Source organism: Vagococcus sp. WN89Y (assembly GCF_052220145.1).
Classification (GTDB): domain Bacteria; phylum Pseudomonadota; class Gammaproteobacteria; order Enterobacterales; family Enterobacteriaceae; genus Kosakonia.
Window position 1 is genome coordinate 115,344 of the sequence record NZ_JBQPOM010000029.1, and the last position, 115,343, is coordinate 230,686.

The 115,343-nt window shown below is 54.5% G+C and carries 101 protein-coding genes and 7 tRNA genes (1 of these 108 only partly in view); 61 read left to right on the forward strand and 47 right to left on the reverse strand.

Annotated features, from left to right (window positions below; genetic code table 11):
* Together dapE and ACTU3N_RS11570 are read right to left on the reverse strand one after the other, a co-directional pair.
* A protein-coding gene (dapE, locus tag ACTU3N_RS11565) for a succinyl-diaminopimelate desuccinylase (RefSeq protein ID WP_443086280.1) crosses the window boundary here: on the reverse strand, nt 1–165 show its 5' end (the start). It extends 963 nt beyond the left edge of the window; the window shows 165 of its 1,128 coding nt (coding positions 1–165); the start codon lies at nt 163–165; its stop codon lies beyond the left edge, outside the window.
* A gap of 3 nt (nt 166–168) precedes the next feature.
* The gene (locus ACTU3N_RS11570) at nt 169–552 is read right to left on the reverse strand and encodes an ArsC family reductase (RefSeq protein ID WP_443086281.1); all 384 of its coding nucleotides are present in this window, start codon (nt 550–552) and stop codon (nt 169–171) included.
* 1,253 nt (nt 553–1,805) lie between these two features.
* Here ACTU3N_RS11570 and ypfM point away from each other — a divergent pair.
* Entirely contained in the window at nt 1,806–1,865 is a 60-nt protein-coding gene (gene ypfM, locus ACTU3N_RS11575) for a protein YpfM (protein WP_015572204.1), read from the forward strand.
* A 64-nt stretch (nt 1,866–1,929) separates the two neighbouring features.
* Here ypfM and acrD read toward each other — a convergent pair whose 3' ends face one another.
* Together acrD and narQ are read right to left on the reverse strand one after the other, a co-directional pair.
* Complete coding sequence (gene acrD, locus ACTU3N_RS11580) at nt 1,930–5,043, reverse strand: multidrug efflux RND transporter permease AcrD (protein WP_443086282.1); 3,114 nt, start codon at nt 5,041–5,043, stop codon at nt 1,930–1,932.
* A gap of 191 nt (nt 5,044–5,234) precedes the next feature.
* Entirely contained in the window at nt 5,235–6,926 is a 1,692-nt protein-coding gene (gene narQ, locus ACTU3N_RS11585; protein WP_443086283.1) for a nitrate/nitrite two-component system sensor histidine kinase NarQ, read from the reverse strand.
* A gap of 224 nt (nt 6,927–7,150) precedes the next feature.
* Between narQ and aegA the strand changes: the two genes are divergently transcribed.
* The 3 genes from aegA (at nt 7,151) to ACTU3N_RS11600 (ending at nt 10,938) form a co-directional block, all read left to right on the forward strand.
* Nucleotides 7,151–9,130, forward strand: coding sequence for a formate-dependent uric acid utilization protein AegA (gene aegA / locus ACTU3N_RS11590; protein ID WP_443086284.1), 1,980 nt, complete (start codon nt 7,151–7,153; stop codon nt 9,128–9,130).
* Between the two features lie 67 nt (nt 9,131–9,197).
* On the forward strand, nt 9,198–9,773 hold the full coding sequence (nudK, locus tag ACTU3N_RS11595) for a GDP-mannose pyrophosphatase NudK (RefSeq protein WP_443086285.1): 576 nt from the start codon (nt 9,198–9,200) through the stop codon (nt 9,771–9,773).
* 121 nt (nt 9,774–9,894) lie between these two features.
* A complete protein-coding gene (locus ACTU3N_RS11600; protein ID WP_443086286.1) occupies nt 9,895–10,938 on the forward strand; it encodes a DUF1176 domain-containing protein in 1,044 nt (347 codons plus the stop codon).
* Between the two features lie 37 nt (nt 10,939–10,975).
* Here the strand turns inward: ACTU3N_RS11600 and tkt are convergent, their stop codons facing one another.
* Entirely contained in the window at nt 10,976–12,985 is a 2,010-nt protein-coding gene (gene tkt, locus ACTU3N_RS11605) for a transketolase (protein ID WP_443086287.1), read from the reverse strand.
* 21 nt (nt 12,986–13,006) lie between these two features.
* Nucleotides 13,007–13,957, reverse strand: coding sequence for a transaldolase (gene tal, locus ACTU3N_RS11610; RefSeq protein ID WP_443086288.1), 951 nt, complete (start codon nt 13,955–13,957; stop codon nt 13,007–13,009).
* 281 nt (nt 13,958–14,238) lie between these two features.
* On the opposite strand from tal, the gene maeB reads away from it, so the two are divergent.
* Nucleotides 14,239–16,518 (forward strand): NADP-dependent oxaloacetate-decarboxylating malate dehydrogenase, encoded by a 2,280-nt coding sequence (gene maeB, locus ACTU3N_RS11615; protein ID WP_443086289.1) that lies wholly within the window; start codon nt 14,239–14,241, stop codon nt 16,516–16,518.
* A 30-nt stretch (nt 16,519–16,548) separates the two neighbouring features.
* Here maeB and hemF read toward each other — a convergent pair whose 3' ends face one another.
* Together hemF and amiA are read right to left on the reverse strand one after the other, a co-directional pair.
* Entirely contained in the window at nt 16,549–17,451 is a 903-nt protein-coding gene (hemF, locus tag ACTU3N_RS11620) for an oxygen-dependent coproporphyrinogen oxidase (RefSeq protein WP_443086290.1), read from the reverse strand.
* Nucleotides 17,451–18,323, reverse strand: coding sequence for an N-acetylmuramoyl-L-alanine amidase AmiA (amiA, locus tag ACTU3N_RS11625; RefSeq protein WP_443086291.1), 873 nt, complete (start codon nt 18,321–18,323; stop codon nt 17,451–17,453). The genes hemF and amiA overlap by 1 nt, the downstream gene beginning before the upstream one ends.
* 212 nt (nt 18,324–18,535) lie before the next feature.
* On the opposite strand from amiA, the gene ACTU3N_RS11630 reads away from it, so the two are divergent.
* The 9 genes from ACTU3N_RS11630 (at nt 18,536) to pdxK (ending at nt 26,413) form a co-directional block, all read left to right on the forward strand.
* Nucleotides 18,536–18,961: a GNAT family acetyltransferase gene (locus ACTU3N_RS11630; RefSeq protein WP_443086292.1), complete on the forward strand. Its 426-nt coding sequence runs from the start codon at nt 18,536–18,538 to the stop codon at nt 18,959–18,961.
* 57 nt (nt 18,962–19,018) lie between these two features.
* Nucleotides 19,019–19,594 carry an RpoE-regulated lipoprotein gene (locus tag ACTU3N_RS11635; RefSeq protein ID WP_443086293.1) on the forward strand — a complete coding sequence of 192 codons (576 nt, stop codon included), beginning with the start codon at nt 19,019–19,021 and terminating at the stop codon, nt 19,592–19,594.
* A 93-nt stretch (nt 19,595–19,687) separates the two neighbouring features.
* A complete protein-coding gene (locus ACTU3N_RS11640) occupies nt 19,688–20,587 on the forward strand; it encodes a Dyp-type peroxidase (protein ID WP_443086294.1) in 900 nt (299 codons plus the stop codon).
* Between the two features lie 153 nt (nt 20,588–20,740).
* Nucleotides 20,741–21,757 (forward strand): sulfate ABC transporter substrate-binding protein, encoded by a 1,017-nt coding sequence (locus ACTU3N_RS11645; protein WP_443086295.1) that lies wholly within the window; start codon nt 20,741–20,743, stop codon nt 21,755–21,757.
* Nucleotides 21,757–22,587, forward strand: a complete 831-nt coding sequence (gene cysT, locus ACTU3N_RS11650; protein ID WP_443086296.1) for a sulfate/thiosulfate ABC transporter permease CysT — start codon at nt 21,757–21,759, stop codon at nt 22,585–22,587. The genes ACTU3N_RS11645 and cysT overlap by 1 nt, the downstream gene beginning before the upstream one ends.
* Nucleotides 22,587–23,462, forward strand: coding sequence for a sulfate/thiosulfate ABC transporter permease CysW (gene cysW, locus ACTU3N_RS11655; RefSeq protein ID WP_443086297.1), 876 nt, complete (start codon nt 22,587–22,589; stop codon nt 23,460–23,462). The genes cysT and cysW overlap by 1 nt, the downstream gene beginning before the upstream one ends.
* Nucleotides 23,452–24,546, forward strand: a complete 1,095-nt coding sequence (gene cysA, locus ACTU3N_RS11660; RefSeq protein ID WP_443086298.1) for a sulfate/thiosulfate ABC transporter ATP-binding protein CysA — start codon at nt 23,452–23,454, stop codon at nt 24,544–24,546. Before cysW ends, cysA begins: the two co-directional genes overlap by 11 nt.
* A 97-nt stretch (nt 24,547–24,643) precedes the next feature.
* Nucleotides 24,644–25,555, forward strand: coding sequence for a cysteine synthase CysM (cysM, locus tag ACTU3N_RS11665; protein ID WP_443086299.1), 912 nt, complete (start codon nt 24,644–24,646; stop codon nt 25,553–25,555).
* Nucleotides 25,556–25,573: 18 nt separating this feature from the next.
* Nucleotides 25,574–26,413, forward strand: coding sequence for a pyridoxine/pyridoxal/pyridoxamine kinase (gene pdxK / locus ACTU3N_RS11670; protein WP_443086300.1), 840 nt, complete (start codon nt 25,574–25,576; stop codon nt 26,411–26,413).
* Between the two features lie 45 nt (nt 26,414–26,458).
* Here the strand turns inward: pdxK and crr are convergent, their stop codons facing one another.
* The 5 genes from crr to cysZ form a co-directional block, all read right to left on the reverse strand.
* Nucleotides 26,459–26,968, reverse strand: a complete 510-nt coding sequence (crr, locus tag ACTU3N_RS11675) for a PTS glucose transporter subunit IIA (RefSeq protein WP_443086301.1) — start codon at nt 26,966–26,968, stop codon at nt 26,459–26,461.
* Between the two features lie 40 nt (nt 26,969–27,008).
* A complete protein-coding gene (gene ptsI, locus ACTU3N_RS11680; protein ID WP_443086302.1) occupies nt 27,009–28,736 on the reverse strand; it encodes a phosphoenolpyruvate-protein phosphotransferase PtsI in 1,728 nt (575 codons plus the stop codon).
* A gap of 46 nt (nt 28,737–28,782) precedes the next feature.
* Nucleotides 28,783–29,040, reverse strand: coding sequence for a phosphocarrier protein Hpr (gene ptsH / locus ACTU3N_RS11685; RefSeq protein WP_039079738.1), 258 nt, complete (start codon nt 29,038–29,040; stop codon nt 28,783–28,785).
* Between the two features lie 379 nt (nt 29,041–29,419).
* Nucleotides 29,420–30,391: a cysteine synthase A gene (gene cysK / locus ACTU3N_RS11690; protein WP_443086303.1), complete on the reverse strand. Its 972-nt coding sequence runs from the start codon at nt 30,389–30,391 to the stop codon at nt 29,420–29,422.
* 147 nt (nt 30,392–30,538) lie between these two features.
* Entirely contained in the window at nt 30,539–31,300 is a 762-nt protein-coding gene (gene cysZ / locus ACTU3N_RS11695) for a sulfate transporter CysZ (protein WP_443086304.1), read from the reverse strand.
* Nucleotides 31,301–31,526: 226 nt separating this feature from the next.
* On the opposite strand from cysZ, the gene zipA reads away from it, so the two are divergent.
* From zipA to ACTU3N_RS11710, 3 genes are all read left to right on the forward strand, one after another.
* Nucleotides 31,527–32,486 (forward strand): cell division protein ZipA, encoded by a 960-nt coding sequence (gene zipA, locus ACTU3N_RS11700; RefSeq protein WP_443086305.1) that lies wholly within the window; start codon nt 31,527–31,529, stop codon nt 32,484–32,486.
* Between the two features lie 69 nt (nt 32,487–32,555).
* Complete coding sequence (ligA, locus tag ACTU3N_RS11705; protein ID WP_443086306.1) at nt 32,556–34,574, forward strand: NAD-dependent DNA ligase LigA; 2,019 nt, start codon at nt 32,556–32,558, stop codon at nt 34,572–34,574.
* Nucleotides 34,575–34,787 (forward strand): DUF3820 family protein, encoded by a 213-nt coding sequence (locus ACTU3N_RS11710; RefSeq protein WP_443086307.1) that lies wholly within the window; start codon nt 34,575–34,577, stop codon nt 34,785–34,787. It begins immediately after the preceding gene.
* Here the strand turns inward: ACTU3N_RS11710 and ACTU3N_RS11715 are convergent.
* A complete protein-coding gene (locus tag ACTU3N_RS11715; protein ID WP_443086308.1) occupies nt 34,784–35,773 on the reverse strand; it encodes a bile acid:sodium symporter family protein in 990 nt (329 codons plus the stop codon). The genes ACTU3N_RS11710 and ACTU3N_RS11715 overlap by 4 nt on opposite strands.
* 89 nt (nt 35,774–35,862) lie before the next feature.
* Between ACTU3N_RS11715 and ACTU3N_RS11720 the strand changes: the two genes are divergently transcribed.
* Nucleotides 35,863–36,792, forward strand: a complete 930-nt coding sequence (locus ACTU3N_RS11720; protein WP_443086309.1) for a LysR family transcriptional regulator — start codon at nt 35,863–35,865, stop codon at nt 36,790–36,792.
* Here ACTU3N_RS11720 and ACTU3N_RS11725 read toward each other — a convergent pair.
* The 5 genes from ACTU3N_RS11725 to ACTU3N_RS11745 all read right to left on the reverse strand — a co-directional run bounded on the left by ACTU3N_RS11725 (nt 36,783) and on the right by ACTU3N_RS11745 (nt 38,037).
* Nucleotides 36,783–37,118, reverse strand: a complete 336-nt coding sequence (locus ACTU3N_RS11725) for a FlxA-like family protein (RefSeq protein WP_443086310.1) — start codon at nt 37,116–37,118, stop codon at nt 36,783–36,785. The two genes, ACTU3N_RS11720 and ACTU3N_RS11725, sit on opposite strands and share 10 nt — an antisense overlap.
* Before the next feature lie 528 nt (nt 37,119–37,646).
* Nucleotides 37,647–37,722 (reverse strand) — tRNA-Lys (locus tag ACTU3N_RS11730).
* Nucleotides 37,723–37,726: 4 nt separating this feature from the next.
* Nucleotides 37,727–37,802: transfer RNA gene (locus tag ACTU3N_RS11735), tRNA-Val, on the reverse strand.
* A 42-nt stretch (nt 37,803–37,844) separates the two neighbouring features.
* Nucleotides 37,845–37,920: transfer RNA gene (locus ACTU3N_RS11740), tRNA-Val, on the reverse strand.
* A 41-nt stretch (nt 37,921–37,961) separates the two neighbouring features.
* Nucleotides 37,962–38,037, reverse strand: a tRNA-Val gene (locus ACTU3N_RS11745).
* Nucleotides 38,038–38,292: 255 nt separating this feature from the next.
* Here ACTU3N_RS11745 and gltX point away from each other — a divergent pair.
* Nucleotides 38,293–39,708, forward strand: coding sequence for a glutamate--tRNA ligase (gltX, locus tag ACTU3N_RS11750; RefSeq protein ID WP_443086311.1), 1,416 nt, complete (start codon nt 38,293–38,295; stop codon nt 39,706–39,708).
* A gap of 189 nt (nt 39,709–39,897) precedes the next feature.
* Nucleotides 39,898–41,460 (forward strand): alpha/beta hydrolase-fold protein, encoded by a 1,563-nt coding sequence (locus tag ACTU3N_RS11755; RefSeq protein ID WP_443086312.1) that lies wholly within the window; start codon nt 39,898–39,900, stop codon nt 41,458–41,460.
* Between the two features lie 40 nt (nt 41,461–41,500).
* Here the strand turns inward: ACTU3N_RS11755 and ACTU3N_RS11760 are convergent, their stop codons facing one another.
* From ACTU3N_RS11760 to ACTU3N_RS11795, 8 genes are all read right to left on the reverse strand, one after another.
* Nucleotides 41,501–42,100, reverse strand: a complete 600-nt coding sequence (locus ACTU3N_RS11760) for a nitroreductase family protein (protein ID WP_443086313.1) — start codon at nt 42,098–42,100, stop codon at nt 41,501–41,503.
* A 115-nt stretch (nt 42,101–42,215) separates the two neighbouring features.
* Nucleotides 42,216–42,425 (reverse strand): DUF1471 domain-containing protein, encoded by a 210-nt coding sequence (locus ACTU3N_RS11765; protein WP_443086314.1) that lies wholly within the window; start codon nt 42,423–42,425, stop codon nt 42,216–42,218.
* Between the two features lie 188 nt (nt 42,426–42,613).
* Entirely contained in the window at nt 42,614–42,856 is a 243-nt protein-coding gene (locus ACTU3N_RS11770; protein ID WP_443086315.1) for a DUF1158 domain-containing protein, read from the reverse strand.
* 71 nt (nt 42,857–42,927) lie between these two features.
* Nucleotides 42,928–44,835, reverse strand: coding sequence for a methyl-accepting chemotaxis protein (locus ACTU3N_RS11775; protein WP_443086316.1), 1,908 nt, complete (start codon nt 44,833–44,835; stop codon nt 42,928–42,930).
* Nucleotides 44,836–44,987: 152 nt separating this feature from the next.
* Entirely contained in the window at nt 44,988–46,106 is a 1,119-nt protein-coding gene (locus ACTU3N_RS11780; RefSeq protein ID WP_443086317.1) for a YbdK family carboxylate-amine ligase, read from the reverse strand.
* 259 nt (nt 46,107–46,365) lie between these two features.
* On the reverse strand, nt 46,366–47,196 hold the full coding sequence (locus ACTU3N_RS11785) for an ABC transporter permease (protein WP_443086318.1): 831 nt from the start codon (nt 47,194–47,196) through the stop codon (nt 46,366–46,368).
* 7 nt (nt 47,197–47,203) lie between these two features.
* Nucleotides 47,204–48,040: an ATP-binding cassette domain-containing protein gene (locus ACTU3N_RS11790; protein ID WP_443086319.1), complete on the reverse strand. Its 837-nt coding sequence runs from the start codon at nt 48,038–48,040 to the stop codon at nt 47,204–47,206.
* Between the two features lie 103 nt (nt 48,041–48,143).
* Entirely contained in the window at nt 48,144–49,073 is a 930-nt protein-coding gene (locus ACTU3N_RS11795; RefSeq protein WP_443086320.1) for a LysR substrate-binding domain-containing protein, read from the reverse strand.
* A 105-nt stretch (nt 49,074–49,178) separates the two neighbouring features.
* On the opposite strand from ACTU3N_RS11795, the gene betC reads away from it, so the two are divergent.
* Both betC and choX read left to right on the forward strand, forming a co-directional pair.
* Nucleotides 49,179–50,720, forward strand: coding sequence for a choline-sulfatase (betC, locus tag ACTU3N_RS11800; protein WP_443086321.1), 1,542 nt, complete (start codon nt 49,179–49,181; stop codon nt 50,718–50,720).
* Between the two features lie 2 nt (nt 50,721–50,722).
* Nucleotides 50,723–51,667, forward strand: coding sequence for a choline ABC transporter substrate-binding protein (gene choX, locus ACTU3N_RS11805; protein WP_443086322.1), 945 nt, complete (start codon nt 50,723–50,725; stop codon nt 51,665–51,667).
* Between the two features lie 60 nt (nt 51,668–51,727).
* On the opposite strand, the gene ACTU3N_RS11810 is transcribed toward choX, so the two are convergent.
* Nucleotides 51,728–52,228: a hypothetical protein gene (locus tag ACTU3N_RS11810; RefSeq protein ID WP_443086323.1), complete on the reverse strand. Its 501-nt coding sequence runs from the start codon at nt 52,226–52,228 to the stop codon at nt 51,728–51,730.
* A gap of 358 nt (nt 52,229–52,586) precedes the next feature.
* Here ACTU3N_RS11810 and ACTU3N_RS11815 point away from each other — a divergent pair, with 358 nt between their 5' ends.
* Both ACTU3N_RS11815 and ACTU3N_RS11820 read left to right on the forward strand, forming a co-directional pair.
* On the forward strand, nt 52,587–53,663 hold the full coding sequence (locus ACTU3N_RS11815) for a hypothetical protein (protein ID WP_443086324.1): 1,077 nt from the start codon (nt 52,587–52,589) through the stop codon (nt 53,661–53,663).
* A 51-nt stretch (nt 53,664–53,714) separates the two neighbouring features.
* On the forward strand, nt 53,715–55,916 hold the full coding sequence (locus ACTU3N_RS11820) for a TonB-dependent receptor (protein WP_443086325.1): 2,202 nt from the start codon (nt 53,715–53,717) through the stop codon (nt 55,914–55,916).
* 41 nt (nt 55,917–55,957) lie between these two features.
* Here ACTU3N_RS11820 and ACTU3N_RS11825 read toward each other — a convergent pair whose 3' ends face one another.
* Nucleotides 55,958–56,428, reverse strand: a complete 471-nt coding sequence (locus ACTU3N_RS11825) for an NUDIX hydrolase (RefSeq protein ID WP_443086326.1) — start codon at nt 56,426–56,428, stop codon at nt 55,958–55,960.
* A 158-nt stretch (nt 56,429–56,586) separates the two neighbouring features.
* Here ACTU3N_RS11825 and ACTU3N_RS11830 point away from each other — a divergent pair, with 158 nt between their 5' ends.
* The 4 genes from ACTU3N_RS11830 to ACTU3N_RS11845 all read left to right on the forward strand — a co-directional run bounded on the left by ACTU3N_RS11830 (nt 56,587) and on the right by ACTU3N_RS11845 (nt 61,591).
* Nucleotides 56,587–56,847 (forward strand): DUF2534 family protein, encoded by a 261-nt coding sequence (locus tag ACTU3N_RS11830; protein ID WP_443086327.1) that lies wholly within the window; start codon nt 56,587–56,589, stop codon nt 56,845–56,847.
* A 283-nt stretch (nt 56,848–57,130) separates the two neighbouring features.
* Complete coding sequence (locus tag ACTU3N_RS11835) at nt 57,131–59,080, forward strand: methyl-accepting chemotaxis protein (protein WP_443086328.1); 1,950 nt, start codon at nt 57,131–57,133, stop codon at nt 59,078–59,080.
* 135 nt (nt 59,081–59,215) lie between these two features.
* Entirely contained in the window at nt 59,216–60,613 is a 1,398-nt protein-coding gene (gene pheP / locus ACTU3N_RS11840) for a phenylalanine transporter (protein ID WP_443086329.1), read from the forward strand.
* Nucleotides 60,614–60,721: 108 nt separating this feature from the next.
* Nucleotides 60,722–61,591: a DMT family transporter gene (locus ACTU3N_RS11845; RefSeq protein ID WP_443086330.1), complete on the forward strand. Its 870-nt coding sequence runs from the start codon at nt 60,722–60,724 to the stop codon at nt 61,589–61,591.
* On the opposite strand, the gene ACTU3N_RS11850 is transcribed toward ACTU3N_RS11845, so the two are convergent.
* The 3 genes from ACTU3N_RS11850 to ACTU3N_RS11860 form a co-directional block, all read right to left on the reverse strand.
* A complete protein-coding gene (locus ACTU3N_RS11850) occupies nt 61,580–62,374 on the reverse strand; it encodes a PhzF family phenazine biosynthesis protein (RefSeq protein ID WP_443086331.1) in 795 nt (264 codons plus the stop codon). The two genes, ACTU3N_RS11845 and ACTU3N_RS11850, sit on opposite strands and share 12 nt — an antisense overlap.
* 85 nt (nt 62,375–62,459) lie before the next feature.
* On the reverse strand, nt 62,460–62,825 hold the full coding sequence (locus ACTU3N_RS11855; RefSeq protein WP_443086332.1) for an MmcQ/YjbR family DNA-binding protein: 366 nt from the start codon (nt 62,823–62,825) through the stop codon (nt 62,460–62,462).
* Nucleotides 62,815–63,405, reverse strand: coding sequence for a TetR/AcrR family transcriptional regulator (locus tag ACTU3N_RS11860; RefSeq protein WP_443086333.1), 591 nt, complete (start codon nt 63,403–63,405; stop codon nt 62,815–62,817). The genes ACTU3N_RS11855 and ACTU3N_RS11860 overlap by 11 nt, the downstream gene beginning before the upstream one ends.
* Before the next feature lie 192 nt (nt 63,406–63,597).
* Between ACTU3N_RS11860 and ACTU3N_RS11865 the strand changes: the two genes are divergently transcribed.
* Together ACTU3N_RS11865 and ACTU3N_RS11870 are read left to right on the forward strand one after the other, a co-directional pair.
* The gene (locus ACTU3N_RS11865; RefSeq protein WP_443086334.1) at nt 63,598–64,698 is read left to right on the forward strand and encodes an MBL fold metallo-hydrolase; all 1,101 of its coding nucleotides are present in this window, start codon (nt 63,598–63,600) and stop codon (nt 64,696–64,698) included.
* A gap of 35 nt (nt 64,699–64,733) precedes the next feature.
* A complete protein-coding gene (locus ACTU3N_RS11870; RefSeq protein WP_443086335.1) occupies nt 64,734–65,075 on the forward strand; it encodes a RamA family antibiotic efflux transcriptional regulator in 342 nt (113 codons plus the stop codon).
* A 39-nt stretch (nt 65,076–65,114) separates the two neighbouring features.
* Here the strand turns inward: ACTU3N_RS11870 and ACTU3N_RS11875 are convergent, their stop codons facing one another.
* On the reverse strand, nt 65,115–65,513 hold the full coding sequence (locus ACTU3N_RS11875) for a YfeC-like transcriptional regulator (RefSeq protein ID WP_443086336.1): 399 nt from the start codon (nt 65,511–65,513) through the stop codon (nt 65,115–65,117).
* Nucleotide 65,514: 1 nt separating this feature from the next.
* A complete protein-coding gene (locus tag ACTU3N_RS11880) occupies nt 65,515–65,871 on the reverse strand; it encodes a YfeC-like transcriptional regulator (protein WP_443086337.1) in 357 nt (118 codons plus the stop codon).
* 219 nt (nt 65,872–66,090) lie between these two features.
* On the opposite strand from ACTU3N_RS11880, the gene ACTU3N_RS11885 reads away from it, so the two are divergent.
* From ACTU3N_RS11885 to ACTU3N_RS11895, 3 genes are all read left to right on the forward strand, one after another.
* Nucleotides 66,091–66,166, forward strand: a tRNA-Ala gene (locus ACTU3N_RS11885).
* Nucleotides 66,167–66,213: 47 nt separating this feature from the next.
* A tRNA-Ala gene (locus ACTU3N_RS11890) sits at nt 66,214–66,289 on the forward strand.
* Between the two features lie 226 nt (nt 66,290–66,515).
* Complete coding sequence (locus ACTU3N_RS11895) at nt 66,516–68,675, forward strand: EAL domain-containing protein (RefSeq protein WP_443086338.1); 2,160 nt, start codon at nt 66,516–66,518, stop codon at nt 68,673–68,675.
* Nucleotides 68,676–68,716: 41 nt separating this feature from the next.
* On the opposite strand, the gene ACTU3N_RS11900 is transcribed toward ACTU3N_RS11895, so the two are convergent.
* Nucleotides 68,717–69,904: a NupC/NupG family nucleoside CNT transporter gene (locus tag ACTU3N_RS11900; RefSeq protein WP_443086339.1), complete on the reverse strand. Its 1,188-nt coding sequence runs from the start codon at nt 69,902–69,904 to the stop codon at nt 68,717–68,719.
* A gap of 355 nt (nt 69,905–70,259) precedes the next feature.
* Here ACTU3N_RS11900 and ACTU3N_RS11905 point away from each other — a divergent pair, with 355 nt between their 5' ends.
* The gene (locus ACTU3N_RS11905) at nt 70,260–71,498 is read left to right on the forward strand and encodes an Nramp family divalent metal transporter (protein WP_443086340.1); all 1,239 of its coding nucleotides are present in this window, start codon (nt 70,260–70,262) and stop codon (nt 71,496–71,498) included.
* Between the two features lie 41 nt (nt 71,499–71,539).
* Here the strand turns inward: ACTU3N_RS11905 and ACTU3N_RS11910 are convergent, their stop codons facing one another.
* A complete protein-coding gene (locus ACTU3N_RS11910) occupies nt 71,540–71,860 on the reverse strand; it encodes a DUF2502 domain-containing protein (protein WP_443086341.1) in 321 nt (106 codons plus the stop codon).
* 120 nt (nt 71,861–71,980) lie between these two features.
* Nucleotides 71,981–72,979, reverse strand: a complete 999-nt coding sequence (gene mgrA / locus ACTU3N_RS11915) for an L-glyceraldehyde 3-phosphate reductase (RefSeq protein ID WP_443086342.1) — start codon at nt 72,977–72,979, stop codon at nt 71,981–71,983.
* Between the two features lie 167 nt (nt 72,980–73,146).
* On the opposite strand from mgrA, the gene ACTU3N_RS11920 reads away from it, so the two are divergent.
* Together ACTU3N_RS11920 and glk are read left to right on the forward strand one after the other, a co-directional pair.
* A complete protein-coding gene (locus ACTU3N_RS11920) occupies nt 73,147–74,808 on the forward strand; it encodes an alpha-keto acid decarboxylase family protein (protein WP_443086343.1) in 1,662 nt (553 codons plus the stop codon).
* 140 nt (nt 74,809–74,948) lie between these two features.
* A complete protein-coding gene (gene glk, locus ACTU3N_RS11925) occupies nt 74,949–75,914 on the forward strand; it encodes a glucokinase (RefSeq protein WP_443086344.1) in 966 nt (321 codons plus the stop codon).
* On the opposite strand, the gene ACTU3N_RS11930 is transcribed toward glk, so the two are convergent.
* Together ACTU3N_RS11930 and ACTU3N_RS11935 are read right to left on the reverse strand one after the other, a co-directional pair.
* Nucleotides 75,911–76,639, reverse strand: coding sequence for a LytR/AlgR family response regulator transcription factor (locus ACTU3N_RS11930; RefSeq protein ID WP_443086345.1), 729 nt, complete (start codon nt 76,637–76,639; stop codon nt 75,911–75,913). The genes glk and ACTU3N_RS11930 overlap by 4 nt on opposite strands.
* Before the next feature lie 13 nt (nt 76,640–76,652).
* A complete protein-coding gene (locus ACTU3N_RS11935) occupies nt 76,653–78,344 on the reverse strand; it encodes a LytS/YhcK type 5TM receptor domain-containing protein (RefSeq protein WP_443086346.1) in 1,692 nt (563 codons plus the stop codon).
* Nucleotides 78,345–78,732: 388 nt separating this feature from the next.
* Here ACTU3N_RS11935 and alaC point away from each other — a divergent pair, with 388 nt between their 5' ends.
* Nucleotides 78,733–79,974, forward strand: coding sequence for an alanine transaminase (gene alaC, locus ACTU3N_RS11940; protein ID WP_443086347.1), 1,242 nt, complete (start codon nt 78,733–78,735; stop codon nt 79,972–79,974).
* A gap of 66 nt (nt 79,975–80,040) precedes the next feature.
* Here the strand turns inward: alaC and ypdK are convergent, their stop codons facing one another.
* Nucleotides 80,041–80,112, reverse strand: coding sequence for a membrane protein YpdK (ypdK, locus tag ACTU3N_RS11945; RefSeq protein WP_099458783.1), 72 nt, complete (start codon nt 80,110–80,112; stop codon nt 80,041–80,043).
* 466 nt (nt 80,113–80,578) lie between these two features.
* On the opposite strand from ypdK, the gene hutI reads away from it, so the two are divergent.
* The 6 genes from hutI to ACTU3N_RS11975 all read left to right on the forward strand — a co-directional run bounded on the left by hutI (nt 80,579) and on the right by ACTU3N_RS11975 (nt 88,387).
* A complete protein-coding gene (gene hutI / locus ACTU3N_RS11950) occupies nt 80,579–81,805 on the forward strand; it encodes an imidazolonepropionase (RefSeq protein ID WP_443086348.1) in 1,227 nt (408 codons plus the stop codon).
* On the forward strand, nt 81,802–82,761 hold the full coding sequence (gene hutG, locus ACTU3N_RS11955) for a formimidoylglutamase (protein WP_443086349.1): 960 nt from the start codon (nt 81,802–81,804) through the stop codon (nt 82,759–82,761). The genes hutI and hutG overlap by 4 nt, the downstream gene beginning before the upstream one ends.
* Before the next feature lie 53 nt (nt 82,762–82,814).
* Nucleotides 82,815–83,552, forward strand: coding sequence for a histidine utilization repressor (locus ACTU3N_RS11960; protein ID WP_443086350.1), 738 nt, complete (start codon nt 82,815–82,817; stop codon nt 83,550–83,552).
* Between the two features lie 142 nt (nt 83,553–83,694).
* The gene (hutU, locus tag ACTU3N_RS11965; protein ID WP_443086351.1) at nt 83,695–85,377 is read left to right on the forward strand and encodes a urocanate hydratase; all 1,683 of its coding nucleotides are present in this window, start codon (nt 83,695–83,697) and stop codon (nt 85,375–85,377) included.
* A gap of 1 nt (nt 85,378) precedes the next feature.
* Complete coding sequence (gene hutH / locus ACTU3N_RS11970) at nt 85,379–86,902, forward strand: histidine ammonia-lyase (protein ID WP_443086352.1); 1,524 nt, start codon at nt 85,379–85,381, stop codon at nt 86,900–86,902.
* Between the two features lie 102 nt (nt 86,903–87,004).
* Nucleotides 87,005–88,387, forward strand: coding sequence for an amino acid permease (locus ACTU3N_RS11975; RefSeq protein WP_443086353.1), 1,383 nt, complete (start codon nt 87,005–87,007; stop codon nt 88,385–88,387).
* Between the two features lie 42 nt (nt 88,388–88,429).
* On the opposite strand, the gene ACTU3N_RS11980 is transcribed toward ACTU3N_RS11975, so the two are convergent.
* The 3 genes from ACTU3N_RS11980 to ACTU3N_RS11990 form a co-directional block, all read right to left on the reverse strand.
* On the reverse strand, nt 88,430–89,794 hold the full coding sequence (locus ACTU3N_RS11980; protein ID WP_443086354.1) for a hypothetical protein: 1,365 nt from the start codon (nt 89,792–89,794) through the stop codon (nt 88,430–88,432).
* A gap of 352 nt (nt 89,795–90,146) precedes the next feature.
* Nucleotides 90,147–90,221: transfer RNA gene (locus ACTU3N_RS11985), tRNA-Arg, on the reverse strand.
* Between the two features lie 75 nt (nt 90,222–90,296).
* The gene (locus ACTU3N_RS11990) at nt 90,297–91,232 is read right to left on the reverse strand and encodes a formate/nitrite transporter family protein (RefSeq protein ID WP_443086355.1); all 936 of its coding nucleotides are present in this window, start codon (nt 91,230–91,232) and stop codon (nt 90,297–90,299) included.
* A gap of 305 nt (nt 91,233–91,537) precedes the next feature.
* Here ACTU3N_RS11990 and mlaA point away from each other — a divergent pair, with 305 nt between their 5' ends.
* Nucleotides 91,538–92,296, forward strand: coding sequence for a phospholipid-binding lipoprotein MlaA (gene mlaA, locus ACTU3N_RS11995; protein WP_443086356.1), 759 nt, complete (start codon nt 91,538–91,540; stop codon nt 92,294–92,296).
* A 55-nt stretch (nt 92,297–92,351) separates the two neighbouring features.
* Here mlaA and fadL read toward each other — a convergent pair whose 3' ends face one another.
* A complete protein-coding gene (fadL, locus tag ACTU3N_RS12000) occupies nt 92,352–93,713 on the reverse strand; it encodes a long-chain fatty acid transporter FadL (protein WP_443086357.1) in 1,362 nt (453 codons plus the stop codon).
* Nucleotides 93,714–94,089: 376 nt separating this feature from the next.
* Between fadL and ACTU3N_RS12005 the strand changes: the two genes are divergently transcribed.
* The 4 genes from ACTU3N_RS12005 (at nt 94,090) to sixA (ending at nt 98,795) form a co-directional block, all read left to right on the forward strand.
* Nucleotides 94,090–94,374 carry a YfcZ/YiiS family protein gene (locus ACTU3N_RS12005; RefSeq protein WP_443086358.1) on the forward strand — a complete coding sequence of 95 codons (285 nt, stop codon included), beginning with the start codon at nt 94,090–94,092 and terminating at the stop codon, nt 94,372–94,374.
* 161 nt (nt 94,375–94,535) lie between these two features.
* Nucleotides 94,536–95,846 carry an acetyl-CoA C-acyltransferase FadI gene (gene fadI / locus ACTU3N_RS12010; RefSeq protein ID WP_443086359.1) on the forward strand — a complete coding sequence of 437 codons (1,311 nt, stop codon included), beginning with the start codon at nt 94,536–94,538 and terminating at the stop codon, nt 95,844–95,846.
* The gene (gene fadJ / locus ACTU3N_RS12015) at nt 95,846–97,999 is read left to right on the forward strand and encodes a fatty acid oxidation complex subunit alpha FadJ (RefSeq protein ID WP_443086360.1); all 2,154 of its coding nucleotides are present in this window, start codon (nt 95,846–95,848) and stop codon (nt 97,997–97,999) included. The genes fadI and fadJ overlap by 1 nt, the downstream gene beginning before the upstream one ends.
* A gap of 310 nt (nt 98,000–98,309) precedes the next feature.
* On the forward strand, nt 98,310–98,795 hold the full coding sequence (gene sixA / locus ACTU3N_RS12020; protein ID WP_443086361.1) for a phosphohistidine phosphatase SixA: 486 nt from the start codon (nt 98,310–98,312) through the stop codon (nt 98,793–98,795).
* Between the two features lie 75 nt (nt 98,796–98,870).
* Here the strand turns inward: sixA and smrB are convergent, their stop codons facing one another.
* Nucleotides 98,871–99,422, reverse strand: coding sequence for an endonuclease SmrB (smrB, locus tag ACTU3N_RS12025; RefSeq protein ID WP_443086362.1), 552 nt, complete (start codon nt 99,420–99,422; stop codon nt 98,871–98,873).
* Nucleotides 99,423–99,586: 164 nt separating this feature from the next.
* Here smrB and prmB point away from each other — a divergent pair, with 164 nt between their 5' ends.
* Genes prmB through ACTU3N_RS12055 form a run of 6 tightly spaced genes read left to right on the forward strand, consistent with a single transcriptional unit; the run spans nt 99,587 to nt 104,123 of the window.
* On the forward strand, nt 99,587–100,519 hold the full coding sequence (gene prmB / locus ACTU3N_RS12030) for a 50S ribosomal protein L3 N(5)-glutamine methyltransferase (RefSeq protein WP_443086363.1): 933 nt from the start codon (nt 99,587–99,589) through the stop codon (nt 100,517–100,519).
* Between the two features lie 36 nt (nt 100,520–100,555).
* Nucleotides 100,556–101,641, forward strand: coding sequence for a chorismate synthase (gene aroC / locus ACTU3N_RS12035; RefSeq protein WP_443086364.1), 1,086 nt, complete (start codon nt 100,556–100,558; stop codon nt 101,639–101,641).
* On the forward strand, nt 101,642–102,469 hold the full coding sequence (mepA, locus tag ACTU3N_RS12040) for a penicillin-insensitive murein endopeptidase (RefSeq protein ID WP_443086365.1): 828 nt from the start codon (nt 101,642–101,644) through the stop codon (nt 102,467–102,469).
* Complete coding sequence (locus ACTU3N_RS12045) at nt 102,469–103,281, forward strand: sulfite exporter TauE/SafE family protein (RefSeq protein ID WP_443086366.1); 813 nt, start codon at nt 102,469–102,471, stop codon at nt 103,279–103,281. Before mepA ends, ACTU3N_RS12045 begins: the two co-directional genes overlap by 1 nt.
* Entirely contained in the window at nt 103,278–103,817 is a 540-nt protein-coding gene (locus ACTU3N_RS12050) for an elongation factor P hydroxylase (protein WP_443086367.1), read from the forward strand. Before ACTU3N_RS12045 ends, ACTU3N_RS12050 begins: the two co-directional genes overlap by 4 nt.
* Before the next feature lie 27 nt (nt 103,818–103,844).
* Nucleotides 103,845–104,123, forward strand: coding sequence for a YfcL family protein (locus ACTU3N_RS12055; protein WP_443086368.1), 279 nt, complete (start codon nt 103,845–103,847; stop codon nt 104,121–104,123).
* A gap of 32 nt (nt 104,124–104,155) precedes the next feature.
* On the opposite strand, the gene mnmC is transcribed toward ACTU3N_RS12055, so the two are convergent.
* Nucleotides 104,156–106,156 (reverse strand): bifunctional tRNA (5-methylaminomethyl-2-thiouridine)(34)-methyltransferase MnmD/FAD-dependent 5-carboxymethylaminomethyl-2-thiouridine(34) oxidoreductase MnmC, encoded by a 2,001-nt coding sequence (gene mnmC, locus ACTU3N_RS12060; protein ID WP_443086369.1) that lies wholly within the window; start codon nt 106,154–106,156, stop codon nt 104,156–104,158.
* A 160-nt stretch (nt 106,157–106,316) separates the two neighbouring features.
* On the opposite strand from mnmC, the gene fabB reads away from it, so the two are divergent.
* The 3 genes from fabB (at nt 106,317) to ACTU3N_RS12075 (ending at nt 110,441) form a co-directional block, all read left to right on the forward strand.
* Nucleotides 106,317–107,534 (forward strand): beta-ketoacyl-ACP synthase I, encoded by a 1,218-nt coding sequence (gene fabB, locus ACTU3N_RS12065; RefSeq protein WP_443086370.1) that lies wholly within the window; start codon nt 106,317–106,319, stop codon nt 107,532–107,534.
* 195 nt (nt 107,535–107,729) lie between these two features.
* Complete coding sequence (locus ACTU3N_RS12070; RefSeq protein WP_443086371.1) at nt 107,730–108,914, forward strand: MFS transporter; 1,185 nt, start codon at nt 107,730–107,732, stop codon at nt 108,912–108,914.
* Nucleotides 108,915–109,010: 96 nt separating this feature from the next.
* A complete protein-coding gene (locus tag ACTU3N_RS12075; protein ID WP_443086372.1) occupies nt 109,011–110,441 on the forward strand; it encodes a 6-phospho-beta-glucosidase in 1,431 nt (476 codons plus the stop codon).
* A gap of 34 nt (nt 110,442–110,475) precedes the next feature.
* Here ACTU3N_RS12075 and flk read toward each other — a convergent pair whose 3' ends face one another.
* Nucleotides 110,476–111,486, reverse strand: a complete 1,011-nt coding sequence (gene flk / locus ACTU3N_RS12080; RefSeq protein WP_443086373.1) for a flagella biosynthesis regulator Flk — start codon at nt 111,484–111,486, stop codon at nt 110,476–110,478.
* Nucleotides 111,487–111,596: 110 nt separating this feature from the next.
* Between flk and pdxB the strand changes: the two genes are divergently transcribed.
* The 4 genes from pdxB to ACTU3N_RS12100 all read left to right on the forward strand — a co-directional run bounded on the left by pdxB (nt 111,597) and on the right by ACTU3N_RS12100 (nt 115,307).
* Complete coding sequence (gene pdxB, locus ACTU3N_RS12085) at nt 111,597–112,733, forward strand: 4-phosphoerythronate dehydrogenase PdxB (protein WP_443086374.1); 1,137 nt, start codon at nt 111,597–111,599, stop codon at nt 112,731–112,733.
* Between the two features lie 64 nt (nt 112,734–112,797).
* Nucleotides 112,798–113,811 carry an aspartate-semialdehyde dehydrogenase gene (locus tag ACTU3N_RS12090; RefSeq protein WP_443086375.1) on the forward strand — a complete coding sequence of 338 codons (1,014 nt, stop codon included), beginning with the start codon at nt 112,798–112,800 and terminating at the stop codon, nt 113,809–113,811.
* The gene (gene truA, locus ACTU3N_RS12095; RefSeq protein ID WP_443086376.1) at nt 113,811–114,620 is read left to right on the forward strand and encodes a tRNA pseudouridine(38-40) synthase TruA; all 810 of its coding nucleotides are present in this window, start codon (nt 113,811–113,813) and stop codon (nt 114,618–114,620) included. The genes ACTU3N_RS12090 and truA overlap by 1 nt, the downstream gene beginning before the upstream one ends.
* A 27-nt stretch (nt 114,621–114,647) precedes the next feature.
* Complete coding sequence (locus tag ACTU3N_RS12100) at nt 114,648–115,307, forward strand: DedA family protein (protein WP_443086377.1); 660 nt, start codon at nt 114,648–114,650, stop codon at nt 115,305–115,307.
* Nucleotides 115,308–115,343 lie beyond the last annotated feature (36 nt).

The following is a 115,343-nucleotide window of genomic DNA, read 5'->3' on the forward strand; positions in this document are numbered from 1 at the left end:
GCGCCATGCCCAGAAGTTTTGCGTGTCGCCAAAATCCATCGGCTCAATGGTAAAACCGATAGCACGCAGGCGCTCAATCAATAGCGCCTGACATCCTGCATCATCGGGGCTGAGAGAAGGGCGACGAATAAGCTGTTGCGTCAGCTCAATAACCGGGCACGACATACACTACACCTCGTTGAAAAACTTCTCATAACTGGATTCATTGAAACCCAGCAGCATAGGCTTACCGGGCGCGCAGAGCAATGGGCGTTTAATCATTGCTGGCATTTCAAGCATCAGTGCGGCGGCGGCCTCTGCGTTTGTGATGCTGGCGCGCAGGGTTTCATCCAGTTTACGCCAGGTGGTGCCACGGGTATTGAGCAGCGATTCCCAGCCAAGCTCATTAATAAATGTATCTAATAATTGAGCATCGAGGCCATCGGCACGGTAATCATGGAAACGATAATCGATATGGTTATTTTCCAGCCAGCGACGCGCTTTTTTAATCGTGTCGCAATTTTTGATGCCATAAAGCGTACATGCGCTTTTTTGAGATGAGTCAGTAGTCATGAATAACTGTTACCTGTATTTACGTGTCAGTTCAGAACCATAAGTTCAGAGATCGGCAAGAATCAATGCCGATCAAGGACTTCAATGATAATGCCGTAGCGCAGGATTTCGATCCAGAGTATGAATGGCTTATCGTTAAAAGTTCTTTGCTCAGCGGATTGAAAAATTGATTGAAAGGAGGTCAATAAGCTTTGTCGAATCCTTAAGCAGATTTTCTTGCACACGTATGTTTAAGTGCGGACAGTGAACTGTACATAACCCTTGTTGCATTATGTTATTCCGTGGGGTTATTCATCAGGGTTCAATATTTCATTATTTTTTCTGAAAATTAAACATTGATGTTCTCCGATACGGTTCCATTAAAAGAGTACTATCAAGCATAGATTCGCTCAGGCAAGCAACCGATCAGTTTTATAAAACCGCTGTTTATAGCGTTATAATTTGTATTTCTTTGATCCAGCTAATCTTCAAGAAGCACCGTCTGTTTTTTTGTGCACGATTTAAAATTCCATATGCCTGATAAGGAAACCCCGCCGACAGGAGGCCTGTGCATTCAGTGCTCACAATTGACTAAAAAGAACGCGCGAAAATTTCTTTTAGCGTACCTGAACAGATTGATAACCTGGTTGCTTACAGGATAACCGCTCAGTTTCTTACCCGATAAGCGTCGACATTTCTGTGCAATCTCGCCTGATTCTATGTGTGCTGGGTAAGTAGCTGGATTTGCGCATCACGCTGTAATGAAGGGATTATCCTTTTAACGTTGTTCGGAAGTATACAGGCCAACAGAATAACGATGCATTTCACTTAAGGTGAAAGAATGTTGCTCACCTTCAGCGCTTGCTGAGCTGCATAAAAAGATTTCATATAACCAATTGATTTTTAGTAATTATTTTAAATCAGTAAACTTTTTTTAAATCTTTTTTAATACCGTGCATCATTATCATGGTGAATGCTTTTGTCTTTGTTTAATACATTCATGCAAATTATTAGAATATAACAAACATCATTAAAATCATTCGCACGGTAATAATACTTGGGTAACATAAAAAGCGATCTTTTTGTTTAATTTCACCTAAACTTAAACTAATTAGAAGAGTGCAGTACCTCACATTAAATCGACCCAAATCGGTTCATAGTGATCTGGCGCTATTGAAAAAGCCCAGCCAACAGCAATTGAAGCGATTGATTAAATTATCTTCACAGCCAAAGGAGGGTTGAGTAAAATGGACGCAATTATAAGAGAGGTCGGTATGATTGAACGTGAATTGGGAAACTGGAAAGACTTTATCGAAGGCATGCTTCGAAAATAATTACCAGGCGAACTAATAGATTAAAAAAGGCGAACAATAATGGTTCGCCTTTTTATTGCCCGTGTTATTTCACCCGTTCTTTCAGGGGAAAGCGCCTTCTCACCAGCACAAAGAACAGCGGTACGAAGAAGATAGCCAGCACGGTGGCGGAAATCATCCCGCCCATCACGCCTGTACCAACCGCGTGCTGGCTACCGGAACCAGCGCCGCTGCTGGTGGCCATCGGCAGTACGCCAAAGACAAACGCCAGCGAGGTCATCAGAATAGGCCGCAGGCGCTGGCGGCAGGCATGCAGCGTTGAGACCAGCAGATCTTCGCCTTTAGCATTCATATCGTTAGCGAACTCGACAATCAATATCGCGTTTTTGGCCGACAGGCCAATCACCGTCAGCAGTCCGACCTGAAAGTAGACATCGTTCTCCAGCCCGCGCAGCCAGGTTGCCAGCAGCGCGCCGATAACGCCAAGCGGCACCACCAGCATCACCGAGAACGGCACCGACCAGCTCTCATAGAGCGCGGCAAGACACAGGAACACCACCAGCAGCGAGATGGCATACAGCGCGGGAGCCTGCGCGCCGGAGAGACGTTCCTGATAGGACATCGCTGTCCACTCCAGCCCAAAGCCGACCGGCAACTCCTGCACCAGCCTTTCCATGACGTCCATCGCAGTACCGGTGCTGACGCCCGGCGCGGCTTCGCCGACAATTTCCGCCGCCGCATAACCGTTGTAACGCTCAAGCCGTGGCGAGCCGGTTTCCCAGCGCGAGGTAGCAAACGCGGAGAAAGGCACCATCTTGCCGCTGTTGCTACGCACATACCACAGGTTGATATCGTCCGGCAGCATGCGGTATTTCGCTGCCGCCTGCACATAGACCTTTTTCACCCGACCGCGATCCATAAAGTCATTCACATAGCTCGATCCCCAGGCGGTTTGCAGGGTGTCATTGATATCATCAATCGATACACCCAGCGCCTGGGCTTTACGCTGATCGACATCAATTTGCAGCTGGGCGCTGTCGTCAAGACCGTTATGGCGAACGCGGGTCAGCGCCGGGTCTTTCGAGGCCAGCTCGATTAACTTATCGCGCGCGGCCATAAGCGCATCGTGACCGGCCCCGGCGTGATCCTGTAGCTCCATATCAAACCCGGCAGAACTGCCCATGCCGCTGATGGCCGGTGGGCTGCTGGCAAACACCCGCGCTTCATTGATATGCCTGAACGCTTTTGTGGCACGCTCGATAATCGCGAAAGAGGTGCCGCTATCCGGGTCGCGCGCGTCCCAGTCTTTCAGGCGGATAAACATACGCGCCACGTTTTGCCCGTTGCCGCCAGGGCCAGAGCCAACGGTGGCAAACACCGATGCCACATTCTCTTTTTCATGGGTGAAAAAGTAGTCTTCCACTTTTTGCACCACTTTCAGCGTCTGCTGCTGTGTAGCGCCGCTTGGCAACTGGATAGACGTGGTAAACATACCGCGGTCTTCGAGCGGCAGAAACGAGGTCGGCAGGCGAAGAAACAGCACCACCATGCCGCCTATCAGCAGCACATAAATAATTATCCAGCGCAGGCTGCGGTGTAATATTTTGCCGACTGCGGTTTCATAACGCGCCGCGTTACGGTTGAACATACGGTTAAACGCGCCGAAGAAGCCTTTTTGCCCGTGCTGCTCACCTTTATGCAGCGGTTTTAGCAACGTGGCGCACAGCGCCGGGGTGAGGATCATCGCCACCAGCACCGAGAGCACCATCGCTGAGACGATGGTAATCGAGAACTGGCGATAGATAGCGCCCGTTGTGCCGCCGAAGAAGGCCATCGGTACAAACACCGCCGACAGCACCATCGCTATCCCGACCAGCGCGCCCTGGATTTGCCCCATCGATTTACGCGTCGCATCGCGTGGCGAGAGACCCTCCTCGCTCATAATACGCTCGACGTTTTCCACCACCACGATAGCGTCATCCACCAGCAGACCGATAGCCAGCACCATCGCGAACATGGTCAGGGTATTGATACTGTAATTAAACGCATACAGCACCGCGAAGGTACCAAGCAGCACCACCGGCACCGCAATGGTAGGAATCAGCGTGGCGCGAAAGTTCTGCAAAAACAGATACATCACAAAGAAAACCAGCAAAATTGCTTCGAGCAGCGTTTTGACCACGTCGATAATCGATGCTTTAACAAACGAAGTGGTTTCGTAGGCGACTTTATATTCCAGCCCGTGCGGGAAGAATTGCGCCAGTTCGTCAAGCCGCTTGATGACCTCTTCGGCAGTGGCCATCTCGTTGGCCCCTGACGCAAGTTTCACGCCAAGCCCGGACGCAGCGTGGCCGTTAAAGCGGCTGAGATAGTCATACTTTTCAGCGCCCAGCTCGACGGTGGCCACATCGCCCAGACGCACTTCTGAACCATCCGGATTGACGCGCAGCGTGATGTCGCGGAACTGATCCGGCGTCTGAAGCAGCGACTGGGCATTAATCGTGGCATTGAGCGCTTGTCTGTCTACTGACGGCGTACCGCCAAGCTGGCCGACGGCGATTTGCGCGTTCTGCGAGGCGATAGCATCGGTCACATCTTTGGTGGTGAGCTGGTAACTGTTGAGTTTGTTCGGGTCAAGCCAGATGCGCATTGAGTACTGCGAGCCGTAGGCGTCAATATCCCCGACACCGTTAACACGGCTAAGCGGGTCCTGAAGGTGACTGGCCACATAGTCGGCAATATCCTGCTTATCCATCGAACCGTCTGTCGAGACAAAGGCGATGGTGAGAATGTTGGTATCACCGGTTTTACGCACCGTTACTCCCTGGTTTTGCACCTTTTGCGGCAGTTTGCGCATTGCTGACTGGAGTTGGTTTTGTACCTGCTGCACGGCTTCGTCAGGGTCCGTTCCGGCTTTAAAGTTAAGCGTTATCGAAGCCTGGCCGGTGCCGCTGCTTTGCGAGGACATATACATCAGGTTATCAAGCCCGGTCATGTTTTGTTCAATGACCTGGGTGACGGTATTTTCCAGCGTTTGTGCAGATGCGCCTGGGTAGTTTGCGGTGATGCGAACGTTGGGCGGGGCTAAGTCGGGATATTGCTCAACCGGCAAGGAGATAATGGCAAGCGTCCCCGTAAGACAGATGAGGATCGCCAGCACCCAGGCAAAAATGGGGCGATCGATAAAAAAATTCGCCATTAGAAACCAGACCTCTATTGCTGCGTATCGTTATAGTGAGAAGTTGCGCCAAATGTAGCGGTAATAGCTGAAACAATCGTGGAGAAATTAAGGATAAAGTGTAAATTTTTCCCCTCGATTACAGCATAAACTGTCTAACGCGTTATTACGTCAGTTTTAAACATTTTGTGCTGAGTTTACTTTGCTTTTCTTTACATTAATCGATGCCCCGCGCCCGGAAAGCGCAGGGTAATTTGCGTTCCACCGCTCGCCGGTGCAGTAATTTCAAGCGTTCCTTCCAGCCGCCCGGCGCGTTCGCGCATGATTTCCAGCCCATAATGACCTTGCGGTTCCGCAGTGCTGCGAATGCCGGTGCCGTTATCGTGAATATAAACAGAATGTAACCCGTTTGCGTCTGTCACACAGCGCACCGTGATTTCACTGGCTTTCGCGTGTTTGATGGCGTTGATGACCGCTTCACGCACGATTTGCAGCACGTTCATCTGTTGCTGCGCGTCCAGCGCCAGCGGAGGCAGGCGACAGTCGAGGGTGATTTTCGCGCGGCTCTGGGTTTGCAGCACCTGTACCGCTTCATGAAGCGCAGAAGGAAGATCGCGCTGTTGCAGCGACAGGCGAAAGGTGGTGAGCAGTTCACGCAACTGTTGATAAGCGGTGTTCAGCCCGCGCGAAAAATCAGCGATGATGCTCTGCGCAGAGTCGTTATCCTCCGGCACCGCACGCTTTAGCAGCGCCAGCTGAATGCGCAAATACGAGAGCATCTGGGCCAGCGAATCATGCAGCTCGCGCGCAATCGTGGCGCGCTCCTCCATCAGCATCAGTTGCTGGTAATCTTTCTGCGTTTGATTAATGTACAAACCACGGCCAAGAATGGTGGCGATATTTCGCATCAGCGGCAGCGCCGTTTCCATTTGCCGACTCTGCCAGTGCAGTTCGCCCATCAGCCGGTCCTGCATATGCACAGGCTGCACGTTTACTGCCAGCGCCGGGTCCGCTTCTCCTTGCTGAATAACCCCTTCGTTATCCACCACCAGCTTAAGAAAGTTGGCCGCTTCGCAGGCATAAACAATTTGCAGCACGTGACGCAGGCACATCGCGTCTATCTGGCTGGTATTAAGCGCCTGCGAACACTGGTACATCACCTCCAGGCGACGGTGCGCTTCATGCAAATCCTGGGTTCGTGCTTCCACCGTGCTTTCAAGCTCCCGGTAGAGCTTAAACAGCACGTTCGTCATTCTGTCAAAGGTCGTCGCCAGCAGACCGAGTTCGTTATCCAGATGGTTATTGAGCGGCACATGGCTAAATTGCCCTTGCTGAAGCTGCTGGCTGGCAATAACCAATTGATTTAGCGGGATGACCACCTGCTGGCGAATACAGCGCAGCGTAAGAAACACCAGCGCGAGAATGCCGAGCGCGCCCAGTAACGAGATGGCCACCACCAGCCACATTTTACGCTCAGCGTAGTGCTGGAGGGTGAGCACAAACAGATCGATTTGCCCGACGTAGCGCTGAATATTGTTTTGATACCACCGCACATCACCTGCCTGTAACCGGCTGTCCATCTCCTGCCAGCTTTTGTGCAGTTGCCCATAGCGCTGCTGCACTTCACGCGGCACGTACCAGCGCTGCAGGTTTTGCAGCACCGGGGCATTGAGGGCCTGCAGATACTGTTGGCGGTGCAGGGTTAAGTCCGGCGGGCTCTGGTTGAGATCGTATCCAAGCCGATAGCTTTGCATACGTAGCGACCCGGCCATGTTGATGGCTTCTGCATCTCGCAGGCTACTGGCAAGGGTCATAAGCGCGACACCGGTTGATAAGAGCGACAGCAGTACGATGTAAAAAAACGCGCTGGCGAGGCTGGATGAAACAGGGCGTTTGACTCTCACAAAAGCGGTTCCCAATCCCTGATGTCACGTGCGGCAGAGGGCAACCCGGACGCTCATCGAATGAAATAACTTTTCAAAAATGGTGAAATAAATTGATCTGCTACATGTTCGTGACAAATAAATAACCTTTCTGTGCAAATGGACATTGCCAGTGATTTATTAGCCCGGTAAATACACTACACATAGAAAGCATAAGGTTTATTTAAGCAGAAAAGAAGGGTGCCATGAATCGTTTTATTATGGCCAACAGCCAGCAATGTATCGGGTGTCGTGCCTGTGAAGTCGCTTGCGTGATGGCACACAACCTTGAGCAACATGTGCTGAGCGCCGCTGCGTTTCACCCTCGCATCACAGTCATTAAACAGCAGCAGCAGCGCAGCGCGGTCACCTGCCATCATTGTGAAGATGCGCCGTGCGCCCGCAGTTGCCCGAACGATGCGATAAGCCGGGTTGATGATTCTGTGCAGGTAAACCAGCAAAAGTGTATTGGCTGTAAGTCCTGCGTCGTGGCCTGCCCGTTTGGCACCATGCAGGTATTGGTGACGCCTGCCGGGCAAGGGCGCGTCAACGCGAGCGCGCATAAGTGCGATCTTTGTGCTGGTCGTGAAGAAGGCCCGGCCTGCGTGCAAAATTGCCCGGCGGATGCGCTGGCGCTGGTCAACAGCGATGCGCTGGCCAATCTTTCCAAAGCCCGCCGTTTACGCACCGCCAGCTATGAAGCCCAGCCGTGGCAAAGCGTGGCGGCGCTTACGCAAGGGGTTAATGACAGCAAAGTGCGCCAGATGCGTAGCACACCCGCCCGTGGCGAGCCGGATAAACTTCCGCTGGCGGCACGCAAGGCCGGTTTCGAGGAAATCTACCTGCCTTTTCAGGCAGACACCGCCGGGCGTGAAGCTCAGCGCTGCCTCACATGCGGCGAGCATAGCGTGTGCGAATGGACCTGCCCGCTGCATAACCATATTCCCCAGTGGATCGAGCGGGTTAAAGCGGGCGATATCGCAGGCGCGGTCGAGCTTTCGCATCAGACCAATTGCCTGCCGGAAGTGACCGGTCGCGTTTGCCCGCAGGACAGGCTCTGCGAAGGCGCGTGCACCCTGCGCGATGAGTATGGCGCGGTGACTATCGGTAATATCGAGCGATACATTTCCGACCAGGCGCTGGCGCAGGGCTGGCGACCGGATCTTGGGCATATTCAGCCGCTGGATAAACGCGTTGCTATCATTGGCGCGGGACCGGCGGGCCTGGCCTGCGCAGACGTGCTTGCCCGCCACGGCGTCAGCACCACCGTTTTTGACCGCCACCCGGAAATCGGCGGCCTGCTGACCTTTGGTATCCCGGCCTTTAAGCTGGACAAGTCGCTTCTGGCGCGCCGTCGGGAAATCTTCAGCGCCATGGGCATTCGTTTTGAGCTGAACAGCGAGATTGGTAAAGATATTGCCCTCAAACAGCTGCTGGCAGAGTACGACGCGGTGTTTGTCGGCGTCGGGACGTATCGCTCGATGAAGGCCAACCTGCCCAATGAAGACGCCGCCGGGGTGTATGACGCCTTGCCGTTTCTTATCGCGAATACCCGCCAGCTGATGGGCTTGCCGGAAGATGACGCGCAACCCTTTATCAATACGGCCGGGCGCAATGTCGTGGTGCTTGGCGGCGGGGATACGGCGATGGACTGCGTACGCACCGCGCTGCGTCATGGCGCGGGCAAAGTCACCTGCGCGTACCGCCGCGATGAGGCCAATATGCCCGGCTCGAAAAAAGAGGTGAAAAACGCCCGTGATGAAGGGGCGGAATTTGAATTCAATGTGCAGCCGGTCAATATTGAACTGAACGAGAAAGGCGAGGTATGCGGTGTACGGTTTTTGCGAACCCAACTGGGTGAGCCGGATGCGAAAGGGCGTCGCCGCCCGCAGCCTATTACAGGCAGTGAGTTTGTGATGCCAGCTGATGCGGTGATCATGGCTTTTGGTTTTAACCCGCACACCATGCCGTGGCTGGAGAGTGAAGGCGTGCGCGTGGATGACTGGGGGCGGATTGCGGCAAGCGTGGACAGCCCTTACCGTTATCAGACCAGTAACCCGAAAATTTTCGCCGGTGGCGATGCGGTACGCGGCGCCGATCTGGTGGTCACCGCGATGGCAGAAGGGCGCCATGCAGCACAGGGCATCATGGACTGGCTGGGCGTCTCCCTGCCCGATAAACACTAAAGTCCTGGCGACAAAACAGGCTTGCGGGCGTAATATAATGCACAGTTGTAAGCGTTACGGAGCCTGTATGTCGCTGAAAATAAACGTTATAAAAGATAAAATCCTTTCTGAAAATTACTTTATCCTGCGCAATATCACCTACGATCTGACCCGTCAGAATGGGGAAGTTGTGCGCCATAAGCGCGAAGTGTATGACCGGGGAAATGGCGCGACCATTTTGCTCTATAACCGTGAAAAACGCAGCGTGCTGCTGATCCGCCAGTTTCGCATCGCCACCTGGGTGAACGGTAACGAGGAGGGTCTGCTGATAGAGACCTGCGCCGGGCTGCTGGATAACGATGAGCCGGAAGTCTGTATCCGTAAAGAAGCTATCGAAGAGACCGGTTTTCAGGTTGGTGAAGTGCGTAAAGTGTTCGAGCTTTATATGTCACCAGGCGGGGTTACGGAAATTGTGCATTTCTTCGTGGCTGAATACAGCGAAGCGCAGCGGGCAAATAACGGCGGCGGCGTGGAGGATGAAGATATCGAAGTGCTGGAGCTGCCCTTTGAACAGGCGATAGCGATGATGAAACGCGGGGAGATACGCGACGGCAAGGCCGTGATTTTGCTGCAATACCTGCAAACGTCTGGTCTAATGGACTGAATTTTAAAGATTATTAACCTGCATTTTACATGTATCTATCCGATAAATCTTATTGAGTCAGCAACGCCGGAGATAGAACATACGCGATCTCAGCGTCTCTACTTCCGGGGTTGTGACTGCCATGCGTTATCGCCGCGTCTTTGCTTTGTTTGTCGGTCTTGTTACCGCACCGTTGCTGTGGGCGGCACCTGCACAAAAAACGTTCTCTGACTGGCAAGTCACCTGTAATAACCAAAATTTCTGCGTGACGCGCAATATTGGCGAACACCAGGGTCTGGTGATGACGCTGACCCGTAGCGCAGGCGCGCGAACCGCCGCGTCACTGCGTATCGATTTAGGCAGCAAATCGCGCCCGCCGGTAAAAGACCCGCCCATCGCCACGCGTTTGTTACTCGACGGCCAGCCTCTGCTGCCGGAAGGTGAGCACTGGCAAATCACCGCATGGCACATGATGACCGATGACCCTGAGGTTATCACCGCGTTTTTAAAAACCATCGAGCACGGGCAGGCCATTACCTTACAGGACGGTCAGCAAAGCATTTCGCTTAGCGGGCTGCAAGGGGCGCTGCTGTTTATTGATGCTCAACAAAAGCGGCTGGGCAGCGAAACAGCATGGGTCAAAAAAGGTGACGAGCCGCCGCTGAGCGTGCCGCCAGCGCCTGCACTAAAAGAGGTGGCGCTGGTGAATCCGACACCGACGCCGCTGACCACGGAGGAGCTAAACGCTCTGCTGGATTACGCGAACTGGCGGTTGAATAACAGCCAGTGTTCACTCGATCCGATGCGCCGTGAGGTGCGCGTAACGGCGCTGACCGATGATAAAGCGTTACTGATAATTGATTGTGAGCAGGGCGCGTATAACACCGTGGATCTGGCCTGGCTGGTATCGCGGGAAAAACCACTCTCCTCGCGGCCTGTGCGGCTACGCTTGCCGTTTACGCCGGACAATGGCAACGATGAGATGGAGCTGATGAACCCGGTGTTTGATGAGAAAACGCGTGAGCTGACAACGCTCAGCAAAGGGCGTGCTCTGGCCGATTGCGGGATTTCCACCCGCTGGCGTTTTGACGGCCAGCGCTTTCGCCTGGTGCGCTATGCCCAGGAGCCAACCTGCGATAACTGGCACGGCCCGGAAGCCTGGCCGACGCTTTGGGTCACGCGCTAAGCAAAAAAATCCCCGACCTTCGCCGGGGACTAAACCTTTATTTCGCTGATTGCGTACGACGGAGTACCGCTTTGGCTTTTTCCACCACGTTCTCAACGGTAAAGCCGAAGTACGGGAACAGTTTTTCCGCCGGGGCGGACTCACCATAACCGGTCATACCGACAATGGCCCCTTTCAGGCCGACATATTTATACCAGTAATCGGCGATCCCGGCCTCCACCGCTACGCGCGCGTTCACGTCAGACGGCAGCACCGACTCACGCCACGCCTCGTCCTGCGCATCAAAAATATCGGTAGACGGCAGCGACACCACGCGCACTTTATGCCCTTCGCCACGCAACTGATCCGCTGCTTTTACGGTGATCTCCATTTCTGAACCGGTGGCTATCAGGATGATATCCGGCGTGCCGTCGCAATCTTTCAGGATGTAGCCACCGCGCGCGATAGCTTTAACCTGCTCCGGGGTGCGATCCATCTGCGCCAGGTTCTGGCGTGAGAGGATCAGCGCCGTCGGGCCATTGTGCCGCTCAACGGCCAGCTTCCAGCCCACCGCCGCTTCGACCTGATCGCACGGGCGCCAGGTGCTGAAGTTTGGCGTCAGGCGCAGGCTGGCAAGCTGCTCGACCGCCTGGTGGGTCGGGCCATCCTCGCCCAGACCGATTGAATCATGGGTGTAGACCATAATTTGCCGCGCTTTCATCAGCGCTGCCATCCGCGCCGCGTTGCGGGCGTACTCAACAAACATCAGGAAGGTGGCGGTATACGGCACAAAGCCGCCGTGATGGGCGATACCATTCGCAATGGCGGTCATACCAAACTCGCGCACGCCGTAATGGATGTAGTTCCCCGCCGGATCTTCTTTGAGCGATTTGGAGCCAGACCAGATGGTCAGGTTGCTGGGGGCCAGATCCGCAGAGCCGCCGAGCAGTTCCGGCAATACCGGGCCGTAGGTGTTCAGCGTGTTCTGCGAGGCTTTGCGCGTGGCAATTTTTGCCGGATTCGCCTGCAAATTGTTGATCCACTCGCTGGTGATGCTCTCCCAGGACTCCGGCAGGCCGCCGCTCATGCGCCGCGTAAACTCTGCCGCCAGCTCCGGGTAAGCTTTGCTCCAGGCGTTGAATTTTTCATTCCACGCGTGCTGGGCTTTTGCGCCGCGCTCGCGGGCATCCCATGCCTGGTAAATCTCTTTGGGGATCTCAAAGGCTGCATGTTTCCAGCCCAGTTTCTGCCGGGTAAGCGCCACTTCTTCTTCGCCGAGCGCCGCGCCGTGCGACTCCTCTTTCCCGGCTTTGTTCGGTGAGCCAAAACCAATCACCGTGCGGCAGATAATCAGCGACGGTTTATCTTTCACGCTTTGCGCTTCGAGAATGGCTTTTTTCACTGCTTCCGGCGAATGGCCGTCAACTTCGCTAATCACATGCCAGTGGTACGCTTCAAAACGTTTGGCGGTATCGTCCGTAAACCAGCCTTCGGTTTCTCCGTCGATAGAGATGCCGTTATGGTCATAAAAACCGATCAGTTTGCCCAGGCCCAGCGTGCCCGCCAGCGAGCAGACCTCGTGGGAGATGCCTTCCATCAGACAGCCGTCGCCCATAAAGACATAGGTATAGTGGTCGACGATATCGTGACCCGGGCGGTTAAACTGCGCTGCCAGCGTACGCTCGGCAATCGCCAGCCCGACCGCGTTAGCCAGCCCCTGACCGAGCGGCCCGGTGGTGGTTTCCACGCCCGGCGTGTAGCCGATTTCCGGGTGCCCCGGCGTTTTGGAATGAAGCTGGCGGAAATTTTTCAGCTCTTCGAGCGGTAAATCGTAACCGCTCAGATGCAGCAGGCTATAGAGCAGCATCGAGGCGTGACCGTTAGACAGGATAAAACGGTCGCGGTCATACCAGGTCGGGTCGGCCGGGTTGTGCTGTAAAAAATCGTTCCACAGCACTTCAGCGATATCTGCCATCCCCATCGGGGCGCCAGGGTGGCCTGAATTGGCTTTTTGCACCGCGTCCATACTCAGGGCGCGAATAGCGTTGGCAAGCTCGGTACGAGACATAGTTCACTCCGTGGCAAAGGGTTAAAATTTGGCGGCAATCAGATCTTCGAGTTTGCGTTGGTCAACGGCGAACTGGCGAATGCCATCTGCCAGTTTCTCGACGGCCATTGGGTCCTGGTTGTGCTCCCAGCGAAACTCCGCTTCGGTCATCGGCGCCGGGCGGTGGAAAGACTGGCCCGGCGGCACCAGTTTGCGCTCAACGGTGCCTTCTTGCTCCTGCAACTCTTTTAGCAGCGCCGGGGAGATAGTCAGACGATCGCAGCCTGCCAGTGCGAGGATCTGCTCGGTGCGACGGAAGCTCGCGCCCATCACAATGGTTTCATAGCGGTGTTGCTTGAAGTAGTCGTAGATATTGCGCACGGATTTCACGCCGGGATCTTCATCAACCACATACGGGTCCAGGGGTTTACGGTCGTTATACCAGTCGTAAATACGCCCGACGAATGGTGAAATCAGAAACACGCCCGCTTCTGCACAGGCACGGGCCTGGGCAAACGAGAAGAGCAGCGTCAGGTTACAGTGAATACCCTCTTTTTCCAGCTCCTCTGCCGCGCGGATACCTTCCCAGGTTGAGGCAAGCTTTATCAGGATGCGTGACTTATCGATACCTTGTTCTTCATACAACTGAACAAGTCGGCGCGCTTTATTAATGCTTTTCTTTTTATCGTAAGAGAGGCGGGCGTCCACTTCGGTTGAAACGCGCCCGGGGATGCTTTTCAGAATTTCCGCACCAAAATTCACCGCTAATTTATCGCAGGCTTGCGCAACTTGTTGCTCCTGGGTTTCACCGCGCGCTTTGCCATAGGCGATGGCGTCTTTAATCAGATGTGCGAAGTGATCGAGCGCGGCGGCTTTCAGCAGCAGGGAGGGGTTAGTGGTGGCATCTTCAGGTTGATAGTGACGAATGGATTCAATATCACCGCTGTCGGCAACGACTGTGGTGAACTGTTTCAGACCGTCTAAGTGATTCATGAAAATAACTCCTTAAAAAGCAGTGTGTTGTCGGAGTGCTTTCGTTCGCACTTTTGTGAGAATGAGAGGCGCATAACAAAAAAGCATAGCAGATAGGTGTTTACCCTGCCGTGAGCAGCTGGTAACGAAGATGTGAGAAAGGCACTACAAATTTGTATATGGAATAACAAGATTTTGGCTATGTTCAAAGTTTGATGAGCAAACAGAGACCATACTGGACGACGCTTTGGGCGCGTTATCACGCTTTATTACTCTGAAAACAACGTGAAAGGAACCATCAAATGGACGACAACTTAAAACAAAGTGCCCTCGATTTTCACGAGTTCCCCCGGCCGGGGAAGATTCAGGTTTCTCCGACTAAACCGCTGGCGACCCAGCGAGACTTGGCACTGGCTTACTCTCCGGGCGTGGCTGCACCTTGCCTTGAGATAGAAAAAGACCCGCTTGCAGCATACAAATACACCGCGCGCGGCAACCTGGTGGCGGTGATTTCAAACGGCACCGCCGTACTTGGCCTTGGCAACATCGGCGCGCTGGCCGGTAAACCGGTAATGGAAGGCAAAGGCGTTTTATTTAAGAAATTTGCCGGTATTGATGTGTTCGATATCGAAGTGGACGAGCAGGACCCGGATAAACTCATTGACGTGGTGGCGGCGCTGGAACCCACGTTTGGCGGTATCAACCTGGAAGATATCAAAGCGCCGGAGTGCTTTTATATCGAAGCGAAGCTGCGCGAGCGCATGAACATTCCGGTGTTCCACGACGATCAGCACGGTACGGCAATCATCAGTACCGCCGCCATCTTAAACGGCCTGCGCGTGGTGGAGAAAAACCTGTCCGATGTGCGCATGGTGGTGTCCGGCGCAGGTGCGGCGGCCATTGCCTGTATGAACCTGCTGGTGGCGCTCGGTATGCAGAAGCACAATATTGTGGTGTGCGACTCGAAAGGCGTTATTTATAAAGGTCGCGAGCCAAATATGGCGCAAACCAAAGCGGAATACGCGGTTGACGATGACGGCAAACGCACGCTGGCAGACGTGGTGGCCGGGGCGGATATCTTCCTCGGCTGCTCTGGGCCAAAAGTGCTGACGCCGGAGATGGTCAAAGAGATGGCGCGCCAGCCGCTGATCCTGGCGCTGGCTAACCCGGAGCCGGAGATCCTGCCCGATCTCGCCAAAGCGGTGCGCCCGGACGCGATTATCTGCACGGGGCGCTCTGACTACCCAAATCAGGTTAATAACGTGCTCTGCTTCCCGTTTATCTTCCGTGGCGCGCTGGATGTGGGTGCCACGGCAATCAATGAAGAGATGAAACTGGCGGCGGTTCACGCCATTGCCGGGCTGGCGCACGCCGAGCAGAGTGAAGTGGTGGCCTCGGCCTATGGCGATCAGGATCTGAGCTTTGGCCCGGATTACCTGATCCCGAAACCGTTCGATCCGCGCCTGATTGTGAAAATCGCGCCAGCGGTGGCGAAGGCTGCGATGGAGTCAGGCGTGGCGACGCGACCCATTGCGGATTTCGATGCCTACATTGATAAGCTCACCGAGTTTGTTTATAAAACCAACCTGTTTATGAAGCCTATCTTCTCGCAGGCGCGCAGTGCGCCGAAGCGCGTCGTACTGGCAGAAGGAGAGGAGCCGCGCGTCCTGCATGCGACCCAGGAACTGGTCACGCTGGGGCTGGCGAAGCCTGTCCTGATTGGCCGTCCGGGTGTTATTGAGATGCGCATCCAGAAACTGGGGCTGCAAATCCGTGCCGGTGTGGATTTTGAGATAGTGAATAACGAGTCCGACCCGCGCTTTAAAGAGTACTGGACGGCGTATTTTTCTATTATGAAGCGCCGGGGGATCACCCAGGAGCAGGCGCAGCGCGCGGTTATCAGCAGCACCACGGCGATTGGCGCTATCATGGTGCACCGTGGTGAAGCGGATGCGATGATTTGCGGCACCATTGGTGATTATCAGGAGCATTTTGGCGTACTGCGGGAGATTTTCGGCTATCGCGACAATGTGCACACCGCCGGGGCGATGAACGCGCTGCTGCTGCCAAGCGGCAACACGTTTATCGCTGACACCTACGTTAATGAAGACCCCAGCGCCGAGCAGCTCGCGCAGATAACTATTATGGCGGCGGAAACGGTGCGCCGTTTTGGTATCGAACCACGCGTGGCGCTGCTTTCCCACTCGCAGTTTGGCTCCTCGAACACGCCTGCGGCGGTGAAAATGCGCGATACGCTGGCGCTGGTGCGCCAACAGGCGCCGGATCTGATGATTGATGGGGAAATGCACGGCGATGCGGCGCTTGATGAGAGCATTCGCATGGAGCGTATGCCGGACAGCACGCTGAAAGGCGCGGCGAATATTTTAATTATGCCTAACGTCGAAGCGGCGCGTATCAGCTACAATCTGCTGCGCGTTTCCAGCTCCGAAGGCGTTACCGTCGGGCCGGTGCTGATGGGTGTTGCCAAACCGGTGCATGTGCTCACCCCTATCGCCTCCGTTCGCCGTATCGTCAATATGGTAGCGCTGGCGGTAGTGGAAGCGCAAACCCAGCCGTTATAAACCGTCTGGCCGGGGAAACCCGGCCAGCATCTACACCCAGTCACGCACCTTGATAAACTCGCTCAGCGCCGCTTCCGGGCTGCCCCCGGCGGGCTGGTAGTTGTATTCCCAGCGCACCAGCGGCGGCATCGACATCAAAATCGACTCGGTGCGCCCGCCGGTTTGCAAACCAAACAGCGTGCCGCGATCCCAGACTAAGTTAAACTCCACGTAGCGCCCGCGGCGATAGAGCTGGAATTCGCGCTCGCGCTCGCCCCACGGGGTGGCTTTGCGCCGCTCGACAATTGGCAGATACGCGTCGATAAAACCGTTGCCCACCGCCTGCATAAATGCAAAGCAGCTATCAAAGTCCGGCGTATTCAGATCGTCAAAAAACAGCCCGCCGATGCCGCGCTGCTCATCACGGTGCTTAAGGTAAAAATAGTCATCGCACCACTTTTTATAGCGCGGGTAGACCTCTTCACCAAACGGCTGACACAGCGCGCGCGCGGTGCGATGCCAGTGGATGGCATCCTCTTCAAAGCCGTAAAAGGGCGTTAAATCAAAACCGCCGCCGAACCACCACACTGGCTCGGCACCGGGTTTCTCGGCAATAAAAAACCGCACGTTGGCATGGCTTGTCGGCACATAGGGGTTGCGCGGGTGTACCACCAGCGAGACGCCCATCGCTTCAAAGCTGCGGCCTGCCAGCTCCGGGCGGTGCGCCGTGGCCGAGGCAGGCATGGCGTCGCCATGCACGTGGGAAAAATTCACGCCAGCCTGTTCGAACACGCCGCCGTCGCGCAATACGCGGCTGCGCCCGCCGCCGCCTGCCGGGCGTTGCCACTCATCTTCGGTGAAGGCCGCGCCGTCAATCGCCGAAAGCTGGCGGCAGATCTCATCTTGCAGGCTAAGCAGCGCGTTTTTTACCGGCGTTACATCGGGTGTTGTCATTAGCGTTTCTTCGTATGGGCTTTGTGATTATCGAACCAGTTAAAATAGCTCAGCACGCCGTCGGCGATAGCACCGGCAATCTTTTGCCGAAACGCAGCGGTGCCAAGCAATTTTTCTTCCGCCGGATTGGTGATAAACGAGGTCTCCACCAGCACCGAGGGGATGGAGGGAGATTTTAGCACCGCAAACGCGGCCTGCTCCGTATGGCGGCTATGCAAACGGTGCACCGGTTTAATCTGCTTAATAATGTGCGAACCCAGCGTCAGGCTATTTTTAATGGTATCGGTTTGTACTAAATCAAACAGCACTTGTTGCAGCAGATGGTCTTTGTCGCGTACTTTTTTGCCCGCAACGTCATCGGCGGCGTTTTCCCGCTCCGAGAGATATTTTGCCATCGCGCTACTTGCGCCACGGTTGGAGAGAGCAAACACCGACGCGCCTGCCGCATTTGGGTTGGTAAAACCATCAGCATGGATAGACATAAACAGATCCGCGCCGTGCTGATGGGCGATTTCTATGCGGTCATACAGCGGAATAAAGGTGTCGTCGCTGCGCGTCAGGCGGGCGTCAATACCTTTTGCCCGCAGCTTTGCGCGAACAATTTTGGCCACCGCCAGCACCACATGCTTCTCTTTTGATCCGCGCTGGCCAATGGCGCCGCTGTCGATGCCGCCGTGGCCAGGATCAAGCATTACGATGCGCCTGGCGCCGGCTTTTTTGGCTTTGGGTTTACTGTGCCCGGTGGTGGTTTTTAATGCTGGCTCGTCTTTCGCGATTGCACGAGACATGCCGGATAATGTCAGGGCGGCAAGGCCCGCTTTCAAAACCTGACGGCGCGATGTGAGTATTTTTAATGGTTTAAAGGTGCTCATACAGCCTGAATCGTGTTATCGATGGAACCTGATGTTATATCGTACAGTGTTCGCCGTTGCGACTGTACGCTTGAATTATTGTTTTACTTTTCATTTCAATGCGTGACAGAGTGATAGTATGCCATTTTTCAGCACAAATGACGCTGCTTATTGGCTAAGGCGGCGCTACACGCCATAATCCCTGTTTTGATGACCAAAAGGTGGGAAATACCATGGAGATACGCGTTTTTCGCCAGGAAGATTTCGAAGAAGTGATCACCCTGTGGGAGCGCTGTGATCTGCTGCGTCCATGGAATGATCCTGAAATGGATATCGAACGCAAAGTGAACCACGATGTGAGCCTGTTTTTGGTGGCTGAAGTGGCCGGTGAGGTCGTGGGGACGGTGATGGGCGGCTATGATGGACACCGCGGCTCCGCTTACTATCTGGGCGTGCACCCGGATTTTCGCGGGCGCGGCATCGCCAATGCGCTGCTCAGTCGGCTGGAGAAAAAGCTGATTGCCAGAGGCTGCCCGAAGCTGCAAATCATGGTGCGCGAAGATAACGATATGGTCATCGGTATGTATGAGCGCCTGGGGTATGAGCAGTCTGACGTGCTGGTGCTGGGTAAACGGCTTATCGAAGATGAAGAGTACTGAACTGTTTGCGTTTGCCGCACTCCAACAGGCGTTAAATGAACAAGAAAGGAACTGTGCATGAAATCCCTGCGTCTCTTTGTCTGTGCGCTGCCGCTGGCGTTAAGCGGCTGTTCAACGCTCTCAGCGGTCAACTGGTCGTCGGCCAATCCGTGGAACTGGTTTGGTTCGTCGGCTGAAGTGAGCGAGCGCGGTGTGGGTGATATCACCGCCAGTACGCCGCTTAATGAGCAGGCGATCAACGATGCGCTGGACGGCGACTATCGCCTGCGTAGCGGCATGAAAACTGAAAAAGGCGCTATCGTGCGCTATTTCGAAGCGTTAAATGACGACAAGCTGGCGCTGGTAATTACTGGTGAAAATGGAACCGTCAGCCGTATTGATGTGCTGGATGATGCTATCGCCACCGACGGCGGCGTGAAAATCGGTACGCCGTTTAGCGAACTTTACGACAAAGCCTTTGGCAACTGCGTGAAAGGTACGGGCGACGACAGCGAAGGCGTGGAGTGCAAAGCGCCGGGCAGTCAGCACATTAGCTATGTGTTTAGCGGCGAGTGGAGCGGGCCTGAAGGGCTAATGCCTGCCGACGACGCGCTGAAAAACTGGACAGTGCGCAAGCTTATCTGGCGTCGTTAAGTTGATCAGAACAATCTGAATCTGGGCAAAAAACAGGTACAATGCTTCCCTTTACAGCCACGGTGATGTGGCGTGTTTTCTTAAGGAGGAGCAATGTCCCAGGTTCAGAGTGGCATTTTGCCAGAGCATTGCCGTGCGGCGATTTGGATCGAAGCCAGCGTCAAAGGGGACAGCGATGCCCTGCGCGCGGGCAGCCGGGCGTTTGCCGATAAACTGGCAGGCTTTCAGGCGGCGTTTCCTGATGCGCACCTCGGCGCGGTGGTGGCGTTTGGTCACACCGTCTGGCGTACGCTAAGCGGCGGTGAAGGCGCCGACGAGCTAAAAGAGTATCCTGCCTACGGTAAAGGCCTGGCCCCGGCCACGCAGCATGATGTGCTTATCCATATTCTTTCCCTGCGCCATGACGTGAACTTCTCTGTGGCGCAGGCCGCGCTGGCAGCCTTTGGCGATGCGCTGGAGGTCAACGAGGAGACCCACGGTTTTCGTTGGGTGGAAGAGCGCGATCTCAGCGGCTTTATTGACGGTACGGAAAACCCGGCGGGTGAAGAGGAGCGGCGCAAGGTCGCTGTTATTCAGGACGGTATCGATGCGGGCGGCAGCTACGTGATGGTCCAGCGCTGGGAACATAACCTGCGCCAGCTCAACCGTATGAGCGTGAGCGAGCAGGAGATGATGATTGGCCGCACTAAAGAGGCCAACGAAGAGATTGATGGCGACCTGCGCCCGCAAACCTCTCATCTGACCCGTGTTGATTTGAAAGAGGACGGCAAGGGGCTGAAAATTGTCCGCCAGAGTCTGCCTTACGGCACTGCCAGCGGCACCCACGGTCTCTACTTCTGCGCCTATTGCGCGCGCCTGTACAATATTGAGCAGCAACTGCTGAGTATGTTTGGCGATACCGACGGCAAACGCGACGCGATGTTACGTTTCACCCGCCCGGTGACCGGCGGATATTACTTTGCGCCGTCGCTGGACAGGTTACTGAATCTCTAAGCGGTTTCCGCTGCCGGGCGTGTTTTCCGCGCCCGGCGTCTTAGACTCCTTTCTTATTCCAAATCACCAAATGGTATATAAAACCGTTACTGCTTTCCCACCCGTTATAAATAAACTGAAGGCTAAAGAGTCATCAGCTTATAAGGGTGCGCAATGGCCAAAAATATACTGAAAAAAGGATCTCTGGCGCTGGCGGTGTTAACGCTGTGGGCGGCGCAGGCACAGGCAACGGAACTGCTCAACAGTTCCTATGATGTGTCGCGCGAGCTGTTCGCCGCCCTTAACACGCCGTTTGAGCAGAAGTGGGCAAAAGATAACGGCGGCGACACGCTGACTATCAAACAGTCCCATGCGGGTTCCTCCAAACAGGCGCTGGCGATTTTGCAGGGCCTGAAAGCCGACGTGGTGACTTACAATCAGGTCACCGACGTGCAGATCCTGCACGACAAAGGCAAACTTATCCCGGCGGACTGGCAAAGCCGTCTGCCCAACAACAGCTCACCGTTCTACTCAACGATGGCGTTTCTGGTGCGTAAAGGTAACCCGAAGGGAATTCACGACTGGAACGATCTGGCGCGTTCTGACGTAAAGCTTATCTTCCCGAATCCAAAAACATCCGGTAATGCGCGCTACACCTTCCTTGCGGCCTGGGGCGCGGCGGATCAGACGAATCAAGGCGATAAAGCCAAAACCGAACAGTTTATGACGCGGTTTTTGAAAAACGTCGAAGTGTTCGATACCGGCGGGCGCGGTGCGACGACCACCTTTGTTGAGCGCGGGCTGGGCGATGTGCTTATCTCTTTTGAATCTGAGGTGAACACCATCCGCAAACAGTACGAAGCGCAGGGCTTTGAAGTCGTCGTGCCGAAGGTCAATATCCTGGCGGAATTCCCGGTAGCGTGGGTGGATAAAAACGTGAAAGCCAACGGCACAGAGAAGGCGGCGAAAGCCTACCTGAACTGGCTCTACAGCCCGCAGGCGCAGAGCATTATCACAGATTACTACTACCGTGTGAATGACCCGCAAGTGATGGCAAAACTGAGCGATAAATTCCCGCAAACTACGCTGTTTCGCGTGGAAGATAAATTCGGCAGCTGGCCTGAGGTGATGAAAACCTATTTTACCAGCGGCGGCGAGCTGGATAAGTTACTGGCGGCGGGGCGTAAGTAATGTTCGCAGGATCGAAACGCGTCCTGCCCGGCTTTGGCTTAAGCCTCGGCAGCAGCTTGTTTTTTGTCTGCCTGATATTGCTGCTGCCGCTGAGCGCGCTGGTGATGCAACTGGCGCAAATGAGCTGGGCGCAGTACTGGGAGGTGGTCACTAACCCGCAGGTGGTGGCGGCGTATAAAGTGACCCTGCTCTCGGCGTTTGTCGCCTCGGTGTTTAACGGGGTGTTTGGCCTGCTGATGGCCTGGATCCTGACCCGTTACCGTTTTCCTGGCCGCACGCTACTGGATGCATTAATGGATTTGCCCTTCGCGCTGCCCACGGCGGTGGCGGGGCTGACGCTGGCCTCTCTTTTCTCCGTCAACGGTTTTTACGGCGAGTGGCTGGCGAAGCTGGATATCAAAGTCACCTATACCTGGTTGGGTATCGCGGTGGCGATGGCGTTTACCAGCATCCCGTTTGTGGTGCGCACCGTGCAACCGGTGCTTGAGGAGCTGGGGCCGGAGTACGAAGAAGCGGCAGAAACGCTGGGCGCGACCCGCTGGCAGAGCTTTCGCAAAGTGGTGCTGCCGGAGCTGTCACCGGCGCTGATGGCGGGCGTGGCGCTCTCTTTTACCCGCAGCCTTGGTGAGTTCGGCGCGGTTATCTTTATCGCCGGGAATATTGCGTGGAAGACAGAAGTCACCTCGCTGATGATTTTTGTGCGTTTGCAGGAGTTTGACTATCCCGCCGCCAGCGCTATTGCTTCGGTTATCCTTGCGGCGTCGCTGCTGCTGCTCTTTTCCATCAACACCTTGCAAAGTCGCTTTGGCCAGCGTGTGGTAGGTCACTAATGGCGGAAATTACGGATTTGAAACGCTACGACAGGCCTCAGGTGAACTGGGGGAAATGGTTTTTGATAGGCACGGGCATCATTTTGTCCGCGTTTATCCTCATCGTGCCGATGGTGTATATCTTCGTGCAGGCGTTCAGTAAAGGACTGCTGCCGGTGCTGCAAAACCTGGCAGATGCCGACATGCTGCATGCCATCTGGCTGACGGTACTGATTGCGCTGATAAGCGTGCCGGTAAACCTGTTGTTCGGTACGCTGCTCGCCTGGCTGGTGACGCGCTTTAACTTCCCTGGCCGCCAGCTACTGCTGACGCTGCTGGATATTCCTTTTGCCGTGTCGCCAGTGGTCGCGGGCCTTGTTTACCTGCTCTTTTATGGCTCCAATGGCCCGCTCGGCGGCTGGCTGGATGCGCATAATCTGCAAATTATGTTTGCCTGGCCGGGAATGGTGCTGGTGACGATTTTCGTGACGTGCCCGTTCGTGGTGCGCGAGCTGGTACCGGTGATGCTCAGCCAGGGAAGCCAGGAAGATGAAGCTGCCATTTTGCTTGGCGCGTCCGGCTGGCAAATGTTCAAACGCGTGACCCTGCCAAATATTCGCTGGGCGTTGCTTTATGGCGTGGTGCTAACTAACGCCCGCGCGATTGGCGAGTTTGGCGCAGTCTCAGTGGTCTCCGGCTCGATTCGCGGCGAAACGCTGTCGCTGCCGCTGCAAATTGAATTACTGGAACAGGATTACAACACGGTCGGTTCCTTTACCGCTGCGGCCCTGCTCACGCTGATGGCTATTTTGACCCTGTTTTTAAAGAGTGCGTTGCAGTGGCGTCTGAACAATCAGGAAAAACGCCTGCAACAGGAGGGAAATCATGAGCATTGAAATTGCGAACATTAAGAAGTCTTTTGGCCGTACCCAGGTGCTGAATGATATCTCGCTGGACATTCCTTCCGGGCAAATGGTGGCGCTGCTGGGGCCGTCCGGCTCCGGGAAAACCACGCTGCTGCGTATTATCGCCGGTCTTGAGCACCAGACCAGCGGGCGCATTCGTTTTCACGGCACGGATGTCAGCCGCCTGCATGCGCGCGAGCGCCGCGTCGGTTTTGTCTTCCAGCACTATGCGCTGTTTCGCCATATGTCGGTGTTCGATAACATCGCCTTTGGTCTGACGGTCCTGCCTAAGCGCGAGCGGCCAAACGCTGTGGCGATCAAAGCCAAAGTCACCCAGCTGCTTGAGATGGTGCAATTGTCCCATCTGGCCGCGCGTTTTCCTGCGCAGCTTTCCGGCGGGCAGAAACAGCGTGTTGCGCTGGCGCGCGCGCTGGCGGTTGAGCCGCAAATTCTTCTGCTGGATGAACCCTTTGGCGCGCTGGACGCGCAGGTGCGTAAAGAGCTACGCCGCTGGCTGCGCCAGTTGCATGAAGAGTTAAAATTCACCAGCGTGTTCGTCACCCACGATCAGGAAGAGGCCACCGAGGTTGCCGACCGGGTGGTGGTGATGAGCCAGGGGAATATTGAGCAGGCGGATGCGCCGGACCGGGTGTGGCGTGAACCGGCGACGCGATTCGTGCTGGAGTTTATGGGCGAGGTCAACCGCTTGCAGGCGACTATCAGCGGCGGGCAGTTCCACGTTGGCGCGCACCGCTGGCCGCTGGGCTACACGCCCGCTTTCCAGGGAGACGTGGATCTCTTTTTGCGCCCGTGGGAGATAGATGTCAGCCGCCGCACCAGCCTGGACTCGCCGCTGCCGGTGCAGGTGCTGGAAGCCAGCCCGAAAGGGCACTATACCCAGCTGGTGGTGCAGCCGCTGGGCTGGAGCCAACAGCCTTTAACCGTGGTGATGCGCGACGAGCTGCCGCCAACGCGCGGCGAGCGGTTATTTGTCGGTTTACAAAACGCCCGGCTGTATAATGGCAACGAGCGCATTGTCCCCCGTGAGGCGCTTGCCCTGGCGCAAACTGCCTGATAGGTTAATCGCACGTGGTTTAGCCGGGGGCGCTATGCTTGCCCGGCCTGTATGCCCGGAAGCATCACGCGACCGGGTTTTTTATTGGACACTGCTCGTGAATACACTTGAACACACCATCGGCAATACGCCGCTGGTCAAACTACAGCGCCTGACGCCGGGCCTGGGTAGCGAAATTTGGGTCAAACTGGAAGGCAATAATCCGGCAGGATCGGTGAAAGACCGTGCTGCGCTGTCAATGATTGCACAGGCGGAAAAGCGCGGAGAGATCAAACCGGGCGATGTGCTGATTGAGGCCACCAGCGGCAATACCGGTATCGCGCTGGCGATGATTGCCGCGCTGAAAGGCTACCGCATGAAATTGCTGATGCCGGACAATATGAGCCAGGAGCGTCGGGCGGCCATGCGGGCCTATGGCGCTGAGCTTATCCTCGTCACAAAAGAGCAGGGGATGGAAGGCGCGCGCGATCTGGCCGCATCAATGGCGGCGCGCGGCGAAGGGAAGCTGCTCGACCAGTTCAACAATCCTGATAACCCTTACGCACACTACACCACCACCGGGCCGGAAATCTGGCAACAGACCGAAGGGCGCATGACGCATTTTGTCTCCAGCATGGGCACCACCGGCACCATCACCGGCGTGTCGCGCTTTCTGCGTGAGCAGGATAAGCACGTCACTATCGTCGGGCTGCAACCGGAAGAGGGCAGCAGCATTCCGGGTATTCGCCGCTGGCCTGCGGCGTATATGCCGGGTATTTATAACGCTGATTTGGTGGATGAAGTGCTGGATATTCACCAGCGTGATGCGGAAAATACCATGCGTGCGCTGGCGGTGCAGGAAGGTATTTTTTGCGGTGTCAGTTCGGGGGGCGCGGTCGCCGGAGCGTTACGCGTGGCGAAAGCGAATCCCGGCGCGGTCGTTGTCGCGATTATCTGCGATCGGGGCGATCGCTATCTGTCCACCGGCGTGTTTGGTGAAGAGAGTTATTCGCAGGGCGCGGGCATTTAACCCGTACAAGGAGAGACAATGGAGATGATCCTGTTCAGGGATAAAACCCGGGCGCAGCAGGCGGATATCGTCGCTGTGCAGTCGCAAGTCGTCTATGGCAGCGTAGGTAACAGTATCGCGGTGCCAAACATTCGCCAGCATCACCTGAATGTGCTGGCCGTACCGACGGTGTTGTTCAGCAATACGCCGCATTACGACACCTTTTATGGCGGCGTGATCCCGGATGAGTGGTTTAGCGGCTACCTGAGGGCGCTGGAAGAGCGTGACGTGCTGCGTAGTGTTAAGGCGGTGACGACAGGTTATATGGGCAGCGCCAGCCAGATAGAACTGCTGGCGCAGTGGCTGGGGCGGCTTCGCGAGCAGCATCCGCAGCTGGTGATATTAGTTGACCCGGTGATTGGCGACACGGATAGCGGTATCTATGTCAAACCGGAAATTCCTGCAGCTTATCGCGAGCATCTGTTGCCGCTGGCGCAGGGGATCACACCGAATGTATTCGAACTGGAAATTTTAAGCGGTAAACCGTGCCGCGACCTGCAAAGCGCAATTAGCGCGGCGCAGGGGTTGCTGTCTGAGACGCTGCACTGGGTAGCTATCACCAGTGCGCCGGTGGAGCCAAAAGACGAGGAAATCCATGTGGTGCTGGTAACGGCAGACGCCGTAACCGTTAGCGGTTATCCGCGCGTGGCAACGGAGCTGAAAGGCACCGGCGACTTGTTTTGTTCGGAGCTGGCAAGCGGCATTGTTCAGGATAAAGGGCTGGATGAGGCGATACGCGCAGCCGGAGAGCGGGTGGTTAAGGTGATGGGGTACACGCAGGAACTGGGCTATGACGAGCTAATTTTACCGCCTGCCTGATATAAAAATGGCGCCGGAGGGCGCCATTTTTGTAGAGCAAATGTCTTACTTCTTGATACGGATAACCGGGGTTTCACCAACGGTTACGCTACCAGACAGTTTGATCAGCTCTTTGATCTCGTCCATGTTGGAGATAACAACCGGCGTCAGCGTGGACTTGGCTTTCTCTTCCAGCAGCGGCAGATCGAATTCGATTACCGGATCGCCAACTTTTACACGCTGGCCTTCTTCTGCGATGCGCTTGAAACCTTCGCCTTTCAGTTCAACGGTGTCGATACCGAAGTGAACGAACAGCTCAATGCCGCTATCTGATTCGATAGAGAAGGCATGGTTAGTTTCAAAGATTTTGCCGATCGTGCCGTCAACTGGCGCTACCATTTTGTTGCCAGTTGGTTTGATGGCGATGCCATCACCAACAATTTTCTCAGCGAACACAACATCAGGTACATCTTCAATGTCGACGATTTCGCCAGAAAGTGGGGCAATGATCTCAACGGTTCCAGTGTCTTTTTTATCATCAGAAACCAGAGATTTCAGTTTATCGAACAAACCCATGATCTTCTCCTAAGCAGTAATTTGGGCCGCATCTCGTGGATTAGCAGATTGTTTTTTCTTCAATGAACTTGTTAACCAGCGTCATTAACTCGTCCGTTGTCGGTTGAGCAAGAGCCTGCTCTGCTAACACCTTCGCATCTTCGAAGTTCGTATTACGGATAATCTTCTTAATGCGCGGGATAGAAATGGCACTCATACTGAATTCATCCAGACCCATCCCCAGCAACAGAAGTGTAGCACGTTCGTCGCCAGCAAGCTCACCACACATGCCAGTCCATTTGCCTTCCGCATGAGAAGCATCAATTACTTGCTTAATCAGGTTGAGTACCGATGGCGACATTGGCTGGTAAAGATGTGAAATCATATCATTACCACGGTCAACTGCCAGGGTGTACTGCGTTAAATCATTGGTGCCGATACTGAAGAAATCAACTTCTTTGGCCAGATGACGAGCAATCGTCGCGGCGGCCGGGGTTTCGACCATCACGCCAATTTCAATTGACTCATCAAACGCTTTGCCTTCATTGCGCAGTTCCTGCTTATAGCCTTCGATCTCTTTTTTCAGCGCACGCACTTCTTCAACAGAGATGATCATCGGGAACATAATACGCAGTTTGCCGAAAGCGGAAGCGCGCAGGATGGCGCGAACCTGATCGCGCAGGATCTCTTTGCGATCCATGGCGATACGAATCGCGCGCCAGCCGAGGAACGGGTTCTCTTCTTTCGGGAAATTCATGTACGGCAGCTCTTTGTCGCCGCCAATGTCCATGGTTCGTACGATCACGGCCTGAGCGCCGCAGGCTTCAGCGACGGCTTTATAAGCCTCAAACTGCTCTTCTTCGGTCGGCAGCGCGTCGCGATCCATAAACAAAAATTCGGTACGGTAAAGACCAACACCTTCAGCGCCATTGCGCTCTGCGCCCGCAACATCGCGCACGGTACCGATGTTGGCGCACACTTCTACCTGGTGGCCATCAAGCGTGATTGCCGGCAAATCTTTCAGTTTCGCCAGTTCCGCTTTCTCTTCGGCAACCTGGGTTTGTACTTTACGCAGCGATTCGATAACGTCGTCGCTCGGGTTAACGTACACTTTGTTGTTAACCGCATCGAGGATCAGATAGTCGCCGTTTTTCACCTGCTGCGTCACGCTGCCGGTGCCAACGATGGCAGGCAGCTCAAGGGAGCGCGCCATGATGGATGTGTGGGAGGTACGACCACCGATATCGGTGATAAAGCCCAGCACTTTTTTCAGATTTAGCTGTGCAGTTTCTGAAGGCGTCAAATCCGCTGCCACCAGAATCACTTCTTCCTGAATCGCGCTCAGGTCGATGATGGGCATACCCAGAATGTTGCGCAGCAGGCGTTTACCGATGTCACGCACGTCGGCCGCGCGCTCTTTCAGGTATTCATCGTCCAGCTCTTCCAGGGCGGATGCCTGACCTTCGATAACTTCATGCGCTGCCGCGTCGGCAGTCATGTTCTTATCTTTAATCAGGGCTATGATTTCCTGCTCCAGCTCCTCATCTTCGAGCAGCATGATGTGCCCTTCAAAGATGGCTTCTTTTTCTTCGCCGAAAGTTTCACCCGCTTTTGTTTTGATCGCTTCAAGCTGTGCCGATGCCATGGCACGACCGCTCAGGAAACGCTCAACTTCCTGGTCAACCTTATCGGCAGAAATTTTTTTCCGGTCGATGACGATCTCGTCTTCTTTCAGCAGCAGTGCTTTGCCGAAAGCGATACCCGGGGATGCTAAAATGCCTGAAATCATAACCCTACCTTTACATGTGACTGATTTGGAAAAGAACTCGCAAAACTTACTCGAGTTCAGCCATCAGTTTTACCAAATGCTCAACTGCTTTTTGTTCATCTTCGCCTTCGGCGGTCAGAGTCACAACGGTACCCTGAGTCAGGCCCAGAGTTTGCAGTTTGAACAGGCTTTTTGCACTAGCGCTTTTGCCGTTGGAAGTCACAGTGATCTCAGACGTGAAGCCTTTTGCTTCTTTAACAAACTGAGCAGCAGGGCGGGTGTGCAGACCGTTCGGAGCGGTAATGGTAACTTCTTGCTGGAACATTGTATTTCCCCAACTTATAGGTTTAGTGTTGTGGAACTAAAGTCTAGCCTGGAGGCATGACTTTAGCCTGTATCGTTAGCGCCGGCGCAACGGAATACGGGCAGAAGGTGGCTGATGCAATCCGCTGCAGGCGCTTCTGGCCGCTGACGTTTCACTCGTCATTAAACATTATGCCGCGAAAGACAGAATTGAACCAAATCATAAAATCGATTCAGCACGATGAAAACTGACTTCGATTAATTTCGCGCTTCAAAATAAAGTGATGGTTAAATACCAGACCCGAAGGTTCCAGGCAATGCCAGGTGGGGTGAAAATTTGATATATGCCACAAAAAAGCACCCCAACGGGTGCTTTTTTGCGCTGTTTTAACAATCTGGCATCACTGTTGCAATTCTTTTTCAGTGAACAGATCCGCAAATAGCGCGGTGCTCAAATAACGCTCGCCGGAAGAGGGTAGGATAACCACAATATTTTTATTGGTAAAGGCCTCATCTTCCTGCAGCTTCAACGCAGCGGCAACCGCCGCCCCGGATGAGATACCTGCAAGAATGCCCTCTTCTTCCATCAGGCGACGCGCGTTGCTGATGGCTTCCTCATTGGTGATGGTCACCACTTTATCAATCAGCTTCAAGTCCAGGTTACCCGGAATGAAGCCAGCGCCGATGCCCTGGATTTTGTGCGGCCCGGGTTTCAGCTCTTCGCCAGCCAGCGCCTGGGTGATAACCGGAGAATCGGTTGGCTCGACCGCCACCGTAATCAAATCGGATTTGCCTTTGGTGTTTTTAATAAAACGCGTCACGCCGGTCAGCGTACCGCCGGTTCCCACGCCAGAGATAAACACATCCACCTGACCGTCGGTATCTTCCCAAATTTCCGGGCCGGTGGTCTTCTCGTGGATTTCCGGGTTAGCCGGGTTACTGAACTGCTGAAGGAGAAGATATTTTGCCGGATCGCTGGCAACAATTTCTTCCGCTTTCTGGATAGCGCCTTTCATGCCTTTCGCGCCTTCGGTCAGCACCAGGTTTGCGCCCAGCGCTTTGAGCAGCTTACGACGCTCAATACTCATGGTTTCCGGCATGGTCAGCGTCAGTTTATAGCCGCGTGCAGCAGCGACATACGCCAGCGCGATACCGGTGTTGCCGCTGGTCGGTTCAACCAGTTCAACACCCGGTTTAAGTACGCCGCGTTTTTCGGCATCCCAAATCATATTGGCACCGATACGGCATTTTACGCTGAAGCTTGGGTTGCGGGACTCGACCTTCGCCAGGATGCGTCCGTTACCGATGCGGTTCAGTCGAACCAGCGGCGTATGACCAATAGTCAACGAGTTGTCTTCAAAAATCTTACTCATAGCCCGTCCTTAACTGTATGAAATTTGGGAACCACCTCAGCATACGCACTTACTGATGATGCGGAAGTAAGGAATTCGCATATCTATATACTGAGGTGAAATAATGCTAACCAGTATGGAATAAGAGAAGGAATAATTCCTTCCCGATTAGCGCCATGCCGCGTGACGATCGCGATAACAATCCACCCACATTGCCGTCGCGCCACATACCGCCACAGGCATCACCACTAAATTCAGAACCGGGATCAGGGTAAACAGACTGGTCAACGCCCCGAACTGCATATTGATAACCTTGCGCTCACGCAATGCGACACGCATGGCTTTAAAGGGCACTTTATGGTTATCGAACGGATAGTCGCAGTACTGGATTGCTAACATCCATGCGCTGAATAGAAACCACACCACCGGAGCGATGGTTTGCCCGACGCCAGGAATAAAATAGAGAAGCAACAGAATAATGGCGCGCGGAAGATACCAGGCCAGTTTTTGCCATTCGCGCTTCATAATGCGCGGCACATCTCTCATCACGCCAAAAATCCCGACGTCCGGCGGCGTTGCGCCAGTGAGCCGCGCTTCTAGCTGCTCTGCCAGCAGGCCGTTAAAAGGCGCCGCTATCCAGTTAGCGATTGTCGAGAAGAAATAACCAAACACCAGAAGAATAGAAATGACGGCAACAGGCCATAGCAGATAGCTCAGCCACTGTAACCAGTCGGGTACGTGGCTCATTAATGAAGGGATCCAGCTACCCAGACGGGTAAAAAGCCACCAAAACGCGCCGCCCATCAATATAATATTGACCAGCAAAGGCATGATCACAAAGCGGCGGATACCGGGCAGGGCAATCAGTTTCCAGCCCTGGGAAAAGTAAAATACGCCGCTGCGTGCTGTTGCCGGGGAAGATGACACCATAATCTGGCTATACTCCTTTCATTAGTGCCGAAAACGGCAGCTTATAATATTCACCGGGAATCTGAAACCCGTTCGGAAATGTTCGAAAAAACAGCAAAAAGCACTATTTAGTCCATCTTTATGCTGTGAAAGTGCCGTGTGTACTTGCACTTGACGTAATGGGCAAATACTCTTAGTAAGTAAAGGTTTGCCGTGGTGGCAAGATGTTAGAACAACAGAGAATATAATGATGCAGGATTTGCGTCTGATATTAATCATTGTTGGCGCGATCGCCATAATTGCATTACTGGTTCACGGTTTCTGGACCAGCCGCAAAGAACGTTCTTCAATGTTCCGCGATCGCCCATTAAAACGCATGAAGTCGAGACGTGACGACGAGTTGTATGACGAGGATGTCGAAGAAGACGAAGGCGTGGGTGAAGTTCGTGTTCATAAAGTGAACACCGCACCGAAAGCGGGGAGCGAACAGGACGCGCCGCGTCAGCAGCCTCAGCATCAATATCAGCCGCCTTATGCGTCGGCACAGCCGCGCCCGTCTGCACCGGCACCGCAAGAAGAACCCGCGCGCCCGCCGCAACCCCAGGCTGAACCGCCGCAACCGGTTCAGCAGCCGACGCCTGCGCCGCAACCTGTGCAGCAGCAACCGGCGCCGCAGCCTGCTGCCGCCCAGCCTGAACTGCCGCCTGAACCTAAAGTGCGTCAGGAACCTGCTCCTGCGCCGGAACCTGAACCCGTCGCGCAAGCGCCAGCTGAAAAACCGCAGCTTAAAGAGACGGTCATTATTATGAACGTGGCCGCGCATCACGGCAGCACGCTCAATGGTGATGTGCTGCTGAACAGTATTCAGCAGGCGGGCTTTAAGTTTGGCGATATGAACATCTTCCATCGTCATCTCAGCCCGGATGGCAGCGGCCCGGCACTTTTTAGCCTGGCGAATATGGTCAATCCCGGTACGTTTGATGTCGAAACGATGAGCGAGCTGGCGACGCCTGGCGTGACTATCTTTATGCAGGTGCCTTCCTATGGCGACGAGTTGCAAAACTTCAAACTGATGCTGCAATCTGCGCAATATATTGCCGACGAAGTGGGCGGTGTGGTGCTGGATGACCAGCGCCGGATGATGACGCCGCAGAAATTGCGTGAATACCAGGATCGTATTCGTGAGGTCAAAGACGCTAACGCATAATGGATGCGATACGTTATTTCTCTCCAGAACCCCCGCCAGTCGGGGGTTTTTTATCATTGATGGTGCGATATGGACTCTATTGAACAACAACTGACAGAACTGCGAACTACCCTTCGCCATCATGAATATCTTTATCATGTTATGGATGCGCCGGAAGTGCCGGATGCGGAGTACGATCGGCTGATGCGCGAGCTGCGCGAGCTGGAAGCACAGCATCCTGATTTGATTACACCGGACTCGCCAACCCAGCGCGTGGGCGCAGCACCGCTGACGTCGTTCAGCCAGGTGCGCCACGAAGTGCCGATGCTGTCGCTGGATAACGTTTTCGATGAAGCGAGTTTCCTCGCCTTTAACAAGCGTGTGCAGGATCGCCTGAAAAGCGCCGACGCGCTGGTCTACTGCTGCGAGCTGAAGCTGGACGGTCTGGCGGTAAGTATTCTGTATGAAAACGGTGTGCTGGTGCGTGCCGCCACCCGTGGCGACGGCACCACCGGGGAAGATATCACGGCAAACGTGCGCACTATCCGCGCCATCCCGCTCAAGCTGCATGGCGACAACATCCCGGCCCGGCTGGAAGTGCGCGGCGAAGTCTTTCTGCCGCAGTCCGGCTTTGAAAAGATCAACGAAGAGGCTCGCCGCACCGGTTCGAAAGTCTTTGCCAACCCGCGTAACGCCGCAGCCGGTTCCCTGCGCCAGCTTGACCCACGCATTACGGCAAAACGCCCGCTCACCTTTTTCTGCTATGGCATCGGTATCCTGGAAGGGGGAGAGCTGCCGCGCAGCCACCTGGCGCGTTTACAACAGTTCAAAGCCTGGGGCCTGCCGGTAAGCGATCGCATTCGCTTATGCAGCACGCCGGAAGAGGTGCTGGCGTTTTATCACAACGTCGAGGAAGACCGCGCGACGCTCGGTTTTGACATTGATGGCGTGGTAATCAAGGTGGACTCGCTGGATTTGCAGGAACAGCTGGGCTTTGTTGCCCGCGCGCCGCGCTGGGCTGTGGCGTTTAAATTCCCCGCCCAGGAGCAGATGACCTTTGTACGCGACGTGGAGTTTCAGGTCGGGCGTACCGGAGCGATTACCCCGGTTGCCAGGCTTGAACCGGTGCACGTTGCCGGTGTGCTGGTCAGCAACGCGACGCTGCATAATGCAGACGAAATCGAACGCCTTGGCCTGCGCATTGGCGACAAAGTGGTGATTCGCCGTGCCGGGGATGTTATTCCGCAGGTGGTGAACGTGGTGCTCACCGAGCGCCCTGAGCAGACCTGCGAGGTGGTCTTCCCGCAGCACTGCCCGGTGTGTGGTTCAGACGTGGAGCGTGTTGAGGGCGAAGCCGTTGCCCGCTGTACCGGAGGCTTAATTTGCGGCGCGCAGCGTAAAGAGTCGCTAAAACATTTTGTTTCCCGCCGGGCGATGGATGTGGACGGTATGGGCGATAAAATCATCGACCAGCTGGTTGAGAAAGAGTACGTGCATACGCCTGCCGATCTGTTCCGTCTCACTGCCGGGAAACTGACAGGGCTGGATCGTATGGGGCCAAAATCTGCGCAAAATATTGTCGCCGCGCTGGAAAAGTCAAAAGAGACGACCTTTGCCCGCTTCCTTTATGCACTCGGTATTCGCGAAGTGGGCGAAGCAACCGCCGCCGGGCTGGCGGCGTATTTCGGCACGCTGGACGCCCTGATGGCCGCATCGGTTGATGAGCTGCAGAAAGTGCCGGATGTCGGCGTTGTGGTTGCAACACACGTGGATAACTTCTTTAAAGAAGAGAGCAACCGCGAGGTGATTCGCCAGCTTGTGGAGGAGGTCGGTATTCACTGGCCTGCGCCACAGGTGGTCAGGGCAGAGGAGATAGATAGCCCCTTTGCCGGGAAAACGGTGGTCCTGACCGGCAGTCTCAGCCAGCTTTCACGTGATGAAGCCAAAGCGCGTCTCACAGCCCTGGGGGCGAAAGTGGCGGGCAGCGTATCGAAGAAGACCGATTTGGTGATCGCTGGCGAAGCGGCAGGCTCCAAACTGGCGAAGGCGCAGGAGCTGGGGATCGACGTCATTGATGAAGCAGAAATGATACGCTTGCTGGGAGAGTAAATGGAAAAAGAACAGCTGATCGACATCGCTAACACCGTGATGCCTTTCGGGAAATATCAGGGGCGGCGGTTAATCGATCTGCCGGAAGAGTACCTGCTGTGGTTCGCCCGCAAGGATGAATTTCCTGCCGGGCGGCTGGGCGAGTTGATGCAGATTACGTTGCTGATAAAAACCGAGGGGCTGAGCCATCTGGTGCAGCCCCTGCGGCGTTAGGCTTTCGCCGCTTCCTGCGCCTGCTGCTGCTCCGTCTGACGTTTATAACGGCGCGCCAGCACGGCGCAGACCATCAGCTGGATCTGGTGGAAAATCATCAGTGGCAGCACCATCATACCGATAACCGAGGTCGGAAAGAGGATGTTTGCCATCGGGATACCATTGGCAAGACTCTTTTTCGACCCACAGAAGACAATCGTTATTTCGTCGGCTTTATTAAAGCCGCATTTGCGTGCGACCACCACGTTAACCACTATCACAATTGCCAGCAGCACGATGCTGACCACAACGATAAACAGCAGCGAACCGATACCTACCTTGTGCCAGATACCGTTGACTACCGCTTCGCTAAAGGCGGTATAAACGACCAGCAGAATGGAGGTCTGATCGGTTTTCGAAATCCACTTTTTGTTGCGCGCCACCCAGTTACCAATCCACGGGCGTGATAAATGACCAAGAACAAACGGCAGCAGCAGTTGCAGCATAATTTTCCCGACCTGCTCCAGGCTGCCTTGCGCGCCGTGCAGATCCATCAGCAGACCAACCAGTAGCGGTGAAAGGAAAATCCCCAGCAGGCTGGAGGCTGAGGCAGAGCATACTGCGGCAGCAACGTTCCCACCGGCGAGCGAGGTAAAGGCAATCGCCGACTGAACGGTGGCAGGCAGAATGCACAGATAAAGAAACCCGGTATACAGCTCCTTGCTGACATTAACCGGCGCCCACCAGGCGAAGAGCACGCCCAGCGCGGGGAAGAGCACGAAGGTGCTGCACATCACCCATAAATGAAGGCGCCAGTGGCTCCCACCGGCGATAATTGCCTCGCGGGAAAGTTTTGCGCCATGCATAAAAAACAGCAGCGCAATGGCGGCGGTGGTCAGCCCTTCAACGAAGGGGACGAAGCTCCCGCGCGCCGGGAAAAAAGAGGCCAGCAGAACAACAGCGACCAGGGTCAGCGTAAAGGGATCGAGAATACGAAAAAGTTTCATATGTACTCCTGCAAGTCGGAATCGCTATTGTGCTTTTTCTGCTTTGAGAAATAAAATTGATTTATTGCATCCATTTATGAATTAAGCAGATGAATTACTCTTTACGTCAACTTCGCGTGTTTGTCACGGTAGCACAGGCCAAAAGTTTCAGCCGGGCGGGGGATATGATAGGCCTCAGCCAGTCAGCGGTGAGCCACAGTGTTAAAGAGCTGGAGCAGCAAATTGGCGTGCGTCTGCTCGATCGCACCACCCGCGAGGTGGTGCTGACGGAGGCCGGTCAGCAGCTGGCGGCACGGCTTGAACGCTTATTAGATGAGCTTGGCAGCACGCTGCGCGAAGCCGGTCGCGTCGGGCAGCAATTAATCGGCACCGTGCGCGTGGCGGCGAGCCAAACCATCTCCGCGCATCTTATTCCGCAGTGTATTGCCAGCAGCAATCGTCGTTACCCTGAAATTGATTTTGTGTTGCATGACAGGCCGCAGCAATGGGTGCTGGAGAGTATCCGCCACGGGGAAGTGGATTTTGGCATCGTGATTGATCCCGGCCCGGCGAGCGATTTACAAAGCGAAGAGATCCTTGAAGAGCCGTTTTTCTTATTATGTCGCAACGATCATCCATGGGCGCAGCTGCCTGCGGTGGCGTGGTCAGCATTAGACGGCGCGCCGCTGGTGGTGCAGGATTACGCTTCGGGCAGCCGCCCGTTGATCGATTCTGCGTTGTTACACTTTGCGGTGCGGGCAACCATTGTTCAGGAGATTGGTCATCCGACGACGCTGTTTCCCATGGTGGAGGCAGGAATAGGTATTAGCGTGCTGCCAGCGCTGGCGCTGCCATTGCCCCAGGGCAGCTCGCTGGTGGTGAAACGGCTGGAGCCGACGGTGCTGCGCAAGATTATGCTGGTGCGGCGGAAAAATCGATCACTCTCGGGTGCGGCGCAGGCGTTATGGGAAGTCGTACGAGAACAGGCCCGGTGTTTAAACCAGGCCCGTGAGCACGATCCACTGTTTAATCAGACGTAAACATCGATTTGGTGCTCGTCAGAAGGTTTATTGACCCCTTCCTGTTTTACTTCTTGCTGAGCTTGTTTCTGCTCGGCTTGCTGGGTTTGTTGGCGCTGTAACTGCGCGAGCTGCGCTTCCAGCATCTGGATTTGCGACTGGATCTGCTGCTGCTGTTTCTGTTTTTCTTCCGCTGAGGTGCCTTCAGCATTGGCACTCTCTTTCAACTGCTGTGTCAGTTTGGTGATTTGCTGCGTGATGCGGCTAATCTGCGAAGAGACATCATTGCCGGAAGATGTACTCCCGCTGGTGCTGACTTGCGAAGCGGATGCTGAGATTGTTGTCATAAGATTCCCTTTCTTGCCAAAAATGTAATCATTAATGAGTTAAATAGCGTGTGCCGGTTTGCACACATTGTGCATCATAGCCACACATTAAGGATAAATTATGGATAAATCTCATTAGGCTTATTTATTGAAAAATAAAAAGTTTTAATGATTTTCTATCTGTGCAAAGTCAGTTTTTATCGTTGATATAATAGCGATGAGCAGATGAATATCGTCACTAAAATAAAATCGCAGAAAGGGAGTTTGCGGCGCGGAAAGACAGAAAGCAAAAAAGCGCCGCCAGCGCCATTTTTACATTGGTGGGTCGTGCAGGATGACTCGGCTTCGCCTCGCCCTTCGGGCCGTCGCCGCGAGCGGCTCCGTTGTCTCACTGCTTCGAGGTGAACCTGCTGCAGGTTTACTCGTCTCGTCCTGAGACTCGCCCTGCGGGCCAACGCTGCGCGTTGTGCAAAATTGTTCCGGACAATTTTGTGAATCTTTCTGAAACTCTGGAAAGCAAAAAAGCGCCTTTAGGGCGCTTTTTTACATTGGTGGGTCGTGCAGGATTCGAACCTGCGACCAATTGATTAAAAGTCAACTGCTCTACCAACTGAGCTAACGACCCGAAGTGGTGGGTGATGACGGGATCGAACCGCCGACCCCCTCCTTGTAAGGGAGGTGCTCTCCCAGCTGAGCTAATCACCCACTTCGGTACTTCTGCTTGATAAAAATTCGCTGGCGAGAAAGTGGTGGGTGATGACGGGATCGAACCGCCGACCCCCTCCTTGTAAGGGAGGTGCTCTCCCAGCTGAGCTAATCACCCACTTCTCATTCTTATCTACACTGCGGGAACCACGGAAATCGTGGTGGGTGATGACGGGATCGAACCGCCGACCCCCTCCTTGTAAGGGAGGTGCTCTCCCAGCTGAGCTAATCACCCCCGCTGTGTGGAGTCGCATTATAGGGAGAGTTGAAAATGAGTCAACGCCTTTTCAAAAGAAATTGTTCGTTCGTCGTAAAATTAAACAAAGCGCTGCACAAACGATCGCGACAGCATGATTTCTAAACAAAATAGGTCTAAAAGCCTCTCAATGCGGCAACAACATTGAGGAATCAGCCCACAGTGATAGAATATTGCCCACTTGAATTTCAGCTAGTGCCGACTGTCGGCAACTTTCTAACGTAAGGCCATTTCATGAAAATCAAAACTCGCTTCGCGCCAAGCCCGACCGGCTATCTGCACGTAGGCGGTGCGCGTACTGCTCTCTATTCCTGGCTGTTTGCTCGTCATAACGACGGTGAGTTTGTGCTGCGTATTGAAGACACCGATCTTGAACGCTCCACGCCGGAAGCAATTGAAGCCATTATGGATGGCATGAATTGGCTGAGCCTGGAGTGGGACGAAGGTCCGTACTACCAGACTAAACGTTTCGATCGCTACAATGCCGTGATCGACGAGATGCTGGAAGCCGGCACCGCGTATCGTTGCTACTGCTCCAAAGAGCGTCTGGAAACGTTGCGTGAAACCCAGATGGCGAACGGTGAAAAACCGCGCTATGACGGGCGTTGCCGCCACGACCATTCGCATCATGCCGCTGACGAGCCGCACGTTGTGCGTTTTGCGAACCCGCAAGAGGGGTCGGTTATTTTTGACGATCAGATTCGCGGGCCGATCGAGTTCAGTAATCAGGAGCTTGACGATCTGATCATTCGCCGTACCGATGGATCTCCAACCTATAACTTCTGCGTGGTTGTTGATGACTGGGATATGCAAATAACGCATGTTATTCGTGGCGAAGATCATATCAACAACACACCGCGCCAGATAAACATCCTTAAAGCGTTGAATGCGCCGGTTCCGGTCTATGCGCACGTGTCGATGATTAATGGCGACGACGGTAAAAAACTCTCGAAACGCCACGGCGCGGTCAGCGTGATGCAGTACCGTGATGATGGCTATTTACCGGAAGCACTGCTGAACTACCTGGTGCGTCTGGGCTGGTCCAGCGGCGATCAGGAAATCTTCACGCGTGAAGAGATGATCAAACTCTTTTCACTCGGCGCGGTGAGCAAATCCGCGAGCGCGTTTAACACAGACAAGCTGCTGTGGTTGAACCATCATTACATCAACACGCTGCCGCCGGAGTATGTCGCTACCCATTTGCAGTGGCATATTGAGCAGGAAAATATCGATACCCGTAACGGCCCACAGCTGGCCGAACTGGTAAAACTGCTCGGCGAGCGCTGCAAAACCCTCAAGGAGATGGCCGCAAGCTGCCGCTATTTCTATGAAGATTTTGATAGTTTCGACGCAGATGCAGCCAAAAAACATCTGCGCCCGGTTGCGCGCCAGCCGCTGGAAGTGGTGCGCGATAAACTCGCCGCCATCACCGAGTGGAACTCTGAAAATGTGCATCACGCCATCCAGGCCACCGCCGATGAGCTGGAAGTCGGTATGGGTAAAGTCGGGATGCCGCTGCGCGTGGCGGTGACAGGCGCAGGCCAGTCTCCGGCGCTTGACGTGACGGTTCATGCGATTGGCAAAACCCGCAGCATTGAGCGTATCAATAAAGCGCTGGCCTATATTACCGAGCGCGAAAGCCAGCAGTAATTTTTCGTCCCACTCATTGCTTCATACTCGCCGCCTTCGCATCACCGCAAGGCGGCTTTTTTATGCCGTGAATAATTAATGTGTACCAGTTATGTATTTGCATGGATTTATTATTGATATCAATATGATTGCAAATGATAACTATTTACATTAGCGTCTTGTGACCATTTGCGAAAGGATGCACGGCTGATGAAAATAGCGATGAGTGGTTTACTGGTTGGATTAAGCGCCATGCCGTTAATGGCGGCGATGTGCGAAATGCCTGCGCAGCCAGGAAAGTTACAGGGGACATTTGATGCCAGCGGCGAAGTCTGTTTCCAGCTTCCTGCTTCGGGGGAAAATTATGTTTCAGCGACGCTCATTGGGGCAACGGATGCCCGTTTGCTGAATGCGAACAACTCTCTTCTGCGCACGTTACTCAAGGGCGGGCCAGCCGATGGTCAGCACAGTCTGCTGTTTTCGCTGCCGGAGCGGGAATCCTCTGCGCTGGTACTGAACGGGCACGAAGGCAATAACTGGAGCTTAACCTGGCGAATTGAGGCTGCGACACCGTTGCAAAATACCGTGGATGTCGCGCCGGATAGCCCGCGTTTACAGGCGCTGGCGAAGACGCTGGCGAGCGGTGGTTCTACAGAGGCATTCTGGCAGGAGCGCGCCCGTGTTGGTGCGCCGCTGGTCGAGCCGTTCGATACTGAACATAAACGCGTCACCTTTTTATGGCGCGGCGCGCGCAGTAATGTATTTTTGGTCGGCTCGCCAGAAGGTGATAACGAACCGCTGTACCATCTGGCAAACTCTGACATCTGGTATCGCAGCTATATTGTTCCGTCCAATACACGCCTGCAATATATGCTGGCACCGGATGTTCCTCACATGGATGGCAGCGCGTGGGACAAGCGGCGGGCTATTTTAATCAGCGCGCAGGCCGATCCGCTCAATCCCCATCGTCTGGGCATCAGCGAGACCGATAGCTGGAACCGTTTTTCCCTGCTGGATTTTAACCCGACACGCTATTTCTCAGCCGAGGCTATGGCCCGCCCGGTGCGCCACGGTACGCTGACGCACTATCAATTTTACAGCGAGCGGCTCGGTAACAGCCGGGAAATCATGATCTACCGCCCGCGAAGCGCGCAAGCTGCACGGTGGACGCTGGTGCTGTTTGATGGGCAACAGTGGCAAAAAGATTACCATACCGCGAACGTGCTGGACGGACTGATGGCCCGTCATGCGCTGCCGCCAGTGAACATTGTATTTATCGATAGCCTCGACCCGCTAAGGCGTAATAAAGAGCTGCCGCCCAACCCTGACTTTGCGGATTTTGTCGCGCTTGAACTGTCGCCGTGGTTGCGCCGCCAGGGCATACCGCTGGCGCGTAATAAGACGGTACTTGGCGGAGCCAGCTTTGGCGGGCTGGCAGCTTCCTGGGTGGCGCTGCGCTTCCCGCGCCAGTTTGGCAACGTGCTGAGCCTGTCCGGTTCATACTGGTGGGCACCGGCTGGCGAAGCGGCTGGCTGGTTAACCCGCCAGTTTCAGCAAACGCCGCGCTACCCGCTGCGTTTTTGGATCGGTGCTGGAACGCTTGAACAAGTAGGGCCGCGCGGTGGGATCTATCCTTATGCGCTGGATTTTGAGCAGGCGCTGCGTGAAAAAGGGTATAACCCCGGCTTTCATACCTATGCCAGCGGTCATGGTTACGCGGCCTGGCTGGAGGCGCTGGTCGATGGCTTGCAGGATCTTACCGGTAAGCGCTGATAAAAAAACAACCGCCTGCATGGCGGTTGTTGCTGGCGAATCAGCGGGCAACGATAAAGCGTTTATCATCATCCATATAGGTTTTGTCACCAGCGGGTGCGAGGATGGAGCCAAAGTTCATATGTCCGCGCAGTTTCCAGTTGGCCGGAATGTTCCAGGTGCGCTGCACATCGGCATCAACCAGCGGGTTATAGTGCTGTAAATTTGCCCCAATCCCTTTCTCGGCGAGCGCCAGCCAGACGGCGTATTGGGCAATACCACTGCTGTGTTCAGACCAGACCGGGAAGTTATCGGCGTAGGCGGCAAACTGTTCCTGCAAACTTTTTACCACGTCCTGATCTTCAAAAAACAGTACGGAGCCAGCGGCGGCGGCGAAACCGTCAATTTTCTGCGATGTGGCGGCAAAGTTCTCTTCCGGCACAATTTTTCTTAGCTGTTCGCGAGTTAGTTCCCAGAACTGTTCATGTTCTTTACCCAACAGAATCAGCGCTCTGGAGCTTTGAGAGTTAAATGCCGACGGTGCCTGGCGAATAGCTTCTTTAATCGTTTCGACCACTACATCTTGCGCGACGGGCAGCTCTTTACCAAGGGTATAAATTGTTCTGCGTTGTTTTGCTAACGCAATAAAATTGTCTGACATAACTCCTCCTGATGTTGGCTGCACAGTCGCAGGTTCGGCGGGCTGCACAAACAAAGCGCTAAAAAATTTCTGCAAAAGGCTCATGGCTCACGTCCTGGTTTCGCTGTGAAGCGAATTATTTAATCAGTTCCGCCGTCATATAGACGCCGTTATCGGCACGTGCGCTGGTAATTTTGTAAGAGGCATTGGCTTTTTCAGCCTGGGCGGCGATTTTTGCTTCTGCATCGCTCAGGGTGGAAGCGCTGGCACTCACGCTCTGGGCAAAAGAACCAAATGAGAGTGTAGAAAGTGCGGCAACTGCAACGAAAGTTTTGATGAATTTCATGGTCGGATTCCTGTGTTGTTCTGTTAGGGAAGGGCTGTGTTGCCCTGATGTGATAAATCATAGGCCTGACCAGCGCAGAGTGAAAGCTGAACAATTTGCTGAGTATGTTCAAAATTTTAGAATAACATTGGCAGCAATCCGACAAGGTATACCGTGATATTTCCCTGCTACAAAGAGCAGGGGAGAGGTCAGACAGCGAGCCAGCGCCGCCAGATAAAACGCAGGATAAAGAACTCAATGGTGCCCAGCACTAAAAACCACAGGCAGTAGAGAAGGGTATAAAGCTGGTTTAAATCCAGCAGATGAAAGCGCTGCATCAAACTTTGTGCCAGCTGTATACCCAGCGAGGGCGCAGGCAGCAAGAGGACAGAGATAAAAGCCATAAGCAGAATGCCTGCCAGCGTGACCAGCGTTTCGAGGGGATGTTTCATAAGCGTTAATCGATGGTGAAAAGCGCATTGTCGGGGAAAGCGCGCCGAAGCGCAACGTTCCCCGACCGGTATCACGCGACGATAAAACGATCCACGAGGATGGCCATCGTTTCTGATTGCTTGTCCAGCATCTGGCTGGCGCTGGCGGCGCTCGCCACCAGCCCGGCGTTTTGCTGGGTAACCTGTTCGAGCTGATTGAGCGCCTCATGAATTTGCGCGACGCCTGCGGACTGCTCGCTGGCCGCCCGCGCGATATCGCTGACAAAGGTCATCATCTGCCCGGTATGGTTTTTAGCCGCCTGCAACACGCGATCTGAAGCCTGCACCCGCGTGACGCCTTCTTCAATCTGCTGCATATTTTTACCGATAAGCGCGCGAATCTGGCTGGCTTCGCTGGCGCAACGCTGGGAAAGATTACGCACTTCAATCGCCACCACCGCAAACCCTTTCCCCAGTTCACCGGCGCGGGCGGCCTCAACGGCGGCATTCAGCGCCAGCAAATTGGTCTGAAAAGAGATCTCATCAATGGAGCTGACAATGCTGGCGATTTGCTCGCTGGAGCTACGGATTGCCTGCATGCTCTGACTGGCCTCACCCGCCACGCGGCTGGCTTCCTGCACCTGCTGCTCAACGGCTTCGGTCAGCTTTTTCGCCTCGTTAGCGTTGTCCGCCGTTTGATTGACGGCGGTCGCTATCTGTTCCATGCTGGCTGCGGTTTCAACCAGCGAAGCCGCTTGCTCATCCGTACGGGAGGCCAAATCCTGGTTGCCGTCGGCAATCTCCGAGCTGGCAGAACGCAACACGCTCGCGCCTTGTTTGATTTCCCGCACGATATGCTGAATGTTTTCGATGGACTGATTATAGGCACGGTTAAGCAGCGACAGCTCATCACTGCCCGGCACGTCCAGGCGCTGGGTTAAATCACCCTCCATGCCTTCGATAGTGGTCAGCGAGCGATGCAGCTGGCGATGGATGCTGCTGGCCACCAGCAGGGCAAAAAGCAGCGCAATAATCAGCGCGGCGGCGCTGATAACAGCAAAAAGGATAACCTCATGCCAGGCCTCATCTTCCAGCTGCTGAGCGGTGTGCAGTAAGGTGCTGGCAGCCGTATCTTCCACGGTTTTCAGCGTATTAATGCGCGCTGTTTGAGCAGTGAACCAGTCGGCAGGTTTGATACCAAAACCGCCTGTTGCCGCGCGCTCAATGGCGAGTTTACGCAGGTCTAGCGCATTGGTAGCCTCAGGCGTTTGTAATTGCGCGGTCAGTTTATTGAGCACGCCCGGAGTGCTGAAAGCCCGGGTTGCCGCCAGCCATGCCTGCTGTTTTCCGGCGACGTCGTTAAGCTGGCGAAACTGCTCGGTGGTAAAGCTATCGGCAGAGAAAACGTTGGACATGAGCGCGCGCTCGATGCCGGTCTCCTCTTTCGCACTGAGCACGCTATAATAGGCGGCCAGCTGGTTAACAATGTCACCATTATCAGTAAGCTGACTGATACCGCCGACGACATTGAGCAGATCATTAATAATTGCGCTGTACCATGCCAGCGAGGCTGTGCCGTTCACGCTCTGACTTTGAATTTGCTGGCGGAATGCTTCCAGCCCTTGTTGCTTTCTTTGATACGCTTCTAACGCATGGCGAATATCATTATTCGCGTTCTGAATGGGGAATTGATTAAGCGCCTGCGTTAATTGTTCAATGGCTTGTGCAGAAACCGGATATTGCGCGGCTAATTCATTTTTAAATTGCTGACCTTTACTGCCTAAATAACCCGCGCTTAAACCACGTTCTTTTTGTAATTCATGAATAATATTACCGGCGTTTTGCGCCAGCTGCGTCACCGTCATGATGGTGCGCATCTGCTGGCCGGTCTCCACCCGCGCGACGATGCCGCTTGCCGCTAACCATATGAGCGCAAACAATAAAGGCAGAAGTGCCAGTGCTAATTTCATCTTCATGGAAAAACGATAAATCCAACTCATAATAAATGCCTCTAATCCGCGTTTGCTTATTTTTGTTATCGGATTAGAGGCCTGAGCCTTTATTTATAACGCAAGGCTTGTTGATATTTATCAATCCCCTTTGATTTGCTCTACTCCCTTTGGGTTATTATTTTAAAATATATTCCGGATAATTAACCGGCGGCCCAAATTTCCGCATGTTTTTGCACCAGACCGATTAACGAACCGCCATCGGCGACAAATTCGCGCATCAGTTGTGCTTCGCTTTTGCCCTGTTTCACCACGCCTGCCAGTTCGTCGAGCGCGCTGGTGGCATTGAGCTTATCCGCTGAGGGCGCGAGTTTTTCCAGCATGCGCGTGAGATCGTCAGCGATAGGCACCTGTTCACCGCTATGTACGTCGGTCACCAGCCCTTTTAGCCCGTAACGGCAAGCCTGGAAGCGGTTAAATTTGTATAACAGATAATCCCGCTCCTGGTGTTTAAACGGGCGCTCGGTCAGTATCCAGTGCGACAGCGACTGGATAAAACCAGCAATATTGATGGCATGGCTCAGGGTGAGCGGCGTGTCCATAACCCGGACTTCAACAGTGCCAAAATGCGGGCTGGGGCGGATGTCCCAGTGCAAATCTTTGATGCTGTCAATCATGCTGGTCAAACTTAAACGGCGGAACAGACCTTCAAACTCCTGCCAGTTGTTGACCCACGGCGCGTGGCCGTTGTCCGGGAAGGCTGAGAAAATATTCAGCCGCGATGAGGCAAAGCGCGTGTCGGTCCCCTGCATATAGGGCGATGTGGCGCTAAGCGCGATAAGATGCGGCACAAAACGCGAGAGGCCATGCATCAGGTAAATCGCATCATCTCCGTTCGGGCAACCGATATGCACGTGCTGACCAAAGACCGTTGCCTGCTGAATCAGATAACCAAACATTTCCAGCGTGCGCTGGTAGCGCTCGTCCTCGCACACCAGCTGGCGCTGCCATTTCTGAAAGGGATGCGTGCCGCCGCCGCAAATCTGCACATGGTTATCTGCCGCGGCCTGCAGGATTATATGCTGCATGGCGGAGAACTGATGCTTCGCCTGGCTGATATCCCGGCATACCCCGGTCGCTATCTCCAGCATGCTTTCCGTAATATCGTGCTTCACTTCCCCGGCTTTGACACCGCTTTTTACCGCCTCTATCAGCCGTGAAGAGTCCTGGCTTAAATCATAACCGGGCGGATTAACCACCTGTAATTCCAGCTCGATACCCAGCGTAAACGGTTCTGAAACATGAAAATCGGGTAGTGGCATAGTCGGCTCTTTATCTGTTCATTTCCTCCAGTATGGAAGCGAAAACACGTTTTTTCCTGCCGCACAGTATCAACCGCTCAAATACGCATCACTGACGCAAAAAAAAGCCCGCACTGAATGGCGGGCTAAAAATACTGGAAGCAATGTGAGCAATGTCGTACCGAATACCTGAGTGTTTCGCTCAACTATTCGGTAATGAGAAAGATAATCTTTATCATCTTAACAATCAACCCTGAATTTAGTGCGGTTTACCGCGGTGTTATGAAGCAGGGCGGCGGGCAAAACTTGCCGATAATCTGTCCAGCAAAATAGCCATTAGTACCACCACCAGCCCGCTTTGTAACCCGAGGCCAATTTCCAGCTGCTGGATACTGCCAAGAATATCGTTGCCCAGCCCGCCTGCGCCGACCATCGAGGCAATAATGACCATCGACATGGCCATCATGATGGTCTGGTTGACCCCCGCCATAATGGATGGCTGCGCGGCGGGAAGCTGCACCTTCCATAAAAGTTGCCACGGGGTGCAGCCAAAAGCGATACCGGCTTCCAGCCGCGCCGTGCTCACCTGGCGGATGCCGAGATCGGTCAGGCGCACCACCGGTGGCATCGAAAAAAGAATCGTTGCGAAGATGCCAGGCGGCCTGCCGAGGCCAAACAAAATCGTCGCCGGGATCAGGTAAACAAAGGCGGGCATGGTCTGCATAAAATCCAGCGCTGTTCGCACCACGCTGCCGACAGCTGCCCGGCGAGCGCTCCATATCCCCAGCGGAATACCCAGCAACAGGCTAAAAAAAGTGGAGGTGAGCGTTAACGCAAGCGTTATCGCCGCATGCTCGCTATAACCACTGTAAATAATGTAGAGCGTGGCGAGCAGGGCAAAAAGGGCAAAGCCTTTGCCGACGCGCCAGGCGCCGATCCCGACGGCCAGTGCCACCAGCCCCCACGGGGAGAGCGCCAGCGTGACGTGCTCAAGACCACCGGCAACCAGGTCAATGCTCTGAGCGATGGCGTCAAAAAAGCCACCGGCCCTGGCAAGCAGAGTATGCACGGCCTCATCAACCTGGCGACTGAAATCGAGTGGATAAGTCATAGCGTCCTCACCGCGTTGCCCAAATATCGGCGTAGTTTTCCGCCATTTGCCAGCGGGAAACATCAACGCCGGAAAAAAAGTGACGCACGTAGGGCGTTGCGGGGGCGTTAATTAACGCTTCTGCTTTGCCAACCTGCACCAGTTTGCCTTTTTCCATAATGGCGATGCGTGAACCCAGGCGCAGCGCTTCTTCCATATCATGCGTAACAAAAACAATCGTGCGGCGAGATTCAGCCTGGAGGCTGAGCAGCAGCGATTGCATTTCCCGGCGAATGATTGGGTCCAGCGCAGAGAAGGCTTCATCCATCAACAGCACTGATGGATTGACCACCAGCGCACGCGCCAGGCCGACGCGCTGCTGCATGCCGCCGGAGAGCTGGTGAGGATAGTGCCTGGCCACGTGATGGAGGCCCACTTTGTTGAGCATCTGCAAAGCACGTTGTTCACGCGCCTCGCGCGCGATACCGGCCACCTCCAGCCCAAAGGCCACGTTTTCCAGCACCGTGCGTTCATCAAACAGCGCAAAAGATTGAAAAACCATGCCCATATGTTCCCGGCGCAGGGCGATTAATTCCTGTGCTGATAGCGCTGCGAGCGCCCGGCCCTGGAAGATGACTTCGCCAGAGCTGGCAGGAATAAGGTGGTTCAGCGTGCGTAGCAGCGTTGATTTCCCGGAGCCGGATAAACCGACAATAACAAAAATCTCACCGGCAAAGATTTGCAAATTAATATTTTGCAACGCGGGCACCGCCTCGACTTTTTTACGGCGAGAAAAAAAAGAGCGTTTCCCCACAGCGTAATAGTCTTTATTAACCGAACGTAACTCAAATAATGGCTGTGACATAATCGTGGCTTTTTTTAAAGGATGCCATTTCACACTAACGGAAAAGTATCTGGCAGGAAATTCTTTTTAACTTTTTGAATATGCTTTTTGCGCATTTGCTTATTTAATTTTCAGTAATTGATAGCGTTTCTTTATTAAATCCCCAGGCTTCATCTAATAGCCATGATTTAATTTTTTCCAGCTGAGCGGAGAGCGGTTTATGGCTGGCAGAAATAAGATAATAACCCCGCTCGGTACGTACTTGCGGGCCACATTGCACTAACTGTTGGCTTTTGATAAAAGGCGCTATCAGCGGTTGCCAGCCCAGCGCAATACCCTGGCCTTCAAGTGTGGCCTGAATAACCAGCGAGTACGCATTAAAGGTGCGCGCGGCAGATAAACCCGGCGTGTAAATCTGGTGATGGCGAAACCAGTCTTCCCATGTTATCCAGCGTTGCGGGCGAGTTTCCGGCAGCTTCAATAACGGCTGGCTGAGCAGGGCTTCCGGGCTGGGTTTGCCGCGCATCTCCTGCTTAATGCGTTGATTACAAACAGGGAAAACGATTTCAGGAAACAGGCGCTGCGCCTGGGTTCCGGGCCAGTTCCCCTGGCCGAAATAGATAGCCAGTTCAGCCTGGCTGTCGCGAAAATTGTAGTCATTGGGTGAGGTCGTGACCTGCACTTCGACACCTGGGATCAGCGCCTGTAACCGCTCCATTCGCGGCAATAACCAATAGCTGGCAAAGCCCATGTCGGTATCAATGCGCAGCACGTTTCGCTGGCGGCGAGTGCGTGCTAACTGCTCGCTGATGTCGTTCAGACTGCTGCGTACAATCAGATATAAGCTATGACCCGATTCGGTTAATTGTACGCCGCGATGTTTGCGTTCAAATAACGGCGTAAGAAGACTATTTTCCAGCATCTGAATACGTTGACTCACCGCCGGTTGCGAAAGCCCTAATTCATTCCCGGCGGCGGTAAAATTCCCCAGTCGCGCTGCTGCCTCAAATACCACTAATGCCTGTAACGGTGGAAGCTGTAATTTTTCTGCCATAATTTCACCTTATTTCATGATAAATAAATACCCCCTTCACAGGAGGAAATTCACGTGAGATAAAATTATCACGTTTTAAACGCATTTCTTATTTTTGGACGGCGTATGCTTATAAATAAACCGAATATCGTTATTCTGATGGCCGATCAATTAACTGCCAGCGCATTAAAAACCTATGGTAATAGCGTTAGCCTGACGCCAAATATTGATAAATTAGCCAATGAAGGGGTGGTATTTGAATCGGCCTATTGCAATAGCCCATTGTGCGCGCCGTCACGCGCGTCATTGATGACCGGGCAGTTTATCTCGCAAAACGCTGTCTACGATAACGCGGCGGAATTTCACGCCGACTCGCCGACCTTTTGCCACTATTTGCGCGAGCAGGGGTATCGTACCTGGCTATCCGGCAAGATGCATTTTTGCGGCCCGGATCAACTGCACGGTTTTGACGAGCGCTTAACCACCGATATTTACCCGGCGGATTTCGGCTGGACACCGGACTGGCAGCGGCCAGAGCGGCGTCTCGACTGGTATCACAATATGAGTTCAGTGCTGGAGGCAGGTGAGTGCGTACGCACTAACCAGCTTGATTTCGACGACGAAGCGCTGTTCCTTGCGCGCCAACGCCTGTATGACACCGCGCGCCGCCCTTCAGAGCACCCATTTTTACTGCTGCTCTCCCTGACGCATCCGCACGATCCTTTTGCTATTCCGCGCCGTTACCTGGAACGTTTTCGCGAAGAGGATATCGATCTGCCGAAAACTCGCAGGCAGGATGTGGACGATGATCCCCACTCGGCCCGGCTGCGGGCGATGTATCAACTCGAAGAGGGCTTATTGAGCGACGATGATATTCGCCGCGCCCGCCACGCTTATTATGGCGCGCTGAGTTATGTCGATGATTGCTTTGGCGAAATGGTAAAAACGCTGGAGGAAACCGGTCTGGCGGAGAACACTATCGTACTGGTTGTGGCCGATCATGGCGAGATGCTGGGCGAGCGCGACCTTTGGTACAAAATGACCTTCTATGAGAACGCGGTGCGCATTCCGTTTATCGTTCATAACCCGACGCGCTTTGCCCCACGGCGTATCGCACAAAGCGTTTCACTGGTGGACTTGCTGCCAACGCTTCTGGAGCTGGCCTGCGCAGAGGATAAAAAGGCGCAGGCGATTGCTCCGCTGGATGGCAACAGCCTGGTGCCGCATCTGCGCGGCGAAGCGGGGCCGGATGGCGCATACAGTGAGTACCTGGCCGAAGGCGCGCTGGGGCCAATGCTGATGATTCGTCGTGGCCCGTGGAAATACATTTATGCGTTCAGCGAAGCGCCGCAGTTATTTAACCTGCAAAACGATCCGCTGGAGCGCGTCAATCTGGCCACGAACAGTGACTACCAGCAGGTTGCCGCAGCATTTGCCGCAGAGGTGGCCGAACACTGGGACGTGGAGACGCTGCGGGAGCACGTTCTGGCAAGCCAGCAGCGGCGTCTTTTTTTGACGCGAATTGCGGGCAGCGACGCAATCCCGAAATGGGACTATCAGCCCCGTCAGGATGCGTCACAACGCTACATTCGTAATCACCAAACGCTGGATGAACAGGAAGCTTTTGCCCGTTATCCGCGCCCTTTAAAACAACCGGCAGGAAAATAAAAATGCGTATTCAATCAGGCATGCTGTTGCTGGCGATGGTGGCTGGCGGGTTTTCAATAAGCAGTGTCGCAGCGGAGCAGCAGCGCTGTGCCACCATTATTCAGTCCGATCCGGGCTGGACAGATATCGCCGCGACGAATGCGCTCTCCGGCGTGGTGCTCAACGCGCTGGGATACCAGCAAAAAGTGCAGAACCTCTCCGTGGCGCTGGCTTTTCAGGGCCTGAAAACCGGGCAGGTAGACGTTTTTTTAGGTAACTGGATGCCAGCTCAGGCGCCGGTTATGCAAAAGTTTACCGCAGACGGTGCCATCAATGTGGTTGGTGCGAATCTGCCTGCCGCGCGATTTACGCTGGCGGTGCCTGATTATGTGGCGGCGGCTGGAGTGAAAGATTTTGCCGATCTGCAAAAATATGCCGACAAATTTGAGCACAAGATTTATGGCATCGCCCCCGGCGCGCCTGCGAATCAGAATCTGAAAAAGATGCTCGATAAGCAGGATTTTGCGTTAAAAAACTGGCAACTGGTGGAATCCAGCGAGAGCGGTATGCTGGCGCAAGTGACCCGCGCGGTAGAGCGTAAAGCGTGGATTGTGTTTTTAGGCTGGGAGCCGCACGCGATGAACACCCGTTTTAAACTCGCTTATTTAAGCGGCGGCGATGCGTACTTCGGCGCAAATTATGGCAGCGCCACCGTCAACACCGTGACGCGCAAGGATTTTGCCACTGATTGCCCGAATGTTAATCGCTTTTTCAGCCAGCTAAAATTTGATGTTGGCACTGAAAATGCGGTCATCTCCCGCGTACTGGATAATAAAGAAGCGGTTCAGGAGGCGGCGAAAGCGGAACTGATAAAACGCCCTGATTTACTCAAAACCTGGCTTGCTGGCGTAACCACGCGCGACGGCAAGCCAGGGCTGGCGGCAGTTGAGCAAGCGCTCGGCCTGTAGATCATTTTTCGCGCGCCGGAGAACAGGCGTCCTCCGGCGCAGCTTATTCATACGTAGCGATCAGGGGAGTAACGCGGTTGTGTTTTGCAAAAATTGCTCGCTATAGAGGTTATTGACTATTTTCCAGCGCAGATCGTTATCCATACTTTTCGGCAAACTATGCTCCAGCTCCGTTTGCAGCAGCTGTTGGGTGCTGTTGGCCATCAGCGAGAGTAGCTCGCACTCAAACTGGTCTGGCTGCATGTCGTGCGGCGCATTCAGACAGGCTTGCTCCAGGGCCTCAGCGGCCAGGCGAATTTCACGCCCGCTGGCGATGTAGTCCGGTATTTTCTCTTCCACAGGTCCGCTTGTTTTTAATCGCTCAAGAATCGTGTTCATGCCCCGGCGCATCATGCCGGACAGCCCCTTTAACTCCTCCTGCGTTGTCATCGTCTGTGTTGAGGCTTCAATTTTACTGACCTTACTCAGTACCGGGCTTTCGAGCGGTGCTTTGACTTGCAACGCCGGTTCCCCGGCAAGAGTGGTGTGGCTGGCGCTGCGGTTACCAGAAGTGATTTGCATATGTCGTCCTTGTCATCAGTGATTAAAAAAACACCGCTGATAGTTGCCTGGTAACGGGCTTCTTCATACAAAAAAACGTTTTCAGCGCTGTAAATTCAATCTTTTACCCGCGCGACCGCGTAATAGAACGATAGTTCTTGATCGTCGATAAAGAATGCGTATAGTTCTCATTCTCTTTAGTGTTTGCGGCGCAGCAAGGATTTTCCCGCAAAATGAGTGAGCCATCAGGCCTACAGGGACACTGAATTGCAGTGGCGAGCTGCGCCGGGCAAAAACCTGCCTTGATAATAAGAACGCGTCTTTGGCGCGGGATGCCATGCCTCGCCTGCCTTTATGACATAAATGGTAAGGATTTCCGATGAAGATAAAAACCACTGCGCTGGCATTACTCACTGCAATGGCGCTGGCAGGGTGTAGCGCACAAAACGTTGCCGCCCCACAGCCTGCGGCTGAAGTTCAAAAACCGGTGCCTGACGGCGTGCAAAAGCGTGAGCTGGCAAGCGGATTGTACGAAATGGCGCTCAGCCCGCAGGGCGACGCGCTGTATGTCGCAAGCGCAGAAGGCTTCAAAGATGTACAGGGCGGGATGGTTTACAAACTGGACCCGGCAACGCTGAAAACCCTCGGCGCGACCCACACAGATTTGAAAAACTTTGGTATGGCTCTGTCAGACGATGGCAAAACCCTGTTCGTTACGAATTCGCTGGACGGTGGCGTGAGCGCTATCGATACCGGTACCGGCAAGGTGCGCACGCGTTTGCTCTTCCCGGAGCGTAACGAGAAAGGTTTCCCTTACGGCGCGCGTGAGATCCTGCTGCACAACGGTTTGCTTTATATCGGCGGCGTTGCCGATCCGGCGCTGGTCTGGGTGGTTGACGCCAACACCATGAAGCTGAAAACGCGTATTAAAAACGCTGGCAAATGGGTAACCGGCCTGCACTGGTCTGCGCAAACTCAACGCCTGTACGTGGCGAATGGCGGCGGTGAAATCCTCGTTATCAATCCGCGCAATAATCGCATCGAGCAACGCTGGAAACCGCTGGGCGAAAAAGAGGCGCTGTTGCTGAATATCGCCGAAGATAGCGACACAGGGCGTCTGTTCGTCACCGATAACTCAAAAGCGAAAACCACACTGGTGCTGGATATTCACAGCGGCAAAGTACTGAAACAGCTTGAGGTGGGGGATTCGCTGGCGGTGAAATTTAACCCGAAACGCCATGAAATCTATATTACCCAACGCGAGTCCGGCAAAGTGCTTAGCCTGGATGCGACCAGCTATGCGGTGAAAAAGAGCTGGCCGTTGCCGCCGAACCCGAACAGCCTGCTGCTTTCTGCCGATGGTCAGGTCTTATATGTGACGGTCAAACAGGCCTTTAACAAAGATCACTCGACAGATGGCCCTGACAGCATCGTTCGCATCGATCTGAATAAATAATCCGCAGGCCCGGCGACGGGCCTTTTCTTCTCTTAACTTATTAAAATCAATATGAATAACACCCATAACCCTTTGCGCAAGACATTACTTGCGCTGGCAATTGGCGCGGTTGCCCACTCCTCTCAGGCTGCTACTGCGGATGCCGACACCAGTAATACTAAAGAAGAGACGATTGTTGTTCAGTCGACGGCGGGCGGCGAGTTTAAGCCCGGCGGCGATACGCTGGTTCCCGCTTATCTCGACGGCCAGGTTGCCCACGGCGGGCGTCTGGGAATTCTGGGCGAGCAAAACGCGATGGACGTCCCGTTTAACGTTATCGGTTTTACCTCGAAGCTGGTGCAGGATCAGCAGGCAAAAACGATTGCTGATGTGGTCAGCAATGACGCGGGCGTTCAGGCGGTGCAGGGGTACGGTAACTTTGCTGAAACCTACCGTATTCGCGGCTTTAAGCTCGACGGCGACGATATGCTGATGAGTGGCCTTGCGGGCGTGGTGCCGCGCCAGGTTGTCGATACGCAGATGCTGGAACGTGTAGAAGTGTTCAAAGGGGCGAATGCGCTGCTCAATGGTTCCGCGTCCTCCGGGGTTGGCGGCATGATAAACCTGGAGCCGAAACACGCAGAGGATACGCCAACTACGCGCGTCGGCGTGGATTACACCACCCGTTCGCAGGTGGGAGGCGCGCTGGATGTTGGTCGCCGCTACGGGGACAATAACCAGTTTGGCGTGCGTTTCAATGTGCTGCACCGTGAAGGTGATAGCGTGGTGAAATACGACCATCGCCGTACCACGGCGGCGTCTATTGGTCTTGACTACCGGGGCGAGCGCCTGCGCAGCTCTTTTGATTTCGGCTACCAGAAAAAGAGCTTCCACGGCGGCGAGATGGGGCTGAATATCAGCGAAGTGGATTTTATCCCTGCTTTACCCGATCCCAGAAAGAACTACAGCCAGAAGTGGGCGTTTAGCGATATCGAAAACGAGTATGGCATGGCGCGCGCAGAGTTTGATCTGAGCGATACGTGGACCGCCTACGCGGCGTTTGGCGGCCAGCACGCGCATGAAAAGGGCACTTACGGCGCGCCGAAACTGTTCGATGACGCGGGCAACGCCACCATCAGCCGTATGGATACTAACCGTATCCTCGACTCGTGGAGCGGTATGGGTGGCCTGCGCGGTAACTTTGATACCGGCTTTGTCTCGCATAAAGTTAATGTCGGCTACTCGGCCAACATCAAACAGGACAAAGTGGCCTGGACCATGTCGGACAAGGCAAAAAACCCGGTCGTTAATATTTATGATAATCACCCGGTGACCATCCCGGATAACGCCTCAGGCAGTAATAACTACAGCGATCCGCGCACCACCGCACGCTACCGCTCGCAGGGCTACACCCTGAGCGATACGCTCGGCGTGATGGACGATACGCTGCTGTTTACCGTTGGCGCGCGCTACCAGAAATTGTGGGTGCGTAACTACGACGGTAATAGCGGCGCGGAAACCACCACCGCACGCTATACCCAGGATCGCTGGATGCCAACCTACGGCGTGGTGTACAAGCCGTGGGAATTCGTCTCCTTATATGCTAACCATACCGAAGCCTTGCAGCCCGGCGGCGTCGCGCCGAAAGCGGCGGCTAACCGCTACCAGAGCGTGGGGATTGCGCACTCCAAACAGAACGAAGTCGGGGTGAAGACGGACTTTGGCCGTCTCGGTGGTACGCTGGCGTTATTTGAAATCAAAAAACCGGTCGGTATCCAGGACAGCGTAACGAATATCTATGCGCTGGATGGCGAGCAGCGCAACCGGGGGGTTGAGCTGAACCTGTTTGGCGAGCCGATGCTCGGCCTGCGTCTGAACGGCAGCGCGACATGGCTGGATGCGGAATTGAGCAAAACCAAAGATGGCATCAATCAGGGCCATCGTCCAATCGGGGTCGCGAAGTTCTACGGCGTGCTGGGCGCGGAGTATGATATCAAGCCGGTCGATGGTTTGACCGCGACAGCGAAAGTGAACTATAACGGTTCGCAGTATGTGGATAACGCCAATACCCGCAAGCTCGACAGTTACACCACGCTTGATTTGGGCGTGCGCTACCGCTTGCGTCTGAATCAGGCGCAAAACGAAATGGTCTGGCGCGTGGGCGTGGATAACGTGACCAATGAGAAATATTGGTCCAGCGTTGAAGACAACGGCGTGTACATTTACCAGGGCGAACCGCGCACGGTAAAAGTCTCAATGAGTTACGATTTCTGATAACACAGCCCGCCCCGGCGGGCTTTTTTATGCATTGCAGGCTACAACAGCGGGAGGCGAAGCTGGGCAGACGGTTCGTTTTCGACAAAATACTTGCGCACCCAGTCAATGCGCTCGCGCTGGCCGGGGAAGGGCAGCAGCGTTTTCGCTTCCTCAAACGTCACCCAGGCGTATTCACTGTGTTCGTGATTCAGCCGCACCTCACTTTTCTCATCCACCCAACCGACAAACAGCGGCACTAGCGTGATCGCGTTGCGGTGCGCTTCATAAAACTGTTCGCAGCAGTCGGCAGAATAGAGGCGGGTAAGCGTAAGCCCTGTCTCCTCACGGGCTTCACGCAGCGCGGTTTGCCAGGCGCTTTCTCCGGCCTCAATTCCGCCCGCAATCTGGCACCACTGGCCTTCTTGTGTGCTGCCGGTGCGCTTTAACAGCAGGACGCGGCAGCCATCAGCAAAATTGCACAGCACAAACAGCGCTATCGAAAAACAACGTACCGGGATCGTTTGTCGCACTCTGTTCTCCCTATAAACGTCTGAAAACAGCAGTATATCCTGCGCAAACGGCGCTGTCTGTTCGCCGGATGTTTATCTTTTCTTTTTATGCAACACAACATTTTCACAGCAGATCGGTTACAATCCCGCCACGGTCAGGCCCGTTTAAGGAGTGTTATATGCTGCAAAAACTGCGTACCCCGGAGGGGAAGAAATTCGTTATCGCAGTGGTGATTGTTTTTCTGATTGCCGTTAGCGTTATTTCGAAGGTGACGTTTGAAGGGGTGGAAGATCAGTACAACCTGCCGATGTCCCAATGGACGGTGTCGATGTATATCATGCAGGGCGCATGGGTCGCCATCTACAGCGTGATGTTTACCATTATCGGCTCGCTGCCTTTCGGTTTTTATTTTCTCGGCCCGAAAGACGATCGCGGTTAACGCCCTCGCCAGCTCTGGCAGTTCTTGCCGGAGCTCACATCAGATAAAAAATATTTTATTTAGCGCAAATCGCTATTGTAAGCCTCGCTTGTAGCTAAGTTAACTGCTACTACATTGAAGCGCGCGTTAGCGTGCTGACGTGCGCTGATGATGCCCGCCGTTACTCCTTTCTCACTTTTTTCCGCTGGTTAAAGATCAAAACGTAAACGCCGATAGAGCAGCATAAGGGAGTTCGTACTGAAAGGAACAATGATGACGTAAGGCTGACTCCAGGAGCGCCGTAATGGCCAGACAATCGGTAAATAAAAGAATGAGTACCCGCGCGCAAATGCTGCTGACGGGCGCCATCACTATCACACTGGGATTTGTGGTAACCATTGGTGTACTGAGCTGGCAATCCAGCACGGAACAGAAATCCCTCGCTGAACAATATTTACAACAGATTGCGCACAGCGAAGCGCTGAAAATCCAGCAGCAGCTCAGCTATGCCCGCGACGTCGCGCACAACCTTGGTCACAGCCTGATAGCCTTGCCTGAGGCGGGGGTCACCGATCGTAACGTGGCGGATAAAATGCTGGAATCCGCGCTGCGCGACAACCCGGATTACCTTTCCATTTCTGTTACGTTTGAAGAAAACGCGTTCGACGGGCGCGACGCCGAGTTTGCCGACAAGCCTGACCAGGCACCAAAGGGCCGCTACGCCATGTTTGTTGATCATGACGCCAGCGGCAACTACGCCATGCACCCGCTGCTGTCCATCTTTACCCCAGGCCAGGGCGATTACTATTTGCTGCCGCAGAAGAGCCGTAAAGATACGCTGATTGAGCCCTATACCTACGCCTATAATGGTGTGCCAACGCTGTTAACGTCCGTGGCGGCACCGATTGTGCGCGACGGTAAATTATACGCGGTGGCAACATCCGATATCTCGCTGGCTTCGTTGCAGGAGAAAGTGAACCAGATAAAACCCTGGGAAGGTGACGGCTACGCCATCCTGCTTTCCAGTGCGGGAAAAGTGATTTCTTACCCGGATAAGAGCCTGACCAGTAAGGATTACCCTGGCAAAACGCGCCAGTTCAGCAGCACTGTCGTCGAGCAAAGCGATCCGGTGCTTGGCGAAGACGCGCTGGTAACCTGGCAGTCCATCACCATCGGTAACAGCAGCGAGAGCTGGTATCTCGGCGTAGTGGCACCGGTCAGTAAGGTGATGGCGGCGGCCAACCGGCAGCTTATCAATGCGCTTATCCTGATGGTGATAAGTATTCTTCTGGTAAGCGCGCTGCTTGGTCTGGTCTTTAGCCGTAAAGTGCTCAAACCGATTGGCGGCGAACCGCTCGAAGGCGCGACCATCGCGCTGGCGGTGGCCGACGGCAAGCTCGATAACACCATTGCGGTAAAAGCACGCGATCGCAGCAGCCTGTTTTACGCGTTACACACCATGCAGGGACAGCTACGCCAGATTGTCGGGCAGATTAAAGAGGCCAGCGATGCTGTGCGCCAGGGGGCCGGGGAAATAGTCAGTGCGAACATTAACCTCTCGTCGCGTACCGAACAACAAGCGGCGGCGCTGGAGCAAACGGCGGCGAGCATGGAGCAATTTAGCGCAACCGTGAAGCACAATGCCGACAACGCTCACCATGCCACAGTGCTGACGGCCAACGCCACGCAGATTGCCAGCCGGGGTGAAGCGCTGGTCAGCCAGGTGGTACAAACCATGGCGCAAATTGACGACAGCGCGAAAAAGATTGGTGATATTACCGCGATTATTAACAGCATCGCTTTCCAGACAAATATTCTCGCGCTGAATGCGGCAGTCGAAGCGGCGCGCGCAGGTGAACAGGGGCGCGGCTTTGCCGTGGTCGCCTCGGAAGTGCGCAACCTGGCCCAGCGCAGCGCCGATGCGGTCAAGGAAATTGGCGCGCTGATTGAGGAGTCCGGCCAGCGTGTAGAGAATGGTGTACAGCTGGTCAACGATGCGGGCAAAACCATGCAAGAGATGACGGAAGCGGTGACCTCCGTGCAAACGATCATCAGCGAAATCGTCAGCGCTTCGGATGAGCAGGCCAAAGGCATCGGCCAGGTGACGATTGCGGTCAACGAGATGGATGGCGTCACGCAGCAGAACGCCGCGCTGGTTCAGCAAATGGCCGCCGCCGCCACATCGCTGGAAGAGCAGGCGCAGCAGCTTGCTCACAGCGTGCACCAATTCCGTCTGGCGGAGCACAACGCATAATGCGTAGCGCAGGGAAGGAAATTGTCAAGCTTCTCTGCGCATTTTTTTAACGACCAGGGCGTTTCAAATTCTTGCCAGTCATCACCTGAGATGTTAAAAGGTGCCCCTTCCATAAAATGCGTAAGGGGTAAGGACGTGAACAACGCGTCACAGGCAGCGGGTAAGTCGACCGGTGCCGAGTCGGGAGCATCACCGACATTGCAACGAGGTTTGAAAAACCGACATATTCAGCTGATTGCGCTGGGCGGCGCGATTGGCACCGGGTTGTTTCTGGGCATCGGTCCGGCTATTCAGATGGCCGGGCCTGCCGTGCTGCTGGGCTATGGCATCGCCGGTATTATCGCTTTTTTGATCATGCGCCAGCTCGGTGAGATGGTGGTGGAAGAGCCGGTTTCCGGGTCATTTTCCCATTTTGCGTACAAATACTGGGGGCCGTTTGCGGGGTTTCTGTCCGGCTGGAATTACTGGGCGATGTTTGTACTGGTGGGCATGGCCGAGCTGACTGCCGCCGGGATCTATATGCAGTACTGGTTCCCGGAGGTGCCGACGTGGATTTGGGCCGCGCTCTTTTTCGTCATTATTAACGCGGTCAATCTGGTCAACGTGCGTTTGTACGGTGAAACCGAGTTCTGGTTTGCGTTGATAAAAGTGCTGGCCATCATCGGGATGATTGGTTTTGGCCTGTGGATGCTCTTTTCCGGTAACGGCGGCGAGCGGGCGAGCTTCGATAACCTCTGGCGCTATAATGGTTTCTTTGCCACCGGCTGGCACGGGCTGGTCCTTGCGCTGGCGGTGATTATGTTCTCTTTTGGCGGGCTTGAGCTGATAGGTATCACTGCCGCTGAAGCCAGCGAACCGCAAAGCACCATTCCGAAAGCCATCAACCAGGTGGTGTATCGCATTCTGCTGTTCTATATCGGCTCGCTGGTGGTACTGCTGGCGCTCTATCCGTGGATCGATGTCAAAGCGAACAGCAGCCCGTTTGTGATGATTTTTCACGATCTTGACAGCAACCTGGTGGCATCGGTGCTGAATTTCGTGATTTTGGTCGCCTCGCTTTCGGTTTACAACAGCGGTGTTTACTCCAACAGCCGTATGCTGTTTGGCCTCTCCGTGCAGGGCAATGCGCCCGCCTTCCTCACCCGCGTGAGCCGCCGCGGAGTACCGGTTAACTCGCTCTTTCTGTCCGCTGCTATCACCTCGCTGGTGGTGCTGGTGAATTATCTGCTGCCGCAAAAAGCCTTTGGCATGTTGATGGCGCTGGTGGTGGCGACGCTGCTGCTGAACTGGATAATGATCTCGCTGGCACATCTCAAATTCCGCGCAGCCATGCGCCGCAAAGGGCGCGATCCACAATTTAAGGCGCTGATTTACCCGCTGGGTAACTACCTGTGCATCGCTTTTATGCTGATGATCCTGGTGCTGATGTGTACCCTTGAGGACATGCGCCTGTCAGCGATACTCCTGCCTGTGTGGATTGTTTTTCTCTTTATTGCCTTCAAACTGCTGCGCCGTTCACCCGCGCGCGCATAAGTTCTGCACTCCCGCCGCAACCGGCGGGAAATTTCCTGAAAATTCAGGCATCATAAGTGCTCTTATGTCAGCGTTTCGCGCTGGTTTTGATATCCCAGGAGTTTTGCCATGACCCGGCAAAGACAAGCCGATCTGTTTTTGGTGCTGACCACAATTATTGCGGCCTGCGGCTGGATTTTTTCGCGTGAAGCCATTGCCGGTATGCCGGTGTTTGCCTTTCTCGGCCTGCGTTTTTTTGGTGCCGCGCTGGTTTTGCTGCCTTTTTGCCGGGGGCAGCGCATTGCGTCGGAGAAATACAGCCAGGTTATCATTAGCGGTCTGTTGATGGCGCTGAACCTGTGCCTGTGGATTTGGTCGGTTTCGATAACCACCTCGCTGGGCGAAGGTGCGTTTATTATGAGTTTATCGATGCTGTTCGTGCCGCTGGTGGCGTGGGTGATGATGAAAGTGCGCCCGGCGCGGGCGTACTGGGAATGCCTGCCGGTCGCGGTCATCGGCCTGGCATTGCTGAGCCTGCACGCGCCCGTCAGCTTTAACCCAAGCCAGGGCTGGTTCTTACTGACGGCGTTCGTGCAATCAATCTACTTCTGTTACACCAGCCGCTGCGCCAGGGAAGTACCGCTGCTGCCTCTGACCGCTGCGCAACTGGCCATTACCGGTATCGCCGGGCTTTTGATTTCCGCTCTGTTTGAAAGCTGGACGCAGCCTTTTAGCGCGGGTACGGCGATGTGGCTTGCCGCGAGTATCTTGATTGCCACCAGCCTGCGTTTCGGCCTGCAGTTGCAGGGGCAAAAATATGCCGCCGTAGCCAGCGCGGCCATTATTATGGTGCTGGAACCTCTGTTAACCGTGATCGCCGCTTCCCTGTGGTACGGCGAACGGTTGCCGCTGCAAAAAATTATGGGCGGCGTGTTAATCCTGCTGGCGCAGATTTGGTTTCGCTGGCGGATGGTCGCACGGTTACCGTCAAAGGTGTAACGTGCCTGCCAGCACCGTATGCGACGCGCCGCTTATCAACACACGCTGATTATCAAGCGTAAGCGTTAATCTGCCTCCGCGTGCAGATGCCTGCCAGGCGGTAAGTGTGTGCTTACCAAGGCGTGCTGACCACCAGCTCGCCAGCGCGCAGTGTGCAGAGCCCGTGACCGGGTCTTCATTGACGCCAACCCAGGGCGCGAAGTAGCGCGACACCATATCGTACTCTGCTTCCCCTGGCGCGGTGACCGCCACGCCACGGCCGGGCAGGGCGGCAAGCGCCTGAAAGTCCGGTTGCAGCGCGCGCACGGTCTGCGCATCATTCACCACCACGAGCTGCTTTTCGCCAAACGTGCCGTAATCACTGACCTGATCAGGTGCCAGCCCCAGCGCGGTAAGTAACGCCAGCGGTGCCGCTGCCTGCATCTGCGGCGTCAACAGCGGAAAATCAAGCGCGACAGAATCAGGGCTTGCCGTGGCGCTTAAAGGGCCGGAAAGCGTGCGGAAAGTGACCGTTTCGCCATCGTGCAGTCGCCCGGTCTGGTGCAGAATATGCGCGGTCGCCAGCGTGCCGTGGCCGCACAAATCCACTTCCACCTTCGGGGTAAACCAGCGCAGGTTATTATCAGACAGCCGAAGAAAAGCGGTTTCCGACACCGCCATCTCATCAGCTATCCGTTGCATCAGCGCCGTGTCCAGCCCTTGTTGCGTAATGCATACCGCCGCCGGATTGCCGGAAAAAGGCCGCGCGCTAAAGGCATCAACCTGGTAAATATCAAGCTTCACCGTAACACTCCATTTGATAACAAACGGATAACATACGCTGTTTTTAGCCGGCCGGATAGTCGGCGCCGCAGGGAGAGGGAAGGGATTAAGGGCGCAGCCGTTTTTGCTCTTTGCGCGCCAGGCCATTGACGACCAGATCCCAGGAGTCCTGAATCAGCGATGCCAGCAGCGCTTCGTCGATGGCATCGCTGGCAAAAACCGAGATCCAGTGCTTTTTGTTCATATGATATCCAGGCTCAATACCGGCATAGATTTGTTGATTAAGCAGGGATTTTTGCGGCTCGGCTTTCATTGTTACCATTGGCCTGCCGTGGGCGGTGGTGGTCATCATAAAAATTTTGCCGCTCACTTTGAACACATCGTGCTCCGGGCCAAACGGCCAGCAGTGTTCGGTAAAGGGCAGTTCAAGCGCAAGGCGATGCGCGCTGGCCTGCAAGGTTTTACTGTCCATCGTGGCTCTCGCTTGCCAGTGCGCGCCACATCGCTTCAAAACCGAGATTTTTGAACTCCTTAGCGCGGGCGGGTTCACGGCTGGCAAAATTAATCGTCGTGTCTGCAAGCGTTAAGAAGATGGCATCGCCAAACGGTGCAAACTCATCCGAGAGAAAAACCGGCAGCACCGAGCGGTGGCACAGCTCGTGAAGTTCGGGGAACATTTCGCTGACCTGCTGTTTGGTCGCTGCGGTGAGTTTTTCGCTAATCGCAATCTGGCGCACCGCGTGATGCGCATTCGGGTGGCGGATCCCCCAGTCGATATAGCTGTTCCAGATAGAATGCGTGTGCTCTTTTGGTGCGGACAGGGAACGGTCAAGATTGGCCAGCATAGTGCCGCACAGATCCGCTTTTAAATGCAGGTAAAGTGCGTTGAGCAAATCGTCTTTGGTGGCGAAGTAGCGAAACAGCGTACCCTCGGCAACGCCCGCACGACGGGCTATTAGCGCGGTGGAGGCGGCTATCCCGGACTGGGCAATCGCTTCGGTTGCTGCTTCAAGTAATGCTTGTTTTTTATCCTCACTTTTCGGACGAGCCACTACACTTTCCCTCACAAACTCTAAAAACCTCGATTGAAGCATGCCCTCTGTCACGCTGCAACGTCGAACGTCAAAGAATGAAAATCATCTTGACGGTTTGCCGCCTCTTTCTATAATGAGTGCTTACTCACTCATAATCAAGTGTCACCAGCGTCGTATCCATGGAAAGGTGCGATTTTGTCGGGTCAGGATATGAAACGTCTTAATATCAGCGTGGTTCTTGTTATGCTTGTTGTCGGTGCGGCAAGTTTGCCTTTTGTTCTGAATGCCGGTTTTGGCCAGCCGCCGCAAGGCGAGCAGCTTACAGAAGTCGAAAAATCACCTCAGTACCATGACGGAAAGTTCCATAACGCGTTACCCACACCTGGCTTTACCGGTAAGAAAAATATGCTGGCTGCCTGGTGGAATTTTCTGGTGACTAAACGCGAGAACGCGCGCCCGCAGCAGCCGCTGCCGATGGTGCTTACCGATCTGGCCGCGCTACCTCTTGAGCAGGACACGCTGGTGTGGATGGGACACTCCTCATGGTATCTCCAGCTGGCGGGCAAACGCATTCTGATTGATCCGGTGCTGAGCAATTACGCTGCGCCATTTTCATTTCTGAACAAAGCGTTTGCCGGGAATTATGCCTGGACGGCAGAAAGCCTGCCGGAGATAGACCTGCTGATTATCTCTCACGATCATTACGATCATCTGGATTACGCCACGATTAAGGCGCTGAAGCCGAAAATTAAACAGGTGATTACACCGCTTGGCGTGGGATCGCACTTGCGCTACTGGGGGGTAAACCCGGCGATCATTCAGGAAGCGGACTGGCAGCAAAGCATTCCTTTTAGCAATGATTTGTCGGTGCATGTGTTACCGGCCCGGCACTTTTCCGGGCGAGGCCTTAAGCGTAACCAGACGCTGTGGGCGAGCTTTATGTTTGTCACCCCTGAGCGCAAGGTTTATTACAGCGGTGACAGCGGATATGGCCCGCATTTTAAGGCTATCGGCGAGCAGTTTGGCTCGGTGGATGTCGCCATTATGGAGAACGGTCAGTATGACGAAGACTGGAAGTACATCCATATGATGCCGGAACAAACCGCGCAAGCGGCAGAAGATCTTCACGCACGCGCGGTGCTACCGGGCCACGCGGGGCGTTTTGTGTTAGCTAAACATACCTGGGACGATCCGTATAAGCGACTGGCGCTCGCAAGCCAGGGCAAACATTATCGCTTACTCACACCGAGGCTGGGCGAACCGGTGCTTGCGGCAGACGATGCGCAAGTTTTCCGCGCCTGGTGGGAATAAACCGTACCAATCGAAGAGCAGAGGGGGAGCATAGTATGACTATTTCCGCTCAGGTTATCGACACTATCGTCGAGTGGATCGACGAGAACTTACATCAACCATTACGTATTGATGATATTGCAGCCCATGCGGGGTATTCCAAATGGCATCTGCAACGGCTTTTTATGCAGTACAAAGGGGAGAGTCTCGGGCGCTATATTCGTGAGCGCAAATTATCGCTCGCGGCAAGGGATCTGCGTAACACCGATCAGAAAGTTTATGATATTTGTCTTAAGTATGGCTTTGATTCGCAGCAGACCTTTACCCGTATCTTCACCCGTACTTTCAACCAGCCGCCGGGCGCATACCGGCGGGAAAACCACCAACCCACGCATTAAGCGTCTGCGATAAAAACCGGCTTTAATAGCCGGTTTTTTTTACTCAGCGATAGCCTGTTCAATGCCCAGACGGGTTAAAAAACCACGAATGCCTTCACGCGCCAGCATGTGCGCAAGCTGTTGTTGCTCGTTGTCCGTCATATTCTGTAATACGCGGATGATTTCCGGCAGCAGCCCGCTTTCGCTGGTGCTGATATACGGCACGGCCGGTTCTGTTACCGCGTAAGGTGAATGACGCTGGCGCATGGTGGGCGTTTTCATCACAAACTGACGCACGTGCTTATCAATGATAATAAGCCTGGCGCGGCCACCTTTTACGCCGGGTATCAGTTCCGTTGCCCATCCTTGTTCGCGCACCCAACGGTTCACGGTCTGTTTTGCAACGCCGAGAAAATCCGCTAACTCTTCGGTGGTCATTTTATTGGCAAGTTTCATCATATTATTTCTGATCGCGGATCCCCAGACGTTGCAATAAACCTGTTATGCCGTCACGTAATAGCAGCGAGGCCAACTGTTTTCGTTCGGTATCGGTCATTTCCTTTACCAGCGTCATAAGCAACCGATCCAGCGAGGTATCGTTCGTCGCGTTACTCCAGGGTTGTGTTTCAGTGCGCTGCGCGCTGCGAATAAAAGCGCGTACTTGTTCATTGACATGAACCAGGCGCGCTTTTCCACCCTGCACACCCGGTTTTGGTGAGGTGATCCAGCCTTCCTTGCGCACCCATTTATTAATCGTTTGCCGGCTATAACCTGTGATGCTGGCTAACTCTTCTGGTGTCATTCGTTCCTTGAGCATGTAATTTCCCGAATTGTTGTAGGGGTAATTAGTGGTTCATGTTATAGCACCATTTTAAAAGAAAATGTGACAGGTTTAACTACTGGCTGTGAGGATCTTCGCAATGTCGTTTAATTGCATGCTTTTTCAGCGATTAGTTGCCAGCGGGCGATTTTGCCGTTGACACCTGGCAAGGGAATTCATATTATGCCGCCCGTCAACACGACAGCTTTACGCAACGGGGCTATAGCTCAGCTGGGAGAGCGCTTGCATGGCATGCAAGAGGTCAGCGGTTCGATCCCGCTTAGCTCCACCAAAATCCGCTCCCGACGGATTTGGCGCGTAAAGAAAGAGAACTATCGTGGGGCTATAGCTCAGCTGGGAGAGCGCTTGCATGGCATGCAAGAGGTCAGCGGTTCGATCCCGCTTAGCTCCACCAAATTTCAACCCTCGCATTTATGCGGGGGTTTTTCGTTTTATCCATCTCTATTATTTTTCTTGAAATATCCACTCGTATTAGCACAGAAAAGCGGCAGTATTAGAATCTTTTTATGCTGTTAGCAACTTGCGAGACGAAATAAATAAACCTATTATTTTGAGGTCTTTTTATCTGTTTAAACCGGGTCATTTTATTATTGCCGATGAAATTCAAAAAAGACCATTTCGTGAGAAAATTTTTCTTTGCACTAATTCTGTGTTTGGTGACCATTCCCATTGCTCGCTATTTATCTCCGCGCGCAGTTGTTGACTCCAGTGAGGTTTATCTCGCATGGTTGCCCCTTTGTATTGTTATCGCGATTCTTTTAATATTCGGCCGCCATGGAATATTACCATTAATCATAAGTTTCGCGCTGATCAACGAATGGTATTTTAATTTACACCTGGTCGAAGGCACGGTGCTGCTCGTTTGCCAGTTGTTCCCGGTATTTCTGGTCTGCGGGTTAATGCGCTGGCAGATGGGCAGACGTTGGCGACATGGTGTTCCTAATAAAAATATGGGGATACGTATACTGTGGCTCTGTTTTCTTGTGCCCATAGGTATAAAAACCGCAATGTATATTGCTGGCGTATGGTTTAACTATCCTGTTTATTTAGCGAATTTTTTTAGTACCGATTCGATTATCTATTCCATCATCGATACCCAGAGTTTAATTTGTTCCGTACTGATTTTTGCCCGAGTAATCTATTACCTGTTACGGATGATCGTTGGTCCACGGTTTGCGCGTGTGTTCTGGCAAAAAACGTTTGTACCCGTGCTATCAGCTAAAAATCGCCGATTTACATTAGGCTGGGTAGCAACGTTGGCTGTTATGGTTCTTATTCTTTGTTTACCTTATAAATCTGACTATGTAGCGGGTTATCTTGTTCCGGTTATTTTTATTTGGTTCACGCTGGGGATTAATCGGCTAAATTTAACTTTCATTACGCTGACCTGGGCAATAACTGCTTTTATGCTATTGGCCTATAACGATAATTTCCTGCATGGTGTACATACTGATTACTCGCTGGCATTCGTTATGTCAGTGTTGATTTGTTTTAACGTTAGCATCCTGTATATGACTCGTATGTTTAACCGCAGCGAATGGTTGAGGCAGCGTTGGGAAGCGCAGGCGTTGACCGATCCGCTAACCGGTTTGCCCAACCTGCGCGCGTTTGAAAAAGAGCTTGAAGAGAGGCCCAGTGGGATCGTCTGTTCCATACATATGAAAAATGTTGAGTTCCTCAGTCGGCATTTTGGCCTGCTGATGCGTGTATATGTTAAACAGACCATCACTCAGGATCTCAAGCCTCTATTAATGGAAGGTGAGAAAATCTATCAGCTACCGGGAAGTGAACTGCTGCTGAAATTGAACGAGTCGGATACGCAGGCACGCTTGCACAATATTATTGATTTCCTTAATAGCCGACATATCTTCTGGCATGACTTTGAACTGGATATTGAGTTTGGTGCTTCGTGGGGGGAACTACGCGGTTCCGGAGAGGCGCTGCACCAAATGCTGGGGCAGCTTAGCTGGCTTTCCGAGGAGGCAAGCGCAGAGCATCAATTGTTAGGGCTGTCCCACAGTTTGCAAGTGGTTACTGACCAGACAACGGAACGTGTTCTGTTGCTGAACAAAGTCAAAAGGGCGCTGGATGAAAACGGTATTGCGCTATATGGCCAGCCTATTGTAGATCGCAATGGGGAGGGGTATCAGGAGATCCTCACTCGACTGGTAAGCGATGGCGAGCTGATGACGCCGGACCAGTTTATCCCGATTATCGCACAATTTAACCTGAGCAGTCGTTTTGACATGCAAGTGGTCGAGAGTTTATTGCGATGGATGCAAGCACACCCGCGCCCCAGCGACTATGCGCGCTTCTCGGTCAATCTGATGCCGATGACCATTATGTCAAAAGATTTCGTTCAGCAACTGCTCAAATTGTTTGAACGCTACAGCGTAACGCCGAAGGAGGTGATTATTGAGATCACCGAAGAACAGGTGTTCTCGGATTCGGAAGCAAATATGCGCAATATCCAGCAACTGCGCGCGGCAGGTTTCAAAATCGCGATTGATGACTTTGGGACCGGTTACTCCAACTTTGAACGTCTGAAACAACTGCAGGCAGATATCATTAAAATCGATGGTTGTTTTGTGCGGGATATTTTGCAGGACGCGCAGGATGCGATGATTGTGAAGGCGATTTGCGAGCTGGCGAAGGCGAAATCCCTGTCGGTTGTCGCCGAATATGTGGAAAACGCCGAGCAGCGCGAGCTATTGTTGCGATCAGGTGTCGACTATTTGCAGGGCTATTTGCTCGGTAAACCGCAGCCGTTGCCGGAATAAAAAACCGGGAAAGCTCCCGGTTTTTTAATGCCTTGTGACGATTAGATAACCAGCGCGGTAATGGCCGCAGACAGCACGCTCACAAGCGTTGAGCCGTACACCAGTTTCAGACCAAAGCGTGAAACCACGTTGCCTTGCTCTTCGTTCAGGCCTTTAATCGCCCCGGCGATGATACCAATAGAAGAGAAGTTGGCAAAAGAGACCAGGAACACGGACAGGATCCCTTCTGCACGCGGCGAGAGCGTTGCAGAGATTTTCTGCAGATCCATCATCGCCACGAATTCGTTAGAGACCAGTTTGGTCGCCATAATACTGGCCACCTGTAACGCCTCATGCGCCGGTACACCAAGCACCCATGCAACAGGGTAGAAGATATAACCCAGCAGCCCCTGGAAGGAGATACCGAGCACGGCGGCAAACAAGGCATTCAGGCCGGAAATCAGTGCGATAAAACCGATCAGCATCGCCGCAACGATAATTGCCACTTTAAAGCCCGCAAGAATGTATTCACCGAGCATTTCAAAGAAGCTCTGACCTTCATGCAGGTTAGCCATTTGCAGATTTTCTTCGCTGGCATCCACGCGGTAGGGATTGATAAGCGACAACACAATAAAGGTGCTGAACATATTAAGCACCAGCGCGGCGACCACATATTTGGGGTCCAGCATCGTCATATACGCACCCACGATAGACATGGATACCGTCGACATAGCGGTCGCGGCCATGGTGTACATGCGGTTGCGGGACATTTTGCCGAGGATATCTTTATAGGCGATAAAGTTTTCTGACTGCCCCAGGATCAGTGAACTGACCGCGTTAAACGATTCCAGCTTACCCATGCCGTTAATTTTCGACAGCACCGTACCAATCGCACGGATAACAATCGGCAGCACGCGAATGTGTTGCAAAATACCAATCAGCGCAGAAATAAAGACTATCGGGCACAGGACCTTCAGGAAGAAGAAGGCCAGACCTTCGTCATTCATCTTACCGAACACGAAGTTGGTACCTTCGTTAGCGAAGCCGAGCAGTTTTTCAAACATCTCCGAGAAGCCTTTGACAAAGCCCAGGCCAATGTCAGAGTTCAGGAAGAACCACGCCAGTAAAACCTCAATCACCAGCAGTTGAATAACAAAACGGATACGGATTTTTTTGCGATCGCTGCTCACGAGCAATGCAAGCAGCGCGACAACGGCAAGCGCCAGAACAAAGTGCAAAACGCGGGACATGTTTGCTCCAAATATGAGACGAGTAGAAATTTCGTGCACATTCTATGTAACAAGCTAAAAGAAAACGAGATCAAAGCCACACTATATTAAAGTCCTGTGACCCGTCTCAAAATTAGCGATCAACTATACATTTGGTTTATGTTATGAGGCGGTATGTAAAGTTAACTTTAGCTGCTAAACTATTAACATAACGCGGCGGCTATTCCTGTTGCCGTGGTCACCATTCTTAACTTTTTGGTCCCTCTATTGTTTCTGGCTATCAAATAAATCAGGTAAAACGCTAACAAATGATCTTGATAATCATTCGCATTTTGCTAGCATCAAACATAGCAAAGGCTATATTTGGGAGCAAAAAATGAACAATAGTCGCGTAGAGAGTGGCAGCGGGCGGGCCGCGCGCAAGCTCCGGTTCGCGTTAATGGGCCCCGCGTTCATTGCGGCGATTGGCTATATCGATCCCGGTAACTTTGCCACGAATATTCAGGCGGGGGCGACATTCGGCTACCAGCTGTTGTGGGTGGTCGTGTGGGCTAACCTGATGGCGATGCTGATCCAGCTGCTTTCAGCCAAGCTGGGTATTGCGACCGGGAAAAACCTCGCAGAGCAGATACGCGACCGCTATCCGCGCCCGCTGGTGTGGTTTTATTGGGTGCAGGCGGAAATCATCGCCATGGCAACCGATCTGGCGGAATTTATCGGCGCGGCCATCGGTTTTAAACTGGTGCTCGGCGTGAGTTTATTACAGGGCGCGGTGCTGACCGGGATTGCCACCTTCCTTATCCTGATGTTGCAACGGCGTGGGCAAAAACCGCTGGAAAAAGTGATTGGCGGGCTGCTGCTGTTTGTTGCTGCGGCGTATATCGTGGAGCTTATCTTCTCGCAGCCGAAAGTTGCCGAGCTGGCGAAAGGGATGGTTATCCCGACCCTGTCCGGCACCGAAGCGGTGTTCCTTGCCGCCGGGGTTCTGGGGGCAACGATTATGCCGCATGTTATCTACCTGCACTCATCGTTGACGCAGCATCTGCATAAAGGATCGCAGCAGGAGCGTTACTCCGCAACGAAATGGGATGTCGGCATTGCCATGACGATTGCCGGGTTTGTTAACCTGGCGATGATGGCAACGGCGGCAGCGGCATTCCATTTTAATGGTCATACCGGTATTGCGGATCTCGATCAGGCTTACTTAACGCTGGAGCCGTTATTAAGCCATGCGGCGGCGACAATTTTTGGTCTCAGTCTGATGGCGGCAGGACTCTCCTCCACGGTGGTCGGCACCCTGGCAGGCCAGGTGGTGATGCAGGGATTTGTGCGCTTCCATATTCCGCTGTGGGTGCGTCGTGTCGTGACAATGCTGCCTTCTTTTATTGTTATCTGGCTGGGGCTGGACCCGACGCGCATCCTCGTGCTGAGCCAGGTGTTACTGAGCTTTGGTATCGCGCTCGCGCTGGTGCCGCTGCTGGTCTTCACCAGTAACCGCCAGATAATGGGGGAGCTGGTGAACACCCCGCTGGTGAAACGCACCGGCTGGCTGATTGTTATACTGGTCGTGACCCTGAATGCCTGGCTGCTGATTGGCTCTATCACCGGCATATAAGAAAAGGAGCGCATGCGCTCCTTTCTGTTAATAATGGCCTGTTAGTGATGGTGGCTTCGCCCCTTACCACGATGCTCGTGACGATCGTGTCGGCCGTCACGGTAGCCGCGCTCATAAGCCTTACGGTTATCCCACCCGCGATGCAGGCCGCGATCGTGTCGATGCCAGCGATTGCCGCGCCACTCATAGTTGCGGCCCCAGTAATCACGGTCGCGCCAGCGCCCGCCATCCCAGTAGTTACCATAATGGTCGCGATCGCCAATTTGCAATTTAACGGACGGCAACAGGGTGATTTCGCCAGCATGAGCGACAAGCGGTGCTGAAGCCATTAACACTGCTGCCAGAATCAGTGACCTGAACATAATTTTCTCCTTCACGATCGGGCCAAAAGGCCTGTTACAGTAATATTACGAGGCCGTTAAATTCCGTATTAGTGGCGCAACTCCTAAATCGTTAAGGACAGCACTTTTTGCTAAATTTTGCTATTTCACTGCGCTAAGAAGCGTGTCGATTTCCGCTAACTCGGCCTGATTAAACTGGCGGTTTGCCAGCATTCCCACCGCATCATCCAGCTGGCTGGTTTTACTGGCACCAATCAACACCGACGTCACGTTATTGTTGCGCAGCACCCAGGCCAGCGCCATCTGCGAAAGCTTCTGCCCACGTTTTTGCGCAAGCGTATTTAGCGCCTCCACCAGCGCTCTTTTTTCTTCGGTTATCTGCTGCGGGTTCAAAAAACGGCTCGCGCTGGCTGCGCGGGAGTCTGTCGGAATACCGTGCAGATAACGATCGGTGAGCTGCCCACCCGCCAGCGGGGAAAAAGCAATACTGCCGACGCCTTTTTCCTGCAGCAGATCTAACAACCCGGCTTCAGCGCTGCGCTCCAGCATGGAGTATTTCGGCTGATGAATCAGGCACGGCGTGCCAAGATCGTTAAGGATATCGATAGCCTGGCGCGCCTGTTCGGTAGGATAGTTCGAGATCCCGACATACAACGCTTTCCCCTGGCGCACGATATGATCCAGCGCGCGCATCGTCTCCTCAAGCGGTGTTTGTGGGTCCGGGCGGTGATGATAAAAAATATCCACATACTCAAGCCCCATGCGCCGCAGGCTCTGATCGAGGCTGGCAATCAAGTATTTGCGCGAACCCCAGTCACCGTACGGGCCGTCCCACATGGTGTAACCGGCTTTACTGGAGATGACCAGCTCATCGCGCACGTTGTGAAAATCTTCCTGCAAGATGCGGCCAAAATTGCGTTCAGCGGAGCCGGGCGGGGGGCCGTAGTTATTGGCCAGATCGAAATGGGTAATGCCGAGGTCAAACGCGTGGCGCAGAAGCTGGCGGCTATTTTCCAGTAAAGTCGTGTCGCCGAAGTTGTGCCACAGCCCGAGCGAAATGGCCGGAAGCTTCAAACCGCTGTTGCCGCAGCGATGGTAAGTCATCTTTTCATAACGTGCAGAATCTGCCTGATAAACCATGCCGTTGTCCCTTATTGAGTGAGTGTATACGTTTACACACTACTCAACAGCTTACACCGCCGGGACGCGTAAAGCTTGCTTTCCACCGCTATCGCTAACTATATCCTGGACAGTTATCACAGTTCTCTAATACTCAAATAAGCGCCACTATTCTAAGGATAAATGCTATGCAACCCCTCTATACCGTAGGCGATTATTTGCTGGACAGACTTGCTGGCTGTGGAATCTACCATCTCTTCGGTGTTCCAGGAGATTATAATCTGCAATTTCTGGATAGCGTGATCCAGCACCCTGCGGTGCGCTGGGTAGGCTGCGCCAATGAGCTGAACGCGGCCTATGCCGCCGATGGTTATGGCCGTTGCCAGGGCGCGGGGGCGGTGCTCACCACGTTTGGCGTTGGCGAGCTGAGCGCTATCAACGGTATCGCCGGAAGCTTCGCCGAATATGTCCCGGTATTGCACATCGTTGGTGCCCCTTGCCGCGCTGTTCAGCAGCGGGGTGAACTGTTGCACCACACGCTGGGCGATGGTGACTTCTACCATTTCTGGCGCATGAGTGAGCCGGTCACGGCGGCGCGCGCCATATTAACGCCACAAAATGCCTGCGAGGAAATTGACCGCGTTATCCGTACGATGCTGACCGAGTCACGCCCGGGTTATCTAATGCTGGCCGCTGATGTGGCAAAACTTCCCGCCACGCCGCCAGACTCAGCTCTGGCATCCGTTACCCCGCAGAGACCGAACGCGCGTCTGGACGCGTTTCGCCGCAGTGTTGAAGAGATGCTTTCACGCAGCCCGCGTATAGCGTTACTGGCAGATTTCCTTGCACACCGCTTTGGCGTGCAGGCTCTGTTGCAAGAGTGGATGAAAGATTGCCCCCTTCCTCACGCCACCTTGTTAATGGGAAAAGGGCTGTTTGATGAAACGCAGGATGGGTTTGTGGGCACTTACAGCGGTGGCGCGAGTGAAAAGCCGGTGCGTAAAGCTATCGAAGAGGCGGATACGATTATCTGCGTCGGCGCGCGCTTTAGCGATACGCTCACCGCCGGTTTTACCCAGCAGTTACCGGATGAGCGGACGATTGATATTCAGCCGTTTGCCGCGCGTGTGGGTCAGCAATGGTTCAGCGGCGTTGCGATGTACGAGGCGGTGAGCGTGCTGATTTCGGTATGTCGCAGCAAACCCCGCAACGCGCTAACGAAGCCGGAGGCACCTGCGACACCAGCGCATCAGCAGCAGAGCATACTGGATCAGGCGAGTTTCTGGCATACCGTACAGGCATTTATTCGCCCCGGCGATATTATTCTGGCCGACCAGGGCACCGCTGCGTTTGGCGCGGCGGCGTTGCGCTTGCCCGCGCAGGTCGACTTTCTTGTCCAGCCTTTATGGGGATCGATAGGTTTTTGCCTGCCCGCCGCCTTTGGCGCGCAGACCGCGTTTCCGGCGCGTCGAACTATCCTTATCACCGGTGATGGCGCAGCACAGCTTACCATTCAGGAGCTGGGGTCGATGCTACGTGATGGGCTGCGACCGATTATTTTACTGCTGAATAATGACGGGTATACCGTCGAGCGCGCCATTCACGGCGCGCAACAACGCTATAATGACATCGCACGCTGGAACTGGACGCATTTGCCCCACGCGCTCAGCCACAACTGCCAGGCCGAGTGCTGGCGGGTTAACGAAACGGTGCAACTCGCGCAGGCGCTGGAAGCCGCTGAACGTCATAACCGACTGGCGTTGATTGAAGTGATGTTGCCGAAAGCCGATCTTCCCGCACTCCTGCGCGACGTCACGCAGGCTTTGGGATCGCGAAATAGCCATCAGTGAGAATGGGCTGAAACGATACGGTTAATCTGTGACGAAGATCGATAATCCTGGGGTACTCGTGATATGGTCGTTGTTGTTAAAGCGCCTTGAATTTACAGTGTGCCAAAGAAATATTCTGACTTCAGCGGAGCCGTAAAAGAATGACTAAATATGCTTTAGTGGGGGATGTGGGCGGCACGAACACGCGTCTGGCGTTGTGCGATGTCGACAGTGGTGACATCTCCCGGGCCAAAACCTACTCCGGCCTTGATTATCCAAGCCTGGAAGCCGTGGTACAGGTGTATCTCCAGGAGCATGATGTTAGCGTCGAAGCAGGTTGTATTGCGATAGCGTGCCCCATAACCGGTGACTGGGTGGCAATGACCAACCATACCTGGGCATTTTCTATCAACGAGATGAAAAAAAATCTGGGCTTTGCTCATCTTGAGATAATCAACGATTTCACCGCGGTGTCGATGGCTATCCCGATGCTGAAAAAAGAGCATCTTATCCAGTTCGGCGGCAGCGAGCCTGTCGATGGCAAGCCGATTGCTGTTTATGGCGCGGGTACCGGTCTTGGCGTCGCGCATCTGGTGCATGTGGATAAACGCTGGGTCAGCCTGCCGGGCGAGGGCGGTCACGTGGACTTCGCGCCAAACAGTGAAGAAGAGGGGATTATCCTGGAGGTGCTGCGCGAAGAGATAGGCCATGTGTCTGCCGAGCGTGTGCTCTCAGGTCCTGGGCTTGTCAATTTATACCGCGCGATTGTCAAAGCCGACGGTCGTCTGCCGGAAAACCTGCAGCCGAAAGATATCACCGGGCGAGCGCTGGAAGACAGCAGCACCGATTGCCGCCGCGCCCTGGCGCTGTTTTGCGTGATTATGGGCCGTTTTGGCGGCAACCTGGCGCTGAATCTCGGCACCTTTGGCGGGGTCTATATCGCCGGTGGCATCGTTCCTCGTTTCCTGGATTTCTTCACCGCGTCCGGTTTTCGCGGTGGGTTTGAGGATAAAGGGCGCTTTAAATCCTACGTTCAGGACATCCCGGTGTATCTGATTGTGCACGATAACCCTGGCCTGCTCGGCTCCGGCGCACACCTGCGCCAGACCCTGGGTTACTATCTCTAAAGATCCATTAACTGGCGGAATTCTTTCACTTTGCTGCGGCTGACGGGCACCTGAAAATCGAGGTCCCGCAGCCGTAAAATATAGGTATTGTTAAACCAGGGTTCTATCTCGCGGATTTTATCCAGATTGACGCAGTACGAACGGTGGCAGCGGAAGAAGTGGGCGGGCGGTAATTTGCTGCAAAACTCCGTAATGTTCATTGGCATCACGTAGGATTCCCGCTTCGTGTACACGAAGGTCATCTTCTCATGCGCCTCAGCATAATAAATATCATGAATGCTTGTAACGATAATGCGCTCGTCTTTCACCAGATTGATAGTGGCGTTTTCTCGCGGCGCTGGGCTGGCAACCTGCGTGGATTGCGGCTGTCCGGCGGCTTCCAGCTTTTGCAGCATGCTGATGATCCGCGACTCCTGGTAAGGTTTGAGAATATAGTCAAACGCTTCCAGTTCAAAGGCTTCCACCGCGTGCTCTTTCCATGCGGTGATAAACACAATAAAGGGTTTTTCGGCGAACTGGCTGATGTTTTTCGCCAGCATAACGCCATCCAGTGACGGGATATTGATATCCAGGAAAATCACATCAACTTTATTGTTTTGCAGAAACTTCAGTACATCGAGGCCGTCATCAAACGAGGCGACAATCTCCATCTGGCTGTGCTCTTTTATCAACCAGCTTAGCTCCTGCTGGGCGAGAAACTCATCTTCAACAATGATGGCTTTCATCGACTTCTCCCGGTTAAGGCAACAAGGTGGCGGTGGGCGAGACGGATTTTCGCGGCACGTAAAAAGCGATTTCTGTGCCAGGCGTTAAACGGCGGATATGCAATCCTTCGCCGTAAAGCAATTTTACGCGCTGATGCACATTCAGCAGGCCAATTTTATTCCCCGGCATCTCGTCGGCTTCGACTCTGGCAATCATCTCCGGCGCGATACCGTTGCCCGTGTCCCGCACGGCAATGCGCACCCGATTACCGCACTCTTCCACGCAGATGGTGACCACGCCTTTTCCTTTACACGGCTGGATGCCATGCACGATGGCGTTCTCAACCAGCGGCTGAATAAGCAGGCTGGGAATAAGGCAACTCACTTCTTCATCTATGTCATAAATAACCGTCAGCTTGTCGCCAAAACGGGCCTGTTCAATCGCAATATAGTCTTTGATTTGGTACAACTCTTTTTTGATATCGATCTGTTCATCGTCTTTTAATTCAATGTTATAGCGCAGATAGCGCGACAAATTAAAGATCAACTGCCGGGCGGTGTCCGGATTCAGGCGAATGGAAGAAGAGATTGCGTTTAACGCATTAAACAAAAAGTGCGGGTTGATTTTACTTTGCAGCGCGCGCAGTTCCGCTTTATTCGCCATCACCCGTAGTTGCTCGGCGCGCGAAACTTCCAGCTGTGTCGAGATGATTTGCGACAGACCGACCGCCATTTCCTGCAACGAGGATGTTATCTGGTGCGCATGACAGTAATAGATTTTTAACGTACCGGTGACCACGCCCTGCTCGCGCAGAGGGATAACCAGCATCGAGTGAATTTCAGGAGTTCGGTGCGCTTCATCATTGTTTTTAATGATAATTGTACCTGTATTAATCGCCTGATGCGTGGTCGGGCTGAGGATATCATTACTGTCGCGATAGTTATTTTCCCCGACCCCCACGTAGGCCAGCACCCGATCGACGTTGGTGATAGCGACCGCATCGGCATCGATATCCCGGCGGATGATGTCGCAGACCTTACGCAGGGATTCACTGTTGACGTTACGAAAAAGCGGCAGCGTTTTGTTCGCAATATCCAGCGCCAGTTTGGCCTGACGACCGGCGATAGCCTCTTTTTCCCCTTCGACGCTTTGCACCAGCAGCACTATAAGGCCGATACAGACAGTGCCCAGAATCATCGGTACACCGATTTTCGATACGATATCAAGGCCAAGCGCGGTGGAGGGCGCCCAGAAAATGACCAGAATCATGGTCAGGGACTCGCAAATCATTCCGCCGATAATCCCGGCTTTCCAGTGCTGCGCTTTTGGAATTTTTCGGTTAATAACGCCGGACATCACGCCCGCAATAATGCTGGTAATAAAGCATGGCACCGCCGTCACGCCGCCAATATCAATCAGGTAACGATGCGTCCCGGCAATAATACCGGTGATAATACCGACCCACGGCCCGAACAGAATTCCGCCAGACATCACCGCAATGATGCGCACGTTGACCAGCGATCCTTCTACCGGCACGCCGGACCAGGTGCTGAATAGCGCAAACAGAGAGAAGATAGCGGTAACCGCCAGCAGCTCTTTCGCTGAGTGGGCAGATTTGTGCAGCAGTTCGCGAAACAGGCGGATGCGAATCAGAAAAAACAGGCAGATCAACATCAGCGCGGCGCGGTCGAAAACCGCCAGCAGCATAGTAAATATTTCGTGCACGGGAGACTCTTGTCGGTAGCATCAAAGCGCCATAATAAAAAACCCCGGCGCTATTGACCAGTCAACGTATTTACTGACTGAATGAGGAAAAACCACTTTTCCAAAAGGGGATTAAAAAGCGTTGAAAGAGTACAGGAGCGTCTGCGCGAGCAAAGCAGAATCTCAGTAATCGCAATGATATCGGTTTGTTAAAATAAAGAGTGTGATTGACTGAAAATGGTTCGCGGATTTTTTTTTATCTCAGGCAGAGTTCCGCTTTTTATGTTGGTCACTCTTTTTGCATTTTCTCCTCGACAGTTTCAATTTTTTCACGCTATGTTCTAAAGATGCTGCACTTGCAGCGGCGTCGCTCGGACGGTCCGGGCGCTCACGTTAATCCGAGGAATCTATGGCTGACTTCAGTCCTGAACGTCGTTTCACGCGTATCGATCGTCTCCCCCCGTATGTCTTTAACATTACCGCTGAACTGAAAATGGCCGCGCGTCGCCGTGGCGAAGATATTATTGATTTCAGTATGGGCAACCCGGATGGCGCAACGCCTGCGCATATTGTCGAGAAACTCTGCACCGTTGCACAGCGACCGGATACTCACGGCTACTCAACCTCACGCGGCATTCCGCGCCTGCGCCGGGCCATTTCCCACTGGTATAAGGATCGCTACCAGGTGGATATCTGCCCGGAGACGGAAGCGATTGTCACTATTGGTTCAAAAGAGGGGCTGGCGCATTTAATGCTGGCGACGCTGGATCATGGCGATACGGTGCTGGTACCAAACCCGAGTTACCCGATTCATATTTATGGGGCGGTGATCGCCGGTGCGCAGGTACGCTCCGTGCCGCTGGTCGAAGGCGTGGATTTCTTTAACGAGCTGGAACGTGCGATTCGTGAAAGTTATCCGAAACCGAAAATGATGATTCTGGGCTTTCCGTCGAACCCAACCGCGCAGTGCGTGGAACTTGAGTTTTTCGAGAAAGTGGTGGCGCTGGCGAAGCGCTACGATGTGCTGGTGGTTCATGATTTGGCCTATGCCGATATCGTCTATGACGGCTGGAAAGCGCCTTCAATCATGCAGGTGCCCGGTGCCAGAGATGTGGCGGTTGAGTTTTTCACCCTGTCAAAAAGCTACAATATGGCGGGCTGGCGTATCGGTTTTATGGTCGGCAACCCGGTGCTGGTCAACGCGCTGGCACGTATCAAGAGCTATCATGACTACGGCACATTTACCCCTTTACAGGTGGCCGCGATTGCTGCGCTGGAAGGCGATCAGCAGTGCGTGCGCGATATCGCCGCGCAGTATAAGCGCCGCCGCGATGTGCTGGTAAAAGGCTTGCACGAAGCTGGCTGGATGGTGGATGTGCCGAAAGCGTCGATGTACGTCTGGGCGAAAATCCCGGCACCTTACGCTGAAATGGGATCGCTGGAGTTTGCTAAAAAACTACTGCAAGAGGCGAAAGTGTGCGTCTCGCCCGGTATCGGTTTTGGCGACTATGGTGATACGCACGTGCGTTTTGCCTTAATTGAGAACCGCGATCGCATCCGTCAGGCGGTGCGGGGGATAAAAGCCATGTTCCGCGCCGACGGCCTGTTGCCTGCGTCGCAAAAAAGCGCGCTGGAAGATATCGAACCGTAAAAGCGAGAATGCTGCCAGACAAGAAAAGAAACAGGAGCCAGAAGGCTCCTGTTTTTGCATCAATGCTTAGATCATCAGTGCGAACGTGCCGGCCCACACGATAACCATCACCGAAATGCCCATAAAGAAATATTTCACGTTCAACGCTCCACATACGCAAGAGTATGCATTTATGACCTGAGTATAGAGAGGTGAAACTGTGATCAGACTAAAATGAGAATTATCTCTTTTTGTGCCGCAGCTACGCCTCAGAATTCCGGTGAATTCATCACCAAACGGCGCTAATGTACGCTTAATTTTTTCGCCTCGCAAGCGTCTTTTTCCTATTTAATTTTAGTGACTTACAATGTGTCGTGCTTTGGCGACACATTAATTTCACTGCTAAATAAATTGCTCGTCGGCGACGCTTTTCATCATTAGCTGAAACGCTTCATATCCGCTTGAATTCCAGGGGTAATTTTTTGACATTGCTCACAGAATGCGCAAAAACGGCGCAAAAAACTGCCGTCCGGCATCGCGTTCGCCAGACATAATGGTGAGTCTTTATTGACAACAGATGCATAATACAAATAAATGTCTATACAACCCATGACAAGCAAACACCATGACTGAACTGACCGCTGATGACTGCGTCTGGCGTAACGCACGCCTGGCCACCCTGGACCCGTCGCAATCGCAACCCTATGGCCTGCTGGATGATTATGCGCTGATCGTGCGCGATGGCCGTATCCGCGCCGTTATTCCTGTTGATGCAATTCCTGCGCATAATTCGCGCAGCATTGATTTAGAGGGGCGATTAGTAACGCCGGGGCTGATCGATTGCCATACCCATCTGGTATTCGGCGGCAGCCGCGCCCAGGAGTGGGAGCAGCGCCTGATGGGCGCGTCTTACCAGCAAATTAGCGCGGCGGGCGGCGGCATCAACGCAACCGTACATGCGACGCGCCACAGCAGCGACATCGAACTCGAATGCCTGGCGTTTCCGCGCCTGGTACGGCTGATGCGTGAAGGCGTAACGACCGTGGAGATCAAGTCCGGCTACGGTCTGGATATGCAAAGTGAAGAGAAAATGTTGCGCGTGGCGGGCAACCTGGCGAAGACCAACCCGATAGAGGTCAGCCGCACGCTGCTTGCCGCCCACACTACGCCGCCTGAATATAAAGACGACCCGGATGGTTATATTGCGCTGGTCTGCGAGACGATTTTGCCGCGTTTATGGCAGGACGGGCTTTTCGAAGCGGTCGATGTGTTTTGCGAAAACGTGGGCTTCAGCCCGGCGCAAGCGGAGCGGGTATTTCAAAGCGCGCGCGCGAAAGGCATTCCCGTGAAAGGCCATGTCGAGCAGCTTTCATCGCTCGGCGGCGCGCAACTGGTCAGCCGCTATCAGGGGCTTTCTGCCGATCATATCGAGTATCTGAGTGAAGCGGGTGTGGCGGCCATGCGCGAGAGCGGCACGGTGGCGGTGCTGTTACCCGGCGCGTTCTATTTTCTTAACGAAAAACAGAAACCGCCGGTGGAGTTGCTGCGGCGCTACCAGGTGCCGATGGCGGTCGCCACAGATTTTAATCCTGGCACCAGCCCTTTCACCAGCCTGCATCTGGCGATGAATATGGCCTGCGTGCAATTTGGCCTGACGCCGGAAGAAGCCTGGCTGGGCGTGACGCGCCATGCGGCGCAAGCGCTGGGTCGCAAGCATACACATGGTCAGCTGGCGGTCGGTTTTGTTGCGGACTTTGTGGTCTGGGATGCGGAGCACCCGGTGGAAATGGTCTATGAGCCGATGCGCAATCCGTTGTTTCGCCGCGTATTTCGCGGTGAGGTAAGTCTATGAACCTCTGGCATCCGGTCGATAGCTCATGCTGGCAAGGGCGCGACGATCGCAGCGAAGCCGCCAATGCCTTACGCGTATTTCAAACCATTACGCAGCCGCAGGGTTTTGTTCCTGAACGCTATCCGGGCAGGATTGCGCTGTTAGGTTTTGCCTGTGACGAAGGGGTTAAGCGTAACCAGGGGCGCGCGGGGGCGGCACAAGGGCCGGATGCGCTGCGTAAAGCGCTGGCGAATATGGCAAGCCAGGCCGGGCACCCTCAGCTGGTGGAGATGGGCAACATTTGTGCGCAAGCAGAACAGCTCGAAGCCGCGCAGCAGGCGCTGCATGATGCGGCACTTGCCTGCCAGCAGGCGCAGATGCGCACGCTGGTGTTCGGCGGCGGTCACGAAACGGCTTTTGGTCACGGCTCGGCCATCCTCGATGCTTTTCCTGATGAGAAGGTGGGCATTATCAACCTGGATGCGCACCTTGATTTACGAATCTCCCCGCGCGCCAGCTCCGGCACGCCGTTTCGCCAGCTGGCGCAGCACTGCGAGGCGCAAAGGTGTGGTTTCCACTACAGCTGTTTTGGTGCCAGCCTCGCGGCGAACACCCAGGCGCTGTGGGATGAGGCCGCGCGCCTGAATGTCCGGGTAATAGAGGATTTGAGCGTACTGCATGCTTTTGAGGAGCAGGTTCTGCCGGAGATAGCGCGCAATATCGCCCACTATGACAGGCTCTGGTTAACCATCGATCTGGACGTGCTTCCCGGTTACGAAATGCCCGCCGTGTCGGCTCCGGCAGCGCTCGGGGTGCCGCTGGCGTTACTGTTACGCATCGTTGAACCTTTGTGCCGCAGCGGCAAATTACAGGCGGTCGATCTGGTGGAGTTTAACCCGCAGTTCGATATTGCAGGGCAGGGGGCAAAAGCCGCCGCACGGCTGGCCTGGCAGATTGCCCACTGGTGGCGGGTATAAATCAGGTTATACTCGGGCAAAATTGCTTTTCATTGATAAGGAACCTTCGCGTTATGTATTCGCCTCGCTCCCGCCCCGCACCGGCTAATGCGCCGGTGCCCTTTTATGAAAAAGTGAAGCAGGCTATTTGCGAAAAAATCTACGCCGGTATCTGGCAGCCGCACGATCGCATTCCCTCCGAAGCTGAACTGGTCGCGCAGTTTGGCTTTAGCCGTATGACGATAAACCGGGCGGTGCGTGAGCTAACGGACGAGGGGTTGCTGGTGCGTTTGCAGGGCGTAGGCACGTTTGTTGCGGAGCCGAAAGGCCAGTCGGCGCTGTTTGAGATCCGCAGCATTGCCGATGAAATCGCCGCACGCCATCACCAGCATCGCTGTGAAGTGCTGCTGCTGGAAGAAACGCGTGCGGATTTCACCCAGGCGACGGCGCTGGATGTTGACGAGGGAACGCGGATTTATCATTCCCGGATGGTGCATTTTGAAAATGACATCCCGGTACAGATAGAAGATCGCAGCGTCAATGCCGCCGTTGTGCCGGATTATTTGCAGCAGGATTACACCCAAACCACGCCGCATGCTTACCTGTCGCTGGTTGCGCCATTAACCGAAGGCGAACATATCGTTGAGGCGGTGCTGGCAACGCCGGACGAGTGCCGCTTGTTGCAGATTAAAGAGCACGATCCTTGCCTGCTTATCCGCCGCCGTACCTGGTCTACCTCGCATATTGTTTCCCACGCCAGCCTGCTTTTCCCCGGTTCCCGCTACCGTCTGCAGGGGCATTTTGGCTCCTGATAGCGGCATGACTAAAAAGCGTGATTGCTGACGCAATATAATAAAATTGTATCATTTATGTTAAATCCTGGCTTGCCTGTAATTGTATAGACAAGTATATGTGTTTATACACGTCTATTTCGTTCGTCAGGAGAAAACCACGATGTCGCAAACCAAACACCGCCAGCAGGAGATCCGTGCGCCACGCGGCACCACGCTGAACGCGAAGAGCTGGCTCACCGAAGCGCCGCTGCGCATGTTAATGAATAACCTCGACCCTGAGGTGGCAGAAAACCCGCACGAGCTGGTGGTGTATGGCGGAATCGGTCGCGCGGCACGTAACTGGGAATGTTATGACGCCATCGTCAAAGCGCTGAAAGCGCTGGAACAGGATGAGACGCTCCTGGTGCAGTCCGGCAAGCCGGTGGGGGTGTTCAAAACCCACGACAATGCGCCGCGCGTGCTGATTGCGAACTCTAACCTGGTGCCGCACTGGGCGACCTGGGAGCATTTTAACGAGCTTGATGCGCAGGGCCTGGCGATGTATGGCCAAATGACCGCCGGAAGCTGGATCTATATTGGCAGCCAGGGCATTGTGCAGGGCACGTATGAAACCTTTGTCGAAGCAGGCCGCCAGCACTATAACGGTGAACTGAAAGGCCGCTGGGTGCTGACCGCCGGGCTTGGCGGGATGGGCGGGGCGCAGCCGCTGGCCGCCACGCTTGCCGGTGCCTGCTCGCTGAATATTGAGTGCCAGCAAAGCCGTATCGATTTTCGTCTGCGTACCCGTTATGTGGATGAGCAGGCCAGCTCGCTGGACGATGCGCTGACACGAATCAAAAAATACACCGCCGAAGGCCGGGCGGTGTCGATTGCCCTGTGCGCTAACGCAGCAGATATTCTGCCGGAGCTGGTTAAGCGCGGCGTGCGCCCGGACATGGTGACCGATCAGACCAGCGCCCACGATCCGCTGCACGGTTATCTGCCGCAAGGTTTACGCTGGGAGGAGTATCAGCGCCGGGCGGAATCGGACCCGCAGGGAACCGTACTGGCGGCGAAACGCACGATGGCGCAGCATGTCAACGCGATGCTGGCCTTCCATCAACAAGGCATTCCAACCTTTGACTACGGCAACAATATCCGCCAGATGGCCAAAGAGATGGGCGTGGATAACGCGTTTGATTTTCCAGGCTTTGTTCCGGCGTATATCCGCCCGTTATTCTGCCGCGGCATTGGCCCGTTTCGCTGGGTAGCGCTCTCAGGCGATGCGCAGGATATTTATAAAACCGACGCCAAAGTCAAAGAGCTTATCGATGACAAACACCTCCACCACTGGCTGGATATGGCGCGTGAGCGCATCAGTTTCCAGGGATTACCGGCGCGCATTTGTTGGGTCGGGCTGGAATGGCGGCAAAAACTGGGGCTGGCATTTAATGAGATGGTGCGGCGCGGCGAAGTCAGCGCGCCGATAGTGATAGGCCGCGATCACCTGGATTCCGGCTCGGTCGCCAGCCCTAACCGTGAAACCGAAGCAATGCGCGATGGCTCCGATGCGGTGTCCGACTGGCCGTTACTCAACGCGCTGCTGAATACCGCCAGCGGAGCCACCTGGGTGTCGCTGCACCACGGCGGCGGCGTCGGCATGGGCTTCTCACAACATGCCGGGATGGTAATTGTCTGCGACGGCACGGATGAAGCGGCAGCACGTATCGCCCGCGTGCTGCATAACGATCCGGCAACTGGTGTGATGCGCCATGCTGATGCAGGCTATGACATTGCAATTGAGTGCGCCGCCGAACAGGGGCTCAATCTTCCCATGATCGCCGCCACTCAGGAGCGCCGCTAACATGAAAAATATCACCCTGACTCCAGGCCAGTTGAGCCTTTCGCAACTGCGTGAAATTTACAGCCAGCCACTTCAGCTTACCCTGGATGATGGCGCGTTTGCCGCCATCAACGAAAGCGTCGCCTGCGTGAACGCTATCATGGCGCAGGGACGTACCGCATACGGCATCAACACCGGTTTTGGCCTACTGGCGCAAACGCGCATCGCGAACGACGATCTGGAAAATTTACAGCGCTCGCTGGTGCTTTCCCATGCGGCAGGCGTGGGTGAACCGCTGGACGATGCGATGGTGCGCCTGATTATGGTGCTGAAGATTAATAGCCTGGCGCGCGGGTTTTCCGGCATTCGTTTGCAGGTTATCCAGCTGCTGGTCGCGATGGTCAATGCGGGCGTTTACCCGTGGATCCCGGCGAAAGGTTCGGTAGGGGCTTCTGGTGATTTGGCACCGCTGGCGCATATGTCCCTGACCCTGCTTGGTGAGGGCAAAGCGCGCTGGCAGGGAGAGTGGCTGCCCGCCGCCGACGCGCTGAAAAAGGCCGGTCTGGCGCCGCTGACGCTGGCGGCAAAAGAGGGGCTGGCGCTGCTCAACGGCACACAAACCTCCACTGCCTTTGCGTTGCGCGGGTTGTTTGAAGCCGAAGACCTGTTTGCACAAGCCGTGGTGTGCGGCGCGTTAACCACCGAAGCGGCGCTCGGTTCACGCCGCCCGTTCGATGCGCGTATCCACGCGGTGCGCGGTCAGCGCGGGCAAATAGATGCGGCAGCGCTGTACCGCCATGTACTGACGGACAACAGTGCGGTTGCCCAATCGCATCAGAACTGCAACAAAGTACAAGACCCTTACTCCTTGCGCTGCCAGCCGCAGGTAATGGGCGCTTGCCTGACTCAGCTACGCTATGCCGCAGAGGTGTTGCTGGCAGAAGCGAATGCCGTATCGGATAACCCGCTGGTCTTCGCTGCCGAAAACGAAGTGATTTCCGGCGGCAACTTCCACGCGGAACCGGTGGCAATGGCCGCGGATAACATCGCGCTGGCAATCGCGGAAATCGGCGCGCTGGCGGAGCGGCGAATTGCGCTCCTGATGGACAGCCATATGTCCCAGCTACCGCCTTTTTTGGTGAAAAATGGCGGCGTCAACTCAGGCTTTATGATTGCCCAGGTAACGGCGGCGGCGCTGGCGAGCGAGAACAAAGCGCTTTCACATCCGCATAGCGTGGATAGCCTGCCAACCTCGGCAAACCAGGAAGACCATGTTTCGATGGCCCCCGCCGCAGGCCGCCGCCTGTGGGAGATGGCGGCCAATACCCGTGGCGTGATTGCCGTAGAATGGCTGGCGGCCTGCCAGGGGCTGGATATGCGCGAAGGACTCGCCTCCAGCCCAACGCTTGAAAGCGCCCGCCATCTCCTGCGCGAGCATGTTCCTCATTACGATAAAGACCGCTATTTCGCCCCCGATATTGAAAACGCAACGGCGCTGCTGGCTGCGCGTCATCTGACGCAACTTCTGCCAGCGATAGTGACCTGAGAACGCATTATCGCAGCTTCTGTATCCAGGCCAGGGGTACATCTCCTGGCCGCTCTGCACGCATTTTTGCCGTCACCAGAATAATTATCAGGACATTCGCAAATGCAACATACTCCTCACCTGCTGCGCGGGCTTAACGCGCGCCATATCCGCTTTATTGCGCTCGGTTCTGCCATCGGTACCGGGTTGTTTTATGGTTCTGCTGCCGCAATCCAGACCGCAGGGCCTGCCGTACTGCTGGCGTACTTGCTTGGCGGCGCGGCGGTTTTTATCGTTATGCGCGCGCTGGGCGAGATGGCGGTGCGTAACCCGGTCTCCGGCTCGTTTGGCAGCTATGCGCGCCACTATCTCGGGCCGCTCGCCGGGTTTATTACCGGCTGGACTTATACCTTTGAGATGATCATTGTCTGCCTGGCGGATGTCACCGCCTTCGGCATCTATATGGGACTTTGGTATCCCGATGTACCGCGCTGGATCTGGGTGCTGAGCATCATTTGCTTTATTGGCGCCATGAATCTTTGCCATGTACGTATTTTCGGCGAGATGGAATTCTGGCTGTCCCTGATAAAAGTGGCGGCGATTATTGCCATGATTGCCGCAGGCGCGGGCATTATCTTTTTCGGCTTTGGCCATGCCTTTCCGGCCACCGGGCTGGATAATCTTTGGGCGCACGGTGGCTTTGCGCCGAACGGCTGGGGGGGCGTTATCGCTTCATTAGGGATTGTGATGTTTGCTTTTGGGGGGATTGAAATTATCGGTATTACCGCCGCAGAAGCGCGCGATCCGCAGAAAGTGATCCCGCAGGCTATCAACACGATCCCGCTGCGCATCGTGCTGTTTTATGTGTGTACCTTACTGATCCTGATGGCGATTTTCCCCTGGAGCAGTATCGGGCAGCAAGGCAGTCCCTTTGTGGTGATTTTCAGCTCGCTGGGGATCCCGGCCGCTGCGAATATCCTGAATATAATCGTTATCAGCGCCACCATTTCTGCCATCAATAGTGATATTTTCGGCGCAGGTCGCATGATGTATGGCATGGCAAAAGAGGGCATGGCACCTAAAAGTTTCCTGCGCATTGCCGGTAATGGTGTGCCCTGGATGACGGTGCTGGTCATGGGCGCGGCGCTGCTGGTGGCGGTTATACTCAACTGGTTGATTCCTGAGCAGGTCTTTGTGCTGATTGCCTCGCTGGCAGCGTTTGCCACGGTCTGGGTTTGGCTGATGATCTTGCTGTCGCATTTTGCCATGCGCCGCAGTATGACGGCGCGGGAGCGTGAATCGATAGCGTTTCCTGTTCCGTTCTGGCCGCTGGCCCCTGTGCTGACATTGCTGTTTATGGCGCTGGTGATTATTGTGCTGGGCACCGTGGAGGCAACGCGGGTCGCGCTTATCGCCGGGCTGGTATGGTTGGGGTTGTTGACGGTGGTGTGGTATGCATGCGGCCTGCGTGGGCGCAGTCTGAATGTGGGTTCCAGTAAGCTATAAAGCACCCGCAGCAAGCCCTCACCGGAGGGCTTGCTTAGCAGATTATAATGCCATGGCTGCCGCCACTACCTTATTATAAGCATGATCAATAGCATTCTGAGCAAAAGGATCATGAGCGCCCAGCGACGTGTACGCAATGGGTTTGAAGGATTCATTATCCGTATAATTAAAGACGGTGTAGGCCTCGTTAAAAGAGTGACCGCCGCTATGGGTTAAAAAGGCGGCTGCAAATAAATGTGCGTGCTTAATATCGAACGCTTCCACATGTTTATCCAGAATGACAAACAGTTGATTTAATATATTAGAACTTCCTGACATACCAATAGCGACAGGTCTTTCAGTGAGCAACGCCAGGCGATTATGGTCAGTAATTTGGATAACCGGCAGGGAGTATCGGTCAATAGGCCTTTCGCCGGTTTTTTTGGTCTGCGGCGAACTCATCTGGTATTGCAGCTGAATCCCTGTTCTGCTGCTTTTTACAATGTCTTTAATTAACGTCTTTTCCAGTGTACGTTGCGGTTTAATGACTTTGGAATATAATTCTGCGCCTTCGCACATCATATTATAAAAACTCGGAGAGAACCGCAGGTATTTCACCAGCAGGTGCATGACGAGCAAGTCTTTAATAGGGGAGTTGCTGTTTACCATGCGTAAGAGATTCTTAGGCGTGCTCTTACTTAAATACGCTTTTACTTCCGGGATCTCTGAGCGCCAGGTTGCGGGATCGTTTATTAGATTACGGTGGATGTCCTTGCAAAGCTGCTTGCGTGCACTGTGGCTCAGTTGATTAAAATCATCAATAATAATGCTTTTGATGATTGCGGTGTTTCTTTTCATCTCAGGAGAGGGCTTATCAACAATGACTTGCGCCAGTTCGCTATCAAACATACGGCCATAATAGTTGTCATTATGTTTAGTCACATAGAGTTGTTTTTCCAGCGATTTAACAGCTTCGTTGACCTCGCTTTGCAACGTGGCGTTGTGGGGAAGCTGCATTTTGATGATATTTTTTAACCAATGGATTGATGACGGTTTTACACCACCGACTAAAAACATATCCTTGATACGGAATAAAATATTTTGTTTATTGTTTTTCGGGATATTATTTTTTATTATAATTGTGGCAATTTTAAATAAGCACTCTTGCGGTGTTCTGATCGTTGCGTTAATTTTTTCCGGTGTGGCTGTTAGCGAAATAATAATATTTTCGGCTAATTTTCTGGACTCTGATTGAGTCAGCGGTTTTTTAAAAGCAAGGACCCTGCCGAAACCATCGTACGCGACTTTATCTAACGTCTTCACGGCATAATGCGGGTTAATTGTTTGCCCAATCAACGTCTCAGACGTATTTATAATCTTTTTAAGATTGCCTGAAACTCTTAATTGATTCGCTGAGGGGGTCGCCATTTCCTGGGGATTAGCTGCTGCCACGCGATAGGTTGATCTGCTTCTAAAACAACTCGTAGTAAACATATAAAAACTTGTCTTTGTCGCAACGTTAGATGGATATTTATGGGCAGACGCTACCAGGGTGTATAGCCTCTGCCAAAGGTCAGATTTTGAAATAATTACTTCATGGAATAATCAAGTAAAATATATATAAAACATGAATGCTTTTATATCAAAAAACGCCTGGGTATAAGGAGCGGGGAAGTCTGGTGCGGCGTCACGTTACGACTGCGTTTCGGCTTACTGATCGCGTGAGGCTCATCAGGAGAAAGGGGGTTTTGCAAAGCGGCTCTGTTTTTAAGCCTGGAAATGGTGTCCCCTGCAGGAATCGAACCTGCAACTAGCCCTTAGGAGGGGCTCGTTATATCCATTTAACTAAGGGGACGAGGCGGCAGGAGTATAACGTTATTTACGCGCCACGTTAAGACTCAAAGCCGCCAGATGGTTAAAGCGTCACCGTTTATGCACTTTTTTCCGTTTTATCGCGCTGTTGCTCCTGCGCTTTGGCTTTCGCTTCAGCTTTGCGTGCATTAATCATATCGTTACGGATCTGCGCGTGGCTGAGCAGGGCAAAGATAAAGGTGCCGCCGCAAATATTTCCGGCAAGCGTTGGCAGGGCGAAAGGCCAGATAAATTCGCTCCAGTGCAGCGTACCGTTAAACACCAGGTAAAAAATCTCTACCGCGCCCACCACAATGTGCGTGGTATCCGCCAGCGCGATAAGCCAGGTCATCAAAATGATCACCACAATTTTTGCCGCACCCGCAGCGGGAAACATCCACACCATGGTTGCAATAATCCAGCCGGAGATTATCGCATTCGCAAACATCTCCGCCGGTGTGTTTTTCATCACATCCATACCGATTTTGACGAAAGCATCACGCGTCTGTTCGTCAAAGATAGGCATATACTCAAACGCCCACGCCGCAATTGCCGTGCCCACCAGGTTTCCCAGCAGCACCACGCCCCACAGGCGTGCCATCAGCCCGAAATTGACCCAGCCCGGGTTTTGCATCACCGGCAGCACAGCGGTAACGGTATTTTCGGTAAACAGCTGCTGGCGCGCCATGATGACGATAATAAAACCAAAAGTGTAGCCGAGATTTTCCAGTAAAAACCCGCCGGGGATACCGTCAAGCTGCACATGGAATATTCCTTTAGCCAGCAGCGAAGCGCCCATAGAAAGACCCGCTGCGATTGCCGACCAGAACAGCGCCATGGCATCGCGCTCCAGCTCTTTTTCCCCGTCCTGGCGGATATGCTCGTGAATAGCCATCGCCCGCGAAGGAAGACGCTCTTCATCCAGCTCTATTTTCTCACCGCGCTTTTTTTCATCGCTCTCGACTTCGATTTCATCACTGTGCTTGTCGATTTTCTCGTTTTCTATTTTGTCCACGACAACCTCATTCTTCTTCGTGTTTGTGCAATAAGCGTAGCGACTTATCTTCGGTTTTCTATGGCGGCTTCATCCTAAAATGGCTGATAAAGCAACAATGGCAATACGTTGTTGCGAAATTTTGTATAAAATTGTTAACGGTAACTCATGCAGGAGCGTCTATGCTCAACAAAGACTCAATGCGTAGACATCATAAGACGTGCTGATACAATACGTTGCATTATTGTCATCGCAAATACCCGCTTGCGGCATTTGCACCGATGTAAATGATTTGCGCGATGACCATTTTCTTCATGGAGAAACCTATGAAATACCGCCTGTCGGCGCTTGCACTGGCTACCACTGTGCTGGTTGGTTGCGCCAGTTCCGGTAACGGAGAGTCGCAGGGGCGTTCAGACCCGCTGGAAGGGTTTAACCGCACCATGTATAACTTCAACTTTAATGTACTGGACCCGTATGTTGTGCGGCCCGTGGCGGTTGCATGGCGTGATTATGTGCCGCAACCGGCGCGTAATGGTTTGAGCAATTTCACCAGTAACCTTGAAGAACCGGCGATTATGGTGAACTTCTTCTTACAGGGCGATCCTTACCAGGGCATGGTTCACTTCACGCGTTTCTTCCTCAACTCCCTGCTGGGGATGGGGGGGCTGATGGATGTTGCCGGCCTTTCCAACGAGAAACTCCAGCGTATCGAACCGCACCGTTTCGGCAGCACCCTCGGTCACTATGGCGTGGGCTACGGCCCGTATGTGCAGCTTCCTTTCTATGGCAGCTTTACGCTGCGTGAGGATGGTGGCGATATGGCCGATACGCTCTATCCGGTACTCTCCTGGCTGACATGGCCGCTGTCTGTGGGTAAATGGACGGTTGAAGGTATCGAGACGCGCGCGCAATTGCTGGATTCCGACGGGCTGCTGCGCCAGTCTTCCGACCCGTATATTATGGTGCGCGAAGCCTATTTCCAGCGTCATGATTTTATCGCCAACGGCGGGCAGTTGAAGCCGGAGGAGAACCCGAACGCGCAGGCGATCGAGGGCAGTTTAGACGAGATTGATGCGCAGTAGCGGTAAATAAAAAGGGTGAGCCTGGCTCACCCTTTTTATTATCAGAACATTTTTATCAGAACGCGAAGTTAAAGTTCGCGCCATACAGCCATGCTTTACCTTCAGATTTAAAGGTGTACGGGCCTTCGGTAAATTCAACTTTCTGACCGTGCATATAAGAGACGCCCACGTCAACGGAGGCATCTTTATTAAACGCATACGTTGCCCCGGTGCTCAGCCACAGACGATCCTGGTCCGGGATAGAGATAGAGCGTTTATCCGCAGGGACCGGGCTATCATCGAAGGCGATACCGGCGCGGAATGTCCAGCTATCATCCATATAATAGGTCGTACCTAAAGCGATACGGTAAGCGTCTTTAAAGCCTTCTTCTTTATAGAACAGCTGCTCGCCGTTGCTGCCTTTCGCTTTCAGCTCCTGGAACTGGCTCCAGCTGGTGTAAGCGAGGCTATAGTGAATTGCCCACTGCGGGTCGACGCGGTTATAACCGGAAATTTCCCACATCTCAGGCAGGTTCAGGGTCAAAGAACCGTTGGTGGTGGCCCCGTTGGTACCATAAGGTAAGCCAAGTCCAAGCGCTGCGTTGACAGGGTTAAGCGTGGCCGGCAGGCTGCTCTTATAATCGCCGTCAAAGTCGATTTTCACTTCCGAGCGATAGGTCAGGCCCCAGCGGTTGTTTTTGTCCAGCTCATACAAAATACCGGCGTTCCAGCCAAAGCCCCACTCATCGCCTTTCAGATGCGCGATTTGCGTATCGCGGCCAATACCACCCGCCTGCGTGGCAAGCTGCTGTGCCACTTGCGGCGAAATCTGGCCTGATTGCACCAGCGCAGGTAAACCGGCGCCAATGATTTGCGGCAGGTCGCCTGCATAGCGCTCAATTTTCGCGCGGGCATAGACCGCGTCAAAACCGGCGCCGAAGCTCCAGCTATCGTTCAGACGATACGCGCCGCTCAGGTTAAGGTTCAGGGTTTCCAGATCAGTTTTACCGCCCATCGAACCGGCAGCGAAACTATCATTAAATTCTGTTGCCAGGCCATAATTAGAGGTAACCGACGCCCCCCAGCCAAACTGCTCGTTAATCGGCGCAACAAAGTGCAGGTTCGGCACCCATGCGGTCGGGGCGATATTGTCCTGGCTGGCATCATTGCCAATACGCGAACGGCCGCTCACGTTCACGTCCGGGTCAACGAACACCGCACCGCCGGAGAACGTCGGGCGATCAAACATCGTAATCAATGCCGGGTTGCGGCTAACGTTACCTGCGTCATCTGCGATGGCGCCTTCACCAGAGTACGCCCGGCCAAGGCCAGAAGACGAAAACTCGTTGAGTTGAAAGCCTGCAGCCCAGGCCTGAGTAGAGACAATTGCCACTGCGACTGCCAGAGCAGACTGGGTAAAACGGGTTTTCTGGCTCATGACCATAACCTCATTCGAAAAGATTTATTTTTATACAAACTATGTTACATATCGTAACGGAGCGCGAAGTGTAGGGTCTGAGGTACGGCAGAGAAATCAGACCAGTGGCGAGAGTATAGGTCTGACCAGCGCAAATGTTGCAAGTATGTATATAAGTTTTTTCAATTATGATCTTCGAAACGAGATCTCTCTGGCAAAATTTGGGCGCTTGTTATTTCATCAGGCAAATGAATTTTGTTTTAGATCATTTTTAAGTGTGATTTCGCTCACTTATCTCTGCTTTGCAATTTATCGACTAGAGCCAGGATGCCGTGGCGCGTAAAATAGACGCATCGTTTATCTGGCACCTTGGGTGCGAATTCAGAGGAAATCTATTATGAGTAAATGCAGTGCTGATGAAACCCCGGTTTGCTGCTGTATGGATGTTGGCACCATTATGGACAACACCGACTGCACCGCGTCTTACAGTCGGGTGTTCACGAACCGAGCGGATGCAGAGGAAACCCTGGCGGCGCTGACAGCCAAAGCCCGCAGCGTGGAGTCTGAACCTTGCAAAATCACCCCGACCTTCACAGAAGTAGAAGGCGGTGTGCGTCTGGACATTGATTTTGTCTTCTGCTGCGAAGCAGAAACGCTCATTTTCCAGCTCGGTCTGCGTTAATTCTCCCGCCAACGCTCCCCTTCGCGGGAGCGTTTTACCAGGCTTCTCTGTGTCTTAGCTCCCACTTTTTCTCTCCTCCCATTGGCTGAATGTAAAAAACTGGTTAAAACTGTTATCAGGTCAGACCACTTTATGCGTTACGCTGTTAACAGGGGAGTGTTATGAGTCAGGCATTACCGCTAGTCACCCGGCAGGGCGACCGCATTGCTATTGTCAGCGGGTTACGTACCCCCTTTGCGCGCCAGGCCACCGTCTTTCACGGCGTTCCGGCAATCGATCTCGGCAAAATGGTGGTGGGAGAGATGCTGGCACGCAGCGAAATTCCCCCCGATGTTATCGAACAACTGGTGTTTGGCCAGGTTGTCCAGATGCCGGAAGCCCCCAACATTGCCCGCGAAATCGTGCTTGGCACCGGCATGAACGTGCACACCGATGCCTACAGCGTAAGCCGCGCCTGCGCCACCAGTTTCCAGGCGGTGGCGAACGTCACCGAAAGCTTGCTGGCCGGCACCATTCGCGCCGGGATCGCGGGCGGGGCGGATTCATCATCCGTTTTACCCATTGGCGTGAGTAAAAAGCTGGCGCGCACGCTGGTGGATGCCAACAAAGCCCGCAGCGTCGGGCAAAAACTCAAACTTTTCTCACGCCTGCGTTTGCGCGACTTGCTGCCGGTGCCTCCGGCGGTGGCGGAGTACTCTACCGGGCTGCGTATGGGCGATACCGCTGAACAGATGGCGAAAACCTACGGCATCACGCGTGAAGAGCAGGATGCGCTGGCGCACCGTTCGCACCAGTTTGCCGCACGCGCCTGGGCTGAAGGTAAACTCGCTGATGAAGTCATGACCGCGTATGCACCGCCTTTTCGCGAACCGGTAGCGCAGGATAACAACGTGCGCCAGAACTCAAGCCTTGCCGATTATGCAAAACTGCGCCCGGCGTTCGATCGCAGGCACGGCACGGTGACAGCCGCCAACAGCACGCCGCTCACCGACGGTGCCGCCGCCGTTATTCTGATGACCGAATCCCGTGCCAGAGAGCTGGGCTTGACGCCGCTGGGCTATCTGCGCAGTTACGCCTTCACCGCTATCGATGTGCGCCAGGATATGCTGCTCGGCCCTGCCTGGGCTACGCCGCTGGCGCTGGAGCGCGCCGGGTTGACGCTGGCGGATCTCACCTTACTGGATATGCATGAAGCCTTTGCTGCGCAAACCCTGACCAACCTGAAGCTGATGGCCAGCGACCGCTTTGCGCGCGAGGTGCTGGGGCGTAGCCAGGCCACCGGCGAAGTAGACGACAGCAAATTTAACGTGCTCGGCGGTTCTATTGCTTACGGCCACCCGTTTGCCGCCACCGGCGCGCGCATGATAACGCAAACCCTGCACGAATTACGGCGGCGCGGCGGCGGATTTGGTCTGGTGACCGCCTGCGCAGCGGGTGGGTTAGGTGCGGCAATGGTTCTGGAGGCGGAATAATGGAAAAGATGACCGCGTTTACCCTTAGCGTGCGCCCGGACAACGTGGCGGTCGTCACGATCGATGTGCCTGGCGAAAAGATGAACACCCTGAAAGCCGAATTTGGCGGCGAAGTGCGCGCAATCCTACAGCAGCTTCGGCAGAACAAAGCGCTGCGCGGCGTGGTGTTTATCTCAGCCAAACCCGACAATTTTATCGCCGGGGCGGATATTAATATGATTGCCCGCTGCCAGACGGCGAAAGAGGCGGAAGAACTAGCCCGCCAGGGCCAGCAGATGATGGCGGAAATCCACGCGCTTTCCCTGCCGGTTGTTGCCGCTATCCATGGCGCTTGCCTCGGCGGCGGCCTGGAACTTGCGCTGGCCTGCCACCGCCGCATTTGCACGGATGACAGCAAGACCGTGCTCGGCTTGCCGGAAGTGCAGCTCGGCCTGTTGCCCGGCTCCGGCGGCACGCAGCGCCTGCCGCGCCTGATTGGCGTAAGCAAAGCGCTTGAGATGATCCTGACTGGCAAGCCTTTGCGCGCACGGCAGGCATTAAAAGCAGGCCTGGTGGATGATGTCGTGCCGCAGGCGATTTTACTGGATGCCGCCGCAGAACTGGCGAAGCAGTCGCGCCAGAGCGAGCGCCGCTTGCCGGTACGTGAGCGCGTCCTTGCCGGGCCACTGGGCCGTGCGCTGCTGTTTCGCATGGTCGCTAAGCAAACCGAACAAAAAACCCAGGGAAATTACCCGGCGGCTGAGCGCATCTTGTCGGTGATTGAAACGGGCCTTGCACAAGGGCGCAGCAGCGGTTTGGCTGCCGAGGCGCAAGCCTTTGGCCTGCTGGCGATGACGCCGCAATCCCGCGCGCTGCGCCATCTCTTTTTTGCCAGCAATGAGATCAAAAAAGATCCCGCCAGCGCTGTCGCACCCGGCCCGCTGAAAACCGTTGGTGTACTGGGCGGTGGGTTTATGGGCGGCGGGATTGCGTATGTGACCGCCAGCAAAGGCGGTTTACCGATTCGCATTAAAGATATTAATGCGAAGGGCATCAATCACGCCCTGAAATACAGCTGGGAACAGCTGGATAAAAAAGTACGCCGCCGCCATCTCAAGCCCGCTGAGCGCGACAGCCAGATGGCGAAGATTTCCGGCTCGCTGGATTACCGCGGCTTTGCGCACCGCGACCTGGTGATTGAGGCGGTGTTTGAAGACCTGGCGTTAAAGCAGCAAATGGTCGCGGAGGTGGAAGCGCACTGCGCGGCGCATACTATTTTCGCGTCAAATACGTCTTCATTACCTATCAGCGATATTGCGGCTAAAGCGGTGCGTCCGGAAAACGTTATCGGATTACATTTTTTTAGTCCGGTAGAAAAGATGCCGCTGGTCGAAGTTATTCCTCACGCAGGAAGTAGCGAGCAGACTATCGCCACCACCGTGCAGCTGGCAAAAAAGCAGGGGAAAGTTCCGATTGTCGTCGGTGATAGCGCCGGATTTTACGTCAACCGTATTCTGGCACCCTATATTAATGAGGCGATGCGCATGCTCAGTGAAGGCGAGCGCATCGATACCATCGATCGGGCGCTGGTGAAGTTTGGTTTCCCGGTAGGCCCAATCCAACTTTTGGATGAGGTCGGAATCGACACCGGGACTAAAATTATACCGGTACTCGAAGCGGCATACGGCGAGCGTTTCAGCGCCCCTGCGTCTGTTGTGAGCGCAATATTGAATGACGATCGCAAAGGCAAGAAAAATGCGCGCGGATTCTATCTTTACAACGCAAAAGAGCGTAGAAGCAAAAAACAGCCCGATCCGGCCATTTACACGCTGATTGGGGTAACGGGAGACGGTAAATTGCCCGCCAGCCAGATAGCGGAGCGCTGCGTGATGCTGATGCTGAACGAAGCCGCGCGCTGCCTGGATGAGCAGGTGATTCGCAGCGCGCGCGACGGGGACATTGGTGCGGTGTTTGGCATCGGTTTTCCGCCCTTTTTAGGTGGGCCGTTCCACTATATGGACAGCCTCGGCGCGGCTGAAGTGGTGGCGATTTTGCAACGCCTGGCCACACTCTACGGCGCGCGTTTTGCGCCTTGTGAAGCTCTGTTGCGAAGGGCAGAGCAAGGGGCGACATTCTGGCCACAACAGGAACTGACCGCGCAGGCTGATGTCTGAACGGGGCGTCATGGGCGAAGTCGGTGTGTTTTAACCGGCGGTTTTATTCGCCGTGGCGAGGCGCTGGAACCGGCGAAAACATGCCAGGCGCGGAGAAAAGCGTGTAAAAAAAGGTAATTCTGTTATCACTCAGGGCGTTACTGGTCACTCTGTAAACAGAGATTGACTATACTTACGTCGTTGAGGTAAAAAACAGCGTTTCATTCGATGAATGAATCAGGCACAATGCCCGGCCATTGATAATTTCCGCAGTCGTGAAAGGGTTTCACGGGAAGTTGTTAGTGATTCTGGTTAACAAAAGCGGTGCAATATGCAAGTTTTTATCATGCGTCACGGCGACGCTGCCCTCGATGCAGCCAGTGATGCGGTTCGTCCCTTAACCCATTGTGGTTGTGATGAAACCCGTCAGATGGCAACATGGTTGAAAGGTCAAAAAGTGGATGTTGAACGTGTTCTGATCAGCCCTTTTTTACGTGCTGAACAGACGCTGGAGAAGGTGGGGGAGTGTATGAACCTGCCTGACAACGTGGATGTCCTGCCGGAACTAACGCCTTGCGGAGACGTTGGTCTTGTCAGTGCCTACCTCCAGGCGCTGGCGAATGAAGGAGTCTCCTCGGTACTGGTGATTTCTCACCTGCCGCTGGTAGGCTACCTGGTGTCCGAGCTCTGCCCGGGCGAGACGCCGCCGATGTTTACGACTTCCGCCATCGCCAGCGTTACGCTGGATAAAAGCGGCACAGGGGTGTTTGACTGGCAAATGAGTCCCTGCAACCTGAAGATGCGCAAGGCTATCTGATGTAGCCGGACCATGAAACATGAAAACCACATGTAAACAAAGAGCCGCTGCTGCGGCTCTTAACGTTTCTGGCGCTCAGGGAAGCTCTGGCGGCTGCCACTCTTCGACTTCAATCAGCACCAGCAGCGCCGCATCGCCGCCATACTCTTTTGGCGCCTGATGAAAGGCCATCACATGCGGATGCTGCGCCAGCCACAGCGGCGTCTGCTGCTTCAGAATGTGCTTGCCGTGGCCGTGCATTACGCAGGCGCAAAAAACATGCTCACGCCGACAAGCGGCAATCAGCGCGCCCAGCTCCTGCTTGGCCTGTAATTGCGTCAAGCCGTGCAAATCGAGAAACAGCTCCGGGGAGTAATCACCGCGCCGCAGTTTCTTTAACTCAAAGTGGCTGACGTCTTCGCGCACATATTTTACCGGGCCGTCGGTATTTAACAGCGGCTGGAATTCATCGGAAAAATAGTGGCTGTTATCAGCCTGCTCTTGCAGCAGGCGTTTTACCGGCACCTCGCTGACTTTTTTGCGCAGCGGGCGATGAACCACGGTATCCTGCTTGATTTGGCGCGTCCCGGTCATCAGTTGCCGGAACAGAGCCTGCTCCTCCTCGCTAAGCGATAGCTTCTTTTTCATTTGTGCATCTCATCTCTTCTTTCCCACAGTGTACCCGACTCACCGCCGCTCAGGTGTAGCAAAATGAATTTTTAGCCGCTTGTCGCGCGTGACGGTGCTGATTTATCGCTGTCTTCATGGCAAACTAGCCGCCGAAATTAATGCAGCCGGTCCTGGGGGATAATATGGATAAAATTTTCGTTGATGAAGCAGTGAATGAGCTGCACACCATTCAGGACATGTTGCGCTGGGCGGTCAGCCGCTTTAGCGCCGCGCAAATCTGGTACGGTCACGGGACCGATAACCCGTGGGACGAAGCGGTGCAATTAGTGCTGCCCACCCTCTATCTGCCGCTGGATATCCCGGAAGATATGCGCAACGCGCGCCTGACCTCCAGCGAGCGCCAGCGTATCGTTGAGCGCGTTATTCGCCGCGTTAATGAACGCATCCCGGTGGCCTATCTCACCAATAAAGCCTGGTTCTGCGGGCACGAATTTTATGTCGATGAGCGCGTACTGGTGCCGCGTTCGCCGATTGGCGAGCTTATTAACAACCGTTTTGCCGGGCTTATTCATCGCCAGCCGCAGCATATCCTCGATATGTGCACCGGCAGCGGCTGCATTGCTATTGCCTGTGCTTATGCTTTCCCACAAGCCGAAGTGGATGCGGTGGATATCTCCACTGACGCGCTGGCGGTCACTGAGCACAATATCGAAGAGCATGGTTTGCTTCACCATGTCACGCCGATTCGCTCTGACTTGTTCCGCGAACTGCCGAAAGTGCAGTACGACCTGATCGTGACTAACCCGCCTTATGTGGACGAAGAAGATATGTCCGACCTGCCGTCGGAATACCGTCATGAGCCGGAGCTGGGGCTGGCATCCGGCACTGATGGCCTGAAGCTGACGCGCCGCATCCTGGCCTGCGCGCCGGATTATCTTGCCGATGACGGTATCCTGATTTGTGAAGTGGGCAACAGCATGGTACATCTGATTGAACAATATCCTGATGTGCCGTTTACCTGGCTTGAGTTTGATAATGGCGGGGACGGCGTCTTTATGCTGACCAAAGCGCAGCTTCTCGGCGCGCGCGAATACTTCAGCATTTACAAAGACTAAAACCATAACAACACTCACAACGACAACGGAGCCGTGATGGCAGGAAACACAATTGGACAACTCTTTCGCGTCACCACCTTTGGCGAATCGCACGGTCTGGCGCTGGGTTGCATCGTTGATGGCGTGCCGCCAGGCATTGCGTTAACCGAAGCGGATCTGCAACACGACCTCGACCGCCGCCGTCCGGGGACATCGCGCTATACCACCCAGCGCCGCGAGCCGGACCAGGTGAAAATTCTCTCCGGCGTCTTTGACGGCGTGACGACCGGCACCAGCATTGGCTTGCTGATTGAAAACACCGACCAGCGCTCCCAGGATTACGGCGCGATTAAAGACCTGTTCCGCCCGGGGCATGCGGATTACACCTACGAGCAGAAATATGGCGTGCGCGATTATCGCGGCGGCGGGCGCTCCTCCGCGCGTGAAACCGCGATGCGCGTGGCAGCGGGCGCCATCGCTAAAAAATACCTGGCGCAGAAACTGGGTATCACCGTTCGCGGCTGCCTGACGCAAATGGGCGATATTCCGCTGGCGATCAAAGACTGGGAGCAGGTCGAGCAGAACCCGTTTTTCTGCCCGGACCCGGATAAAATCGACGCGCTGGATGAACTGATGCGCGGCCTGAAAAAAGAGGGCGACTCCATCGGGGCGAAGGTGACCGTGCTGGCAGACGGCGTACCGCCAGGTCTTGGCGAGCCGGTGTTCGACCGCCTGGATGCCGACATCGCGCACGCGCTGATGAGCATCAACGCGGTAAAAGGTGTGGAGATTGGCGATGGTTTCGAGGTGGTGAAACTGCGCGGCAGCGAAAACCGTGATGAAATCACCGCGCAGGGCTTTCAGAGCAATCACGCGGGCGGTATTCTGGGCGGGATCAGCAGCGGTCAGCAAATCGTTGCGAACATCGCGCTGAAACCGACCTCAAGCATCACCGTGCCGGGGCGCACGATTAATCGTTTTGGCGAGGAAGTCGAGATGATAACCAAAGGCCGCCACGACCCGTGCGTGGGGATTCGCGCGGTGCCGATTGCCGAGGCGATGCTGGCCATTGTGCTGATGGATCACTTCTTGCGCCAGCGCGCGCAAAATGCTGATGTTATGACGACTGTTCCACGCTGGTAAATGATGAAAAAAACGGCAATCGCGCTGTTTGCGCTGCTGATAAGCGCCGCTGCGACGGCGGCAACACCCTGGCAAAAATTGACGCATCCGGTTGCGGGCAGCCCGCAATCTATCGGCGCGTTCGCCAACGGCTGTATCGTGGGCGCTCAGGCGCTGCCTCTTGAGGCGCAGAGCTATCAGGTCATGCGTAGCGATAAGCGCCGCTATTTCGGCCACCCGGATCTGGTGCTGTTTATTCAGCGCCTGAGCACGCAGGTGCATAACCTCGGGCTTGGTACGGTGCTGGTGGGCGATATGGGGATGCCGGCAGGCGGGCGCTTTAACGGCGGGCACGCCAGCCATCAATCCGGGCTGGATGTGGATATTTTCCTGCAATTACCCAAAGCGCGCTGGAGTAGCGCTCAGCTGCTCAGGCCACAGGCGCTGGATCTGGTTGCGCGTGATGGCAAACGCGTGGTGCCGGGGCTGTGGAAGCCGGAAATCAGCAGCCTTATCAAGCTTGCGGCACAGGACAATGACGTGACGCGAATCTTCGTTAACCCGGCCATCAAGCAGCAATTGTGCCTGGATGCGGGCAGCGATCGCGACTGGCTGCGTAAGGTGCGACCGTGGTTCCAGCACCGCGCGCATATGCATGTGCGCCTGCGCTGCCCGGCAGACAGCCTTGAGTGCGAAGATCAGCCGCTGCCGCCGCCGGGCGATGGCTGTGGCGCGGAGCTGCAAAGTTGGTTTGAACCGGCGAAACCCGGCACGACATCTCCTGAGAAAAAGACACCGCCGCCACCGCCGCCGTCTTGTCAGGCCTTACTGGATGAGCACGAAATTTAATGGATATCTTTCAACAGCTGTTTATGGTGACACCGTGGATGATGGTGGCGCTTTTTTTTGTTGCGCTGCTGGCCGGGTTTATCGATGCGCTGGCAGGCGGAGGCGGCCTGCTGACCGTTCCGGCGCTGCTGGCGGCTGGCATGACGCCTGCCCAGGCGCTGGCGACCAATAAACTCCAGGCGTGCGGCGGCTCCATCTCTGCAAGCCTCTATTTTATTCGCCGTAAAGTGGTCAATGTTGGCGATCAGAAGCTGAATATTCTGATGACGTTTATCGGTTCAACCACCGGCGCGCTGCTGGTGCAGTATGTGAAATCGGACGTGCTGCGCCAAATCCTGCCGATCCTGGTTATCTGTATTGGTCTCTACTTTTTGTTGATGCCGAAACTGGGTGAAGAGGACCGCCAGCGCCGTCTGTACGGTTTACCCTTCGCGCTGGTGGCAGGAGGCTGCGTGGGTTTCTACGATGGCTTTTTCGGCCCTGGCGCGGGGTCTTTTTACGCGCTGGCCTTTGTTACCCTCTGCGGTTTCAACCTGGCGAAATCCACGGCGCATGCCAAAGTGCTGAACGCCACCTCCAATATCGGCGGGCTGCTGCTGTTTATTATTGGCGGCAAAGTGGTGTGGGCCACCGGTTTTGTGATGCTGGCCGGGCAGTTTCTCGGCGCGCGCATCGGTTCTCGCCTGGTGTTGAGTAAAGGGCAGAAACTCATTCGTCCGATGATTGTGATTGTCTCGGCGGTGATGAGTGCCAAACTGCTTTATGACAGTCACGGCCAGGAAATCCTCCAGTTTCTCGGGGCGAATGTATGACCCATCATTACGAACAATTAATTGAAATTTTCGATCGCTGTTTTGCCGACGATTTTAATACACGTCTGATTAAAGGCGACGACGAACCGATCTATCTTCCTGCTGATGAGCAAGTGCCTTACAACCGTATCGTTTTCGCCCACGGTTTTTATGCCAGCGCACTGCATGAGATTTCTCACTGGTGCATTGCCGGTGAAGCGCGGCGTAAGCAGGTGGATTTTGGCTACTGGTACTGCCCGGATGGACGCGATGCGGCGACTCAGGGCAAGTTTGAGGACGTGGAAGTTAAACCCCAGGCCTTTGACTGGCTGTTTTGCGTGGCGGCGGGGTTCCCGTTTAACGTCAGCTGCGACAACCTGGAAGGTGACGTCGAGCCGGATCGCATTGCGTTTCAGCGCCGCGTCCATGACCAGGTAATGACGTACCTGACGCAGGGTATTCCTCCGCGCCCGGCACGCTTTATTAAGGCTTTACAGGATTATTACCAAACGCCGCCTTTAGCGGCAGAACAGTTTCCGTGGCCGGAAGATCTCTGAGGCCATGTTTGCAAAAGAGGAAGAAAGATGATTGCGGAGTTTGAATCACGCATTCTGGCGTTAATTGATAACATGGTGGAAAGCGCCAGCGATGATGAGCTGTTTGCTGGCGGTTATCTGCGTGGGCACCTGACGCTGGCGGTGGCAGACCTGGAAAGCGGTGACGACCACTCCCACGAAGCCGTTTACAGCAAAGTCAGCGCCAGTCTGGAGACGGCTATTCATGCAGGCGAGCTGTCGCCGCGCGACCAGGCGCTGGTGCTCGGCATGTGGGATAACCTCTATCAGCAGGCGAAATTCCACTAAGCCTGTTTCCCTCTCCCGGCGGGAGAGGGGTCTTATTTCACCGCTTTTCCCTTCAGTAATTTCCTCACCCATAAACGGTTCGGGTTTATCGCTGCGAGTGTCTCTGCGTCCAGCGGAATCGGCTCGTCACTCATTTGCGAGGCGAGGATTTCTGCCGCCAGCGGCGCGCTGCACAGCCCGCGCGAGCCAAGCGCGCCGAGCATAAATAACCCGTCGTGCACCGGCGCGGGCGAGGCATTGTCCGGCTGCTGAGATAACTGTGCATAGGCGGCAAGCGTGGCATCGTAGTCAGGCACATTCCCCACCATTGGCAGATGATCGCGGGTCGCACAGCGCACGCCGCAACGCGCTTCTTTCGCGCTGACATCCACCTCGTGTGCCCATTGCGCCTGCGGGAAGCAGTCGAGCAGACGCTGGCGATTTTGCTGCTGATCCGCCTCGCTATACGCCATTTCCCCACGCCCGCGATGATAGCTGGCGCCAATACAGTGCTGCTGCGTGCGCGGGTTTTGCGGCGTCAGATAACCGTCATAGCACAGCACCTGGCGCAGCCCGGCCAGGTGCTCAGCGGTCGGGATATGGCTCACCTGGCCCGCCACGGGGTAAACCGGCAGATTTTGCGTCTGCGCAAACTCACTGATGCGATGACCGTTAGCCAATACCACCGTGGCGTGTTGGCGCACCTCGCCATTCCCAAAGTGCAGCTGCCAGCGGTTATCCTGCCGGTTGAGGTGTTGCAGCGCATGGTTGTAATGCACCTGTAAGCCCTGCGAGCAGGCCAGTTCGATGGCCGCTGCGCTCAGTTGGGCAGGGCACAGCCAGCCGCCAGCCGGGTAGGTGATGCCGCCGCAGCCCGTGTCGACATTTGCCGTGGCTTTCACGGTTGCGGCATCCACCGGAGCGGCAAGTTCTGGCGGCAGTTCCAGCGTCAGCATCTGCGCAATTTTCTGCTGGCTTTTCTCATCCCAACCGAGCTGCGTTACGCCGCACCACTGCTTGTCAAAGTCGACGGGAAGGGCGTCGTAAAGCCTGCGGGCAAAGGTGAACGCGGCGGGGAAAAAGCGCGCCAGCGCCGGATCGTGCGCGCTAAGAAGCGGGTAAAGTGCCCCCTGGCGATTTCCGGATGCGCCTTCGCCTACTGCAGCATCGGCGCAGTAGAGCGTAACCTGCCAGCCGCGGCGCAGCAGCGCCAGCGATAACAGGGCGCTGGCAATGCCGCCGCCAATCAGCGCTACTTCGCGCGCGCTGCTGCCGCTTCGGGCAAACCAGGGCGTGCGTGCGGGAAAGGTCAGGTTTTGCGTCATCACGCCGGTGAGCATTTCGCGCTTGCGGCCAAACCCTTTGCGCTTATGCATCTCAAAACCGGCCTCCTGCAAACCACGGCGCACAAACCCGGCGGAGGTAAATGTCGCCAGCGTCCCACCCGGTTTTGCCAGGCGCGCCATCGCCTGGAAAAGCGCAGGCGTCCACATGTCCGGGTTTTTCGACGGCGCAAAGCCATCCAGAAACCAGGCGTCCACACGCTGATTTAGCGAATCATCCAGCTTTTGCGTCAGGTCATTAATATCGCCAAACCACACATCAAGCGTGATGCGGCCCTCGTCAAGCAGTAACCGGTGGCAACCGGCAAAGGGCAGCGGCCAGCAGGCCTGCAACTGCAAAGCCCAGGGCGCAAGCTCTGGCCAGTGCGCGTGGGCTTTACGCAGATCGTCAGCAGTCAGCGGAAATTTTTCAAAACTGATGAAATGTAATCTTTCCAGGATAGCGTCAGGATGCGCGGCGCGAAAGGCGTCAAACGCCTGGCATAGCGTCAGGAAGTTCAGGCCGGTGCCAAAACCGCTTTCCGCGACGATAAACAGCGGATGCAGATGGTTCTGAAAACGCTGTTCCAGATGATTACCGCCGAGAAAAACATAACGCGTTTCTTCCAGTCCGTTATCATTAGAGAAATAGACGTCATCAAAATCTCGGGAAACAGGTGTACCCTCAGCGTTGAACTCAAGGTTGGCGGATTGTATAGCGGTTTGTTTCACGTAAGTTACTCGTCCATCAGGCAGTAGCATGATCTTAACGAGGGGAATGTAAAGGCGCAAATTTACGCGCGAAATGTCTGATCGGACTTGTTCGGCGTACAACTGTACGCTATCTTGCGAAGCGAAACTTAAAATTAGTACGACTTACTAGGGGTATTGAATGAAACGTGCAGTGATTACTGGCCTGGGCATCGTTTCCAGCATCGGTAATAACCAGCAGGAAGTCCTGGCATCTCTGCGTGAAGGACGCTCAGGGATCACTTTCTCTCAGGAGTTGAAGGATTCCGGCATGCGTAGCCACGTGTGGGGCAACGTAAAACTGGATACCACTGGCCTCATCGACCGTAAAGTTGTGCGCTTTATGAGCGACGCCTCCATTTATGCGTTTCTGTCTATGGAACAGGCGATCGCTGACGCAGGCCTCTCTGACGAGGTTTACCAGAATAACCCGCGCGTTGGCCTGATTGCAGGTTCCGGCGGCGGCTCTCCGAAGTATCAGGTGTTCGGCGCTGACGCAATGCGCAGCCCGCGCGGGCTGAAAGCGGTGGGTCCGTATGTGGTGACTAAAGCCATGGCCTCCGGCGTTTCTGCCTGCCTGGCGACACCTTTTAAAATCCACGGCGTTAACTACTCCATTAGCTCCGCCTGTGCGACCTCTGCACACTGCATTGGTAACGCGGTCGAGCAAATCCAGCTGGGCAAGCAGGACATCGTTTTTGCAGGCGGCGGCGAAGAGCTGTGCTGGGAAATGGCCTGTGAGTTCGACGCGATGGGCGCGCTGTCGACCAAATATAACGAGACGCCGGAAAAAGCGTCCCGTACCTATGATGCTGGTCGCGACGGCTTCGTTATCGCAGGCGGCGGCGGCATGGTGGTGGTTGAAGAGCTGGAACACGCGCTGGCACGCGGTGCGCATATCTACGCTGAAATCGTCGGTTACGGCGCAACGTCCGACGGTGCCGATATGGTTGCCCCGTCAGGCGAAGGCGCGGTGCGCTGCATGAAGATGGCGATGGCCGGGCTGGATGCGCCGGTGGATTATCTCAACTCCCACGGCACTTCCACACCGGTGGGCGACGTGAAAGAGCTGGGCGCTATCCGTGAAGTCTTTGGCGACAACACGCCAGCCATTTCTGCCACCAAAGCGATGACCGGGCACTCCCTCGGCGCGGCGGGCGTGCAGGAAGCAATCTACTCGCTGCTGATGCTGGAACACGGCTTTATTGCGCCCAGCATCAACATCGAGGAGCTGGATGAGCAGGCGGCTGGCATGAACATCATCACCCAGCCGACCGAACGTCAGCTGACGACGGTGATGTCCAACAGCTTCGGCTTTGGCGGCACCAACGCAACGCTCGTCATGCGTAAGCTTAAATAAGCTTAAGCGTTGTGCTGAATATAACGAAAGGGAGCCGCGGCTCCCTTTTTCACGTTGACAATTTGCCGCTGCGACAGGCAAACTCCCGGGCATCTTTACCGTAAGCGTTTAACGTTAACCAACGCGCCTTAACCCTGAAACTCAGGTAGAGGGGGCGTGGTGTATCCCGCCTTACTCTGCGTTATGGAGTAATGCATGTCAGACTCAAAAAGCACGTCTTCTGCAAATCTTTCCCTGTTTCGCATCGCGTTTGCCGTCTTTCTTACCTATATGACCGTCGGTCTTCCGCTGCCGGTGATCCCGCTGTTTGTGCATCACGAGCTGGGCTATGGCAACACCATGGTAGGTATTGCCGTGGGTATTCAGTTTCTGGCGACCGTGCTGACGCGCGGCTATGCCGGGCGGCTGGCGGATCAGCGTGGGGCGAAACGTTCGACGATGCAGGGCATGGTAGCCTGCGCGCTGGCGGGGGTGGCCTGGCTTCTCGCCGCGCTGCTGCCGGTGGAACCGTGGGTAAAATTCACGCTGTTAATTGTTGGCCGCCTGGTTCTGGGCTTTGGCGAGAGCCAGCTGCTGACCGGCACGCTGACCTGGGGGCTTGGGCTGGTTGGCCCGACGCGCTCGGGCAAGGTGATGTCATGGAACGGTATGGCGATTTATGGCGCGCTGGCGGCGGGTGCGCCGCTGGGCTTACTGATCCACAGCCGGTTCGGTTTTGCGGCACTTGCGGCAACCACCACCGCGCTGCCGCTGATGGCCTGGGCGTTTAACGGCAGCGTGCGAAAAGTTCCGGCGAGCGCGGGCGTGCGCCCGTCTTTGTTAAGCGTGGTGGGGCTTATCTGGCAGCCAGGGTTAGGACTTGCCTTACAGGGCGTAGGTTTTGCGGTCATCGGCACCTTTGTTTCGCTCTATTTTGCCAGCCAGGGCTGGCCGATGGCCGGGTTTACCCTGACCGCATTTGGCGGCGCGTTTGTGTTGATGCGTGTGCTGTTTGGCTGGATGCCGGATAAATATGGCGGCGTGCGCGTGGCTGTCGTCTCGCTGCTTATCGAAGCTATCGGCCTGCTGCTGTTGTGGCAAGCGCAGGGCGCAGGCTTAGCCCTGGCGGGTGCGGCGCTGACCGGCTGTGGCTGTTCGCTTATCTTCCCGGCGCTCGGTGTCGAAGTGGTAAAACGCGTGCCGCCGCAGGTGCGTGGCACGGCGCTGGGGGGTTATGCCGCGTTTCAGGACATCTCCTATGCCGTGAGCGGCCCGTTGACCGGGCTACTTGCCACCTCGCTCGGCTATGCGTCGGTGTTCCTGGCCGGCGCCGTCTCAGCGGTTATCGGTATCCTGGTCACGCTTGTCGCTTTCCGGTCACGAAAATGCGCAGATAAATAGTTTCTGCAACCGGTTTCACAAAAACGTAGCGCGATGATGTCATGTCACCGCAGGCTTGTTTATCCTTGGCTTAACATTGAGCGAAAGGAGAAATATATGCCTGGGTTTAAAGCAGATTTTCTGTGGGGCGGTGCGGTAGCGGCGCATCAACTGGAAGGCGGCTGGCAGGAGGGCGGGAAAGGCGTCAGCGTTGCCGATGTGATGACCGCCGGTGCGCACGGTGTCCCGCGTGAAATTACCGACGGTGTCTTGCCCGGTAAGAATTACCCTAACCATGAAGCCATCGATTTTTACCATCGCTACAAAGACGATATTAAGCTGTTCGCTGAGATGGGTTTTAAATGTTTTCGTACCTCTATTGCCTGGACGCGTATTTTCCCGAAAGGGGACGAGCTGGAACCCAATGAGGCCGGGCTGCAATTTTACGACGATCTCTTTGACGAGTGCCTGAAATATAATATCGAGCCGGTGATTACGCTCTCGCATTTCGAAATGCCTTATCACCTCGTTACCGAATATGGCGGCTGGCGCAATCGTAAATTAATCGATTTCTTTGTCCGTTTTGCTACTGTGGTATTTGACCGTTATCGCAATAAAGTAAAATACTGGATGACGTTTAACGAAATAAATAACCAGGCCAATTATCACGAGGACTTTGCGCCGTTTACTAACTCCGGGGTGAAATATAAACCGGGTGAAGATCGCGAAGTAATAATGTATCAGGCTGCGCATTACGAATTAGTGGCGAGCGCGCTGGCAGTTGAGGCCGGGCATAAAATTAACCCGGACTTTAAAATTGGCTGCATGATTGCGATGTGCCCGATTTACCCGCTGACCTGTAACCCGAACGATATGATGATGTCGGTCGCAGCGATGCACCGCCGCTACTGGTTTACCGATGTGCACGTTCGCGGTTATTACCCGCAGCATCTGTTGAATTATTTTGCCCGTCGGCATTTTAAGCTGGATATTACCGACGAGGATCTGCAAATATTAACTCGTGGCTGCGTTGACTATATCGGCTTTAGTTATTATATGTCCTTTGTCACCAAAGCCACGGAAGATAACCCGCTGCTGGATTATGACGAAACGAAAAGCCTGGTGCCAAACCCGTATGTGAATGCATCCGACTGGGGCTGGCAAATTGACCCTGTCGGTTTGCGCTATTCGCTTAATTATTTCTACGACCGTTATCAGCTGCCGCTGTTTGTGGTGGAAAATGGTTTTGGTGCAATTGATAAACCGGAAAGCGACGGCGTGGTCAATGACCAGTATCGCATCGATTATATGCGTGACCACATCCGCGAAATGAAAAAAGCGGTGGCGGAAGATGGCGTCGATTTAATGGGTTATACCCCGTGGGGCTGCATTGATTTAGTTTCAGCGGGAACCGGCGAAATGAAAAAACGCTACGGCTTTATTTATGTCGATAAAGATAACGAAGGCAACGGTACGCTTGCGCGCAGTCGCAAAAAATCGTTCTGGTGGTATCAGGACGTAATTAAAAATAACGCTGAGAATATTTAGCGCAGAATGTCCCCTCCGCCCGGAGGGGACAGATTTACACCACCAGCCAGAAAAACGCGAGCGCGACCAGCAGGGCAAGAAAGAGTAAGCCGGGGCGCGCGGAAAGGTTTTTAACGCTGTCGATAAACGGCGCGATAAACGGGTTATAAATCGGCTGAATATCACGAACCTCAATCATTCCTGACGCCCGCTCGGTACGGCGTAAGAAAATATGATTTAAAATATCCTGCACTTGCGCGGTGGTCAGCACCGTTTGCGGCGTGGCCTGCCAGTTTTGCTGCGCATAATCCGTAACCGATCGCCACTCCACATCCTCCAGCGGTTGTTTCAGCGACGTTTGCAACGCATGCAGCGTGGGAGCAGGGTGCGTACTCAGCGTCTGGCGCGCCTGCAGCCAGGTCATCAGCGGAGCAAAATGTTTTGCCGGAATCAGCTCACCCGTCTTCACCCCGGAAAGCTCCAGCATGGATTGCCAGATTTGCTTGCCCGGCTCGCCGGTTGCCGCGGCAAGTTTGGTTACCGCCTGGTTGAGCGAATTATGTTCCGCAGGCAGTAGCGGGCGCTCGGTCGCCGGGCGCTGCTGCGGCTGGGGAATGGTTATCTGATTGTTTTGCAACATCGTCAGCACGGTTTTTAACTGCTGCGGCGTCAGCTGGCTGAGCGCCGTCTGCCCAAACTGCTGGCGAATAAAATCACTCACCGCCTGGCGGTTATTCCCCTGACCTAACAGTTCGGTGAGCTGCGAGATAATCTGGCGCGTGGTATGGTTTTGTGTGGCCGTTTCCAGACGCTGGCCAAGATGCTGCTCAGCCGCCGGGAAATGGCGGGCCTGCAATGGCGCATCATTTTTTAGCCCAAGTTCATGTTTCATCCCGGCCCAGACTTCCGCGCTTTGCTGCTGGGTCAGCGCCACCAGCCGGACAATCAGCCGCTCCAGCACCGTGCGCTGTAAGCTGGTCAGGGGGGCATCGCCGGCAGTGCTGCCTGTTAACGGTGGTTCTTGCCCGGGAGGGCGCGCGCTCGCACCCTGAATGGGTTGCATCATCTAAATCCTCTTACTCTCGCATGGGGGCATCAAGGCATTGTGGGTATGCCTGGCGGCGAGATTATGGCACACTTGCGCGCTGAACTCCCGTCTCAAACAGGTACTGTAGCGTGAAAATCCTTGTTGATGAAAATATGCCTTACGCCCGCGATCTTTTTCGCCGTCTGGGTGAGGTGAAGGCTATTCCTGGGCGCCCGCTCCCACAGGCGGAGCTGGCAGATGCCGACGCATTAATGGTGCGCTCCGTCACCAAAGTGAATGAGGCGTTATTACAGGGTACGGGCATCAAATTCGTCGGCACCGCGACGGCGGGCACTGACCATGTCGATGAGGCATTTCTTAACGAAGCGGGTATTGCGTTTTCGGCAGCGCCTGGCTGTAACGCTATCGCCGTGGTGGAGTACGTTTTTTCTGCGCTGCTGATGCTTGCCGAGCGCGACGGTTTTGCCTTGCAGGATCGCACCGTTGGCATCGTCGGCGTGGGCAACGTGGGCAGCCGTTTACAAACGCGCCTGGAGGCGCTGGGTGTGCGCACGCTGCTGTGCGATCCGCCGCGCGCCGATCGTGGCGATGAAGGCGAGTTCTTAAGCCTTGATGAACTGGTGCAGGAAGCGGATGTTCTGACCTTCCACACGCCGCTTTTCAAGGAAGGGCAGTATAAAACGCTGCATCTGGTGGATGATGCGCTGCTCTCCCGCTTGCGCGCTGGCACTATTCTGATAAATGCCTGTCGCGGCCCGGTGGTGGATAACGCGGCATTGCTGCGCCATTTGCAGGCAGGGCAGGCGCTGGATGCGGTGCTGGACGTCTGGGAGCCGGAACCTGATCTTAACGTCGCGCTGCTGGAGAACGTCGCTATCGGCACGGCGCATATCGCGGGCTATACCCTGGAAGGTAAAGCGCGCGGTACGACGCAGGTGTTTGAAGCCTTTAGTGAATTTCTCGGCCAGCGCCAACAGGTCGCGCTCGATGCGCTGCTGCCCGCCCCGGATTTTGGCCGTATTACGCTGCATGGCCCGCTTGATCAGTCAACGCTAAAAAGGCTGGTTCATTTGGTGTATGATGTGCGCCGCGACGATGCACTGCTGCGTAAAGTGGCGGGCATGCCGGGTGAGTTTGATAAGCTGCGTAAAAACTATCTTGAGCGCCGCGAATGGTCATCCTTGTATGTGCAGTGTGATGACGCCGCGGCGGCCGCGTTGTTGCAAAAGCTGGGCTTCAACGCAGTACACAACCCGGTACGTTAATGTCTTCTTAATGCTCCTTGCCTGCCATGCTGGCAAGGACGCGCTATTTCTGGAGTAAATCACCATGTCTGAAGGCTGGAATATTGCCGTTCTCGGTGCCACCGGTGCCGTCGGGGAAGCCTTATTCGAAACCCTGGCGGAGCGTCAGTTCCCGGTGGGCGACCTGTTTGCGCTGGCAAGCAGTGAAAGCGCAGGCGAAAACCTGCGTTTTGCGGGGAAAACCGTGCAGGTGCAGGATGCCGCAGAGTTTGACTGGACACAGGCGCAGCTGGCGTTTTTTGTGGCGGGCGTTGAGGCGACCGCCGCGTATATAGAAGAAGCCACCAATGCGGGCTGCCTGGTCATTGACACCAGCGGGCTGTTTGCGCTGGAGCCGGATGTACCGCTGGTGATGCCGGATATTAACCCGTTTGTGCTGGCTGATTACCGTAACCGTAATATTATCGCAGTGCCCGATAGCCTGACCAGCCAGCTGCTGGCGGCGCTGAAACCGCTGGTGGATGCTGGCGGAATATCGCGCGTGGCGGTGACCAACCTGCTGTCGGTTTCCCGCCAGGGCAAACAGGCCATCGACGCGCTGGCCGGGCAGAGCGCCAAACTGCTTAACGGTGTACCGATTGATGAAGACGATTATTTCGGCCGCCAGCTGGCGTTCAACATGCTGCCGCTGCTGGCAGACAGAGAAGGTAGCGTGCGCGAAGAGCGCATGATTATCGATCAGACGCGCAAAATCCTGCAGGACGACGGCCTGATGATCTCCGCCAGCTGTGTACAGTCGCCCGTGTTCTACGGTCATGCGCAGATGGTGAGCTTTGAAGCTATTCGCCCGCTGGCTGCTGAAGAAGCGCGCGACGCGTTTAGCCGCGATGAAGAAATCGTTTTATCCGAAGAGAACGACTTTCCGACCCAGGTCGGCGACGCGTCGGGCCAGGCGCATCTCTCCGTGGGCTGCGTGCGCAATGATTACGGTATGCCGGAGCAAATCCAGTTCTGGTCAGTGGCAGACAACGTCCGTTTCGGCGGCGCGCTGATGGCGGTAAAAATCGCTGAAAAACTGGTGCAGGAGTATCTGTACTGATGCAGGACGAGAAAGCGCCGGTCTATAAAATTGCTCTCGGTATTGAGTACGACGGCAGCAAGTATTACGGCTGGCAACGGCAACAAGAAGTACGCAGCGTGCAGGAGAAGCTGGAAAAAGCGCTCTCGCAGGTGGCTAACGAACCGATCACCGTCTTTTGCGCCGGGCGTACGGACGCCGGCGTTCATGCAACCGGGCAGGTGGTGCATTTTGAAACCACCGCCCGGCGTAAAGACGCTGCGTGGACGCTGGGTGTAAATGCGAATTTACCTGGTGACATTGCGGTGCGTTGGGTCAAAGATGTCCCCGATGATTTTCATGCACGTTTCAGCGCCACGGCTCGCCGTTACCGCTACGTCATCTATAATCATCGCCTGCGCCCGGCGGTGCTGGCCCAGGGCGTTACGCATTATCATCAGCCGCTTGATGCCGAACGGATGCATCGTGCGGCGCAGTGTCTGCTTGGCGAGAATGACTTTACCTCGTTTCGCGCCGTGCAGTGCCAGTCGCGTACCCCCTGGCGAAATCTGATGCATATCAACGTCAGCCGTTATGGTGCGTATGTGGTGGTGGATATCAAAGCAAATGCCTTTGTACATCATATGGTCAGGAATATTGTCGGCAGCCTGATGGAAGTGGGCGCCCACAACCAGCCGGAGAGCTGGATAGCAGAGTTGCTGGCGGTTAAGGACAGAACGCTGGCGGCAGCAACGGCGAAGGCGGAAGGGCTGTATCTGGTGTCGGTCGATTATCCGGCGCGTTATGACCTTCCCTCGGTGCCAATGGGCCCGCTGTTCCTGGCGGACTAGTCGCAATCATACAAGGCTTAAGCATACATGGAACTCATACGCTTTCTTATTGATTTCATTCTGCATATTGATGTGCATCTGGCGGAACTGGTCGCGCAATATGGCGTCTGGGTCTACGCGATTCTTTTTCTGATCCTGTTTTGTGAAACCGGGCTGGTGGTCACGCCATTCTTACCCGGTGATTCGTTGCTGTTTGTCGCCGGTGCGCTGGCCTCCCTTGAAACCAACGATCTGAACGTGCACATGATGGTGCTTTTAATGCTGGTTGCCGCTATTGTCGGCGATGCAGTGAATTACACCATCGGGCGGCTCTTCGGCGAGCGGTTATTCAGCAACCCTGACTCAAAGATTTTCCGCCGCAGCTATCTTGATAAAACTCATCAGTTTTATGAAAAACACGGCGGTAAAACGATTATCCTCGCGCGTTTTGTGCCGATCGTGCGTACTTTTGCGCCTTTTGTCGCCGGGATGGGGCATATGTCCTACCGCCACTTCGCCATGTATAACGTAGTGGGCGCGCTGCTGTGGGTATTACTCTTTACCTACGCCGGGTACTTCTTTGGTACCATTCCAATGATTCAGGAAAATCTTAAGTTACTGATTGTGGGAATTATCGTGGTGTCTATACTTCCCGGAGTGATTGAGATTATTCGCCACCGTCGTGCGGCAAAGCGACTGGCGAAATAAGGACTCAACCGCGGTTCGACCACTTTTTTATCCCAA

What these genes read in the sequence shown, in the direction of transcription:
- ACTU3N_RS11570 (WP_443086281.1), bottom strand. Translation starts at nt 552, where the DNA reads ATGACTACTGACTCATCTCAAAAAAGCGCATGTACGCTTTATGGCATC.
- acrD (WP_443086282.1), bottom strand. Translation starts at nt 5,043, where the DNA reads ATGGCGAATTTTTTTATCGATCGCCCCATTTTTGCCTGGGTGCTGGCG.
- aegA (WP_443086284.1), top strand. Translation starts at nt 7,151, where the DNA reads ATGAATCGTTTTATTATGGCCAACAGCCAGCAATGTATCGGGTGTCGT.
- nudK (WP_443086285.1), top strand. Translation starts at nt 9,198, where the DNA reads ATGTCGCTGAAAATAAACGTTATAAAAGATAAAATCCTTTCTGAAAAT.
- ACTU3N_RS11600 (WP_443086286.1), top strand. Translation starts at nt 9,895, where the DNA reads ATGCGTTATCGCCGCGTCTTTGCTTTGTTTGTCGGTCTTGTTACCGCA.
- tkt (WP_443086287.1), bottom strand. Translation starts at nt 12,985, where the DNA reads ATGTCTCGTACCGAGCTTGCCAACGCTATTCGCGCCCTGAGTATGGAC.
- tal (WP_443086288.1), bottom strand. Translation starts at nt 13,957, where the DNA reads ATGAATCACTTAGACGGTCTGAAACAGTTCACCACAGTCGTTGCCGAC.
- maeB (WP_443086289.1), top strand. Translation starts at nt 14,239, where the DNA reads ATGGACGACAACTTAAAACAAAGTGCCCTCGATTTTCACGAGTTCCCC.
- hemF (WP_443086290.1), bottom strand. Translation starts at nt 17,451, where the DNA reads ATGACAACACCCGATGTAACGCCGGTAAAAAACGCGCTGCTTAGCCTG.
- amiA (WP_443086291.1), bottom strand. Translation starts at nt 18,323, where the DNA reads ATGAGCACCTTTAAACCATTAAAAATACTCACATCGCGCCGTCAGGTT.
- ACTU3N_RS11630 (WP_443086292.1), top strand. Translation starts at nt 18,536, where the DNA reads ATGGAGATACGCGTTTTTCGCCAGGAAGATTTCGAAGAAGTGATCACC.
- ACTU3N_RS11635 (WP_443086293.1), top strand. Translation starts at nt 19,019, where the DNA reads ATGAAATCCCTGCGTCTCTTTGTCTGTGCGCTGCCGCTGGCGTTAAGC.
- ACTU3N_RS11640 (WP_443086294.1), top strand. Translation starts at nt 19,688, where the DNA reads ATGTCCCAGGTTCAGAGTGGCATTTTGCCAGAGCATTGCCGTGCGGCG.
- ACTU3N_RS11645 (WP_443086295.1), top strand. Translation starts at nt 20,741, where the DNA reads ATGGCCAAAAATATACTGAAAAAAGGATCTCTGGCGCTGGCGGTGTTA.
- cysT (WP_443086296.1), top strand. Translation starts at nt 21,757, where the DNA reads ATGTTCGCAGGATCGAAACGCGTCCTGCCCGGCTTTGGCTTAAGCCTC.
- cysW (WP_443086297.1), top strand. Translation starts at nt 22,587, where the DNA reads ATGGCGGAAATTACGGATTTGAAACGCTACGACAGGCCTCAGGTGAAC.
- cysA (WP_443086298.1), top strand. Translation starts at nt 23,452, where the DNA reads ATGAGCATTGAAATTGCGAACATTAAGAAGTCTTTTGGCCGTACCCAG.
- pdxK (WP_443086300.1), top strand. Translation starts at nt 25,574, where the DNA reads ATGGAGATGATCCTGTTCAGGGATAAAACCCGGGCGCAGCAGGCGGAT.
- crr (WP_443086301.1), bottom strand. Translation starts at nt 26,968, where the DNA reads ATGGGTTTGTTCGATAAACTGAAATCTCTGGTTTCTGATGATAAAAAA.
- ptsI (WP_443086302.1), bottom strand. Translation starts at nt 28,736, where the DNA reads ATGATTTCAGGCATTTTAGCATCCCCGGGTATCGCTTTCGGCAAAGCA.
- ptsH (WP_039079738.1), bottom strand. Translation starts at nt 29,040, where the DNA reads ATGTTCCAGCAAGAAGTTACCATTACCGCTCCGAACGGTCTGCACACC.
- cysK (WP_443086303.1), bottom strand. Translation starts at nt 30,391, where the DNA reads ATGAGTAAGATTTTTGAAGACAACTCGTTGACTATTGGTCATACGCCG.
- cysZ (WP_443086304.1), bottom strand. Translation starts at nt 31,300, where the DNA reads ATGGTGTCATCTTCCCCGGCAACAGCACGCAGCGGCGTATTTTACTTT.
- zipA (WP_443086305.1), top strand. Translation starts at nt 31,527, where the DNA reads ATGATGCAGGATTTGCGTCTGATATTAATCATTGTTGGCGCGATCGCC.
- ligA (WP_443086306.1), top strand. Translation starts at nt 32,556, where the DNA reads ATGGACTCTATTGAACAACAACTGACAGAACTGCGAACTACCCTTCGC.
- ACTU3N_RS11710 (WP_443086307.1), top strand. Translation starts at nt 34,575, where the DNA reads ATGGAAAAAGAACAGCTGATCGACATCGCTAACACCGTGATGCCTTTC.
- ACTU3N_RS11715 (WP_443086308.1), bottom strand. Translation starts at nt 35,773, where the DNA reads ATGAAACTTTTTCGTATTCTCGATCCCTTTACGCTGACCCTGGTCGCT.
- ACTU3N_RS11720 (WP_443086309.1), top strand. Translation starts at nt 35,863, where the DNA reads ATGAATTACTCTTTACGTCAACTTCGCGTGTTTGTCACGGTAGCACAG.
- ACTU3N_RS11725 (WP_443086310.1), bottom strand. Translation starts at nt 37,118, where the DNA reads ATGACAACAATCTCAGCATCCGCTTCGCAAGTCAGCACCAGCGGGAGT.
- gltX (WP_443086311.1), top strand. Translation starts at nt 38,293, where the DNA reads ATGAAAATCAAAACTCGCTTCGCGCCAAGCCCGACCGGCTATCTGCAC.
- ACTU3N_RS11755 (WP_443086312.1), top strand. Translation starts at nt 39,898, where the DNA reads ATGAAAATAGCGATGAGTGGTTTACTGGTTGGATTAAGCGCCATGCCG.
- ACTU3N_RS11760 (WP_443086313.1), bottom strand. Translation starts at nt 42,100, where the DNA reads ATGTCAGACAATTTTATTGCGTTAGCAAAACAACGCAGAACAATTTAT.
- ACTU3N_RS11765 (WP_443086314.1), bottom strand. Translation starts at nt 42,425, where the DNA reads ATGAAATTCATCAAAACTTTCGTTGCAGTTGCCGCACTTTCTACACTC.
- ACTU3N_RS11770 (WP_443086315.1), bottom strand. Translation starts at nt 42,856, where the DNA reads ATGAAACATCCCCTCGAAACGCTGGTCACGCTGGCAGGCATTCTGCTT.
- ACTU3N_RS11775 (WP_443086316.1), bottom strand. Translation starts at nt 44,835, where the DNA reads ATGAGTTGGATTTATCGTTTTTCCATGAAGATGAAATTAGCACTGGCA.
- ACTU3N_RS11780 (WP_443086317.1), bottom strand. Translation starts at nt 46,106, where the DNA reads ATGCCACTACCCGATTTTCATGTTTCAGAACCGTTTACGCTGGGTATC.
- ACTU3N_RS11785 (WP_443086318.1), bottom strand. Translation starts at nt 47,196, where the DNA reads ATGACTTATCCACTCGATTTCAGTCGCCAGGTTGATGAGGCCGTGCAT.
- ACTU3N_RS11790 (WP_443086319.1), bottom strand. Translation starts at nt 48,040, where the DNA reads ATGTCACAGCCATTATTTGAGTTACGTTCGGTTAATAAAGACTATTAC.
- ACTU3N_RS11795 (WP_443086320.1), bottom strand. Translation starts at nt 49,073, where the DNA reads ATGGCAGAAAAATTACAGCTTCCACCGTTACAGGCATTAGTGGTATTT.
- betC (WP_443086321.1), top strand. Translation starts at nt 49,179, where the DNA reads ATGCTTATAAATAAACCGAATATCGTTATTCTGATGGCCGATCAATTA.
- choX (WP_443086322.1), top strand. Translation starts at nt 50,723, where the DNA reads ATGCGTATTCAATCAGGCATGCTGTTGCTGGCGATGGTGGCTGGCGGG.
- ACTU3N_RS11810 (WP_443086323.1), bottom strand. Translation starts at nt 52,228, where the DNA reads ATGCAAATCACTTCTGGTAACCGCAGCGCCAGCCACACCACTCTTGCC.
- ACTU3N_RS11815 (WP_443086324.1), top strand. Translation starts at nt 52,587, where the DNA reads ATGAAGATAAAAACCACTGCGCTGGCATTACTCACTGCAATGGCGCTG.
- ACTU3N_RS11820 (WP_443086325.1), top strand. Translation starts at nt 53,715, where the DNA reads ATGAATAACACCCATAACCCTTTGCGCAAGACATTACTTGCGCTGGCA.
- ACTU3N_RS11830 (WP_443086327.1), top strand. Translation starts at nt 56,587, where the DNA reads ATGCTGCAAAAACTGCGTACCCCGGAGGGGAAGAAATTCGTTATCGCA.
- ACTU3N_RS11835 (WP_443086328.1), top strand. Translation starts at nt 57,131, where the DNA reads ATGGCCAGACAATCGGTAAATAAAAGAATGAGTACCCGCGCGCAAATG.
- ACTU3N_RS11845 (WP_443086330.1), top strand. Translation starts at nt 60,722, where the DNA reads ATGACCCGGCAAAGACAAGCCGATCTGTTTTTGGTGCTGACCACAATT.
- ACTU3N_RS11855 (WP_443086332.1), bottom strand. Translation starts at nt 62,825, where the DNA reads ATGGACAGTAAAACCTTGCAGGCCAGCGCGCATCGCCTTGCGCTTGAA.
- ACTU3N_RS11865 (WP_443086334.1), top strand. Translation starts at nt 63,598, where the DNA reads ATGAAACGTCTTAATATCAGCGTGGTTCTTGTTATGCTTGTTGTCGGT.
- ACTU3N_RS11870 (WP_443086335.1), top strand. Translation starts at nt 64,734, where the DNA reads ATGACTATTTCCGCTCAGGTTATCGACACTATCGTCGAGTGGATCGAC.
- ACTU3N_RS11875 (WP_443086336.1), bottom strand. Translation starts at nt 65,513, where the DNA reads ATGATGAAACTTGCCAATAAAATGACCACCGAAGAGTTAGCGGATTTT.
- ACTU3N_RS11880 (WP_443086337.1), bottom strand. Translation starts at nt 65,871, where the DNA reads ATGCTCAAGGAACGAATGACACCAGAAGAGTTAGCCAGCATCACAGGT.
- ACTU3N_RS11900 (WP_443086339.1), bottom strand. Translation starts at nt 69,904, where the DNA reads ATGTCCCGCGTTTTGCACTTTGTTCTGGCGCTTGCCGTTGTCGCGCTG.
- ACTU3N_RS11905 (WP_443086340.1), top strand. Translation starts at nt 70,260, where the DNA reads ATGAACAATAGTCGCGTAGAGAGTGGCAGCGGGCGGGCCGCGCGCAAG.
- ACTU3N_RS11910 (WP_443086341.1), bottom strand. Translation starts at nt 71,860, where the DNA reads ATGTTCAGGTCACTGATTCTGGCAGCAGTGTTAATGGCTTCAGCACCG.
- mgrA (WP_443086342.1), bottom strand. Translation starts at nt 72,979, where the DNA reads ATGGTTTATCAGGCAGATTCTGCACGTTATGAAAAGATGACTTACCAT.
- ACTU3N_RS11920 (WP_443086343.1), top strand. Translation starts at nt 73,147, where the DNA reads ATGCAACCCCTCTATACCGTAGGCGATTATTTGCTGGACAGACTTGCT.
- glk (WP_443086344.1), top strand. Translation starts at nt 74,949, where the DNA reads ATGACTAAATATGCTTTAGTGGGGGATGTGGGCGGCACGAACACGCGT.
- ACTU3N_RS11930 (WP_443086345.1), bottom strand. Translation starts at nt 76,639, where the DNA reads ATGAAAGCCATCATTGTTGAAGATGAGTTTCTCGCCCAGCAGGAGCTA.
- alaC (WP_443086347.1), top strand. Translation starts at nt 78,733, where the DNA reads ATGGCTGACTTCAGTCCTGAACGTCGTTTCACGCGTATCGATCGTCTC.
- hutI (WP_443086348.1), top strand. Translation starts at nt 80,579, where the DNA reads ATGACTGAACTGACCGCTGATGACTGCGTCTGGCGTAACGCACGCCTG.
- hutG (WP_443086349.1), top strand. Translation starts at nt 81,802, where the DNA reads ATGAACCTCTGGCATCCGGTCGATAGCTCATGCTGGCAAGGGCGCGAC.
- ACTU3N_RS11960 (WP_443086350.1), top strand. Translation starts at nt 82,815, where the DNA reads ATGTATTCGCCTCGCTCCCGCCCCGCACCGGCTAATGCGCCGGTGCCC.
- hutU (WP_443086351.1), top strand. Translation starts at nt 83,695, where the DNA reads ATGTCGCAAACCAAACACCGCCAGCAGGAGATCCGTGCGCCACGCGGC.
- hutH (WP_443086352.1), top strand. Translation starts at nt 85,379, where the DNA reads ATGAAAAATATCACCCTGACTCCAGGCCAGTTGAGCCTTTCGCAACTG.
- ACTU3N_RS11975 (WP_443086353.1), top strand. Translation starts at nt 87,005, where the DNA reads ATGCAACATACTCCTCACCTGCTGCGCGGGCTTAACGCGCGCCATATC.
- ACTU3N_RS11980 (WP_443086354.1), bottom strand. Translation starts at nt 89,794, where the DNA reads ATGGCGACCCCCTCAGCGAATCAATTAAGAGTTTCAGGCAATCTTAAA.
- mlaA (WP_443086356.1), top strand. Translation starts at nt 91,538, where the DNA reads ATGAAATACCGCCTGTCGGCGCTTGCACTGGCTACCACTGTGCTGGTT.
- fadL (WP_443086357.1), bottom strand. Translation starts at nt 93,713, where the DNA reads ATGAGCCAGAAAACCCGTTTTACCCAGTCTGCTCTGGCAGTCGCAGTG.
- ACTU3N_RS12005 (WP_443086358.1), top strand. Translation starts at nt 94,090, where the DNA reads ATGAGTAAATGCAGTGCTGATGAAACCCCGGTTTGCTGCTGTATGGAT.
- fadI (WP_443086359.1), top strand. Translation starts at nt 94,536, where the DNA reads ATGAGTCAGGCATTACCGCTAGTCACCCGGCAGGGCGACCGCATTGCT.
- fadJ (WP_443086360.1), top strand. Translation starts at nt 95,846, where the DNA reads ATGGAAAAGATGACCGCGTTTACCCTTAGCGTGCGCCCGGACAACGTG.
- sixA (WP_443086361.1), top strand. Translation starts at nt 98,310, where the DNA reads ATGCAAGTTTTTATCATGCGTCACGGCGACGCTGCCCTCGATGCAGCC.
- smrB (WP_443086362.1), bottom strand. Translation starts at nt 99,422, where the DNA reads ATGAAAAAGAAGCTATCGCTTAGCGAGGAGGAGCAGGCTCTGTTCCGG.
- prmB (WP_443086363.1), top strand. Translation starts at nt 99,587, where the DNA reads ATGGATAAAATTTTCGTTGATGAAGCAGTGAATGAGCTGCACACCATT.
- aroC (WP_443086364.1), top strand. Translation starts at nt 100,556, where the DNA reads ATGGCAGGAAACACAATTGGACAACTCTTTCGCGTCACCACCTTTGGC.
- mepA (WP_443086365.1), top strand. Translation starts at nt 101,642, where the DNA reads ATGATGAAAAAAACGGCAATCGCGCTGTTTGCGCTGCTGATAAGCGCC.
- ACTU3N_RS12045 (WP_443086366.1), top strand. Translation starts at nt 102,469, where the DNA reads ATGGATATCTTTCAACAGCTGTTTATGGTGACACCGTGGATGATGGTG.
- ACTU3N_RS12050 (WP_443086367.1), top strand. Translation starts at nt 103,278, where the DNA reads ATGACCCATCATTACGAACAATTAATTGAAATTTTCGATCGCTGTTTT.
- ACTU3N_RS12055 (WP_443086368.1), top strand. Translation starts at nt 103,845, where the DNA reads ATGATTGCGGAGTTTGAATCACGCATTCTGGCGTTAATTGATAACATG.
- fabB (WP_443086370.1), top strand. Translation starts at nt 106,317, where the DNA reads ATGAAACGTGCAGTGATTACTGGCCTGGGCATCGTTTCCAGCATCGGT.
- ACTU3N_RS12070 (WP_443086371.1), top strand. Translation starts at nt 107,730, where the DNA reads ATGTCAGACTCAAAAAGCACGTCTTCTGCAAATCTTTCCCTGTTTCGC.
- ACTU3N_RS12075 (WP_443086372.1), top strand. Translation starts at nt 109,011, where the DNA reads ATGCCTGGGTTTAAAGCAGATTTTCTGTGGGGCGGTGCGGTAGCGGCG.
- flk (WP_443086373.1), bottom strand. Translation starts at nt 111,486, where the DNA reads ATGATGCAACCCATTCAGGGTGCGAGCGCGCGCCCTCCCGGGCAAGAA.
- ACTU3N_RS12090 (WP_443086375.1), top strand. Translation starts at nt 112,798, where the DNA reads ATGTCTGAAGGCTGGAATATTGCCGTTCTCGGTGCCACCGGTGCCGTC.
- truA (WP_443086376.1), top strand. Translation starts at nt 113,811, where the DNA reads ATGCAGGACGAGAAAGCGCCGGTCTATAAAATTGCTCTCGGTATTGAG.
- ACTU3N_RS12100 (WP_443086377.1), top strand. Translation starts at nt 114,648, where the DNA reads ATGGAACTCATACGCTTTCTTATTGATTTCATTCTGCATATTGATGTG.